General features: G+C 68.8%; 106 protein-coding genes and 1 pseudogene (1 of these 107 cut by a window edge). 50 read left to right on the plus strand and 57 right to left on the minus strand.

The window, feature by feature from the left end; translation table 11 throughout:
* Positions 1–121: 121 nt before the first annotated feature.
* The 18 genes from ftsZ to OXQ95_RS03325 form a co-directional block, all read right to left on the minus strand.
* Positions 122–1,648, minus strand: a complete 1,527-nt coding sequence (ftsZ, locus tag OXQ95_RS03240) for a cell division protein FtsZ (RefSeq protein ID WP_267379584.1) — start codon at positions 1,646–1,648, stop codon at positions 122–124.
* A gap of 111 nt (positions 1,649–1,759) precedes the next feature.
* The gene (gene ftsA, locus OXQ95_RS03245; RefSeq protein ID WP_242096149.1) at positions 1,760–3,022 is read right to left on the minus strand and encodes a cell division protein FtsA; all 1,263 of its coding nucleotides are present in this window, start codon (positions 3,020–3,022) and stop codon (positions 1,760–1,762) included.
* Positions 3,023–3,027: 5 nt separating this feature from the next.
* Positions 3,028–3,963 carry a cell division protein FtsQ/DivIB gene (locus OXQ95_RS03250; RefSeq protein ID WP_267379588.1) on the minus strand — a complete coding sequence of 312 codons (936 nt, stop codon included), beginning with the start codon at positions 3,961–3,963 and terminating at the stop codon, positions 3,028–3,030.
* Positions 3,960–4,895, minus strand: a complete 936-nt coding sequence (locus OXQ95_RS03255; RefSeq protein WP_267380071.1) for a D-alanine--D-alanine ligase — start codon at positions 4,893–4,895, stop codon at positions 3,960–3,962. The genes OXQ95_RS03250 and OXQ95_RS03255 overlap by 4 nt, the downstream gene beginning before the upstream one ends.
* A gap of 11 nt (positions 4,896–4,906) precedes the next feature.
* A complete protein-coding gene (gene murB / locus OXQ95_RS03260; protein WP_267379591.1) occupies positions 4,907–5,815 on the minus strand; it encodes a UDP-N-acetylmuramate dehydrogenase in 909 nt (302 codons plus the stop codon).
* Positions 5,812–7,242 (minus strand): UDP-N-acetylmuramate--L-alanine ligase, encoded by a 1,431-nt coding sequence (gene murC / locus OXQ95_RS03265; RefSeq protein ID WP_267379593.1) that lies wholly within the window; start codon positions 7,240–7,242, stop codon positions 5,812–5,814. Before murC ends, murB begins: the two co-directional genes overlap by 4 nt.
* Positions 7,239–8,381 (minus strand): undecaprenyldiphospho-muramoylpentapeptide beta-N-acetylglucosaminyltransferase, encoded by a 1,143-nt coding sequence (murG, locus tag OXQ95_RS03270; protein ID WP_242096145.1) that lies wholly within the window; start codon positions 8,379–8,381, stop codon positions 7,239–7,241. Before murG ends, murC begins: the two co-directional genes overlap by 4 nt.
* On the minus strand, positions 8,378–9,613 hold the full coding sequence (locus OXQ95_RS03275) for a putative peptidoglycan glycosyltransferase FtsW (RefSeq protein ID WP_242096144.1): 1,236 nt from the start codon (positions 9,611–9,613) through the stop codon (positions 8,378–8,380). Before OXQ95_RS03275 ends, murG begins: the two co-directional genes overlap by 4 nt.
* Positions 9,610–10,905 (minus strand): UDP-N-acetylmuramoyl-L-alanine--D-glutamate ligase, encoded by a 1,296-nt coding sequence (gene murD / locus OXQ95_RS03280; protein ID WP_267379597.1) that lies wholly within the window; start codon positions 10,903–10,905, stop codon positions 9,610–9,612. The genes OXQ95_RS03275 and murD overlap by 4 nt, the downstream gene beginning before the upstream one ends.
* Positions 10,902–11,972 (minus strand): phospho-N-acetylmuramoyl-pentapeptide-transferase, encoded by a 1,071-nt coding sequence (gene mraY, locus OXQ95_RS03285; protein WP_267379600.1) that lies wholly within the window; start codon positions 11,970–11,972, stop codon positions 10,902–10,904. Before mraY ends, murD begins: the two co-directional genes overlap by 4 nt.
* A 1-nt stretch (position 11,973) precedes the next feature.
* A complete protein-coding gene (murF, locus tag OXQ95_RS03290; protein ID WP_267379603.1) occupies positions 11,974–13,344 on the minus strand; it encodes a UDP-N-acetylmuramoyl-tripeptide--D-alanyl-D-alanine ligase in 1,371 nt (456 codons plus the stop codon).
* Between the two features lie 145 nt (positions 13,345–13,489).
* Positions 13,490–14,905 carry a UDP-N-acetylmuramoyl-L-alanyl-D-glutamate--2,6-diaminopimelate ligase gene (locus OXQ95_RS03295; protein ID WP_267379605.1) on the minus strand — a complete coding sequence of 472 codons (1,416 nt, stop codon included), beginning with the start codon at positions 14,903–14,905 and terminating at the stop codon, positions 13,490–13,492.
* 10 nt (positions 14,906–14,915) lie between these two features.
* Positions 14,916–16,637, minus strand: a complete 1,722-nt coding sequence (locus OXQ95_RS03300; RefSeq protein ID WP_242096139.1) for a penicillin-binding protein 2 — start codon at positions 16,635–16,637, stop codon at positions 14,916–14,918.
* Positions 16,634–17,281: a hypothetical protein gene (locus OXQ95_RS03305; protein WP_267379608.1), complete on the minus strand. Its 648-nt coding sequence runs from the start codon at positions 17,279–17,281 to the stop codon at positions 16,634–16,636. Before OXQ95_RS03305 ends, OXQ95_RS03300 begins: the two co-directional genes overlap by 4 nt.
* The gene (gene rsmH / locus OXQ95_RS03310) at positions 17,278–18,225 is read right to left on the minus strand and encodes a 16S rRNA (cytosine(1402)-N(4))-methyltransferase RsmH (RefSeq protein WP_267379611.1); all 948 of its coding nucleotides are present in this window, start codon (positions 18,223–18,225) and stop codon (positions 17,278–17,280) included. Before rsmH ends, OXQ95_RS03305 begins: the two co-directional genes overlap by 4 nt.
* Positions 18,222–18,722 carry a division/cell wall cluster transcriptional repressor MraZ gene (locus OXQ95_RS03315; RefSeq protein WP_267379614.1) on the minus strand — a complete coding sequence of 167 codons (501 nt, stop codon included), beginning with the start codon at positions 18,720–18,722 and terminating at the stop codon, positions 18,222–18,224. Before OXQ95_RS03315 ends, rsmH begins: the two co-directional genes overlap by 4 nt.
* Positions 18,723–18,981: 259 nt before the next feature.
* The gene (locus OXQ95_RS03320; protein ID WP_267379616.1) at positions 18,982–19,251 is read right to left on the minus strand and encodes a hypothetical protein; all 270 of its coding nucleotides are present in this window, start codon (positions 19,249–19,251) and stop codon (positions 18,982–18,984) included.
* Between the two features lie 46 nt (positions 19,252–19,297).
* The gene (locus tag OXQ95_RS03325; protein ID WP_242096135.1) at positions 19,298–20,266 is read right to left on the minus strand and encodes a cysteine synthase A; all 969 of its coding nucleotides are present in this window, start codon (positions 20,264–20,266) and stop codon (positions 19,298–19,300) included.
* A gap of 132 nt (positions 20,267–20,398) precedes the next feature.
* On the opposite strand from OXQ95_RS03325, the gene OXQ95_RS03330 reads away from it, so the two are divergent.
* The 3 genes from OXQ95_RS03330 (at position 20,399) to aat (ending at position 22,348) form a co-directional block, all read left to right on the plus strand.
* Positions 20,399–20,782: a hypothetical protein gene (locus OXQ95_RS03330; RefSeq protein ID WP_242096134.1), complete on the plus strand. Its 384-nt coding sequence runs from the start codon at positions 20,399–20,401 to the stop codon at positions 20,780–20,782.
* Between the two features lie 139 nt (positions 20,783–20,921).
* Positions 20,922–21,632, plus strand: a complete 711-nt coding sequence (locus OXQ95_RS03335) for a ParA family protein (protein WP_242096133.1) — start codon at positions 20,922–20,924, stop codon at positions 21,630–21,632.
* Complete coding sequence (gene aat, locus OXQ95_RS03340; protein ID WP_267379623.1) at positions 21,632–22,348, plus strand: leucyl/phenylalanyl-tRNA--protein transferase; 717 nt, start codon at positions 21,632–21,634, stop codon at positions 22,346–22,348. The genes OXQ95_RS03335 and aat overlap by 1 nt, the downstream gene beginning before the upstream one ends.
* 35 nt (positions 22,349–22,383) lie before the next feature.
* Here aat and OXQ95_RS18685 read toward each other — a convergent pair.
* The 5 genes and pseudogenes from OXQ95_RS18685 to OXQ95_RS03365 form a co-directional block, all read right to left on the minus strand.
* A pseudogene (locus OXQ95_RS18685) lies at positions 22,384–22,617 on the minus strand (DUF2155 domain-containing protein); the annotation flags it as partial.
* Between the two features lie 200 nt (positions 22,618–22,817).
* Positions 22,818–23,210, minus strand: a complete 393-nt coding sequence (locus tag OXQ95_RS03350) for an NADH:ubiquinone oxidoreductase subunit NDUFA12 (protein ID WP_267379625.1) — start codon at positions 23,208–23,210, stop codon at positions 22,818–22,820.
* Positions 23,211–23,220: 10 nt separating this feature from the next.
* Positions 23,221–23,748, minus strand: a complete 528-nt coding sequence (locus tag OXQ95_RS03355; protein ID WP_267379628.1) for a DUF192 domain-containing protein — start codon at positions 23,746–23,748, stop codon at positions 23,221–23,223.
* Positions 23,748–24,317, minus strand: a complete 570-nt coding sequence (locus OXQ95_RS03360; protein WP_242096129.1) for a cold shock protein — start codon at positions 24,315–24,317, stop codon at positions 23,748–23,750. The genes OXQ95_RS03355 and OXQ95_RS03360 overlap by 1 nt, the downstream gene beginning before the upstream one ends.
* Positions 24,318–24,389: 72 nt before the next feature.
* The gene (locus tag OXQ95_RS03365; RefSeq protein WP_242096128.1) at positions 24,390–24,926 is read right to left on the minus strand and encodes a RecX family transcriptional regulator; all 537 of its coding nucleotides are present in this window, start codon (positions 24,924–24,926) and stop codon (positions 24,390–24,392) included.
* Positions 24,927–25,054: 128 nt separating this feature from the next.
* Between OXQ95_RS03365 and OXQ95_RS03370 the strand changes: the two genes are divergently transcribed.
* A complete protein-coding gene (locus OXQ95_RS03370; RefSeq protein ID WP_267380073.1) occupies positions 25,055–26,797 on the plus strand; it encodes a fatty acyl-AMP ligase in 1,743 nt (580 codons plus the stop codon).
* 87 nt (positions 26,798–26,884) lie between these two features.
* On the plus strand, positions 26,885–29,248 hold the full coding sequence (locus tag OXQ95_RS03375; protein WP_267379632.1) for an EAL domain-containing protein: 2,364 nt from the start codon (positions 26,885–26,887) through the stop codon (positions 29,246–29,248).
* Between the two features lie 204 nt (positions 29,249–29,452).
* On the opposite strand, the gene OXQ95_RS03380 is transcribed toward OXQ95_RS03375, so the two are convergent.
* The 5 genes from OXQ95_RS03380 to OXQ95_RS03400 are packed head-to-tail and all read right to left on the minus strand — an operon-like array spanning position 29,453 to position 34,299.
* Positions 29,453–30,856, minus strand: a complete 1,404-nt coding sequence (locus OXQ95_RS03380; RefSeq protein ID WP_267379635.1) for a hypothetical protein — start codon at positions 30,854–30,856, stop codon at positions 29,453–29,455.
* A 1-nt stretch (position 30,857) separates the two neighbouring features.
* Positions 30,858–32,252, minus strand: a complete 1,395-nt coding sequence (lpdA, locus tag OXQ95_RS03385; RefSeq protein WP_267379638.1) for a dihydrolipoyl dehydrogenase — start codon at positions 32,250–32,252, stop codon at positions 30,858–30,860.
* Positions 32,253–32,306: 54 nt separating this feature from the next.
* Positions 32,307–32,708, minus strand: a complete 402-nt coding sequence (locus tag OXQ95_RS03390; RefSeq protein WP_242096124.1) for an acyl-CoA thioesterase — start codon at positions 32,706–32,708, stop codon at positions 32,307–32,309.
* The gene (locus OXQ95_RS03395) at positions 32,705–32,899 is read right to left on the minus strand and encodes a hypothetical protein (protein WP_242096123.1); all 195 of its coding nucleotides are present in this window, start codon (positions 32,897–32,899) and stop codon (positions 32,705–32,707) included. Before OXQ95_RS03395 ends, OXQ95_RS03390 begins: the two co-directional genes overlap by 4 nt.
* A gap of 23 nt (positions 32,900–32,922) precedes the next feature.
* Positions 32,923–34,299, minus strand: coding sequence for a pyruvate dehydrogenase complex dihydrolipoamide acetyltransferase (locus tag OXQ95_RS03400; protein ID WP_267379645.1), 1,377 nt, complete (start codon positions 34,297–34,299; stop codon positions 32,923–32,925).
* A gap of 123 nt (positions 34,300–34,422) precedes the next feature.
* Here OXQ95_RS03400 and OXQ95_RS03405 point away from each other — a divergent pair, with 123 nt between their 5' ends.
* The 4 genes from OXQ95_RS03405 (at position 34,423) to OXQ95_RS03420 (ending at position 38,198) form a co-directional block, all read left to right on the plus strand.
* Positions 34,423–34,878, plus strand: coding sequence for a universal stress protein (locus OXQ95_RS03405; RefSeq protein WP_242096121.1), 456 nt, complete (start codon positions 34,423–34,425; stop codon positions 34,876–34,878).
* A 182-nt stretch (positions 34,879–35,060) separates the two neighbouring features.
* Positions 35,061–35,732, plus strand: coding sequence for a hypothetical protein (locus tag OXQ95_RS03410; protein ID WP_267379650.1), 672 nt, complete (start codon positions 35,061–35,063; stop codon positions 35,730–35,732).
* Between the two features lie 134 nt (positions 35,733–35,866).
* A complete protein-coding gene (locus tag OXQ95_RS03415; protein ID WP_242096118.1) occupies positions 35,867–36,862 on the plus strand; it encodes an SDR family NAD(P)-dependent oxidoreductase in 996 nt (331 codons plus the stop codon).
* Positions 36,863–36,917: 55 nt separating this feature from the next.
* Positions 36,918–38,198 (plus strand): M20/M25/M40 family metallo-hydrolase, encoded by a 1,281-nt coding sequence (locus OXQ95_RS03420; RefSeq protein ID WP_242096117.1) that lies wholly within the window; start codon positions 36,918–36,920, stop codon positions 38,196–38,198.
* A gap of 356 nt (positions 38,199–38,554) precedes the next feature.
* On the opposite strand, the gene OXQ95_RS03425 is transcribed toward OXQ95_RS03420, so the two are convergent.
* The 4 genes from OXQ95_RS03425 to OXQ95_RS03440 all read right to left on the minus strand — a co-directional run bounded on the left by OXQ95_RS03425 (position 38,555) and on the right by OXQ95_RS03440 (position 41,394).
* Positions 38,555–39,757 (minus strand): RcnB family protein, encoded by a 1,203-nt coding sequence (locus tag OXQ95_RS03425; RefSeq protein ID WP_267379657.1) that lies wholly within the window; start codon positions 39,755–39,757, stop codon positions 38,555–38,557.
* Between the two features lie 101 nt (positions 39,758–39,858).
* The gene (locus tag OXQ95_RS03430; protein ID WP_242096115.1) at positions 39,859–40,353 is read right to left on the minus strand and encodes a GAF domain-containing protein; all 495 of its coding nucleotides are present in this window, start codon (positions 40,351–40,353) and stop codon (positions 39,859–39,861) included.
* Positions 40,354–40,355: 2 nt separating this feature from the next.
* The gene (gene arfB / locus OXQ95_RS03435; RefSeq protein WP_242096114.1) at positions 40,356–40,754 is read right to left on the minus strand and encodes an alternative ribosome rescue aminoacyl-tRNA hydrolase ArfB; all 399 of its coding nucleotides are present in this window, start codon (positions 40,752–40,754) and stop codon (positions 40,356–40,358) included.
* Positions 40,747–41,394, minus strand: a complete 648-nt coding sequence (locus OXQ95_RS03440; protein ID WP_242096113.1) for an RNA pseudouridine synthase — start codon at positions 41,392–41,394, stop codon at positions 40,747–40,749. The genes arfB and OXQ95_RS03440 overlap by 8 nt, the downstream gene beginning before the upstream one ends.
* 49 nt (positions 41,395–41,443) lie before the next feature.
* Here OXQ95_RS03440 and OXQ95_RS03445 point away from each other — a divergent pair, with 49 nt between their 5' ends.
* A complete protein-coding gene (locus OXQ95_RS03445) occupies positions 41,444–42,193 on the plus strand; it encodes a M15 family metallopeptidase (protein WP_242096112.1) in 750 nt (249 codons plus the stop codon).
* A 150-nt stretch (positions 42,194–42,343) separates the two neighbouring features.
* Here the strand turns inward: OXQ95_RS03445 and wrbA are convergent, their stop codons facing one another.
* Positions 42,344–42,943, minus strand: a complete 600-nt coding sequence (gene wrbA / locus OXQ95_RS03450; protein WP_242096111.1) for an NAD(P)H:quinone oxidoreductase — start codon at positions 42,941–42,943, stop codon at positions 42,344–42,346.
* A gap of 126 nt (positions 42,944–43,069) precedes the next feature.
* Here wrbA and OXQ95_RS03455 point away from each other — a divergent pair, with 126 nt between their 5' ends.
* From OXQ95_RS03455 to OXQ95_RS03465, 3 genes are all read left to right on the plus strand, one after another.
* Entirely contained in the window at positions 43,070–43,963 is an 894-nt protein-coding gene (locus OXQ95_RS03455) for a LysR family transcriptional regulator (protein ID WP_267379665.1), read from the plus strand.
* A 61-nt stretch (positions 43,964–44,024) separates the two neighbouring features.
* Positions 44,025–45,107, plus strand: coding sequence for an AI-2E family transporter (locus tag OXQ95_RS03460; protein WP_267379667.1), 1,083 nt, complete (start codon positions 44,025–44,027; stop codon positions 45,105–45,107).
* Positions 45,108–45,201: 94 nt separating this feature from the next.
* A complete protein-coding gene (locus tag OXQ95_RS03465) occupies positions 45,202–45,903 on the plus strand; it encodes a response regulator transcription factor (RefSeq protein WP_242096108.1) in 702 nt (233 codons plus the stop codon).
* 214 nt (positions 45,904–46,117) lie between these two features.
* Here the strand turns inward: OXQ95_RS03465 and OXQ95_RS03470 are convergent, their stop codons facing one another.
* Positions 46,118–46,507, minus strand: a complete 390-nt coding sequence (locus OXQ95_RS03470; protein WP_267379669.1) for a glycine zipper 2TM domain-containing protein — start codon at positions 46,505–46,507, stop codon at positions 46,118–46,120.
* A gap of 150 nt (positions 46,508–46,657) precedes the next feature.
* Entirely contained in the window at positions 46,658–48,301 is a 1,644-nt protein-coding gene (locus tag OXQ95_RS03475; RefSeq protein ID WP_267379671.1) for an amidohydrolase family protein, read from the minus strand.
* An 87-nt stretch (positions 48,302–48,388) separates the two neighbouring features.
* Between OXQ95_RS03475 and OXQ95_RS03480 the strand changes: the two genes are divergently transcribed.
* Both OXQ95_RS03480 and OXQ95_RS03485 read left to right on the plus strand, forming a co-directional pair.
* On the plus strand, positions 48,389–49,636 hold the full coding sequence (locus tag OXQ95_RS03480) for a threonine ammonia-lyase (RefSeq protein WP_267379673.1): 1,248 nt from the start codon (positions 48,389–48,391) through the stop codon (positions 49,634–49,636).
* Between the two features lie 92 nt (positions 49,637–49,728).
* Entirely contained in the window at positions 49,729–50,523 is a 795-nt protein-coding gene (locus OXQ95_RS03485) for an arginyltransferase (RefSeq protein ID WP_242096104.1), read from the plus strand.
* Between the two features lies 1 nt (position 50,524).
* Here the strand turns inward: OXQ95_RS03485 and OXQ95_RS03490 are convergent, their stop codons facing one another.
* The 4 genes from OXQ95_RS03490 to OXQ95_RS03505 all read right to left on the minus strand — a co-directional run bounded on the left by OXQ95_RS03490 (position 50,525) and on the right by OXQ95_RS03505 (position 55,019).
* Positions 50,525–51,334, minus strand: coding sequence for a transglutaminase family protein (locus OXQ95_RS03490; protein WP_242096103.1), 810 nt, complete (start codon positions 51,332–51,334; stop codon positions 50,525–50,527).
* A 24-nt stretch (positions 51,335–51,358) separates the two neighbouring features.
* Entirely contained in the window at positions 51,359–52,294 is a 936-nt protein-coding gene (locus tag OXQ95_RS03495; protein ID WP_267379677.1) for an alpha-E domain-containing protein, read from the minus strand.
* Positions 52,294–53,823, minus strand: coding sequence for a circularly permuted type 2 ATP-grasp protein (locus OXQ95_RS03500; protein WP_267379679.1), 1,530 nt, complete (start codon positions 53,821–53,823; stop codon positions 52,294–52,296). The genes OXQ95_RS03495 and OXQ95_RS03500 overlap by 1 nt, the downstream gene beginning before the upstream one ends.
* 86 nt (positions 53,824–53,909) lie before the next feature.
* On the minus strand, positions 53,910–55,019 hold the full coding sequence (locus tag OXQ95_RS03505) for an S-(hydroxymethyl)glutathione dehydrogenase/class III alcohol dehydrogenase (protein WP_267379682.1): 1,110 nt from the start codon (positions 55,017–55,019) through the stop codon (positions 53,910–53,912).
* A gap of 107 nt (positions 55,020–55,126) precedes the next feature.
* Between OXQ95_RS03505 and OXQ95_RS03510 the strand changes: the two genes are divergently transcribed.
* Together OXQ95_RS03510 and OXQ95_RS03515 are read left to right on the plus strand one after the other, a co-directional pair.
* The gene (locus OXQ95_RS03510) at positions 55,127–55,330 is read left to right on the plus strand and encodes a DUF2945 domain-containing protein (protein WP_242096099.1); all 204 of its coding nucleotides are present in this window, start codon (positions 55,127–55,129) and stop codon (positions 55,328–55,330) included.
* A 50-nt stretch (positions 55,331–55,380) separates the two neighbouring features.
* Positions 55,381–55,683, plus strand: a complete 303-nt coding sequence (locus tag OXQ95_RS03515; RefSeq protein ID WP_242096098.1) for an SWIB/MDM2 domain-containing protein — start codon at positions 55,381–55,383, stop codon at positions 55,681–55,683.
* Between the two features lie 75 nt (positions 55,684–55,758).
* Here OXQ95_RS03515 and OXQ95_RS03520 read toward each other — a convergent pair whose 3' ends face one another.
* Positions 55,759–56,883: an MFS transporter gene (locus OXQ95_RS03520; protein WP_267379686.1), complete on the minus strand. Its 1,125-nt coding sequence runs from the start codon at positions 56,881–56,883 to the stop codon at positions 55,759–55,761.
* Positions 56,884–56,960: 77 nt separating this feature from the next.
* Complete coding sequence (locus OXQ95_RS03525; RefSeq protein ID WP_267379688.1) at positions 56,961–59,333, minus strand: membrane-bound PQQ-dependent dehydrogenase, glucose/quinate/shikimate family; 2,373 nt, start codon at positions 59,331–59,333, stop codon at positions 56,961–56,963.
* Positions 59,334–59,513: 180 nt separating this feature from the next.
* Between OXQ95_RS03525 and OXQ95_RS03530 the strand changes: the two genes are divergently transcribed.
* From OXQ95_RS03530 to OXQ95_RS03555, 6 genes are all read left to right on the plus strand, one after another.
* The gene (locus OXQ95_RS03530) at positions 59,514–59,702 is read left to right on the plus strand and encodes a hypothetical protein (protein ID WP_242096091.1); all 189 of its coding nucleotides are present in this window, start codon (positions 59,514–59,516) and stop codon (positions 59,700–59,702) included.
* 55 nt (positions 59,703–59,757) lie between these two features.
* Positions 59,758–59,991: a hypothetical protein gene (locus OXQ95_RS03535; RefSeq protein ID WP_267379692.1), complete on the plus strand. Its 234-nt coding sequence runs from the start codon at positions 59,758–59,760 to the stop codon at positions 59,989–59,991.
* Positions 59,992–60,022: 31 nt separating this feature from the next.
* Positions 60,023–60,508, plus strand: a complete 486-nt coding sequence (locus tag OXQ95_RS03540; protein ID WP_267379695.1) for a Fur family transcriptional regulator — start codon at positions 60,023–60,025, stop codon at positions 60,506–60,508.
* A gap of 76 nt (positions 60,509–60,584) precedes the next feature.
* Positions 60,585–62,735, plus strand: a complete 2,151-nt coding sequence (gene katG, locus OXQ95_RS03545) for a catalase/peroxidase HPI (protein ID WP_267380075.1) — start codon at positions 60,585–60,587, stop codon at positions 62,733–62,735.
* Between the two features lie 175 nt (positions 62,736–62,910).
* Positions 62,911–64,773, plus strand: a complete 1,863-nt coding sequence (locus OXQ95_RS03550; RefSeq protein WP_267379698.1) for a gamma-glutamyltransferase family protein — start codon at positions 62,911–62,913, stop codon at positions 64,771–64,773.
* A gap of 23 nt (positions 64,774–64,796) precedes the next feature.
* Complete coding sequence (locus OXQ95_RS03555; protein ID WP_267379701.1) at positions 64,797–65,816, plus strand: acetamidase/formamidase family protein; 1,020 nt, start codon at positions 64,797–64,799, stop codon at positions 65,814–65,816.
* Positions 65,817–65,966: 150 nt separating this feature from the next.
* Here OXQ95_RS03555 and OXQ95_RS03560 read toward each other — a convergent pair whose 3' ends face one another.
* From OXQ95_RS03560 to OXQ95_RS03585, 6 genes are all read right to left on the minus strand, one after another.
* Positions 65,967–66,542, minus strand: coding sequence for a GDSL-type esterase/lipase family protein (locus OXQ95_RS03560; RefSeq protein WP_267379704.1), 576 nt, complete (start codon positions 66,540–66,542; stop codon positions 65,967–65,969).
* A 75-nt stretch (positions 66,543–66,617) separates the two neighbouring features.
* Positions 66,618–68,453, minus strand: a complete 1,836-nt coding sequence (locus OXQ95_RS03565) for a phosphoenolpyruvate carboxykinase (GTP) (RefSeq protein WP_346731927.1) — start codon at positions 68,451–68,453, stop codon at positions 66,618–66,620.
* 102 nt (positions 68,454–68,555) lie between these two features.
* On the minus strand, positions 68,556–68,831 hold the full coding sequence (locus tag OXQ95_RS03570; protein ID WP_242096084.1) for a hypothetical protein: 276 nt from the start codon (positions 68,829–68,831) through the stop codon (positions 68,556–68,558).
* Between the two features lie 68 nt (positions 68,832–68,899).
* Positions 68,900–70,432: an efflux transporter outer membrane subunit gene (locus OXQ95_RS03575; RefSeq protein WP_267379712.1), complete on the minus strand. Its 1,533-nt coding sequence runs from the start codon at positions 70,430–70,432 to the stop codon at positions 68,900–68,902.
* On the minus strand, positions 70,432–73,623 hold the full coding sequence (locus tag OXQ95_RS03580; RefSeq protein ID WP_267379714.1) for an efflux RND transporter permease subunit: 3,192 nt from the start codon (positions 73,621–73,623) through the stop codon (positions 70,432–70,434). The genes OXQ95_RS03575 and OXQ95_RS03580 overlap by 1 nt, the downstream gene beginning before the upstream one ends.
* A 6-nt stretch (positions 73,624–73,629) precedes the next feature.
* The gene (locus OXQ95_RS03585; RefSeq protein ID WP_267379717.1) at positions 73,630–74,799 is read right to left on the minus strand and encodes an efflux RND transporter periplasmic adaptor subunit; all 1,170 of its coding nucleotides are present in this window, start codon (positions 74,797–74,799) and stop codon (positions 73,630–73,632) included.
* 132 nt (positions 74,800–74,931) lie between these two features.
* Between OXQ95_RS03585 and OXQ95_RS03590 the strand changes: the two genes are divergently transcribed.
* Positions 74,932–75,531, plus strand: coding sequence for a TetR/AcrR family transcriptional regulator (locus tag OXQ95_RS03590; RefSeq protein WP_267379720.1), 600 nt, complete (start codon positions 74,932–74,934; stop codon positions 75,529–75,531).
* 66 nt (positions 75,532–75,597) lie between these two features.
* On the opposite strand, the gene OXQ95_RS03595 is transcribed toward OXQ95_RS03590, so the two are convergent.
* Positions 75,598–77,193 carry an isocitrate lyase gene (locus OXQ95_RS03595; RefSeq protein WP_267379722.1) on the minus strand — a complete coding sequence of 532 codons (1,596 nt, stop codon included), beginning with the start codon at positions 77,191–77,193 and terminating at the stop codon, positions 75,598–75,600.
* Positions 77,194–77,299: 106 nt separating this feature from the next.
* Complete coding sequence (locus tag OXQ95_RS03600) at positions 77,300–77,455, minus strand: hypothetical protein (protein ID WP_242096079.1); 156 nt, start codon at positions 77,453–77,455, stop codon at positions 77,300–77,302.
* Positions 77,456–77,606: 151 nt separating this feature from the next.
* Between OXQ95_RS03600 and OXQ95_RS03605 the strand changes: the two genes are divergently transcribed.
* Positions 77,607–78,980, plus strand: a complete 1,374-nt coding sequence (locus OXQ95_RS03605) for a helix-turn-helix transcriptional regulator (RefSeq protein ID WP_267380076.1) — start codon at positions 77,607–77,609, stop codon at positions 78,978–78,980.
* Between the two features lie 13 nt (positions 78,981–78,993).
* Here the strand turns inward: OXQ95_RS03605 and OXQ95_RS03610 are convergent, their stop codons facing one another.
* Complete coding sequence (locus tag OXQ95_RS03610; RefSeq protein ID WP_242096078.1) at positions 78,994–79,446, minus strand: DUF4126 domain-containing protein; 453 nt, start codon at positions 79,444–79,446, stop codon at positions 78,994–78,996.
* A gap of 169 nt (positions 79,447–79,615) precedes the next feature.
* Here OXQ95_RS03610 and OXQ95_RS03615 point away from each other — a divergent pair, with 169 nt between their 5' ends.
* The 4 genes from OXQ95_RS03615 (at position 79,616) to OXQ95_RS03630 (ending at position 83,816) form a co-directional block, all read left to right on the plus strand.
* Positions 79,616–80,314 carry a pirin family protein gene (locus OXQ95_RS03615; RefSeq protein WP_242096077.1) on the plus strand — a complete coding sequence of 233 codons (699 nt, stop codon included), beginning with the start codon at positions 79,616–79,618 and terminating at the stop codon, positions 80,312–80,314.
* Positions 80,315–80,362: 48 nt separating this feature from the next.
* Positions 80,363–80,953, plus strand: a complete 591-nt coding sequence (locus tag OXQ95_RS03620) for an NADPH-dependent FMN reductase (protein WP_242096076.1) — start codon at positions 80,363–80,365, stop codon at positions 80,951–80,953.
* 89 nt (positions 80,954–81,042) lie between these two features.
* Positions 81,043–82,587, plus strand: a complete 1,545-nt coding sequence (locus tag OXQ95_RS03625) for a DUF1800 domain-containing protein (protein ID WP_267379728.1) — start codon at positions 81,043–81,045, stop codon at positions 82,585–82,587.
* 14 nt (positions 82,588–82,601) lie between these two features.
* Complete coding sequence (locus OXQ95_RS03630) at positions 82,602–83,816, plus strand: DUF1501 domain-containing protein (protein WP_267379731.1); 1,215 nt, start codon at positions 82,602–82,604, stop codon at positions 83,814–83,816.
* A 249-nt stretch (positions 83,817–84,065) separates the two neighbouring features.
* Here the strand turns inward: OXQ95_RS03630 and OXQ95_RS03635 are convergent, their stop codons facing one another.
* Positions 84,066–85,691, minus strand: coding sequence for an inorganic phosphate transporter (locus tag OXQ95_RS03635; protein ID WP_267379734.1), 1,626 nt, complete (start codon positions 85,689–85,691; stop codon positions 84,066–84,068).
* Positions 85,692–85,762: 71 nt separating this feature from the next.
* Entirely contained in the window at positions 85,763–86,137 is a 375-nt protein-coding gene (locus OXQ95_RS03640; protein ID WP_242096072.1) for a PRC-barrel domain-containing protein, read from the minus strand.
* A gap of 111 nt (positions 86,138–86,248) precedes the next feature.
* Between OXQ95_RS03640 and OXQ95_RS03645 the strand changes: the two genes are divergently transcribed.
* Together OXQ95_RS03645 and OXQ95_RS03650 are read left to right on the plus strand one after the other, a co-directional pair.
* The gene (locus OXQ95_RS03645; RefSeq protein ID WP_267379739.1) at positions 86,249–86,770 is read left to right on the plus strand and encodes a hypothetical protein; all 522 of its coding nucleotides are present in this window, start codon (positions 86,249–86,251) and stop codon (positions 86,768–86,770) included.
* A gap of 371 nt (positions 86,771–87,141) precedes the next feature.
* Positions 87,142–87,531 (plus strand): helix-turn-helix transcriptional regulator, encoded by a 390-nt coding sequence (locus OXQ95_RS03650; protein ID WP_242096070.1) that lies wholly within the window; start codon positions 87,142–87,144, stop codon positions 87,529–87,531.
* Here the strand turns inward: OXQ95_RS03650 and OXQ95_RS03655 are convergent.
* Positions 87,431–88,954, minus strand: coding sequence for a fumarate hydratase (locus OXQ95_RS03655; RefSeq protein ID WP_267379742.1), 1,524 nt, complete (start codon positions 88,952–88,954; stop codon positions 87,431–87,433). The genes OXQ95_RS03650 and OXQ95_RS03655 overlap by 101 nt on opposite strands.
* A 97-nt stretch (positions 88,955–89,051) precedes the next feature.
* Between OXQ95_RS03655 and OXQ95_RS03660 the strand changes: the two genes are divergently transcribed.
* On the plus strand, positions 89,052–91,700 hold the full coding sequence (locus OXQ95_RS03660; protein WP_267379745.1) for an EAL domain-containing protein: 2,649 nt from the start codon (positions 89,052–89,054) through the stop codon (positions 91,698–91,700).
* 40 nt (positions 91,701–91,740) lie between these two features.
* On the opposite strand, the gene OXQ95_RS03665 is transcribed toward OXQ95_RS03660, so the two are convergent.
* Positions 91,741–93,150, minus strand: coding sequence for a sugar porter family MFS transporter (locus OXQ95_RS03665; RefSeq protein WP_267380078.1), 1,410 nt, complete (start codon positions 93,148–93,150; stop codon positions 91,741–91,743).
* 262 nt (positions 93,151–93,412) lie between these two features.
* Between OXQ95_RS03665 and OXQ95_RS03670 the strand changes: the two genes are divergently transcribed.
* The 4 genes from OXQ95_RS03670 (at position 93,413) to OXQ95_RS03685 (ending at position 97,207) form a co-directional block, all read left to right on the plus strand.
* Positions 93,413–94,564, plus strand: coding sequence for a fumarylacetoacetate hydrolase family protein (locus tag OXQ95_RS03670; RefSeq protein ID WP_267379748.1), 1,152 nt, complete (start codon positions 93,413–93,415; stop codon positions 94,562–94,564).
* On the plus strand, positions 94,561–95,349 hold the full coding sequence (locus OXQ95_RS03675) for an SDR family oxidoreductase (protein ID WP_276588852.1): 789 nt from the start codon (positions 94,561–94,563) through the stop codon (positions 95,347–95,349). Before OXQ95_RS03670 ends, OXQ95_RS03675 begins: the two co-directional genes overlap by 4 nt.
* 84 nt (positions 95,350–95,433) lie before the next feature.
* Positions 95,434–96,804 carry an MFS transporter gene (locus OXQ95_RS03680; RefSeq protein WP_242096066.1) on the plus strand — a complete coding sequence of 457 codons (1,371 nt, stop codon included), beginning with the start codon at positions 95,434–95,436 and terminating at the stop codon, positions 96,802–96,804.
* A gap of 61 nt (positions 96,805–96,865) precedes the next feature.
* A complete protein-coding gene (locus OXQ95_RS03685; protein WP_267379756.1) occupies positions 96,866–97,207 on the plus strand; it encodes a hypothetical protein in 342 nt (113 codons plus the stop codon).
* 21 nt (positions 97,208–97,228) lie between these two features.
* Here OXQ95_RS03685 and OXQ95_RS03690 read toward each other — a convergent pair whose 3' ends face one another.
* Together OXQ95_RS03690 and OXQ95_RS03695 are read right to left on the minus strand one after the other, a co-directional pair.
* Positions 97,229–97,921 carry a cell wall hydrolase gene (locus tag OXQ95_RS03690; RefSeq protein WP_267379758.1) on the minus strand — a complete coding sequence of 231 codons (693 nt, stop codon included), beginning with the start codon at positions 97,919–97,921 and terminating at the stop codon, positions 97,229–97,231.
* Between the two features lie 93 nt (positions 97,922–98,014).
* Entirely contained in the window at positions 98,015–98,812 is a 798-nt protein-coding gene (locus OXQ95_RS03695; protein WP_267379761.1) for a helix-turn-helix transcriptional regulator, read from the minus strand.
* Positions 98,813–99,007: 195 nt separating this feature from the next.
* Here OXQ95_RS03695 and OXQ95_RS03700 point away from each other — a divergent pair, with 195 nt between their 5' ends.
* From OXQ95_RS03700 to OXQ95_RS03750, 11 genes are all read left to right on the plus strand, one after another.
* Positions 99,008–99,937 carry a LysR family transcriptional regulator gene (locus OXQ95_RS03700; RefSeq protein ID WP_267379763.1) on the plus strand — a complete coding sequence of 310 codons (930 nt, stop codon included), beginning with the start codon at positions 99,008–99,010 and terminating at the stop codon, positions 99,935–99,937.
* A gap of 213 nt (positions 99,938–100,150) precedes the next feature.
* On the plus strand, positions 100,151–101,575 hold the full coding sequence (locus OXQ95_RS03705; RefSeq protein WP_267379766.1) for a methyl-accepting chemotaxis protein: 1,425 nt from the start codon (positions 100,151–100,153) through the stop codon (positions 101,573–101,575).
* Between the two features lie 65 nt (positions 101,576–101,640).
* Positions 101,641–101,910, plus strand: coding sequence for an STAS domain-containing protein (locus OXQ95_RS03710; RefSeq protein WP_242096060.1), 270 nt, complete (start codon positions 101,641–101,643; stop codon positions 101,908–101,910).
* Between the two features lie 11 nt (positions 101,911–101,921).
* Complete coding sequence (locus OXQ95_RS03715; RefSeq protein ID WP_267379768.1) at positions 101,922–104,057, plus strand: chemotaxis protein CheA; 2,136 nt, start codon at positions 101,922–101,924, stop codon at positions 104,055–104,057.
* Positions 104,054–104,902 (plus strand): protein-glutamate O-methyltransferase CheR, encoded by an 849-nt coding sequence (locus tag OXQ95_RS03720; RefSeq protein ID WP_267379771.1) that lies wholly within the window; start codon positions 104,054–104,056, stop codon positions 104,900–104,902. The genes OXQ95_RS03715 and OXQ95_RS03720 overlap by 4 nt, the downstream gene beginning before the upstream one ends.
* Complete coding sequence (locus tag OXQ95_RS03725) at positions 104,899–105,909, plus strand: chemotaxis response regulator protein-glutamate methylesterase (protein ID WP_267379774.1); 1,011 nt, start codon at positions 104,899–104,901, stop codon at positions 105,907–105,909. The genes OXQ95_RS03720 and OXQ95_RS03725 overlap by 4 nt, the downstream gene beginning before the upstream one ends.
* Positions 105,906–106,496 carry a chemotaxis protein CheD gene (locus OXQ95_RS03730; RefSeq protein WP_242096056.1) on the plus strand — a complete coding sequence of 197 codons (591 nt, stop codon included), beginning with the start codon at positions 105,906–105,908 and terminating at the stop codon, positions 106,494–106,496. Before OXQ95_RS03725 ends, OXQ95_RS03730 begins: the two co-directional genes overlap by 4 nt.
* An 11-nt stretch (positions 106,497–106,507) precedes the next feature.
* Positions 106,508–106,873 carry a response regulator gene (locus OXQ95_RS03735; protein WP_242096055.1) on the plus strand — a complete coding sequence of 122 codons (366 nt, stop codon included), beginning with the start codon at positions 106,508–106,510 and terminating at the stop codon, positions 106,871–106,873.
* A gap of 14 nt (positions 106,874–106,887) precedes the next feature.
* The gene (locus OXQ95_RS03740) at positions 106,888–107,322 is read left to right on the plus strand and encodes a chemotaxis protein CheW (RefSeq protein ID WP_242096054.1); all 435 of its coding nucleotides are present in this window, start codon (positions 106,888–106,890) and stop codon (positions 107,320–107,322) included.
* A 27-nt stretch (positions 107,323–107,349) separates the two neighbouring features.
* Positions 107,350–108,372 carry a chemotaxis protein CheB gene (locus tag OXQ95_RS03745; protein ID WP_267379784.1) on the plus strand — a complete coding sequence of 341 codons (1,023 nt, stop codon included), beginning with the start codon at positions 107,350–107,352 and terminating at the stop codon, positions 108,370–108,372.
* Positions 108,365–108,661: a hypothetical protein gene (locus OXQ95_RS03750; protein ID WP_267379787.1), complete on the plus strand. Its 297-nt coding sequence runs from the start codon at positions 108,365–108,367 to the stop codon at positions 108,659–108,661. Before OXQ95_RS03745 ends, OXQ95_RS03750 begins: the two co-directional genes overlap by 8 nt.
* A gap of 21 nt (positions 108,662–108,682) precedes the next feature.
* Here the strand turns inward: OXQ95_RS03750 and OXQ95_RS03755 are convergent, their stop codons facing one another.
* On the minus strand, positions 108,683–109,717 hold the full coding sequence (locus OXQ95_RS03755) for a LacI family DNA-binding transcriptional regulator (protein WP_267379790.1): 1,035 nt from the start codon (positions 109,715–109,717) through the stop codon (positions 108,683–108,685).
* Positions 109,718–109,943: 226 nt separating this feature from the next.
* Here OXQ95_RS03755 and OXQ95_RS03760 point away from each other — a divergent pair, with 226 nt between their 5' ends.
* The 3 genes in view from OXQ95_RS03760 to xylA are tightly spaced (at most 5 nt apart) and all read left to right on the plus strand, a layout consistent with a single transcriptional unit that may run on beyond the window.
* Positions 109,944–111,089 carry a glycoside hydrolase family 43 protein gene (locus OXQ95_RS03760; RefSeq protein WP_267379792.1) on the plus strand — a complete coding sequence of 382 codons (1,146 nt, stop codon included), beginning with the start codon at positions 109,944–109,946 and terminating at the stop codon, positions 111,087–111,089.
* A 4-nt stretch (positions 111,090–111,093) separates the two neighbouring features.
* Positions 111,094–112,548 carry a xylulokinase gene (xylB, locus tag OXQ95_RS03765; protein WP_242096049.1) on the plus strand — a complete coding sequence of 485 codons (1,455 nt, stop codon included), beginning with the start codon at positions 111,094–111,096 and terminating at the stop codon, positions 112,546–112,548.
* Between the two features lie 5 nt (positions 112,549–112,553).
* Positions 112,554–113,285, plus strand: the 5' portion of a protein-coding gene (gene xylA, locus OXQ95_RS03770; RefSeq protein WP_242096273.1) for a xylose isomerase. The gene runs 582 nt beyond the window's last position; the window shows 732 of its 1,314 coding nt (coding positions 1–732); the start codon lies at positions 112,554–112,556; its stop codon lies beyond the right edge, outside the window.

Below are 113,285 nucleotides of genomic sequence, written 5' to 3' on the forward strand. Positions count from 1 at the left end.
CTTCCCGCGGAGGCATGTTCCCCGGCGAAGGCCGGGGCCCAGTTGGGGTACGACGGTAACGGAAAATCGCTCCGTTATACCGGCCTTCCCAACTGGGCCCCCGCCTGCGCCGGGAAACAGCCTATTGGTTGTTCTGCCGGTGCAGGAAGCGGGGAATGTCGACGGGCGCGTCCTCGCCGGTGGCGTCGTCCTTGGCGTTGCCGCGCGCGGCGTTGGACATGCGTTCGAACAGCGTGCCGCCCAGCTTCACGCGCGGTGCTGCCGGGGCGGACTCGGGCGTCGCTGCCTCGCTGCCGGGCGCGAGCCAGCGGCGGCGCGCGCCGCCCTCGTCCGCGGCCGGAGTGGGCGCGACGGGCGCGGGGGCCGGCGTCGGCGTACCGAACGCGCCATCGTCATAGGCTCGCGGCGGGCTGGAGACGATCGTCTCGGCGCCCAGCACCAGTTCTTCGTCCGCGGCATCCGCAGTGGACGGTGCGGCGTCGGCCGCGGCGGCTTCGGCGCGCGGCTGGGGGGCGGGTGCCGCGACCGGTGCCGGCGTCACGGGAGCGGGTGCCGGCGTCGCCGCGACGGGCTGCGCCTGCTGCTGCGGTTCGCTGGGGCGGAACGAGGTGGTATCGTCGGTCTTGCGGGCGCCGAAGCTGAAGCTGCGCGTCGGCTCGGCGGGTGCCGCGGCGGGGGCGGCGTCCGCCTCGATCCCGGTAGCCACGACGGACACGCGGATGCGGCCCTCCAGCTCGGGGTTGAACGCCGATCCCCAGATGATGTTGGCATCGGGATCGACCAGGTCGCGGATGTGGTTCGCGGCCTCGTCCACCTCGAGCAGGCGCATGTCGTCGCCGCCGGTGATCGAGATGATGACGCCCTTGGCACCCTGCATCGACACGCCGTCGAGCAGCGGGTTGGCGATCGCCTTCTGCGCGGCTTCCAGCGCGCGGTTGTCGCCGGTCGCCTCGCCGGTGCCCATCATCGCCTTGCCCATCTCCTGCATCACCGAACGCACGTCGGCGAAGTCGAGGTTGATGAGGCCAGGCATCACCATCAGGTCGGTGATGCCGCGCACGCCCTGCTGCAGCACCTCGTCCGCCATGCTGAACGCCTCCTTGAAGGTGGTGTTCGCATTGGCGATCAGGAACAGGTTCTGGTTGGGGATGACGATCAGCGTATCGACATATTTCTGCAGCTCCTCGATGCCCGCATCGGCGCTCTTGGCGCGGCGGTTGCCCTCGAAGCTGAACGGCTTGGTCACGACGCCCACGGTCAGGATGCCCATGTCGCGCGCGGCCTTGGCGATCACCGGTGCCGCGCCGGTGCCCGTGCCGCCGCCCATGCCCGCGGCGATGAACACCATGTGCGCGCCCTCGAGCTGCTTGGCGAGGCTGTCGATCGTCTCTTCGGCCGCGGCCCGGCCGATCTCGGGCCGGCTGCCCGCGCCCAGCCCCTGCGTGATCTTGGCGCCGAGCTGGATGCGCTGCGGCGCGATCGACTGCTTGAGCGCCTGCGCGTCGGTGTTGGCGACCAGGAAATCGACGCCCTGCACTTCGGCGCGCATCATGTTGGCGATGGCGTTGCCGCCGGCCCCGCCCACGCCGATCACCGCGATGCGCGGCGTCAGCTCGTCGACTTCGGGTGTGAGGAATTCGATGCTCATCGCCTGTATCTCCGCCGTTCCGGGAGTTACGCGCCCCGGCCCCTGATTAACCTTTGTGCCCGATCGTCTCGCGCCCCGCCAGCGCAAACAATGCGTTGGCGGGACAAAAGCTTAATAATTCGCGCGTGCCGCCTGAACCAGCTTGCGGAACAGACCCATGCCGCGGGTGCGGTGCACCACCTGCTGCTGCGGCGCGAGCCCGCGCAGGTCGATGGGATCGGTCGCCGCATAGAAGGCGAGCCCGGCCAGCGTCGCGAAGGCTGGCCCGGCATGCGCCTCCGGCAGCGCAGTCAGCCCGCGCGGGCGCCCGATCCGCACCGATCGCCCGAGCGCCTGCTGCGCATAATCCGCCACGCCCTTCAGCTCGGCGCCGCCGCCGGTCAGCACCACCTGCCGCCCCACCGGCCCTTCGAACTTCAGCCGTGCGAGCGCCTGGCGCACCTCGCCCATCTGATGCTCCAGCCGCTGGCGGATCACGCCGATCAGCTGCGCCTTGGTGATCTGCGTGCCGTCCCCCGCGCCGTCCTCGGCCGAGATCGGCGTCACCGGGATCATGTCGTGATTGTCGCGCGGGGAGGCGTTGGCGGAGCCGTGGAAACACTTCATCCGCTCCGCCTGCTGGCGCCGGGTGCCGAAGGCCGAGGCGATGTCGTCGGTGATGTCCGCCGCGCCCATCGGGATCGAAGTAAGCCCGACGAGCATGCCGCCCGCGAACAGCGAAACGTTGGTGATCCCCGCCCCCATCTCGACCAGCGCGACCCCAAGTTCGCGCTCCTCGTCGCTGAGGCAGGCAAGCCCGGTGGCGACGGGCGAGGCGATGATCGACTTCACCTCCAGATGCGCCGACCGCACGCACAGATCGAGGTTGCGCACCGGCGATCCGTCCGCGGCCACGACATGGATGTGCACGCCGAGGCGATCGGCATGGAGCCCCAACGGCTTCTTCACCCCGGTCAGCCCGTCGAGCGTATAGAGCGCGGGCTGCGCGTGCAGCACCATCCGCCCCTGCGGATCGATCGAGCCTCGCCCTGCCGCCAGCAGCGCATCGATATCGCCCTGTTCGACGCGGTGGCCGCCCAGTTCGAACTCCACCTCGGCCACGTCGCTGACGAGGCCGCCCGCGGAAAAGCCGACCCAGACATTCTCGATGTTGATCCCGGCGATCCGCTCGGCCTGCTCCACCGCCTCGCGCACCGCCGCCTCGGTCGCGCCCATGTCGGCGATATAGCCGCGCTTGACGCCGCGGCTCTCGCGCTGGCCGGTGCCGAGCACGATCAGCTCGCCGCCATCGCCCTTCTGCGCGATCATCGCGGAGACCTTGGACGATCCGATGTCCAGCGCGGTGATGAGTCCTTCCGGTGCCGCCTTCGCCATGCCCCTCAGCCTTCCCTGCCCGATGCCGCCGCGATGCCGGACGGCTGCCCCTTTGGTGCATCCCCCGGATCGGCCACCGCATGCGCGACGTTCGATCCCGGCTTGCGCGCGACCAGCTTGTCCGGATCGCGCATGTCGAACCGGAGCCAGCCCCGGCCGAGCAACGGCCGCGCCCCGTCCAGCTCGGCGAACTTCACCAGCGCGCCGGGCGCACCATCCTCGGGCAGCAGCAGAGTCTCTCCCGATTCGAACGTCAAGTCCCATCGCCGGTTGCCGACCCAGGTGGCGGCGGTGATCCGCGGCTTCAGCGCGGGCGCGGCGGACAGCAGCGTCTGATAGGCCGCCTCCTGCCGATCCGCCCCGGGGCCGATCACCAGCGGCAGATTGGGGATGGCGTCCGCCTGCACCGGCTCGAGCAGCACACCCGTCGAATCGATCAGCGTCAATTGCCCGTTGTCCTGCCACACCGCCGCGGGCTTGCGCTCGACGATATCGATCAGCAGCGTGTCGGGCAGCCGCCGCGACACATGCGCATCGGCGATCCAGCCATAGCGCAGCAGCCGCTGGCGGATCGCGTCGAGATCGACCGACAGCATCGACGTCTCGTTCTGCTTGTCTTCCAGCGCCACCGCATAGACCGACATCCGGTCCATCCGCTTCAGCCCCGTCACCTCGATCTGCTCGACGCGGAAACCGGCCTTGCCCGCCCCTTGCGCGATCGCGCCGCCGATCAGGCCGGGCACGCCGAACCAGATCGCCGCGCCCAGCACGGCCGCCGCCGCCGCGCCGGTGAAGGTCCAGGTGACGATCTTCGCGAGCGTCTCCTCGCTCACCGGCAGCATGCCGACGAGCCGGTCCATGATCGACACCTTGGCGACCGGCTGTTTCTTGCGCGGCGCGGGGCGCTTGGGCGGGGGCCCGCGCTTGATCGTGCGGCTCACGGGCTGCCGCCGTCCATTGCATCGTCGACGATCCGCTGGACGAGTTCGGCATAGCTCATGCCCAGATGCCGCGCCTGTTCGGGAACGAGGCTGAGCGGCGTCATCCCCGGCTGGGTGTTCACCTCCAGCAGGAACAGCCCGTCGACGCCGCGCTCGTCGTCCCAGCGGAAATCGCTGCGGCTCGCGCCCTTGCAGCCGAGCACGCGATGCGCGTCGAGCGCCAGCGTACGGCAGGCGGCGGCGATCGCGTCCGGGATGTCGGCGGGGCAAACATGCTCGGTCATGCCGTCGGTATATTTGGCGTCGTAATCATACCAGCCGCTCTTGGGCTTCAGTTCGGTGACGCCCAACGCCCAAGGACCTTGCGGGCCGCCCAGCACCGCGGTCGTCAGCTCGCGCCCGCGGATATAGGGCTCGGCCAGCAGCTCGTCGAACTCCGCCCAGGGGCCCGCCGATCCGCGCGCGATCGGGTTGCCGTGATTGCCGCCCTCGGTCACGATCGCCACGCCCACCGACGATCCCTCGTTGACGGGCTTGAGCACATAGGGGCGGGGCAGCGGATCGCCCGCATACAGGTCTTCGCTGCGCACGATCCGGCCGCCGGGCATCGGGATGCCGGCGGGCACCAGCGCCTGCTTCGTCAGCACCTTGTCGATCGCGATCACCGAGGTGGCGAGCCCCGAATGTGTGTAGCGCAGGCCCATCAGGTCGAGCATGCCCTGCACCGAGCCGTCCTCGCCGGGCGTGCCGTGCAACGCGTTGAACACGAGATCGGGCGCCGCCTCCGCGAGCCGGGCGGCGACGTCGCGGCCCATGTCGATCCGGGTGACGCGGTGGCCGAGCGATTCGAGCGCTTCGGCCACGCCCTTGCCCGACAGCAGCGAAACCTCGCGCTCGGCCGACCAGCCACCCATCAGCACCACGATATGCAGACCGTCCACGCTCACCCTGCCACTCCCACGCGCTGGATTTCCCATTCGAGCGTCACGCCCGAATGCGCCTTCACCCTCTGGCGCACCTCTTCGCCCAGCGCTTCGATCTCGGCGCTGGAGGCGCTGCCGAGGTTCAGCAGGAAATTGCAGTGTTTCTCGCTCACCTGCGCATCGCCACGCGTCAGGCCGCGACAGCCGGCGGCGTCGATCAGCGCCCAGGCCTTGTGGCCCGGCGGGTTCTTGAAGGTCGATCCGCCGGTGCGGCTGCGCAGCGGCTGCGACGCCTCGCGCTCGGCGGCGATCCGGTCCATCTCCGCGCCGATGATCGCGGGTTCGCCCGGCATGCCGCGAAACACCGCCTCCACCACGATCGCGCCCGCCGGCACGTCCGAATGGCGATAGGTATAGCCGAGCCGCTCCGCCGGCCACACCTCCACCGTGCCGTCGCGGGTGACGATCGTCGCCTCGACCAGGATGTCGCTCGCATCGCTGCCATAGGCGCCCGCGTTCATCCGCACCGCGCCGCCCACCGTGCCGGGAATGCCGCGCAGGAACTCCATGCCGGCGATGCCCGCATCGCGCGCCGCACTCGCCACGGTGATTCCCATCGCCGCGGCGCCGGCGCGGACGCGGCCATTCTCGATGCTCACCCGCGCCATCGCCTTGGGCAGCCGCACGACGATGCCGGGCACGCCGCCGTCGCGGACGATCAGGTTCGATCCGACCCCGATCGGCAGCACCGGGATCGCCGGATCGAGCGCACGCAACAGGCCCGCGAGATCCTGGGTATCGGCCGGCCGCACCAGCCATTCCGCCGGGCCGCCGGTGCGGAACCAGATGAAGTCCGCCAGGCTGCCGCCGCCCTCGATCGTGCCCCGGAACGCGCCGTCGTCCCCAAATTCCCGCGCGGGCGCGCTCATGCCCGCGCCCCGATCGCGTCGGCCAGGCCCGCCGCCCACCGGGTGATGTCGCCCGCGCCCAGGCACACCACCATGTCGTCGGCGCGCAGCATCGCGGCGAGTTCGTCCGCCAGCGCATCGGCATCGGCGACCAAAGCGGCCGAGCGGTGCCCGCGGCGCTTCAGCCCCTCGACCAGCGCTTCCGAATCGACGCCGGCCACCGGCGCCTCGCCCGCGGCATAGACGGGCGTCACCAGCACGCGGTCGGCGTCGTTGAACGCGGTCTGGAAATCCTCCATCAGATTGCCGAGCCGCGAATAGCGGTGCGGCTGCACCACCGCGATCACCCGCCCCTTGCCGCCCGTGCTCTGCGCGCCCTCGCGCGCCGCAGCCAGCACGGCGCGGATCTCGACGGGGTGGTGGCCGTAATCGTCGATGATCGTCGCCGCGCCATCGCCCAGCGGCACCTCGCCCACCTTGGTGAAGCGCCGCTTCACGCCGCCGAACTTGGCGAAGCCCTGCTGGATCGTCGCATCGTCCAGCCCTAGTTCGAGCGCGACGCCGATCGCGGCCAGCGCGTTCTGGACGTTGTGCCGGCCCGGCATCGGCAGCTCGATCCCCTCGATCGAGCGCACCGCGCCGTCGCGCGCGCGGACGAGACATTCGAAGCGGCTGCCGCCGGGGATGGGCGTGACGTTCACGCCGCGAACGTCGGCCTGCGCCGAAAAGCCATAGGTGACGACGCGCCGGTCGCGCACCCGCGGCAGGATGCCCTGCACCTCCGGGTGGTCGAGGCACAGCAGCGCCGCGCCGTAGAAGGGCACGTTCTCGATGAAGGCGACGAACGCGTCCTTCACGGCATCGAAGCTGCCATAATGATCGAGATGTTCGGGATCGATGTTGGTGACGACGGCGATCGTGCCGTCCAGCCGCAGGAAGCTGCCGTCGCTCTCGTCGGCCTCCACCACCATCCAGTCCGACGCACCCAGCCGCGCGTTCGAGCCATAGCTGTTGATGATCCCGCCGTTGATGACGGTGGGATCGACGCCGCCGGCATCGAGGATCGCCGCGACCATCGACGTCGTCGTCGTCTTGCCGTGCGTGCCCGCTACCGCCACCGTGGATTTCAGCCGCATCAGCTCGGCCAGCATCTCGGCACGGCGCACCACGGGGATGCGGCGCTCGAGCGCGGCCTCCACCTCGGGATTGCTGCGCACGATCGCGGTGGAGACGACGACGACCGCCGCGTCGCCCAGATTCTCGGCGGCATGGCCGATCGTGACGGGTATCCCCTTACCACGAAGGCCTTGAACCACGTAACCTTCGCCAACATCCGAGCCCTGCACCGCATAGCCCAGATTCTTCATCACCTCGGCGATGCCCGACATGCCGATCCCGCCGATGCCGACGAAATGGATCGTGCCGATGTCAATTGCGACACCCCTCACGCCAGGGCCTCCTTGCGGGCGGGTGCGGCGACGGGCAGCCGGGCGACCGGGGCATCGAGGCTCTCGACCAGATCCGCCAGATCGCCGACTGCGTCCGGCCGCCCCACACTCCGGGCACGCGCCGCGGCATTCTCCAGCGCGGCGGGGTCGAGCCCCAGCTTCTGCATCTGCTTGGCGAGTTCCACCGCGGTGAACTCGCCTTGCGCGATCGTCCGCGCGCCGCCCGCCTGCGTGATCTCGCGGGCGTTGACGGTCTGGTGGTCGTCCATCGCCGAGGGCAGCGGCACCAGGATCGCCGGGCGCCCCGCGGCGGTCAGTTCCGCGATCGTCGAGGCCCCCGCCCGCGCGATCACCAGATGCGCCCAGGCGAGCTGCTCGGGCATGTCGGGCAGATAGGTGGCGAGTTCGGCCGGGATCTGATGCTCGGCATATTGCGCGCGGACCGCATCGATATCCTCGATCCGCGCCTGATGCGTCACCTGCAACCGCCGGCGGAACGTCACGGGCAGCATCGCCAGCCCATCGGGCACCACCTGGCTCAGAATGCTCGCGCCCTGGCTGCCGCCGGTGACCAGAACGCGGAAGATGCCGTCCTCCTCCAGCAGCGGATAGGGCCGGTCGCGCAGCGCCAGCACCGCCTCGCGCACCGGGTTCCCCACCCGGTGCGTCTTGCCCGCCAGCTTCGCCGCCAGCCGCTCCGTGCGGTCATAGGAGGTGGCGATGGCATCGACACGCCCCGCCACCAGCCGGTTGACCCGGCCGAGCACCGCATTCTGTTCGTGCACCGCGGTGGGGATCCGCGCGGCGAAGGCCGCGAGCAGCGCTGGCAGCGCGGGATAGCCGCCGAAGCCGATCACGGCGGCGGGCTTGAACGTGGCATAGAGTTCGCGCGCCATCGCCCGGCCGCGCCACATCTCGCGCGCCGCCGACGGCCAGCCGAGCGGGCGCTTCATCTGAAACCGCCCGGCGGGCAGGACATGCGTCTGGATGCCCTCGAACAGGCCGGGGAAGCGCACCCCGCGCGCATCGCTGACCAGCGCCACGCGGTGGCCGCGTCGCGTCAGCTCCGCCGCGAGCGCGGCGGCGGGAACCATGTGGCCGCCGGTGCCGCCGGCCGCCAATACGAAATGCTTCGTCATTCACCACTCCAGCGGACGACGTACGGGCTCCGCGTGAGGAACGGATTGCGCCGGGTGAATGCGAGGAGCAACCCCATGCCGATCGACAGCGCGATCATCGACGATCCGCCATAGCTGATGAACGGCAGCGTCATGCCCTTGGAGGGTGCGAGCCCCGTATTCACCGCCATGCTCACCAGCGCCTGCGCGCCGAACTGCACCGCGAGGCCCGAGGCGGCGAGCAGCTTGAACTCGTCCTGCTCGTCGAGCAGCTTGACGAACACGCGCACGACGATCGCAAGAAACACCAGCGCGACGATCGAACAGGCCATGAGCCCGAACTCTTCGCCGATCACCGAGAACACATAGTCGGTATGCGCCTCGGGAAGGCCGAACTTTGCGACGCCGGCGCCGGGGCCGGTGCCCGTCCAGCCGCCTGCCGTCAGCGTGGCGTGCGCGGCGTTGGTCTGGAAATGGTCCGCCGCGCCCTCGCCCTCCACGCTCGGAAACAGAAACGCGTCGATCCGCGCCCGCGCCACGCCATAGAAGACATAGGCCGCGCCGAGCCCCGCCGGCACCATCGCGACGATGCCCACCAGCACGCGCGTCGGCGTGCCCGCGATCATGAGGAGCGCGAGCCAGACGGTGCAGAAGATCACCGTCTGGCCGAAATCGGGCTGGAGCATCAGCAGGAACGCGACGCCGCCGGTCATCACGAAGGTGATCGGCACGGTCGGCAGGTCGGGCTCCTTGGCCTTCAGCGACAACAGCCATGCCGTCGTCACGATGAACATCGGCTTCAGGAATTCGGAAGGCTGGAACTGGGCGAAGCCATAGCCGATCCAGCGCCGCGCGCCGTTCACCTGCACGCCCACAAGCGGGGTGAGCACCAGCAGCGCGACGAAGAGGATCGCGCCGCCGATCGCCATCCGCCGGGCCGCGGCCACGGGCATCATCGACACGCCGAACAGCACCGGCAGCGACACGCCCACCCACATGAGCTGGCGCCAGAAATAATAGAGCGGCGCGATCTTGTGGTGATCGCCCGAATAGCGGACCGCGCTGGCCGGGCTCGCCGCCGCCACCGCCACCAGCCCGATCGCGATCAGGAACAGGGTGAGCAGCAGCAGCATCCGGTCGATGTCCCAGAACCAGGTGCCGAGCGGCGACCGGTCGCCGCGACCGCCGCGCTGCTTCATGCGCGCGACGATCCCGCCCGGCTGTGCGCCCGAATTCGCGCGGGTGTCGGTCATGCCAGCCCCTCCACGGCGGTGCGGAACGCGGCGGCCCGCGCCTCGTAATCGCGGAACTGGTCGAACGAGGCGCAGGCCGGCGACAGCAGGACGGTATCGCCCGGCCGCGCCGCCGCCGCGGCATCGCGCACCGCGGCCTCGACCGTGCCGGCCTGTTCCACCACCGGCACCTGGCCGCGCAGGATCTCGGCGAAGCGCGCTGCGGCCTCCCCGATCGTATAGGCCGCGGCGACGTTGCCGAAAAAGGGCGCGCAGGCGTCGAGATCGTCGCCCTTGGGCCGGCCACCGACGATCCAGTGGATCCGCCCGAACGCGCCAAGCGCCGGGGCGGTCGATTCGGGGTTGGTCGCCTTGCTGTCGTCCACGAACGCCACACCGCCGCGCTGCGCGATCGTCTGCATCCGGTGCGGCAAGCCGGTGAAGCTTGCCAGCGCGCGGTCGATCTCCGCCGCCGCGATGCCCAACGCCCGCGCCACGGCGATCGCGGCTAGCGCGTTCTGGGCGTTGTGCGGCCCCTGAAGCGCGGGCCAGCGCGACTGGTCCATGCACTGGCCCGGCGCAATCTTCGTCACCGGCGCGCCGCGATCGTCGAGGGACCGCGCGATCGCCGCCGACGGCGCATCGCCGATCCCGATCACCGCGGCGTGCCCGATCGCTTGCATCGCGAAAAGCCGCGCCTTGCTCGCGGCATAGGCGTCGAAGCCGTCATAGCGGTCGAGATGGTCCGGCGTGACGTTCAGCAGCACCGCGACGTCGCAGTCGAGGCTTTGCGTCAGATCGATCTGGTAACTCGACAGTTCGAGCACATAGACGCCGCCCGGCGACAGCGGATCCTCGCCCAGGATCGGCAGGCCGATATTGCCGCCCATCAGGCTCGGCACCCCGGTGCCTTGCAGCATGTGGTGGACGAGCGCGGTGGTGGTCGACTTGCCGTTGGTGCCGGTGATGCCGACGACGCGGTGCGCCGGCAAATCGGCGCGGGCCTGCGCGAAGAGTTCGATGTCGCCGATGACGGGCACGCCCGCCGCGCGCGCCGGAGCGGCGAGCGGATGGGTATTGAGCGGCACGCCGGGGGACACCACCAATGCATCGAACCCGGCGAGATCGTCGAGCGGCGCGATCGTCAGGTCGTCACCCGTGGCGGGGAGAAAGGCGTTGCGCTTCGTCTCGTCGGCATCCCATGCCACGACGCGGGCGCCACCCGCCAGCAGCGCGCGCACCGTCGCGGCACCCGATCGCGCCAGACCGAGCACCGCATAGCGCTTGCCCCCCCAGGCGCGCGCGACGATCACCGCAGCTTCAACGTCGACAGGCCGGCGAGCGCCAGCACCAGCGCGATGATCCAGAAGCGGATCACCACGGTCGGCTCGCTCCAGCCGAGCTGTTCGAAATGATGGTGGATCGGCGCCATCCGGAACACGCGCTTGCCGGTGCGCTTGTAGAAGAACACCTGAATGATGACCGACATCGCCTCCACGACGAAGAGGCCGCCGATGATCCCGAGCACGATCTCGTGATGCGCGACCACCGCGATGGTGCCGAGCGCGCCGCCCAGTGCGAGGCTGCCGGTGTCGCCCATGAACACCGCGGCGGGCGGTGCGTTGAACCACAGGAAGGCGAGCCCTGCACCCACCACTGCGCCGCAGAAGATGGCGAGTTCGCCCGCGCCGGGCACGTGCGGGATGCCGAGATAGGTGGCGAACTTCACGTTTCCGACGAGGTATACGATCACCATGAACGCGACGCTGGCGATGATGACGGGCATCGTGGCGAGACCATCCAGCCCGTCGGTGAGGTTCACCGCATTGCCGAACGCCACGATCGTGAAGGCGGCGAACAGCGGATAGGCATAGCCGAGGTCGAGATACACGCGCGTCGTGAACGGCAGATAGAGATGCGGGCCGTTCGAATGCATGATGACCGCCGCGGCGATCCCGGCAATCGCGAATTCCAGCAACAGCCGCACGCGGCCCGAGACGCCGGCGGTGCTCGCCTTCTTCACCTTGTCGTAATCGTCCATGAAGCCGATCGCGCCAAAGCCGAGCGTCACGAAGAGGCACGCCCAGACATAGGGGTTGCTCAGATCCATCCACGCGAAGATCGACAGCCCCATCGAGGTGAGGATCATCAGGCCGCCCATCGTCGGCGTGCCGCGCTTGGCCAGATGTGTCTGCGGCCCGTCGGCGCGAATCGGCTGCCCCTTGCCCTGGCGCAGGCGCAGCCATCCGATGAAGCGCGGGCCGATGATGAGCCCGATTACGAGCGCGCTGGCCACAGCGGCGCCCGTGCGGAACGTCTGATAGCGGATCAGATTGAGAAGGCTCGAAAAGCCCAGATGCTCCGCGATCCAGTAGAACATGCTAAGCCCCGTCCGCCAGGCCTGCGACGACGCGCGACAGCCCGACTCCATTCGATCCCTTGATGAGCACCGCGTCCCCCGGTGCCAGCATCGACCGAAGTGCTGCGAGGGCGTCCGCGGCGGCCATCACATGGACCAATTCGGTGTGCCCCTCAAGCGCGGCGGCAAGCGGCGCCATCGCTTCGCCGACGAGCACCACCGCTTCGACGCGCGCGGCCGCGATCGGCTCGGCGAGCGATGCGTGGTAGGTCGCGGAGTCGTCGCCGAGTTCGCGCATCTCGCCCAGCACCGCGACATGGCGGCCCGGTTCGTGCCCCAGCACGGCGAGCGTCGCGCGCATCGAAGCGGGATTGGCGTTGTAGCTTTCGTCGATCAGCAGCGCCTCGCCTTCCGCGAGCGACACGGGCATCCGCGCGCCGCGCCCGGCAAGTCCGCCCATCTCGGCCAGCGCCAGCCCGGCGAGGCCGAGATCCGCCCCCACCGCATCGACCGCCGCCAGCACCGCGAGCGCGTTCGATACCCAGTGCATGCCCGGCTGCGCCATCGTGAAGCTCAGTTCCCGCTCGCCGATACGCGCGGTGACGAAGGTGCCGGTCGGCAGGCGCATCGCCTCCAGCGAGCGGACGTCGGCCCCCTCCTTCATCCCGAACGTCACGATCCGCGCGGCATAGGGCTGCGCCGCCGCGATCAGCCGGTCGCGGTGCGGGCTGTCGAAAGGGACGATCGCGGTGCCGCCGGGCTGCAACCCCTGGAAAATCTCCCCCTTAGCATCCGCGATCGCCTCTTCGCCCGCGAAGAAGGCGGTGTGCGCGGGCGCAATGGCGGTGACGAGCGCGACATGCGGGCGGACCAGCCGCGTGAGGTCGGCGAGTTCGCCCGCATGGTTCATGCCCATCTCGAACACGCCGACGCGTGTCGGCACGGGCATCCGCGCCAGGCTGAGCGGCACGCCGGTATGGTTGTTGTAGCTTTTGACCGAGCGGTGCACCGCGCCCGGCATCGATCGGTCGAGCGCCGCGAACAGCGCCTCCTTGGCGCTGGTCTTGCCGACCGATCCGGTCACGCCGACGATCGTCGCCGCGGTGCGGGCGCGGGCCGCACGGGCAAGATCGCGCAGCGCCGCGAAGGTGTCCCCCACGCGAATCCGCGGCCTGGCAGCGTCCTCCGAGACGATCGCCCCGGCAGCCCCTTGCGCGAAAGCCTGATCGAGGAAGCGATGGCCATCGGTGGTTTCGCCGGTCAGCGCCACGAACAGGTCGCCGGGGCCGACTTCGCGCGAATCGAAGGCGACGCCATCGGCGGTGAAGTCGCCGTAGGCGGTCCCGCCGGTCGCCGCGGCGATGTCGGCGGCCGTCCAGAGCGCTTCGCTCATGGACGCTCTCCCTTGGCATCCGCCCCCGCGCCATAGCGCAGGCCGAGCCGCCGCCGTTCACGCGGAGGTTGCGGGGGATTTCGCCCCTGTCCGCCCGCGTCTTCGCCTACGACGAACGTCGGGTCGTCGGATTTGCGTGCTTCGTTCATCCCACGCTCTCCCGTGCGACCGCCACATCGTCGAACGGCAGCGTCATGTCGCCCACGATCTGGCCCTGTTCATGCCCCTTGCCCGCGATCAGCACGATGTCGTCCGCGCCCGCCCCGCGCACGGCCGCGGCGATCGCGGCGCGACGGTCGGCGATCTCGGTGGCGTCCGTCGCACCCGCCAGCACGTGCGCGCGAATGGCGGCGGCGTCTTCGGTGCGCGGATTGTCGTCGGTGACGATCACGCGATCGGCCTGCGCGACGGCAACCGCGCCCATCGCGGCGCGCTTGCCGGCGTCGCGGTCGCCACCGGCGCCGAACACCAGGATCAGCCGGCCGCCGGCATGGGGACGCAGCGCGGCAATCGCCGCCTCCAGCGCGTCGGGGGTATGCGCGTAATCGACATAGACGGGTGCGCCGGCGCGCGTGATCGCGGCGCGTTCGAGCCGCCCCGGCACCGGCTGCAGGCGCGCGAGTGCGGCGAGCGTCGGCGCGACGGCGGCGCCGGTCGCGATGGCCAGCCCCGCCGCCACCAGCGCGTTCGCCGCCTGATAGGCGCCGATCAGCGGCAGATCGACCCGGTGGCTCGTGCCCTCCGCCGCGATCGTCAGCCGCTGCCCCAGCAGGGTGGGAATGCGCTCCACCAGCCGCAGCGTCTCGCCACGCGTGCCGACGCTCAGCAGCCGCTGGCCCCGTCCCTGCGCGATGGCGATCACGTCGGCGGCGTGATCGTCGTCCGCCCAGACGACTGCGGTGCCGCCGGGCCGCAGCACCTCGGCGAACAGCCGCAGCTTGGCCGCCAGATAGGCGTCCATCGTCCCATGGTAATCGAGATGATCGCGGCTGAGATTGGTGAAGGCCGCCGCCATCACGTCCAGACCCTCGGTGCGATATTGGGTCAGCCCGTGGCTCGACGCCTCGAAGGCCAGATGGGTCACACCTTCGCGCGCGAGGCCGGCGACGTTCGACAGGAACGTCACCACATCGGGCGTGGTCAGCCCGGTATGCGTGCGCTCGTCCGCGGTGGTGACGCCCAGCGTGCCGATCGAGGCGGCATGGTGCCCCGCCATCCGCCAGAGCTGGCGCACCATCTCGACGCAGGATGTCTTGCCGTTGGTGCCCGTCACCGCGACGTTCACCTTCGGGAACGGCGCGAAGAAAGCGGCAGCGGCACGCGCGAACGCGCGGCGGGGATCGGCATCGGCGATGTGCACCGCGCCCTCCACCACCGCCTCCGGCCGGGCAACGACCGCAATCGCGCCGGCCTTCACCGCGTCGCGGATATGATCCTCGCCATTCGCGCGGGCGCCGACGAACGCGCCGAAGATGGTGCCCGGCGCGACCTTGCGGTGATCGATCGCGAAGCCGGTGACGGTTTCGGGCTCGTCGCCGCCGGTCAGCGCACCGAGCTTCATGGGACCGCCCTCATCGCCCATCCACCTGCTTCTCGCCGGGCGCCTGCCACAGCAAGGGCGTGATGTCCGACACGTCGACGTCGCGGCGGGTGTCGGGGATCACACCCAGAATCGCGCCGATCCGCGACACGGTCCGCCCGACGACGGGCGCGGCGTTCCATGCGGCGGTCTTCCAGCCGAAGGTCTCCTTCGTGCCGATCGGCGAATCGAGCATGGCGAGCACGACATAGCGCGGGGCGTCCATCGGGAACGCCGCGGCGAAGGTCGCGACGTTGCGGTGATGGTCGTAGCCGCCCGCGACCGCCGCCTCGGCGGTGCCGGTCTTGCCGCCGACGCGGTAGCCGGGGGCATCGCCCTTGCGGCCGGTGCCGCGCAGCACGATCAGCCGCAGCAACTGGCGCATCCGCGCGCTGGTCGCCTCGCTGATGACGCGGCGGCCCTGCGGCGCCTGGCCCGCGGGCACCTTCAGCAGCGTCGCCGGCCGCCAGATGCCGCCGTTGACGAGCGCGGCATAGGCGCTGGCGAGATGCAGCGGCGTCACCGCGATGCCGTGGCCGTAAGCCGTCGTCATCACCGTCGTGCGGGCCCAATATTTCGGCCAGAGCGGATGGCCCTTCTCGCGCAGTTCGATATCCGGCTTGGTATCGAAGCCGAGTTTGCGGAACATCGCCTGCATCCGCTGCGGCCCCACCTCGTCGGCGATCCGGGCGGTGGCGACGTTGGAGGAATAGATCAGCGTCTCGGGAATGTTGAGCCAGCGCTTGGGATCGCCGCGCTCGTCATGGATCGTGTAGCTGCCCACACGCAGCGGGGCGGTCGCATCGAAGCGCCGCGCCATCGACGTGACGACCCCGCCGTCGATCGCCGCCGCCATGGTGATCGGCTTGAACGTCGAGCCGAGCTCGTAGACGCTCTGCGTGACGGTGTTGCGCAACTGTTCGCTGCCCGCCATCCCGACCCGGTTGGGGTTGAAGATCGGCAGCGACGCCATCGCGATCACCTCGCCGGTGTGGACGTCGAGCACCACGCCCGCGGCGCTGCGCGTCTGGAAGGTGGCGGCGGCGTGACCGAGTTCGCTTTCCATCGCCGCCTGCACGCGCGTGTCGATCGACAGCGCGATGGGCTTGCCCGCATTCGCCGGATCGAGCAGCCGGGCGTCGAGCACGCGCTCCATGCCGCTCATCCCGTGGCCGTCGGTCGACAGGAAGCCGAGCGCATGCGCCGCCATCGCCGACTGCGGATAAAGCCGCTGCGTCTCGCGATCGAACACGATCCCGGGTTCGCCGATCGCGTTGACCTGCTCGACCAGCGCCGGCGACGCTCGCCGCTGGAGATAGACGAAGTTCGCGTGGCTGGTGAGCAGCGCGTAATAATGCGCCTGATTGCCGCCGTCCGGCATCAGCGCGGCGAGGCGCGCGGCGATGTCCATCGGATCGCCGATCAGCTTGCCGGGGTGAATCGCGATCGTCCAGGCGTCGATCGTCCGCGCGAGCGGTGCGCCGTTGCGATCGACGATGTCGCCGCGTGCGGCGAGCGTCGCGGTGCGCGCGGCGGCGTCCGCCGGCCCCGACACGATCGCCAGCATCGCCAGCCGCCCGATCACCAGCAGCACCGCCGCGGCGAACAGCACCATCAGCATCATCAGGCGCATATGCGCGGTCGCGACCAGCTGGTGGCGCTGACCCGCGGTGCGCCGTGGCCCCTGGAGCGGCCGGGCGACGACGGCGGTCAACGCCGGTGACCCGCCTCGGCGCGCGCGCCGCTCAGAATATCGCCGAGCGTGGTGTCGGACAGGAGCTTGCGATCGAGCATGGCCATCGCCTGCGGCTTGGCATGCGCCGCATGCACCGTCGGCGCATGGGCGGCCTCCACGATGTGGATCGCGGCGGCGCGGATCACGCGCGGGCTGGCCGCCACCTTGGCCATCTGCACGGCGGCGACCTGTACCGCCGGCGCGGATGATGGCACAGATACCGGCGCGGCGATCGCGGGCGCGGAGGTGATCGGTGCGGGCATCGCACCGGGTGCGGAGGGCACCACCAGCGCGGCGGTCTGCACCTTGGCATCGTCCGACGGCAACGCGTTCACGTCGAGCGCCGCCAATTGACCCGCATCGGCCACGAACTGCCCGGCGGTGGGCGCTGCCAGCGCCAGCGTGTCGCCGTTCCACCGTTCGAGCTGCGCGAGGTTTGCACGCGTATCGAATTCGGTCTCCAGCGCGCGGATGTCGCGCTGCGCCGCCAGGATGTGGCCGTTGACCGCTTCCAGCTTCTTGCGCTCGGTCGCGACCTGGAGCGAGACCAGATAGAAGGCGAGCACCACGCCCACGCCGCTGGCGAACCAGCCGAAGCCCTTCAACCGATACGCCGCCGTCATGCCGTCACCTCGTTCGCCCAGGGTGTGTTCGTCCAGGAGGGGGCCGCGGTCCGCCGCGCCGTCCTGAGCGTCGCCGATCGTGCGCGGGGATTGCGCGCGACCTCGTCCTCGCCGGCGCGCACCGCGCGACCGACATTCTCGAAACTGGGGGCCGCACCCGCATCCGCCTGCGGCAGATGGCGCGAGCCCGCCGGCGCCCCGCCCGAACGGTCGCGCAGGAAGCGCTTGACCATCCGGTCCTCCAGGCTGTGGAACGTCACGATCGCCAGCCGGCCGCCGGGCTTCAGCACGCGCTCGGCGGCAGCGAGCCCGTCGGCCAGCTCGTCCAGCTCGCGGTTCACATGGATGCGGATCGCCTGGAACGCGCGCGTCGCGGGATCCTTCTTGTCGTGCGGGCGGTGGCCGAGCGCACGACGAACGACGCTCGCCAGCTCGGACGTGCGCGTCAGCGGCCGCGCGGCGACGATCGCCCGGGCGACGCGGCGCGACTTGGGCTCGTCGCCGTAGCGATAGAGGATGTCGGCGATCGCCTCTTCGTCGGCCTCGTTCAGGAAGTCCGCCGCGGACATGCCCACTTGCGCCATCCGCATGTCGAGCGGGCCATCCGCCTGGAACGAGAAGCCGCGCCCGGCCTGGTCGAGCTGCATCGATGACACGCCGATATCCATCGTGACGCCGTCGACGGGCCGATCCAACGCCGCCTCCAGCCGCGAGAAATCCGCCGCCACGAGACGCAGACCGTCCTCCTCGGCCTCGAGCGCACGCCCCGCCGCGATCGCGTCCGGATCGCGATCGAACGCGACCACGCAGGCGCCGCGCGCAAGCAACGCCCGCGTGTAGCCGCCGGCACCGAAGGTGGCGTCGACCATCGTCTCGCCGGGGGCCGGCGCGAGCGCGGCGACGACTTCGTCGAGCAGAACGGGGATATGCGGGGATTGGCTCATAGCGCCACACCCTTTTCCGCCATGTAGAAGCGCGCCATCTCCTTGACGACGTCGGGCATGTCGGGCGTCGCGATCAACGTCGCCGGATCCCAGATCTCGATATAGTCGAGCACGCCATAGAAGAAGGCATGGCCCTTGATGCCGGCATAGAAGCGCGGAAATGCCGGCATGATGAAGCGCCCCGATCCGTCGAAAGGCACCGCCTCGCCCGAGGACGCACGACGCTTGATGTTATAGTCGAATTCGCCATCGTCGCGGGTGTTCTCCGCCTCGCGTCGCCCCAGCCGTTCGGCCAGGATCGCGACGAAGCCGGGATCATAGGCAACGAGGCAGCGGTTCTTCTGATGGGCGCCGATCACGATCGTGCCCCCGTCCTTGCCATTCGCCTTGGGCGCGTTGGTCGCCAGAACCGATCTCAGGGATGCAGGGATCGCGACCCGGCCCTTGTCGTCGACAAGACCGATGCCATCGCCCTGATAATACTCCCTGTCCGACACGCCGACCTCGCGTTTGGCGTGCACGACCCGACCGCCCGGAAGGCGGCTGATCGCCGCCCACCGGATCGTTTTTCACGAACGGTAAAGCCTGCCCCTGTGTTAACGCTGGTTACCAAGGGAGCGCCGGGGACGCAACGGGATTTTTGGGGATGGCCGGGGAATCACGCCGGATAATGGTGTCGATCCGGTGGCCGGACGGGCACGCCGCCCGTCACACAAGAACCGCAGGAAGCCGCGATCCCCGAAAATCCCCGACGGCTCACGGCGCGCCTCCCGCCGCCGGCTGGACATTGTCGGCGCTGGGGGCGACACCCAGTTCGGCAAGCGGCCCCGCGGCGGCTTCGTTGGCGAGCGCCATGTTGGCCATGACATCGGCATGGGGGGCGCCGATCGACGGCAGCGGCCGCTCGTGGGTGGCGGAACCGATGATCGCACTGGCCAGGCCGATGAGCAGGATCACGACAGCGAGGCCGATCATGCCGACCTTCACGCGTTGCATCGATTGTTGGGGATCGGGCTTGGGCTTCATGACGTCAATATGACGTACCGGATCGGCACGCCTCTGTCGATTCGCGTCACGCCAGACCCTTGGCCTCGCGCCAGGCGGGATCGTGGAGCGTCGAGAGATAACGGAATCCGGTGTCGCACAGGATCGTCGCGACGCGCGTGCCCGCGCCCAGCCGCTGCCCCAGCCGCACCGCGCCGGCCACGTTGATACCCGACGACAAGCCGAGACACAGCCCCTCCTCGTCGAGCAGGCGACGCACCCAATACCAGCCCTCCTGATCGGAGATGCGGAATTGGGTGTCGATCGGCGCGCCCTCCAGATTGGCGGTGATCCGCCCCTGCCCGATCCCCTCCGCCACCGAAGACCCTTCCGACTTCAACTCGCCATGCGCATAATATTCGTAGAGCGCGGCGCCATGCGGATCGGTGAGCGCGATCGTCACCGATTCGTCCCGCGCCTTCAGCCCCAGCCCCACGCCCGCGATCGTTCCGCCGGTGCCGGCCGCGCAGGTGAAGCCATCGATCCGGCCGTCCATCTGCGCCCAGATTTCCTCCGCAGTGCCGGTGATGTGCGCGCGGCGATTGGCGATATTGTCGAACTGGTTCGCCCAGATCGCGCCCTCCGTCTCCTCGGCGATCCGTCGGGACGTGTGGACGAAGTGGCAGGCGCTCGAATAGGGCGCGGCGGGGACGAGAACGAGTTCGGCGCCCAGCGCGCGCAGCGTGTCCATCTTTTCGCGGCTTTGCGTTTCGGGCATCACGATGATCGTGCGATAGCCCTTGGCATTGCCCACGAGCGCGAGGCCGATGCCGGTGTTGCCCGCCGTGCCCTCCACGATCGTGCCGCCCGGCTTCAGAACGCCCCGCGCCTCCGCATCCTCGACGATGCCCAGCGCCGCACGATCCTTCACCGAAGCACCGGGATTGGCGAACTCGCATTTGCCGAAGATCTCGGCGCCGCTTTCCGCGCTCGGGCCCTTCAGTCGGACGAGAGGGGTGTTGCCGATAAGGCCCAGCGTGTCGGGAATGATATGCATCGGCCATAGATGGATAGTGCGTGCGCCGGCGGCAAGCGAGCGTCGCTTTGCCGCCGGCAAGCGGCGATTTCCACCACGCCTCGTCGCGCGCGCCTTGACGCCCTATGCTGCATGCGCGAAGCCCGGATCGCTATGACACGCCTCCTCCCCACCGCCGCCCTGGCCACGCTGCTTGCGCTGGCTGCCTGCAACTCCCAGCCCAAGGCCGAAGTGGTCGACGCCAACCCGGATCCGATGGCCAACGCCCTGAAGAACGCCCCCCCGGTCGAGCTGCCGCCCGCGATCAAGGCCGACAAGACGCTGCGCTGCAAGGACAACAGCCTCGTCTATGTCACCTTCTTCCAGGGCGAGAAGCAGGCCACCGTCCGCACCAAGGAAGGCGGCACCGCCACCAAGCTGATCGCCGCGAAGTCGGGCGATCCCTATGTCGCCGATGGCGGCTGGAAGATGACGGGCGGCCCCGACAGCGTCACCCTGACTCAGCCCGGCAAGGGCGAGCTCACCTGCAAGTCTTGACTCAGTAGACTTTTTACTCGGAGCGGGCTGGCAGAGCGATTCGTCAGCCCGTTTCCTTTCGGCCATGCGGCAAGGCTGGCCTTCTTCTCCCCGCCATATCCACTTGCGTTGGCCGGCCTGTCGCGCCAATCTTGCGCGCATGGCCACCATCGCGATCTACAGCTTGAAGGGCGGTGTCGGTAAGACGACACTCAGCGTCAATCTCGCCTGGTGCGCGGCGACGCGCTCGGCCCGGCGGACATTGCTCTGGGATCTCGATCCGCAGGCGGCGAGCAGCTGGGTGCTCGCGCACGGCACCCCCTCGAACGATGCGCAGGCGATCTTCTCGCGCGACGTGCCGCTCGCCACCCGCGCCATCGCAACGGCGTGGCCGCGGCTCGACCTGATCCCGGCGGACGGTTCGCTGCGCGGGCTCGACCGGCTCTTCCAGGATCTCGACAAGAAGAAGCGCCTGGCCAAGCTGCTGGGCGGCTTGAAAGGCTATGACCGGGTGTTGCTGGATTGCCCGCCCGGCCTGACCGACACGGCAGATCAGGTGATGCGTGCCGCGGACGTGATCGTGGTGCCCGTCATCCCCTCCCCACTTTCCGAACGCGCCTTCGCCGCGGTGAAGGCGCATCTGGGCGATCGCACCGCGCTGATGCCCGTGCATGTCATGGTCGATCGCCGGCGCAGCCTTCATGCGGCCGCCCTTTCGCGCAACCCCGACTGGCCGGTGATCCCGATGGCGAGCGTGATCGAGGAAATGACCGTTCGCCGCGAACCCGTTGGCGCGTTCGCGCCGCGATCGGCGGCCGCCGTCGCGTTCGACGGGCTGTGGCGAGCCGTGGAGCGCCAGCTCGCCGCCTGATGCCGCCGCTGGACCCGCAGCTCGTGCTCGGCGCCTATGCGGTGGGCGTGTTCCCGATGTCGGACGCGCGCGAGGCCGACAGCGTCTTCTGGGTGGAGCCGAAGCGCCGCGCCATCCTCCCGATCGAGGCGTTCCGCCCCTCGCACTCGCTTCGCAAGACGCTGCGCAACGAGCGGTTTCGCGTGACGGCGGACACCGCGTTCCGGCGCGTCCTGCGGCTGTGCGCGGAGGGTGCGGCGGACCGGCCCGAGACGTGGATCAACCATGCGATCGAGGATGTGTTCGTGCAGCTCCACCGGATGGGCTTTGCGCATTCGGTCGAATGCTGGGACGGCGAGACGCTGGTCGGCGGCCTTTACGGTCTGGCGCTGGGCCGCGCGTTCTTCGGCGAGAGCATGGTCAGCCGCGCTACCGATGCCTCCAAGGTCGCGCTGGCCTGGCTGGTCGCGAGGCTGAGGGCCGGCGGCTTCACGCTCCTCGACTGCCAATTCCAGACCGATCATCTGGCATCGATGGGCACGGTCGAGATCGACCGTGCCGATTACATGGTGCTGTTGTCCGAAGCGCTGTCGGGCGTGATCGGCGCGGCATCCGCACCGGCATCGGCCTCCGGCGACTTCTTCGCGCTCGATCGCGGCGCGGGATCGGAAAGCGAGACGGTGTCGGGCCCCCTGTCGGGGAAAGCCATCGCGCAGCTTTTGATCCACACGTCGTAGATCGGATGCTGGACGACGTTCAGCGACGGGCGCTCCTTGTACAGCCATCCCGAAAAGCCGCGCCGCCAATGCCGGTCGGGTCCGCGCACGTCGAGCTGCACGAAGGCGCCGGTCAGATGATCGGCCTCCCAGGGCGCGGTTTCCTCGCAGGCCCGCAGCCGCACCACCGCATCGCCCACCCGCACCGCATGACCCGGCTTCAACGTGAGATCGCGCGCGACGCCGTTTCGCTTGTTGAGCAGCCCGAGGACCGCCACCCGCTGCGCCATCGGCGTACCTCCGCCTGCGGTCGCGGCGTCGCCGGTATCGACCGTCTCCACGCCGTCAGTACCGGCTGCGCTCGGCACCGCCTGCACCACCGGGCCGGTCGTCGCCACGGGCGCGTCATCGCCATGAAGCGCGCGATAGCCGAACCAGCCGCCGACGATCAGCACCGCGGCGATCACCGCGGCGGCGATCCCGCGGCGGATCACGCGTCCGGCGACCAGGCTTCGTAGTCGCCCGTCGCCATCGCGCGCTTGCCACCCTTTTCGAGCGCACCCGGGGGGCGGTAGGCGAGCGCGGTGCCGGTCATGTTGGGGATGGCGGGCTTTTGCCAGGCGCGTGGCGCGGGCAGCGCCTTCTCGGGAACGGCATCGACCTGGTGGTGCAACCAGCTGAACCATTCGGGCGGCACCCGGCTGGCGTCGTTCGATCCGTTGTAGATCACCCAGCGGCGCGGATTGCCGGCGGTGTCGGCACCGCCCTGCCAATAGGTGTTGCCGATCGAATCCTCGCCGACCTGCGCCTTGCCGCGCAGGCCGAACCAGGTGCCGATCGTGGCGCCGTTCCACCAGGTGAAGGGATTGAGGTTGATGCCCATGGACGCCCGCTTACCGCGCCGCGCGCCCGCCTTCAACCGCGGATCGTGGCGGCGGTCCGCCGGGCCATGACACGGTATCGCCCTCTGCGATGCCGAGTTCCGCGGTGCGGCCGCCCACCAGTTCGAGAACGGCGCCGATCGGCTCGCCCGACGGGATCTTCGCTTCCGAATAGGGCACCGCATTGTCCGCGATCCGCGCGATCGTCCCGTCCGCCCGAATGAACAGGATATCGAGCGGGGTGGGCGTGTTCTTCATCCAGAAGAACGCCTCGCGCGGCTGCGCGCCGTCCGGGGGATAAGGCCAGAAGAGCATGCCGCCGTCGCGCGCCAGATCGGTGCGGTACATCAGCCCCTGTTCCTGCGCCGCCACGGTGCGCGCGGGCTCGACCGCGAAGCCATGCGTACCGCCGGCGCCGCGGATCGTCAGCGGAATGCGGACTGCGGATGCCGCCCCGGCGCTTCGGTTCGTCGCCGCGCCATCGTCCTGGGCGGTGCAGCCCGCCATCGCCAGCGCCGCGATTGCCACCGCCCGGCGCATCACGGCCCCTCCTCGACCACCACCGCCAGCGGCCCCTTGCGACCCGAAACGACGCGCGCGCGCATCGGCTGGTCGGGCTCCACCGTCGCGATGTCGGCCCGGCGCAGCGTTTCCATATGGACGAACACGTCCGCCCCATCGCGATCGCGGATCAGGAAGCCATAGCCTTTCAGGCGGTTGAACCATTTGACCGTCACCGGCTCGAACGGCCCGGCATCCTCGATCAGCGTGATCGGATCGATGCGGTCGGACGCGGTTCGGCGTTCGGGCATCGGCTCCTCGACGACGTCGCTCAGGTCGATCGATAGGATCTCGCGCGCCTGGAAGCCGCGTCCGCGCGACACCGCCAGCACGTCGATGCGCGCGCCCTCGGGCAGCGACCGCCGGCCGTGCGGTTGGAGAACGGAAAAATGCACCAGAATGTCGCCGATCTCGGCTTCGTCCGCCACCGCGAAACCGAAGCCCCGAGTCACGTCGAACCATTTGACCACACCGCCGATCCGCCGTCCGTCATCCAGCGGATCGGCGTCGGGCGTGGCATCGCCACCCTGCAGCGCATCGTTACGCATGTCTTACTCACCCCTGAGGACGGTCACGCTAGCATGGATCGCCCGTGCTGCAACGCACACGGATGACAGGTTTCAGGAAAAATCGTCTTCTGGCGGCACGTCCCCGGGGGGCAGCGCCACGATCCGCCGGGCGAGATCGAAGCCGTGGCCCGCGCGCAACATCGCCGCCACCTGTTTCTCGCGCACCGCCCGATCGCCCGATCCATCGCCGAATGGTCCGATCCGGCGGCGCTTCGCAAACGCGATCGCGGCGTCATAGGCGCGCTCCGCCACCTGCGGCACCACGGATTGCCGGTCCGGCTCGCCCACCCGCGCGGCACGCAGCGCATCGGCGACGCGACGGCCACCCAGACCGCGCCGCGCCATCGCCGCCGCGCGTGCCTCGGCGAAACCGCGATCGTCGATATAGCCCAGTTCCGCCATCCGCTCGGCGAGCGCCACGGGATCGGATTCGTCGCCCGACCAGCCGCGTTCGCGGATCTTGCGCGTCAGATAATCGGCCAATTTGCCCCGCGTCGTGGCAAACCGCTCGACATAGCGAAGCGCCATCCGCTCCAGCGCGGCGGCATCCAGCGGGCGGATCGGGGGACGTTCGCGTGGCATCGCCATGTTTGTGCCACAGTGCCAACCGAATTTGAACGCCGGCGTCTGCCACGTTGCAGGCCAGTCGAAAAATGGTCGGGGTGCGTCTGCACCCGGAAACAGGGTACGAAGGCATGTCGAGCGAGCAGACCCAGATGACGATCGAGGGCGTCGCCGCGCCCCGGGCCACCGCGACGGCGGACGGTCTGCCGCGTCGATTTGCCGATTTCGCGACGCTGGGCGAGGCGCTCGATTATGCCGCGACCGGCGTGCGGGGGTTGAACTTCCACGACGCGCGCGGCAGCCTGACGCGCGGCTATCCCTTCGCGGAATTGCGCGACGATGCGCTGGCGATGGCACACCGGCTGATCGCGGCGGGCGTTGCGCCCGAAGACCGGATCGCGCTGGTCGCCGAGACGGGGCCGGAATTCGCCGCCTTGTTCTTCGCCGTGATCTACGCGGGCGCATGGCCGGTGCCGCTGCCGCTGCCCACCTCGTTCGGGGGCCGCGAATCCTATATCGAACAGCTTCGCGTCCAGCTTTCGAGCTGCGATCCGAAGATGCTGATCTACCCGCCCGAGCTGGCGCAGATGGCGGGCGCGGCGGCCGAGGCCGCCGGGACGCAGGGCATCGACTGGGCCGAACTCGCCACTCGCCAAGCGCCACCCGCGGCGCTTCCGCAAGCCGGGCCCGACGACATCGCCTATCTCCAATATTCGAGCGGCTCGACGCGTTTCCCGCACGGCGTGGTCATCACCCACCGCGCGCTGCTGAACAATCTCGCGGCGCATGCGCACGGCATGGCGCTCATCGACAGCGATCGCTGCGTCTCGTGGCTGCCCTGGTATCACGACATGGGGCTGGTCGGCTGCTTCCTCTCGCCGATCGCCAACCAGGTTTCGACCGACTATCTCAAGACCGAGGATTTCGCGCGCCGTCCGCTGGCATGGCTCGACATGATCTCGCGCAATCCGGGCACGTCGATCAGCTATTCGCCCACCTTCGGCTACGATATCTGCGCGCGTCGCATCTCCAGCCAGACGCGTGCGTCGGACCGCTTCGATCTCGCGCGCTGGCGCCTCGCGGGCAACGGCGCGGACATGATCCGGCCGGACGTGATGCAGGCATTCGTCGACGCGTTCGCCGATGCCGGGTTCGAAGCGACGGCGTTCCTGCCGAGCTATGGCCTGGCCGAGGCGACGCTCGCGGTGTCGATCATGCCGCCGGGCGAGGGCATCCGCGTGGAGCTGGTCGAGGAAACCCAGCTCTCGGGCGGCGAGAACGGCGCGAACCGCCCGCAGCGTTTCCGCGCGATCGTCAATTGCGGCAAGCCCGTGCGCGACATGGCGGTCGAAATCCGCGAGGAGGACGGCACGCCCCTGCCCGAACGCGCGATCGGCAAGCTGTGGTGCGCCGGGCCTTCGGTGATGGCCGGCTATTTCCGCGACGAGACCGCCACCGCCGCCACATTGGTCGATGGCTGGCTCGACACCGGCGACATGGGCTATATCTCCGACGGATACATCTACATCGTCGGCCGCGCCAAAGACATGATCATCGTCAACGGCCGCAACCACTGGCCGCAGGATATCGAATGGGCGGTCGAGCAACTGCCTGGGTTCAAGGCGGGCGACATCGCCGCCTTCGCGATCACGACGCCGGGTGGCGAGGAGACCCCCGCGGTGCTCGTCCAGTGCCGCAGTTCGGACGAAGGCGAGCGCAGCCGGCTGCGCGACGCGATCCGCGAACGGGTCCGGTCGGTGACGGGCATGAACTGCGTGATCGAGCTGATCCCGCCGCGCACGCTGCCGCGCACCAGCTCGGGCAAGCTGAGCCGGGCGAAGGCGCGCAACCTGTATCTGGCGGGCGAGATCAAGCCCTATGATATCGCGGCCTAATTCTTTCAGGCATCGAACGAAAACGGGTCGGATTGCGACCGGTCGAGCGGTGATGGAAACCATCCGCTAACCAGCCACGGCTATCATATGGCCGTGACCCAACATATGACCTCGCACACCGATCCCGTCCGGATCAGTTTCCACACGCTGCTCGGGCTGCGCGACGGCGCCGATGCGGCCGAATGCGGCCGCATCCGGGCGACGCAACTGGCAGCGGGGCGACGATTGGCGCTGCTGCTGCTCGCCGCGAATCTGGTGGGCGCGGTGGGGGCGGTGCTGCTGCTCAGGCCGAGCATTGCGCTTTGGGAACTGGTCGGCTGGGGCGCCCTCGTCACGGCCGTCGCGGTCGGCGTCGCGACGCGGCGGCTCGCCTCGCATCACCGGGGCGACGGCTATGCGCGGCTCGAGGATCTGCGCACGACCGGTTTCGACGGACTGGCGCTTGCCGCCATCTGGGCGGTCGTGCCGCTTGCCTTCTGCATGCACACCCCGCCGCCGGTCACGTCCGGGCTGGGCGTCATCATCGCCGTCCTCATGACCGCCGCCTCGTTCGCGATGGCGCCGCTGGCGCTTGCCACGCTCGCGTTTCTCGGGCTGCTGGGGATGTCGGTCTCGCTCGAACTGACGCTCGCGCATGATTACAGCGCCGCGGCCGGCAGCATCGTCTTCACGCTGCTGCTGATGGCCACCTGCGTCAGCCGGGCACGGGCGCTCGTGGCGATCCGTGCCGCCGAACTCGCCTTGGAGGAGCGCAACGAGACCGTCAGCCTGCTGCTGCGCGAATTCGAGGATCAGGGCGCCGATTGGCTGTGGGAAACCGACAGCGCGCGCCGCGTGGTTCGCGCCTCGCCGCGGTTCTCGCTCGCCTGCGGGATCGATCCGCTGACGATCGACGGCATGCCGTTCCTTCAGGTGCTGGCCGGCCCCACCTGGGAGACGGGCAATTTCGCCGCGGGCCTGCGCACGCTGGCCGACAAGCTTAAGGCGCGCGAGAGCTTTCGCGACCTGCGCCTGCCCGTCCACGTGAACGGCGAGGAGCATTGGTGGGAGATCGCGGCGAGCCCGCGGTTCGACGATCGCGGCGCATTCGCCGGCTTTCGCGGCGTCGGCTCCGACGTGACCGAACAGCGCGCGTCAGCCGACAAGATCAACCGGATGGCCCGCTTCGACACGCTGACGGGCCTGCCCAACCGGCTGATGGTCAACGAGAATCTCGCACGGGCCATGGCCGAGGCCGACCGATGGGGCAGCCGCTGCGCGTTCATGATGCTCGATCTCGACCGCTTCAAGGCGGTGAACGACACGCTGGGCCATCCGATCGGCGATCGCCTGCTGCAGCGCGTGTCCGAACGGCTCGGCCAGCTGATGGGCGAGCATGCGATGTGCGGGCGGCTGGGCGGTGACGAGTTTGCGGTGATCGTCCACGACGCGCGCGACAGCAACGCGCTGGAGGCGTTCGCCAAGCGGATCATCGACACGCTCTCGCGGCCCTATGAGGTCGATCAGCACACGCTCTATGTCGGCGCCAGCGTGGGCGTCGCGGTGGGACCGCGCGACGGCCGCACCGCCGAGATGCTGATCCGCTCCGCCGATCTGGCGCTCTATCGTTCGAAGGATGCGGGCGGCGGCGTCTTCCATGCCTATGAGCCGCAGCTTCACGTCCAGGCCGAGGAACGCCGCGTGCTGGAGATCGCGCTGCGCAAGGCGGTGGAGAAGGGCGAGATGCACCTCGCCTATCAGCCGGTGGTCGATGCCGGCACCGGCAGGCTGATGGGCTTCGAGGCGCTGCTGCGCTGGGCGAGCCCCGAGTTCGGCAATGTGTCGCCGGTGAAGTTCATCCCGCTCGCCGAAGAGGCGCGGCTGATCGGCCCGATCGGCGAATGGGTGATGCGCACCGCCTGCGACGAGGCGGCGCGCTGGCCGAGCCACATCCGCGTGGCGGTCAACGTCTCGCCCGACCAGCTCCAGATCCCGGGCTTCGTCACCACCGTCACTTCGGCGCTCTCGAACAGCGGCCTGTCCGCCGAGCGCCTCGAACTCGAGGTGACCGAGAGCGTGTTCATGCACGAGGGCCTCGGCGCCACCAAGGTGCTGGAGCGCGTGCTCGATCTGGGCGTCCGCCTCAGCCTGGACGATTTCGGCACCGGCTATTCGTCGCTCGGCTATCTGAGCCGCACGCGCTTTTCCTCGATCAAGATCGACCGCAGCTTCGTGCAGGGCGCATCGAAGGGCGTGCGCGAGGCGATCGCGATCATCCGCGCGGTCGTGGCGCTCGCCAAGAGCCTGGGCATGGCGACGACGGCCGAGGGCGTGGAGACCGAGGCGGAGCACCGGATGGTGCAGGAACTGGGCTGTTCGAAGGTGCAGGGCTATTATTTCGGCCGGCCGCTGCCCGTCGAGGAAGCGCGGGCGCTGGCGAACCGCGACTGGGGCGCATCGGCGGCGGCGTGAGCATCCGGGCCGAAGTCGGCGAAGGTGGCACGCAATCGACCCACACTCATTGGTATCATATGATGCCATATCGGGGCCGCGTTACCTCCCCCCCCCCCCCGCGCGCTGAGCCTGTCGAAGCACGCTCTCGACAGTCGATCCATCGCATGTGGTACAGGCCCTTCGACACGCTCAGGGCGAACGGTGAAGGACGACGCCGACCGCTTATCCCGCGACCATCGCCTGATAGCCTTGCGGCGGCAGCGGCAGGGCTAGGCGGGTGACGCCGCCGGCCAGCGCCACCGCGGCCAGCACGATGGCGAGCCCCCGTCCCCGCCCCCGCCACCAGCGCGCCTGCGCCAGCAGCACCGCAGCCAACGCGGTCGCGACCATCGGCCATAGATGATAGCGCAGGTCCGACGCGATGCTGAGGACGAGGAAGCTCGCCTCCAGCGCCAGCGCCGAGGCGAGCAGCGCCAGCGCCAGCCGCGCGCCCGCATCCATCCGCCGCCACGCGCCCGGCAGCAGGAGCAAGGCGAGGACCGTCCACAGAATCGGCCAGCCCGGCGGCGTCTCGATCAGCCAATCCGCCAGCCGCTGCCACATCACCGCCAGCCGGCCCGGCTCCGCCAGCCCCAGGGTATTGGCCTCGCTATGGTTGGGCGGCCCCGCACCCATCAGCCGCGCGGGCACGATCCAGCGCTCGGTGGAGTTCCAGTGCGCGAGCCGGTGCGCGGCATAGGCCAGCGGATGGCGCAGGATCGCGCCCGCCAGCCGGACGTACAGCGCGCCCGGCGGCCCCACGTGCAGCGCCTCGACATAGGGTTCGCAGTGATCGGCATCGCCCAGCGGATCCCAGAAGAACGGCTTCACGCAGCCATGCGCGCGCAGCCCCGCGATCGCATCGGGTGCGAGCCCGGTCGCCGCGCCGTCGCCGGTGCGTACCGCGATCGCGCTCAGATCGTAGATCGCCTGCGTCCGCTCGACGCCGCTGGGGCTCGCGCCGAGCAGGCGGTGGTTGACGAACGGCATCGCCGCCAGCACCGCCAAGGTCGCGACCACCAGCGCAACGGCGCGCCACCGCAAGTCGCGCGGCCGGCGCCACAGCGCGAAGCAAAGCGGCAGCACCGCAAAGAGCGCATTGGCGCGCACCAGCACCGCATAGCCGAGCAGCACCGCCACCACCGGCACCACGGGCCAGGGCACCGGCCGCGCTCGCAGCCGCCACCAGCCGACCAGCCCCACCGCGGCCAGCATCGCACCCAGCATCTGCGCGTCCTTCAGCACCGCCGCCTGCCAGCCGAGAAACGGCGGCCAAAGCCCGATCGCCAGCACCGCGAAAGCCGCGCCGCGTCGCCCAGCGGCGGCCAGCGCGGCGGCGATCAGCCCCAGCCCCAGCCAGTAACCGCCCATCTGCAACGCGAAGAGCGGCGCGGCGCCGGTCGGGCCGAACAGCGCCCAGAGCCGCGCCATCGCCGGCGGATGCCAATCGTCATAGGCGCCCGCCAGCACCTGCCCGTATTGGACGACGCTGTCGTACATGGCGATGCCCGGCCAGAAGAGCGCGAGGCTGGCCAGGAAGAGCACGCCCGCCGCCGCCACCGGCCAGCGCGGGCGGGCGCGCATCATGTCAGTAGTGGATCGCGCGGCCGTAGGCGCCGAGCACGCTTTCGTGCATCATCTCCGAGAGGGTCGGATGCGCGAAGACCGTCTCCATCAGTTCCGCCTCGGTCGTCTCGAGCTGGCGCGCGATGACATAGCCCTGGATCAGCTCGGTGACTTCGGCGCCCACCATATGCGCGCCGAGCAATTCGCCCGTCTTGGCATCGAACACCGTCTTCACGAAGCCCTCGGCCTCGCCCAGCGCGATCGCCTTGCCGTTGCCGATGAAGGGGAATTTGCCGACCTTGACGTCGTGGCCCGCCTCCTTGGCCTTCGCCTCGGTCATCCCCACGCTCGCCACCTGGGGGCGGCTATAGGTGCAGCCGGGGATGTTCCACGTCTCGAACGCATGCGGATTCTCGCCCGCGATCCGCTCGACGCAGACGATACCCTCGTGGCTGGCCTTGTGCGCCAGCCAGGGCGGCCCGGTCACGTCGCCGATCGCGTACACGCCCTCGACATTGGTGCGGCCATAGCCGTCGACCTTGATATGGCCGCGCTCGGTTTCGACGCCCAGCGCCTCCAGCCCGATCGCCTCGGTGTTCGGCACGATGCCGATCGCGACGATCGCATGGCTGAACTCGACCGTCTCGACCTGGCCGTCCTTGTTCTTGATCTTCGCGGTCACGCCGTTCGCGCCCGTCGCCAGCCCTTCGATGCCGACGCCGGTGCGGATCGCGATACCCTGTTTGGTCAGCGCCTTGTCCATGAAGGCGGAAACCTCCTCGTCCTCGACGGGGAGGATCCGCGGCAGCATCTCGACGATCGTCACGTCGGCGCCCATATCGTTGTAGAAGCTGGCGAATTCGACGCCGATCGCGCCCGATCCGATCACCAGCAGCTTGGTCGGCATCTCGACCGGCACCATGGCATGGCGATAGGTCCAGATCCGTTTGCCGTCCGCCTTGGCAAAGGGCAGGTCGCGCGCGCGCGCGCCGGTGGCCACGATGATGTGCTTCGCCTGCAGTTCGACCGTCTGGTCGCCCTGCTTCACCGACAGCGTGCCCGGCGCGGTGAGCGTGCCGACGCCCTCCACCACGCGGACCTTGTTCTTCTTCATCAGGCCCTTCACGCCGGCGTTGAGCTGGCCCGCCACCTTGCGGCTGCGATCGACGATCCTGCCCAGATCGAAGCCGACATTGTCCGCCTTCAGCCCGTAATCGGCGGCGTGGGTCATGTAGTGATAGACTTCGGACGTGCGCAGCAGCGCTTTGGTCGGGATGCAGCCCCAGTTGAGGCAGATGCCCCCCAGCCGCTCGCGCTCCACGATCGCGACCGACAGCCCGAGCTGCGCCGCACGGATCGCGGCGACATAGCCACCGGGGCCCGAGCCGAGGATCACGAGATCGAATTGGTCAGCCACGCGTATCACCCTGATTGAAAACGAAGTTATGAAGCCGCGGCGAAGCGGGCAGCGTCACGCCGGAAGCCCCGGCACGCGCCGCGGCCGGCGATTCTCGTCGGTGGCCACGAACACGAAGCGCGCCTGGGTCACCTTGCACATATCCTCGACATGCCGCGCGCGGCGCCAGGCCTCGACCTCGATCGTCATCGACGTGTTGCCCACCGCGACGAGCGTGGCGAACACCGAGACCTCGTCGCCGATCAACACGGGCGCGTGGAACTTCATCCCCTCCACCGCGATCGTGACGGCCCGGCCGCCCGAATGGCGCGACGCGGTGGAGCCCGCGGCCAGATCCATCTGGCCCATCAGCCAGCCGCCGAAGATGTCACCGTAGGGATTGGCGTCCCCCGGCATCGCGGTGACGCGGATCGTGGGCGCGCCCGCGGGCAGCCGGCCGTTGCCTTCGTCGCTCATGCCACCCCCGCCTGCCATGCGCGGACGAGCGCGTGCACGCCCATCGCCGCGACGATCAGCACCGCAACGCCGCCGATCGTCCAGATCGTGTCGCGGCCGAGCGGATAGCCCCAGGCCATCCCCCAGACGAACGCGCCGAACGCGCCGACGCTGACGACGAACCACAGGAGCTCCAGCCAGAAGCCGCGCATCCTGCGGGGTCCGGCGCCTGCCATCAGGCGAGCAGGCCCAGCGGCCGCTCGACCAGTTCGCGGAACGTCTTCATCAGTTGCGCGCCGTCCGCGCCGTCGATCGCGCGGTGATCGAAGCTGCCCGTCGCCGACATCACCGTCGCGACGCCGAGCGTATCGCCGTTCACCACCGCCCGCTTCTCGCCAGCGCCGACCGCGAGGATCATGCCCTGCGGCGGATTGATGACCGCATCGAACTGGGTGATGCCGTACATCCCCATGTTCGACAGCGAGGCGGTGCCGCCGGCATATTCCTCGGGGCGCAGCTTGCCGTCGCGCGCGCGGCCCGCGAGATCCTTCATCGCGGTGGCGATCGCGGAGATCGAGGCGGTGTCCGCGCCCTTAACCACCGGCGTGACGAGCCCGTTGGGCACGCTGACCGCAACCGAGATGTCGGCGCGGGCGAAGGTGAGCAACTGATCGCCCGCGAACTGTACGTTGCACTTGGGCACTTGCATCAGCGCGACGCCCAGCGCCTTGATGAGCAGATCGTTGACCGACAGCTTCACGCCGCGCGCGGCGAGGCTGTCGTTCAACTCGGCCCGCAGCTTCAGCAGCGCGTCGAGCCGCACATCGACGGTCAGATAGATATGCGGAACGGTCTGCTTCGATTCGGTCAGGCGCCGCGCGATCGTCTTGCGCATGTTGCTGAGCTTGGTCGTCTCGTGCGGGATGTCGGGCACGGCGGCGGGCTTTGCGGCCGGCGCAGGCGCATCGGCCTTTGCCGTCTCGGCCGTTGCGGGCGCGGCGGCGGTGGCGGCCTGGGCCGGCTGGGCGTTGGCGAGATCGGCGCGCACGATCCGGCCGTTCGGCCCCGAGCCGGTGACCGCGGACAGATCGACGCCCGTCTCCGCGGCAAGGCGGCGGGCGAGCGGGCTGGCCTTCACGCGCATGCCCGACGCCTCTGCGGCCGGGGCAGGCTCGGCGCCGGCGTCGGCGGGGCGGCCATGATCCTCGGCCATCGTCTCGGTGCGCGCGACGGGCTCGCCCTCGTTCCCCTTGGTGTTGGGGTCGGTCGCATCGGGACGGCCGCGGAATTCGGGATCGGCGGGCTGGAGCGACTCGCTCTTGGCGGGTTCGGACGGGGCGGACACGGCGCCGGCGGTGGCGGCGTCCTCGCCCTCTTCGGCCAGGATCGCGATCGTCGCGCCCACCTTCACGCCATCGGTGCCCTCGGCCACCACGATGCGCGCGATGACGCCCTCGTCGACCGCTTCGAACTCCATCGTCGCCTTGTCCGTCTCGATCTCGGCCATGATGTCGCCGGACTTGACGGTATCGCCCTCCTTGACGAGCCATTTGGCCAGCGTGCCTTCCTCCATCGTGGGGGACAGCGCAGGCATCTTGATTGCGATCGACATGAAGATCCTCGTCGTTGGGCGCGCATCCTCTCGCGCTCCTGCCGCGCCCGGTCAAGCCGTGGCCTTGCGCGCGCGCGCATCGCACGGCACCTTCACCCATGAATTCGAGGGGGGACGAGGCCGGTGCGCATCTATCTGGTCGTGATCGACGACAGCCCGGAGGCCGAGATCGCGCTGCGCTTCGCGGCGCGGCGCGCGGTGAAGACGGGCGGCGGCGTGGAAATCCTGACGCTGCTGCCGCCGCAGGAGTTCATGGCGTTCGGCGGCGTGCAGGCCACGATCGAGGACGAGGCGCGGCTTCATGCCGAAGGGCTGGTGGCGGGCGCCGCGGGCACGCTGCTGGCGGAATCGGGGCTTCACCCCGCGATCACCGTGCGCGAGGGCGACGGCCCCAAGGTGATCCGCGAGATGATCGCCGCCAATCCCCAGATCGCCGCACTCGTGCTGGGCGCCGCCGCCAGCGGCGCACCCGGCGCGCTGGTCAGCCATTTCGCGGGCGCCGATGCGGGCGCGCTGAGCGTGCCGCTGATGATCGTGCCGGGATCGCTTTCCCCCGAACAGATCGACCGATTGAGCTGACACGGCTGCAACATGGCGAAATCTTCGCGCAACATGAGCCCAATATCGGGGACGATGGCGGCCGTGAGCGGCGCCCTTCCCCATGATCTTCTCGCTCTATCGCAATGGTTTAAGAAGATGGTAAATCCTTTCTGATACCCTTGGCGCCGCCGGCATCGACCGGCGGCAACAGGAGTAACGGAGTGACCAGTCTCTCATCTTTGACCAGCGCGCTGTCGAGCGCCCAGACCAGCGGGCGCACGATGATGAACGCGCGAATCTCGGCCGCCGTTTCCAAGGGCGCGATCAGCAAGACCGACCAGACCGCGCTCGGCAGCGCGCTCGACAGCATCGACTCGACGCTGGCGAGTAGTAGCGGCACGAGCATTTCCGGCACCTCCACCATTTCGATGAAGGACAAGATGGCGTCGCTGATCGACGATCAGGTGACCAAGGGGACGCTGACGAGCGACCAGGCGGACGAGCTCAAACAATTCTTCGCGACCGGCGGATCGCAGAAGAGCGCGGACGGCAGTGCGGATACCGACAGCGACACCGACAGTGGCGCGACCGCGATCGCGAGCGCCGGCGGCATGCACGGCCTGCAGGGCGCCGGCGGCCCGCCCCCCGGCCCGCCACCGTCCGGCGGTTCGTCCGACGACGATGACGATTCGAGCAGCAGCTCGTCCAGCAGCAGCACGTCGTCCACGAGCAGCACGAGCGCCACCGAGAAGAGCCAGCTCGACACGCTGATCGCCTTTCTCGAAAAGATGCGCAGCAGCATCGGCAGCCAGGCCACCTATGGTACGAGCACGTCGAACGGCAGCACGAGCAGCAGCGACAGCACCGGCCTCGTCTTCAGCGGGGTGGCCTGAGCCGCGGCTGCGGAAGCCGGCGGCCGACCGGCCGGCTTCCGCGTCGCCCCCGCGTGACGCCGAATTCATCACTGCGCCTGCAACCCCTTGCGATTCCAGCGGTTCGTGGCTGCGAGACGAAGAGGAGCAAGGCGATGGCGGGCGACGAGACAGCGGATACGGGCCGGCGGGGGATCATCATGGGCGCAGGCGCGCTCGCCGCGATGGGCGTGGCAGGCGCCGCCGCCGCGCAGGTACCGGCCGACCCGCGCACCGCAGGCCCGATCGTGGCGGGCCGCGACTCGCAACTGGCGGGCAAGGTGGCGTTCGTGACGGGCGCCGCGCGCGGCATCGGCCGTGCGATCGCGGTGGAGCTGGCGGCGAACGGCGCCGACGTCGCGATCCTCGACATCGCCGGCTATGTCAGCCCCGCCTCCAACGCCACGCCCGCCACGCCCGACGAACTGGCCGAGACCAAGCGTCAGATCGAGGCGCATGGCCGGCGCTGCCTCGCGATCAAGGGCGACATCCGCAAGATCGCGCAGCTCCGCGCCGCGCACGACCGCGTGCTGAAGGAGCTCGGCCGGATCGACGTGGTGGTCGCCAACGCCGCGATCCAGCGCTGGAAGGACCTGCTCGAGATGGAGGACAGCGACTGGTACGACGTGATCGACAACAATGTGAACGGCACCGCCAACACCGTGCGCGCCTTCGCCAAGACGCTGACCGGCCAGAAGAGCGGCCGGTTCATCCTGATCTCGTCGATGCAGGGCAAGCACGGCACCGCAGGCGCCGCCTCCTATTCCGCGTCCAAGCACGCGATCATCGGGCTGATGAAATCGGCGGCCGAGGAATTCGGCAAACATGGCGTGACGGTGAACTGCATCCTGCCCGGCCTCGTCGACACCGCGCTCACCCGCTATCCCGCGCGCTGGAGCCACGTGATCGGCGAAACGCAGGACGATCCGCCCAAGAACCCGACCGAAGCCGAGACGTGGAACAACCGCGCGCCGCGCGTGCCGCTGCGCGTCGCATGGCTGAGGCCCGAGGACATCTCGCCGATGGCGGTGTTCCTGGCCTCGGACGGATCGGCGATGTGCTCGGGCGCCAATTTCGAGGTGACCGGCGGCGACAGCGCGCAGGACGTGTGAGCCGGCGGCGGATGCACGGTGGACAGCGATTTCGTTTGCGGTCAACATCATGGCCATGCTGATCCCGCTCCTGCTCGCCGCCGCCCCTGCCCCGGCGCTGCCCGCCCCGTCCGAGCCGCGGCTGCGCGCTACCGTCACCACGCTCGTCGGCTTCGGCACGCGGCATACGCTCTCCACGGTCACCGATCGCAAGCGCGGGATCGGGGCGGCGCGCGACTGGGCCGCGGCACGCTTCGCCGAGATGGCGAAGGACTGCGGCGGCTGCATCAAGGTCGAGCGGATCGCGCGCCGCTTCACCGGCCCGCGCGCGCCGAACGGCGTGATGGTCGAGGACGTGCTTGGCATCCAAAAGGGCCGCGATTCCGAGCGCGTCGTGATCGTCGGCGCGCATATCGACAGCCGCGTGACCGACGAGATGAACGCCACCGCCGACGCGCCCGGCGCCAATGACGACGCCTCGGGCGTCGCGCTGGTGCTTGAGGCCGCGCGCATCCTCTCCAAACGGTCGCACGACGCCACCATCGTCTATGCCGTCTTCTCGGGCGAGGAGCAGGGCCTGTGGGGGGCGACGCTGCTGGCCGACACCGCCAAGGCGCGCGGCTGGCAGGTGTCGGCGATGCTCAACAACGACATCGTCGGCAACACGGTGGGTCAGGGCGGCGTGCGCGTCGCGGATCGGGTGCGCGTCTTCTCCGAAGGCATCCGCGCCTCCGAGGACATGGTGCAGCAGCAGGAACGCCGCGCGATCGGCGGCGAGGACGACGGCCCGAGCCGCGCGCTCGCCAAGGCGATCGACGGCATCGCGGGCACGCTGCCCGGCGGCCTGGACGTCATGCTCGACCGCCGGCCTGACCGGTTCGGTCGCGGCGGCGACCACGAGCCGTTCCTGAAGCTGGGCTATCCGGCGGTGCGTTTCTCGGTCGGCGCCGAGAATTGGGACCGCCAGCATCAGGATCTGCGCACCGAGAACGGCGTCGACTATGGCGACACGATCGCGGGCATGGACTTTCCCTATCTGGCGAAAGTGACCGCGATCAACATGGCGACGCTCGAACGGTTGGCGGACGCACCCGCCGCCCCTGCCAGCGCCGGCATCGCGGGCGCGCTGTCGCGCGACACGACGGTGACGTGGAGCCCGGTGCCCAACGCCGCCGGCTACCGCGTGCGCTGGCGCCGCAACGACGCGCAGGACTGGACCGCGATGCGCGACGTGACCGGCACGAGCACCGTGCTGCAACAGGTGCCGGTGGACGATCACTTCGTCGGCGTCTCGTCGCTCGCGGCGGACGGATCAGAAAGCCTCGTCACCTTCGCCGGGCACGCCGCGCGGCGCTGACCGGCGCAAGCGCGCTGGGGTTTAGCCATCCGCCGTCCGCCCTGCGCTTGTTGGAAGGACTATTCCGCGGGCGGAGCCCCATCGCGGGGAGAGCGTGCTTCGGCAAGCTCAGCACGAACCGAGTTTGGGGGCGGGATCAGACTCGTCATTCCGCGCGGAGGCAGACGACGCCCAACGAACCGTTCGCCCTGAGCTCGTCGAAGGTCCTGTTCCGCAGATAACGGCGCCATCGCTGGGGCTTGCTTCGACAGGTTCAGCACGAACGAAATGGGGGGACGGGATCTAACTCGCGTGATCCCGACCCCTCGCTGTTCAGGCCCGGCGCGTCACCGCCGATAGGCGGTGATGCGGACAGTTCAGCAGCCGCAGCGGATATGCACCTTCGACGCCGGGCGCCGCCATTTGCGGTGGGCGCGGGTGTAGGTCACGTCGTCCTCGATCAGCTCGGTCGTCGTCGTGGTGACGACGGGCGCGGTCTGCACGACGACGGTGGTGGTGCCGCCGCCATAATAGCCCGCGCTCGTCGTGGTGACGGTGGTGCGCCCGTCCGGCGACACCCACCCGCCGGGACCGCCCTGCAGCGGGCGGCGCGGCGGAGGCGGAGGCGAGGCATAGCCATATTCGGGCGGCACGGGCTGGACATAGCCCATGGGCGGCGGCGGCGCATGGCGCGGTGCGACCGGCGGCCGGTCATAGCCGGCGCCATAATCGGGCTGGCGGCGGTTCGCCGAGCGGTCGATCGCATAGCCCGCCGCCGCACCGACGCCCGCGCCGATCAGCGTTCCGCCCAGCCGGTTGCCGCGCCCCGCGATCAGATTGCCCGCGACGCCACCGACGGCCGCACCGGCGAGCGCGCCGCCGACCCCGTTGCTGCGATGCTCATAGGCAGGCTGGCCATAGCCGGGTTGCGCGTAACCCGGCTGGGCATAGCCCGCGCCATAGGATGGCGGCGGGGCCGGCCGCGCGTAGGCGGGCTGGGCATAAGCGGGCTGGGCATAGACCGGCTGCGCATAGCCGCCGCGATCGCCCGGCCCGGCATAGACCGTCTCGTCGCTGTCATAGCCGCCGTCATACCGGTCCCAATCCAGGCCGCCGACGGTGTCGTACACCGAGCCGCCGGCATCGACGAGCACCGCATCGTCATAATAGCGCATCCAGCGATAGCCGTTGGCGGGCTGCGACAGGCCATAGGTCGACCAGTCGTCGATGCCGAAGCGCGGCGACTGCCAATAACCCGGCAGCGCATAGCCGCGATACGGGCGGCGATAGCCGTTCCATCCGCCGGGCGCGTTCACGCCGCCCCACCAATGGCCGCCGACCTTGCTGCCCCAGCGATGGCCGCCCTGGGGCACGCCGATCGGGCGCGGCTGCGGGCCGCTGACATAATGGTTGCCGTAACCACCGCCTTGCGGCGCGGGATAGCCGCCGCCGTTCGCCTGCGCCGTCGAATAGGTGGTGCCGGCGCCGACGCCCGGCCCGTGCGCGACCATCCGCTGCGCGCCCGCGCCGTCCGCGGCGACGAGCGCGATCACCGCGCTGGCGATTCCGATGGTCCGCATGCGTATCTCCCTGTTCTAGCACGCCTCAACGCCGAGTTCGTTACGCGGTTGCTTACCAAATCATGAACCACCCCGCCAGCGCGCGGCTGTCCCGATACGGATCACCCGGCGATGGCGGCGATCCGTGGCGCGAGCAGCGCGACCAGCGCCTCGCACCCGGCCTGGTCCGCGTCGTCGAACCGCGCGGGCACCGGGCTGTCGAGATCGAGCACCCCCAGCAACCGCCCGTCATGCACGATCGGGACGACCAGTTCGGACCGGCTCGCCGCGTCGCAGGCGATATGGCCGGGAAAGGCGTGGACATCGGCCACGCGCTGCGTGACGCGCGTATCCGCCGCGGTGCCGCACACGCCGCTACCCAGCGCGATGCGGATACAGGCGGGCTTGCCGAGGAACGGCCCGAGCACCAGCTCGCCCGCGACCAGCCGGTAGAAACCCGCCCAGTTGAGATCGGGCAGATATTGCCAGATCAGCGCCGCCGCGTTGGCCATGTTGGCGATGGCGTCGGGCTCGTCGGCGGTCAGCGCGTCGAGCGCGGCGTGCAGGTCGCGATAGAGATCGGCCCGGCTGCCCGTGGCTATGTCGAATTCGTACATCGTCACTCCATCGATACGCGGCCGCGCCCGGCCTTCACGGCGCTGCGTCCCTTCTTGGCATCCACCCGCCGCGCCTTGGCCGCGCGCGAGGGCTTGGTCTTCACGCGGCGCGCGTCGCGCTCCGCTGCGGTATCCAGCAGGTCGGACAGGCGCGCGCGCGCATCGGCGCGGTTCTGCTCCTGCGTGCGATAGCGGCGCGCGGTGATGACGATCGTGCCGCCCGCGGTCATCCGGCTGCCCGCCGCGATCCGCAGCCGGCGGAACGTCTCGGGATGAAGCCCCAGCGCATAGGCGTCGACGCGCAACTGGCACGCGGTCGCCACCTTGTTGACGTTCTGCCCGCCCGGCCCCGAGGCGGCGAGGAAGCGCTCCTCGATCGCGTCCTCGGGCACCTCAGCCATCGTCGAAGCCGGCGAAGCGTTCGGGCATCGGCGCCTCCGCGACGATCGGATCCTTGGCGCCGCGCGGCACCGTCAGCGCACGCGCATGGAGCATCATGCCCAGCCGGTCGGCGCGGCCATAGACCTGATCGCCCACCACGGGCACGCCGAGGCCACTGGCGGCGTGGACGCGGATCTGGTGCGTGCGCCCCGTCTCCGGCCGGAATTCGACGAGCGCACGGCCGTCCACCACGCGCACCAGCCGCCATGCCGAGCGCGCCGCCTTGCCCTTCGCATCGGGCACCATCCGCCAGCCCGCCTCGCGCGTGCTCGTCTTGGCCAGCGCCATGTCGATGATGCCGCCCTCGCCCTCCGGCACGCCGTCGAGCACCGCGAGATAGCGTTTCTGTACCAGCCCCTGTTCGAACGCCTGTTGCAGCCGGGCATGCGCCTTGGGGTTGCGCGAGAGGAGCAGGCAGCCGCTGGTGTCGCGATCGAGCCGGTGTACCGCGACCGGCCAGCGCTGGAAACCGAACTTCAGGCTTTCGAGATGGTTCTCGAGGCTGAGCGATCCGTCACGCGGCGGATCGACCGGCAGGCCCGAGGGCTTGTCGATCACCAGGGCCTCGCCGTCGAGGAAGAGTACGCGATCACCATGCATGGGCCGCCCTTGCCACCGCAAGCCCGCGCATGCCAGAGGCTCGCGCACGATGATGCGCCGCATTCTCCCCCTGCTCGCGTTCGTCGCCGCCGCGTCGCCGGCCATGGCGCAGGTCTGTTCGGGCGGGCTGGGCGGTGTCGGCGAAGGGCGGCTGATGGGGCATCTCTTCTATGGCGACGCGCCCCAGGACGATCTCGTGCCCGCGCCCGCCGGCTATGCGCTGGGGCGCGAATGCCTGTTGCGGCGCGACGCGATGCCCGATCTGATCCGCCTGATCGACGCCTCGCGCGCCGATCCGCGCACCGGCGGCCGGATCCTCGCGCTGTCGTGTCACCGTTCGGTCGCGCGGCAGAGCGCGGTGTTCGGGCGCGAGCGGCCCGATGGCGGCGCGTCGGACCGCGCCGAGTCGGTCGCGCCGCCGGGCTATAGCGAGCATGGCACCGGCTATGCGCTCGATTTCGCGATCCGCCCGGCCAATGGCTGCCCCGATGCCGAGGCGTGCATGGCCGCTACTCCCGCCGCGCGCTGGCTGCGGACCAATGCGCCGCGCTACGGCTTCGAACAATCCTTCCCCGGCGGCAACCGCCAGCAGGTGAAATGGGAGCCGTGGCATTGGCGCTGGGTGGGGGTGAACGGCGACGTCGCCGCCGCCGCCCGCGCCCGCGCGCTCTTCGCCTGTGCGCGCAAACGTTTCCCCGCCGATCCGGGGATCGTGCCCCTGGTGGTCCGGGTGGCGGTGCAGCCGGCGATGCCGGTGCATGGCGCGCCACCCCGACCGGTGGTCAGGAAACGCCGCTGATCCCCAGCGTTTCCTGACGCCACCTACCTCCGTTCGCCCTGAGCCTGTCGAAGGGCCTGTTCACATCCGACGGCACGCCGGCGCAGAGAATGCTTCGACGAACTCAGCAGAACGGATGGGGCGGCAGGGTCGCCCCATCCTCATCCCACCCTAGGCGAGCTTGGCCGCGGTCTCGGCGATGCGCTTGCCCTGATAGCGGGCGCCCGCCAGTTCCTCGGCGTGCGGCTGGCGGCTGCCGTCGCCGGCCGCGATCGTCGTCGCGCCGTAAGGCGATCCGCCGCGCACCTCGTCCACGCCCATCTGGCCCTGGAAGCCGTAATCCAGCCCGACGATCGTCATGCCGTGATGCAGCAGGTTGGTGATGATCGAGAACAGGGTCGTCTCCTGGCCGCCATGCTGGCTGGCGGTGGCGGTGAAGGCGCCGCCCACCTTGCCGACCAGCGCGCCCTTGAACCACAGGCCGCCCGTCGTGTCCCAGAATGCCGCCATCTGCGCGGGCATCCGACCGAAGCGGGTCGGCGCGCCGACGACGATCGCATCGTAATCGGCGAGCGCATCGGGGCTCTCGATCAGCGGATGCTTGGTGTCGGTCTTGAAATGTGCGGCCTCGACGACCTCTTGCGGCGCGGTCTCGGCGACGCGGCGGATATCGACCTGCGCACCACCCTCGCGCGCGCCCTCGGCGACGGCATCGGCCATCTGCTCGATATGGCCATAGGACGAATAATAGAGCACCAGCACCTTGGTCATCGCGAAATCTCCTTTGCGCGCCTCGAACGCACCCGGCCGGAAATAGTCGCTCCGCCCGACGGGTAAACGGAAACCGTGGAAACGGATCGTTTCGGAGCTATGATCCGGGCTTTGCGGAGAAGCCCGATGCGCCTGCCCGATCTCGAAGCCTGGGCGATCTTCGCCAGCGTCGTCGAGCATCGCTCGTTCAGCGCCGCCGCCGACACGCTCGGCCTGTCCAAGGCAACCGTCTCCAAGGCGATCACGCGGCTGGAGGCGCATCTCGGCCAATCGCTGTTCCACCGCACCTCGCGGCGCATCGCGCTGACCGAAGCGGGCAAGCCGCTGGCCGAGCATGCTGCGCGCATCCTCGCCGAATCGCGTGCCGCCGAAGAAGCGGCGTTCGATGCCGCGCGCGCGCCCACCGGCCGCATCCGGCTCGCCGCGCCGATGAGCTTCGGGATCGACACGGTGGCGCCGGTGCTCGCCGAATTTCTGGCACTTCATCCGGGAATCGAGATCGACCTCCACGTCTCCGACGCGCGCGTCGACATCGTCGCGGAGGGGTTCGATGTGGCGCTGCGGATCGCCCGGCTGCCCGACAGTTCGCTGCGTGCACGGCGGCTGTGCGGCATCGCCACGCATGTGGTGGCCGCGCCCGCCTATCTGGCGGCGCACGGCACCCCCGCCCACCCTGCCGAACTCGCCGCGCACCGGCTGCTCGGCTATTCGAACGTCGTCGGCCCATGGCATTTCGAGCGGCCGGGGGAGCCCGACGTGGCGGTGCGCGCGAGCGGCCCGCTGGCCGCGAACAGCGGCGAGGCGCTGCTGCCCGCGCTGCTGGCGGGGATCGGCATCGCGCGGCTGCCCGATTTCATCGTCGGCGCGCATATCCGCTCGGGCGCGGTGGTCGCGATCCTCACCGACTGGCCGAACCCCGAAGTGGGGCTGCACCTGCTGACCCCGCCCAGCCCCCTTCGGCCGGCGCGCGTCGAGGCGCTGATCGCGTTTCTCGGCGAACGGCTGCGCGATCCACGCTGAGCCTGTCCCCCGCGCGTGCGATCTGCCACGGATGCGCCATGCCCGATTCGCACCCGCCCCGATGAACCGCCTTGCCCCCGATGCCGACGATGCGCGCTTCGTCCGCCGGATCGTCATCGCGATCCTGATCCTGGCGGTGGTCGCCGCGCTCTACCGCGCCGGGGACCTGCTGATCCTCGCCTTCGGCTCCGCGCTCGGCGCGATCGTGATCCATGCGATCGCCGAGAATTACCGCACGCTGCTACGCGTGAACGCCAAGCTGTCGCTGGGCCTCGCGATCGCGACCGTGCTGGCGATCATCGGCTTTCTCGGCTGGCTGTTCGGCGTCGCCTTTCGCCAGCAGGTCAACAGCTTCATCACCCAGTTGCCGGCGCTGCTCGACCATCTGGCCGCCTGGATGTCGCAGACGCCGGTGGGCGCCAAGATCGTCGACGCAGTCCACGCCGCCTTCGCCGGCAGCCGCGTCGCGCGCGACGTCGGCGGGCTGGTGCAGGGCACGGGCGAACTGCTGCTCAACTGCCTGTTGCTGCTCGTCGGCTCGCTGTTCTTTGCCGCCGACCCCAAGGTCTATGAGCGCGGTTTCCTGTTCCTGGTGCCGTCGTCCAAGCGCGCCGCGTTCGAGGATGCGCTGTTCGACGTGGGATCGACGCTGCGGCTCTGGCTACGCGCGCAGCTCATCCAGATGACGACGATGGGCGTGCTTGTCGGCGTGGGGCTGTGGATCGCCGACGTGCCCTCGCCCGCCGCGCTCGGCCTGCTCGCCGGCCTGTCCGAATTCATCCCCTATGTCGGGCCCACCGCGGCGATGCTGCCGGCTTTGGGGCTGGCGGCGGTGAACGGCAGCGGGCCCGTCGTCGGCACGCTCGTCACCTATGCGGTCGTGCGGCTCGTGCAGACCAATTTCATCACCCCCTTCGTCACCAACCGCGTGATCGCCATCCCGCCGGCGGTCACGCTGTTCGCGATCATCGCGATCGGCATGGTGTTCGGGCTGTTCGGCCTGTTCTTCTCGGCCGCGCTGCTGGTGGTGATCTACACGCTGATCCGCAGCCTCTATCTGCGCGAGGTGCTGGGCCAGGATATTCCGCGCGCGCAGCACCAGCGGCTGCTCGGCCCGAACGAATCGCCGGAAATCCGCTCTTAAGCCGAAATTAACCTTTTGCCTTCACATGTGGTGTGGTTAATAAATACGGCTGGAGCGACGGGTATGGAACCGTCCTCGAGGACGGGGGAATGCGATGCGCGTGCTGCTGATCGAGGACGAGCCGACGACCGCCAAGGCGATCGAGCTGATGCTGACGACCGAAGGATTCAACATCTACACCACCGATCTGGGTGAAGAGGGTTTGGATCTCGGCAAACTCTATGATTACGATATAATCCTGCTCGATCTGAACCTGCCCGACATGCACGGTTACGACGTGCTGAAGAAGCTGCGCGTGGCGCGGGTGTCGACGCCGGTGCTGATCCTGTCGGGCGTGAACGAGATGGACAGCAAGGTCCGCTCGTTCGGCTTCGGTGCGGACGATTATGTGACCAAACCGTTCCACCGCGAAGAGCTGATCGCGCGCATCCAGGCCGTGGTCCGCCGGTCCAAGGGCCATTCGCAGAGCGTGATCCGCACCGGCAAGCTGGCGGTCAATCTCGACGCCAAGACGGTCGAGGTCGATGGCAGCCGCGTGCACCTGACCGGCAAGGAATATGCGATGCTGGAGCTGCTCTCGCTCCGCAAGGGCACCACGCTCACCAAGGAAATGTTCCTCAACCACCTCTATGGCGGGATGGACGAGCCCGAGCTGAAGATCATCGACGTCTTCATCTGCAAGCTGCGCAAGAAACTGAGCCTCGCCTGCGACGGCGAGAATTACATCGAAACGGTGTGGGGCCGCGGCTATGTGCTGCGCGAACCCGAAGAGATGGCGGTGACGCAGGTCGCCTGACCTTCGGTCAATCACCACGAAAAAGGGCTGCCGCATGGTGATGCGGCAGCCCTTTTCGTTTTGGCGCAAGCTATTGTTCGATCACGTCACCCCGACCCGTCCCCTGGGCCCGTCGAAGGGCCTGTTCCAGGGCCAAGGTTCGGCCACGGAGAGCGTGCTTCGAAAAGCTCAGCACGAACCGTCGGAGGGATGGACGAACGACCGCCTACCCGCCTTAGCGGCAGCGCACCTGGTTGCGGTCGATCGAACGACCGAGCAGCGCACCGCCACCGGCGCCGAGCAGCGTGCCAAGCGTGCCGCCGCCGAGCACGTTGCCCAGCACGCCGCCGCCGACCGCACCGACCACCAGGCCCGTTGTCCCGTCGTTGCGACGGCAATAGGCGCGGCCATCACGGCCACGATAGATCCGGTCGTCGCGGCTCAACGCCCGGTCGTAACCGCGGCGACTGCGATAATTGTCGCGCGGGTTCCAGTTGCCGTTGTCGTCGCCGTGCCAGCCATAATCGCGGCCATTGTCGCGATACTGCGCCGATGCCGCACTCGGCAGCGCGATCGGCGCGGTGACGGTCACGGCCATCAGCGTCGCCATCAGGAACTTCTTCATCGATCGTCTCCTCGTTACCCTTGCGTAACCAGCAAGTCCGGGGATGGTTCAATCCGCCCCGATGGCTCCGATCTAGGCGCCGGGCGGTGTCCCGACGCTGAACCCGCATGTCAGCCGCCATACACGTCCGCCAGGCCGGGATGCGGTTCGTCAGGGCCGCTTGTACACCTGCTGGCCGCCCACCCAGGTCTCCTCCACCTTGGTGGCACGCAGCTCGGTCGGCGAGGCGGTCAGCGGGTCGCGGTCGACGATGATGAAATCGGCGTGCTGCCCCACCGCCAGCCGGCCGTATTTGCCCTCGGCGAAGCCGGCATAGGCCGCGCCGCCGGTGAACGCCCACCACGCCTGTTCGCGCGTCACGCGCTCTTCCGGGCGCCATCCGCCGAACGGCTGCCCTTGCGCGTCCATCCGCGTGAACGCCGCCGCCCAGCCCGCGAACGGATCGGGGCTTTCGACCGGATAGTCCGATCCGAAGGCGAGTGCGGCGCCGTTCTTCAGCATCGTGTTCCACGCATAGGCGCCACCCAGCCGATCGGGGCCGAGCCGTGCCTCGGCCATCGTCCGGTCGCTGGTGGCGTGGGTCGGCTGCATCGACGCGATGATGCCATGATGGCCAAAGCGCGGCAGATCGGCCGGATCGACGATCTGCGCATGCTCGATCCGCCAGCGGCGATCGCCGGTATAGGTGTCCGACATCTCCTCGATCGCGCCCAGCACCTGCGCATTCGCCTTGTCGCCGATCGCGTGGACCGCGACCTGATAGCCGTCCATCGCCGCGCGGCTCATGCGGTTGCGGATCAGCGTGTCGCTCATGAAGCCAGCGCCCGACTGGCCGGGCGCATCGCTGTAGGGCGCCTTCAGCCAGGCCCCGCGCGAGCCGAGCGCGCCGTCGTCGTACAGCTTCACGCCCACCAGCCGCAGCCGGTCGCCATAGAGCCACGGCGTCGGCCCGGTGCCGCCGATCTGCACCGCAGTCTCGACGCCCAGCCCATAGCTGACGATCCGCACGCGCAACCGGTCGGTGTCGCCCATCCGCCGATAGGTCATCCAGTCGTCGAGCGAGGTGCCCATGTCGTCGGTGGCGGTGATGCCATAGCCGAGCAGGATCGCCTGCGCCTTCAGGAACGCGGCGTTGCGATCCTTGGCCGAGGGCTGCGGCACTGTCTTGGCGACCAGATCCTGCGCGGCATCGACGAACACGCCCGACGGCACGCCGCCGCTGCGCTCGATCCGCCCGCCCGCGGGCGCCACACTCTTCGCGGTCACGCCCGCGGCCTTCATCGCCGCGCTGTTCGCCCAGGCGGCATGGCCGTCCGCGCGCGACAGCCACACCGGCCGGTCGCCCACCACCGAATCCAGGTCCGCCGCGGCGGGGAAGCGCCCCAAACCCCAGCTTTCCTGGTTCCAGCCGCCGCCCAGGATCCATTTGCGATCGGGATTGGCGGCGGCATAGGCGGCGATCCGCGCCTTGGCCTCCTCGAGCGACTTCGTGCCCGACAGATCGAGCTCCAGCGCGCGAAACCCCAGCTCCATCACATGGCCATGCGCGTCGATGAAGCCCGGCAGCAGCACGCGCCCCTTCATGTCCGCGCGCCAGTCGGGCCGGTCGGGGCGCTTCTCCTTGGCCGCGAACAGCCGGGTGACGACGCCGTCGCGGGTCATGCCGATCCCGGTGAAGTGGATGACGTGCCCGTCCTTGTCGAGCGTGATGCCGTCGACATTGTCGATCAGCGCGTCCGCGAAGGCGGGCGCAGGGGTCAGCGCGAGCATCGCCGCGGCGTACAGGAATTTCATCGCCACTCGCTCCGCCGCCGCCCGCATCATGCGCCGCCGCATAAGCCGTGTTCCCCCGTCACGCCAGATGGTCTAATTCCACGCATCATGGCTACCCTTGCAAACGCCGACGCGCGCTCCGCCCTTCCCGTCTCGATCGACGACGTCCATGCCGCGCATGATCGCATCCGCGACGCGGTGGTGCGCACGCCGACGCTCGTCAGCCGCACGCTTTCGCAGATGACCGGAGCCGAGGTTTACCTGAAATTCGAGAACCTTCAGTTCACCGCGGCCTATAAGGAACGCGGCGCGCTGAACACGCTGCTGCAACTCGACGAGGCGGCGCGCGCCAAAGGCGTGATCGCGGCGTCGGCGGGAAATCACGCGCAGGGCGTCGCCTATCACGCCACGCGACTCGGCATCCCCTCCACGATCGTGATGCCGCGCAACACGCCCACGGTGAAGGTGACCCAGACCGCCGGGCACGGCGCGACCGTGATCCTGGAGGGCGACACGTTCGACGCCGCGCACGCGCACGCCCGGCTGCTGGAGGCGGAGCGCGGCTATACCTTCGTCCATCCGTTCGACGATCCCCGCGTCATCGCGGGCGCCGGCACGGTGGCGGTCGAGATGCTGGAGGACGTGCCCACGATCGACACGATCGTCACGCCGATCGGCGGCGGCGGCCTGATCTCGGGCATGGCGACCGTGGCGCGCGCCGCGGACCGTCCGATCGAGGTGATCGGCGTGGAGGCCGAGCTGTTCCCGTCGATGTACAACCGCATCCGCGGCACCGAAATGCCGTGCGCGGGCGATACGCTGGCCGAGGGCATCGCGGTCAAGGAGCCGGGCGCGATCACGTCGCGGATGGTGCGCGCGCTGGTCGACGACATCGTGCTGGTGAGCGAACGCAGCCTCGAGGAAGCGGTGAGCCTGTTGCTCCAGATCGAGAAGACCGTGGTGGAGGGCGCGGGCGCCGCGGGGCTGGCCGCGCTGCTCGCGCATCCCGAGCGGTTCCGCGGCAAGACCGTCGGCGTGGTGCTGTGCGGCGGCAACATCGACACGCGGCTGCTCGCCAACGTGCTGCTGCGCGATCTCGCGCGTTCGGGCCGTCTCGCGCGGCTGCGCATCCGCCTGCAGGATCAGCCGGGCGCGCTGTTCAACGTCGCCCGGATCTTCGATCAGGAGCGGATCAACATCATCGAAGTGTATCACCAGCGCGTGTTCACCACCCTGCCGGCCAAGGGCCTCGTCACCGATATCGAATGCGAGGCGCGCGACCGGGCGCATCTCGACAAGCTGGTGACGGCGCTGCGGGCAGCGGGATACGAGACGAGCCTGGTCGAACTGGCCTGATCCTGTTCACGTTAACCCTTTATGATGGTAAAGCCGCTTTTCACGGAGGCGCGGACGATTCATAACGGGCGGATCATGACAGGCCATTCGCGGTGACCGCGCCCTTCCGCTTTCCCCGCTTCTTCGTCACGAGCCCGTCGCCGTGCCCCTATCTGCCGGGCCGGCAGGAGCGGAAGGTGTTCACCGAACTGGCGGGCCCGCATGCGGGCGAGCTGAACGACGCGCTCGGCCGGATCGGCTTTCGCCGCAGCCAGGGCGTCGCCTATCGCCCCAGTTGCGCAGGCTGCGCGGCCTGCATCTCGGTGCGCGTCGTCACGAACGAGTTCGTCGCCAACGCCACGCAGCGCAAGCTGCTGCGCCGCAACCGCGACGTCGAGGTGACCGCCTGCCGCGCCTGGGCCACGGACGAGCAATATCAGCTTCTTCGCGGCTATCTCGCCAGCCGCCATCCCGGCGGCGGCATGGCGGGCATGGACGAGGAGGATTATGCCGACATGATCGAGCATTCCCCCGTCAATTCGATGATCCTCGAATATCGCGAGCCCTCGATCGGCGGCGTACCCGGGCGGCTGATCGGCGCCTGCCTCACCGATCGCCAGGCGGACGGGCTGTCGATGATCTACAGCTTCTTCGCCACCGACGAGGACGCTCGGCCCGGCTTCGGCAATTTCATCATCATGGACCATATCCTGCGCGCGCGCGACGCGGGGCTGGCCTATATCTATCTGGGTTATTGGGTGAAGGGCTCGGCGCGGATGGCGTACAAGGTGCGCTATCGGCCGATCGAGATGCTCGGCCCCAAGGGCTGGCGGCGGATGGAGGACGAGCCCGAGGCCGTGCCCGCCAGCCCGGCGCAGCATCACGCGCTGCGGCGCGAACTCGCCTGACTCACTCCTCGCGCGACACCACCACGTCGACGTCCAGTTCCTCGTCGCCCCGCCCCAGCCGCGACCCCGCGACCGGCGCCGCGCCCGCCGCATCGAGCGCGACCGCGACGCGGACATAATCCTCCTGCGGGCACAGGCCGAACCACGGGTCGAACCCCACCCAGCCGAGCCCGTCGACATGCGCCTCCGCCCAGCCATGCGGCGTCGGCCGGTGCGCGCCGTCGAATCCCGTGAGGCAATAGCCCGAGACGTAGCGCGCCGGCGCGCCGAGCGATCGGGCCGCCACCGCGAACATCTGCGCCATGTCGCGCGGCGTCGCGGTGGCGGCGGCAAAGGCGGTGGCGGCATCGATCGATGGATCACCGCGCCCCCGGTCGCGCGCGAACCGGCCGTGCAGCGCCGCGCTCACCGCGTGCAGCCGCGCCAGCCGGTCCCGCTCGCCTGCCGTCGTGTCGGCGGCGAAGGTGGCGATCGCAGCGTCCGCCGCGGTGCACGGCGTCGCGCGGAGGAACAGGGCGGGCGGCAGCGTCTCGGCGACGCCGTGCAGCACGCCGTCCGAATGGCTGGTCAGCACCTCGCCCGATACCGTGATCGCAATATGCGCGATCGGCCCCTCGACATAGAGCATGGTGATCGCATTGCCGAAGCCGTCGCGCCCGACCTTCATCCGCGCGTCGCAATCGACATCGATCCGCCACGACGCCACCGTCTGGTCGTGCGAATTCTCCGGGCTCACCCGCAGCATCTGCACCAGCCGTTCCTGCGGCTCGCTGAACCGGTAGACCGTTCGGTGATCGACCGACAGCCGCATGTCTTGCCCCCTTTTTTCAGCCCCCTAGTGGAACTTGAATTGTCGCCCGATCGCGCCGTGCAGCAGATCGTTTTCGTGGATGAACGCCTGCAGATATTGGTGCAGCCCCGAGGCGATCACCTGGCCCGAGCGCGTCCGCGCCAGACGCGCGCTGCGCATACGCGCCATCCGGTCCGCCTCGCCATGATGCCCCGTCCGCTTGGCGAGCAGCCCGAGCATGTCGACCGCTTCCTCGACCGAGGCCGCGAGACTGCGCGGCAGCTCGGCGCGCGCGATCAGCAGGTCAATGACGTTGGCGGGCCGCAGCCCCTCGCTGTAGAGCCAGCGATAGGCGGTCACTGCCGAGACGGTGTGGAGGATCGTCGTCCACTGGTCGCGATCGACGACGCCGCCCACGCGCTCCCCCTGCGGCAAAAGGATGTGGTATTTGACGTCGAGCAGCCGCGCGGTGTTGTCCGCGCGCTCCACCGTCTGGCCGAGCCGGATGAACCATGTCGTCTGGTTGCGCAGCATGCGGTGCACCGCGCCCTCGAACCCGCGCGTCTCGGTCTTGATCGCCTCGACCAGCCCCAGCGTCGCGGTGGTCCCCTGCGGGCTCGCGCGGTTGTCACAGGCGAGCCAGGCAGCGTTGACCGCGGTCCATGCCTCGCGGGTCAGCGCGGTGCGCACCGCCTTCGCGTTGGTGCGTGCCATGTCGAGGCAGCGCACGATCGAGGCAGGGTGCGAGCGATCGAGCGTCAGGAAGCGCGCGACCGATTCCTGCGACATCTCCCCCTCGGACGCGTCGAACGCCGGCGCGCAATCGAGCACCGCCAGCGCCGACGCCCAGCCCTCGGCCCCCGCCGGCCGCGACGACAGCACGTCGAGCCGAACGGTCGCCTCCACCAGCCGGGCGATGAAATCCGCACGTTCGAAATAGCGGCCGAGCCAATAGAGCGACGAGGCGGTGCGCGACAGCATCACGCGCCTCCGCCCAGCGGGCTCGACATATCGCCCAGCGTCTGCGTCATGCCGCCCATGGTCTGCGTCATGCCGCCCGGCCGCATCGCCTGATGCTGATCCGCCATCAGCACAAAACTGTCCTTGGTGCCGCCGCCCTGGCTGGAATTCACCACCAGCGAGCCCTGTTTCAGCGCCACCCGGGTGAGCCCGCCCGGCACCACCTGAACACCGTTCGACCCCGTCAGCACGAAGGGGCGGAAATCGACGTGGCGCGGGCTCAGCCCCTCGTCCGCCAGCGTCGGCACGGTGGACAGGGCGAGCGTCGGCTGCGCGATATAGCGTTCGGGCTCCGCGATCAGCGCCGCCCGGAAATCCGCGATCTCCTGCTTCGATGCGGTGGGCCCCACCAGCATGCCATAGCCGCCCGAGCCGTCGACCAGCTTGACCACCAGTTCGGGCAGGTGATCGAGCACATATTTCAGCGCCTGCGGCTCGCGGCAGCGCCACGTCTCGACATTGGGCAGCTTGGGCTCGCCCCCCGAATAGAAGCGCACGATCTCGGGCATATAGCTGTAGATTGCCTTGTCGTCGGCGATGCCGTTGCCGGGCGCGTTGAGGATCGCGACGTTGCCGGCGGCATAGGCGGCGATCAGCCCCGGCACGCCCAATGCGCTGTCGGGGCGGAACACCAGCGGATCGAGGAAATCATCGTCGATCCGGCGGTAGATCACGTCCACCTTCACCCGCCCGGCGATGGTGCGCATCCACACCAGATCGTCGTCCACGACCAGATCCGCCGCCTCGACCAGCTCGATCCCCATCGAATCGGCGAGGAAGCTGTGCTCGTAATAGGCCGAGTTATAATGGCCGGGCGTCAGCAGCACGCACACCGGATTGCTGCCCGTGCCGTGCGGCGCGACCGAGCGCATCGTTTCCAGCAGGCGATCGGGATAGCTGTCGACCGCGGCGACACGGAATTCGCGGAACAGCTCGGGGCAGAGCCGCAGCATCGCCTCGCGATTCTCGAGCATGTAGCTCACGCCGGAGGGCGTTCGCGCGTTATCCTCCAGCACGAAGAATTCGTCGGGGCCCGTGCGCACCAGATCGATCCCGCAGATATGTGCCCAAATTCCGTGCGGCGGCCGCATCCCCGCGATTTCGGGCCGGAATTGTGCGTTGCCGTAGATCAGATCGGGCGGCAGGACGCCCGCGTCCATGATCCGCCGGGCGCCATAGATATCGTCGAGAAACGCGTTGATCGCCTCGACGCGCTGGACGAGCCCGTCGGACAGCCGCGTCCATTCGTCATGCAGGAACACGCGCGGCACGATGTCGAACGGGATGATCCGCTCGCTCGCATCGCTGTCGCCATAGACCGCGAAGGTGATGCCCAATTGGCGGAACGTCGTCTCGGCGGCCTGCTGGCGGCGGCGGAGTTCGGCATCGGGTGTTTCGTCGAGCCAGCGGCCGAGCGCGGCGAGCGGCCCGCGCGGTTCGGCGCCCGCGCCATCGCCCATGATCTCGTCGAACGCCGTGCCGATCCCCATCTACGTTAAAGCTTTCCCATATCGTTCCGGTTCCATGCTGCAACGCATCGTAGCATCGCACAAGGCCGATCGCAGGAAAGAATGGATCAATACACCACCACCGCCCGGATACTTTCGCCCGCGTGCATCAGATCAAAGCCGCGGTTGATCTCGTCCAGGCTCAGCCGGTGGGTAATCATCGGATCGATCTCGATCATTCCGTCCATATACCAGTCGACGATCTTGGGCACGTCGGTGCGCCCGCGGGCACCGCCGAACGCGGTGCCCCGCCAATTGCGGCCGGTGACGAGCTGGAAGGGCCGCGTGCTGATCTCCTTGCCCGCCTCGGCCACGCCGATCACGATGCTGGTGCCCCAGCCGCGATGGCACGCCTCCAGCGCCTGGCGCATCACGGTCGTGTTGCCGGTGCAGTCGAAGGTGTAATCCGCGCCGCCGTCGGTCAGCGCCACCAGATGCGCGACGATGTCGCCGGCCACGTCCTTGGGGTTGACGAACCGCGTCATGCCGAAGCGGCGGCCCCATTCCTCGCGGTCCGGATTGAGATCGACGCCGACGATCATCCCCGCGCCCGCCAGCCGCGCGCCCTGCACGACGTTCAGCCCGATGCCGCCCAACCCGAACACGATCACGGTGTCGCCCGGCTGCACCCGGGCGGTGTTCACCACCGCGCCCACCCCGGTCGTCACGCCGCAGCCGATATAGCAGCTCGTGTCGAACGGCGCGTCGTCGCGGATCTTGGCGAGCGCGATCTCGGGCAGGACAGTGAAGTTGGAGAAGGTCGAACAGCCCATATAGTGAAAGATCGGCTGCCCCTTGTAGCTGAAGCGCGTGGTGCCGTCGGGCATCACCCCCTTGCCCTGAGTCGCGCGGATCGCGGTGCACAAATTGGTCTTCTGGCTGAGGCAGGATTTACACTGGCGGCATTCGGGGGTGTAGAGCGGGATCACGTGATCGCCGGGCGCCAGGCTGGTGACGCCCGCCCCCACTTCGCGCACGATGCCCGCGCCTTCATGCCCCAGCACGCTCGGGAACAGTCCCTCGCTGTCGAGACCGTCCAGCGTATAGGCGTCAGTGTGGCAGATGCCCGTAGCCATGATCTCGACCAGCACCTCGCCGGCCTTCGGCCCTTCGAGATCCAGCTCGACGATCTCGAGCGGGCACTTGGCTTCGAACGCGACGGCGGCACGGGTCTTCATGGGAATGGCTCCTCGAGGATGGCGCCCAGATGCCAAGGCTTCGCCGCCCGCGCAACCAAGCGGCGGCCTCGACCATTGCACAATCCTACACCCGAAGGAGAAGGACGATGGCCGATCTGAAGAAGGGCGACGAGGTCACCTGGAAATCGCATGGCGGCACCGCGCACGGCACGGTCGAGAAGAAGCAGACGAGCCCCACCGACATCAAGGGCCATCACGTCGCCGCCTCGCCGGAGAACCCCGAATACATCGTAGAGAGTGACAACGGCGGAAAGGCGGCGCACAAGCGGGAAGCGCTCAAAAAGGCGTGAGTCCGGGCAAACCGGCAGAGCACACCTAAGGCTTCACAGGAAGGAACATCATGGCAACCGCAAAGCAGGAAACCGCCGCCAAGAAGACGGCCGCCAAGGAAACCAAGGCCGGCACCGGCATCCACGCCCCCGTGCAGCCTTCGCCCGAGCTTGGCGCGATCGTCGGCAACGACCGGCTGCCGCGCAGCGAAGTCATCAGCAAGGTCTGGGCCTATATCAAGGGCAACGATCTCCAGAATCCCGAGAACAAGCGCGAGATCCTCGCCGACGAGAATCTCAAGAAGGTCTTCGGCCGCGACAAGGTGACGATGTTCGAGATGAACAAGTACATCTCGCAGCATGTGAAGGCCTGACGCCGCGCAGGGGGCGTCTGCGCGCGACGCGCGACGCCCCGATTGCCTGAGCGGCTCCTCTATCGTACCTTACGGTCAGGCGGCCTCGATCCTGGAGTCCATCTTCCAGGAGATCGCCCAGATCACCAGCCCGCCGACCGCCAGTGCGGCGCCCACCCAGCCGACCGACGTCCACCCAAACCCGGCCGCGATCGCAAACCCGGCGAGCAGCGGCCCGAGCGCGTTGGCGGTGTTGAACGCGCTGTGATTGAGCGCCGCTGCCAGCGTCTGCGCATCGCCCGCGACATCCATCAGCCGCGTCTGCATGATCGTGCCCAGCCCGATCCCCGTACCGATCAGGAAACAGATCGGCGCCATCGTCCAGATGCTCTGCGCCGCGACGTGATAGAGCAGCAGGCACACGAGGGTCCAGGCGAGCGTGGCGCCCGCAGCCGGCATCAGCGCGCGATCCGCCGCCCAGGCGCACACCAGCGTACCGACGAACATGCCGGCGCCGAAGATGGCAAGCACGAACGGCACGACGCTGGCGGAAACGCCCGTGACCGCCACGAGCGTGGTGGCAAGATAGGTATAGACCGCGAAGATCCCGCCGAACCCGATCGCGCCCACCCCGAGCGTCAGCCACACCTGCGGCCGGCGCAGCGCGCCCAATTCGCGCAAAGGGCTGCTCGTCCGGTCGGCGGGCGTTGACGGCACGAATCGCCAGACGAGCGCCACGGTGGCGATGGCGAGGACCGCGACGAGCGCGAAGCCCCAGCGCCAGCCGATATACTCGCCGATCGCATAGGCCACGGGAACGCCGACGACCGTCGCGACCGTCAGCCCCGTGAACATCCTGGCGACCGCCTGCGTTCGGCGATGCTGCTCGACCATCGATGCCGCGACGAGCGAGGCGACGCCGAAATAGGCGCCGTGCGGCAGGCCGCTGAGAAAACGGAATGCGAGCATCCAGCGATAGGAGGGTGCAAGCGCACTCGCCAGATTGCCGAGCGCGAAGACGAGCATCAGGCCCATCAGCAGCGTCCGCCGCGGCAGCCGTGCGCCCAACACCGCGATCGTCGGCGCCCCCACCACCACGCCCAACGCATAGGCGCTGATGACATGGCCGGCGGTCGGCGCGTCGATGCCAAGCGCCTTGGAGAAATAGGGCAAGAGGCTCATCGCCGAGAATTCGGTCGTGCCGATCGCGAAACTACCCATGGCCAGCGCGAACAGGACGACGGCGACCGGGGCGTCGCGGCCGCCAGCGTCCCGTACTCCGTCAATTGCGATCGCTGTCACGAACGCGGCAGCGCATACGCGATCACCGAATCGCCCAATTTGGTGCCGAGCGAGGAGTGGCCGCCCGCCACCACCACCACGAACTGGCGCCCGGTGGCGGCCGAACGGTAGCTCATCGGCGAGGCCTGACCACCCGCCGGCAGCCGCGCGCGCCACAGCACATGCCCGTCGCGCAGGTCATAGGCGCGAACATAATCGTCGATCGCCGACGACAGGAACGCGACGCCACCCGCGGTCACCAGCGGCCCGCCGAGCGAGGGCACGCCCATCTTGAACGGCAGCGGCAGCGGCGTCTCGTCGCGCACCGTGCCGTTGGCGTGGCGCCACGCGACCTTGCCGGTGCGCAGGTCGATTCCCGCGACATAGCCCCAGGGCGGCGCCTGGCACGGCAGGCCGAGCGGCGAGAGGAACGGGTTCATCGCGACCGCGAACGGCGCGCCGGCATTGGGGTTGTAGCCATGCACGTCGGCCCCGCGAAAATCGGATCCGCCCGCCGATCCCTTGCTCTCGGCGCCCGCCGTATTGCGCGGGATCAGCCGGTCGACGAACGCCATGTAATTGGGATGCGCGAACGCCACCTGCCGCACCGGATCGATTGCGATGCCGCCCCAGTCCATCACGCCGAAATTGCCGGGGAAGACGATCGTGCCCTGCTCGCTCGGCGGGGTGAACGGGCCGTCATAGCGCAGCCGCCGATAGGCGATGCGGCAGGCGAGCTGGTCGAGCATCGTGCCGCCCCACATGTCGCGCTCCTCGATCCGCCGTTCGGGGAACAGCGACACCGCCGAATAGGGCTGGGTGGGCGATGTATGATCGCCCGGCGCCGCCCCGCCCGGCACGCGCCGTTCTGTGACGGGAAAGAGGGGATGGCCGTTCCGGCGATCGAGCACGAAGATGTTGCCCGTCTTGGTGGACTGGACGAGCGCGGGCACGCGGCCCTTGCCGGGCAGATCAAGGTCGACCAGCGTCGGCTGCGCAGGAATATCCATGTCCCACAGATCGTGATGCACCGTCTGGAACGCCCAGCGCGGCTTTCCCGTGGCCAGATCGAGCGCCAGGATCGTGGTCGCCCAGCGCTCGGTGGCGGGCGAGCGGTTGCCGCCCCATTGGTCCACCGCGCCCATGCCCATCGGGAAATAGGCGAGGCCCAGCGCGGGATCTGCCGCCGCCGTGCTCCACATATTGGGCGTCGACGGCGTGTAGAGGCTGCCGTCGGGCAGCGGCCGGGTGTCGCCGGCGCGGCCGGGATCGAAATTCCACCGCAGCGCGCCGGTGCGCAGGTCATAGGCGCGGATCACGCCCGAGGGCACGTGCGTGGAGACGTCGTCATAGACCGCGCCGCCCGTGACCACGACGCCGTTCGCGACCAGCGGCGACGACGTGCCCTGATACCAGCCCGCCTTGCCGACCCGCATTCCGCGTCGCAGATCGACCGCGCCGTGCTCGCCGAAGCCGCCGCACGGCCGGCCGCTGCGCGCGTCGATCGCGATCAGCCGGGCGTCCGCGGTCGCCATGTACAGGCGCTCGGCACAGGCGCCGCCCGGGGCCACGCGCGCATAGGAGACGCCGCGGCACGTCAGATGCTGGAGATTGGGCGAGACGACGACATGCGGGTCGAAGCGCCAGCGCGGCTTGCCCGTTTCGGCGTCGACCGCGACGATCCAGTTGTGCGGCGTGCACAGATACACGGTGTCGCCGATCTTCAGCGGCGTCATCTCATAGGTCGTCTCGTCGGGATCGGTCGGCCGCTTAAGATCGCCGGTGTGGATCTGCCATGCGACCTTCAGCCGGTCGACATTGGCCGGCGTGATCTGGTCGAGTGCGGCGAATTTCTGCCCGTTCCAGCTCCCCGCATAAGCCGGCCAGTCGCCCCCCGCGGTAGCGGACGGCGCTCCCGACAAAGGCGCCCGCGCGGCAAGGTCGAGCTGGCCCGGGCGATCGTGATCGCGGTGAAGGGCAGAGACGAGCGCCACCCCGCCGGCCGCACACAACACCAGCGCCAGCGGCGCCACGCGCGCCACGCCACGGCCCTGCAGGCCGCGCGACACGGGCGGCAACAGCAGCAGCGCGCCGAGCACGAACAGCACGTCGCCGCGCGGTACGAGCTGCCACCAGTCGAAACCGATTTCCCAGACCGCCCAGACGAGCGTCGCCGCGATCACCGCCGCCACCACGTGGAGCCCGGCGGGCCGCCCCCGCCACAGCAGCACCGTCGCCACCAGCAGCGCGACCCCGAGCAGCAGATAATAGACGCTGCCGCCGATCGCGACGAGCCAGCCGCCGCCTATCAGGTTGAACAACCCGACGGCGGCCACTGCCAGCGCCGCGAGGCGAAGCCATAGGCGGGTGTTGTGAGTCGATGCCGACATGGCGTTCCCCAAGATGATGACGATCCGCCCCCGGATGCACGCCTGTTCTGCTTGGTCGCGCGCTTGCGCCTAGTTACCGGCGAGCGGCCCGATGGTTCCCGATCCGCGGAAAAGGCCTATATCGCGCGGGCCATCCGATCGTGCGTTCCGCCGATGTGAGTCGGCCGCAAGGAATCATCGATGTTCCTCGATCTTCACAACGCCTGGCCGCCGCCCGAACCCTGGTCTCCACCATCACGCCCGCGCATGACGAAAACGCGCGAGCGGATGATCGGCTGGCTGCTCGGCTTCAACCTGCTGATGCTGCTGGTGGGGCCGCTCGCCGGGGCATCGGTCCTCGAAATACTGGTGCCGCTGTTCAAACGGTGATGGCGCGGGCTTCGGCCGGGTTGCCGATCAGGGCGGGCTCGGCCAGGGACGCGCGATGACCGCCGGCGATCTCCAGGACATGCTCGTGACGAAGCTCGTGCGGGAGGCGGGCCGCACTCGCCGGCACTGGCGGCTCGTCGTCGGGCCGGTGCGAGTCCACGACCGCGCGACGCATGCGCATTGCAACTGGTCGATCGCGCCCTCGGGCGATGCCTATGAGAATGACGCGGTCGAGCGGATCGTCGACGATCTCCGGCTGGATCATCCCTTTGTCGAGAAGTTTTCTTGAATCATCCCAGAAAGGCCGTTAAACGGCGTCCATGCACGGCGCCGAGACCCAGGGTTCGATCGATCTGATCCGCGCGGCCGGGCTGCGCGTCACGCGCCAGCGCGTGGCGGTGCTGGAGGCGGTCGAGGCCGCACCGCACACCAATGCCGCCGCGGTGCTGGCGGCGGTGTCGCTGGTGCTGCCCGACGTGTCGCACCAGGCGATCTACGACTGCCTCGCCAACCTGACCGAGGCCGGGCTGTTGCGCCGGCTGATCGTGGACGGCCGCCCGGCGGTGTACGAGACACGCACGCACGACAACCATCATCACTGCGTCTGTCGCGCCTGCGGGCTGGTGGTCGATGTCGATTGCGCGGTGGGCGCCGCCCCCTGCCTCGACGTGGCCGATGCCGCGGGCTTCGTGATCGACGAGGCCGAGATCACCTATCGCGGCCTGTGCCGAAGCTGCGTCGCCGCGCGGCCGGCCGCCATTCCTGTTTCGCAATCCCTTTCCCCCAAGGAGAACCACTGTGGCTGAAGTGAAGCACGACGACGCCGTTGTCGCCGAGATGAACACCGACGGCGCCGTCGCCGCCGGCCAGAAATGCCCGATCATGCCCGACCGCGTCGCGCATCCGACGCAGGGCGGGACGAACCAGCAATGGTGGCCCAAGGCGCTGAACCTCAAGATCCTTGCCAAGAACCCGGCCGTCGGCAATCCGCTGCCCGCCGATTTCGATTATGTAAAGGCGTTCGAGGCGCTCGACCTCGATGCGGTGAAGGCCGACATCGCCGCGCTGCTCACCACCTCGCAGCCCTGGTGGCCGGCCGATTTCGGCCATTATGGCCCCTTCATGATCCGCATGGCCTGGCACAGTGCCGGCACGTACCGCGTGGCCGATGGCCGCGGCGGCGCGGGCGAAGGGCAGCAGCGGTTCGCACCGCTCAACAGCTGGCCGGACAACGCCAATCTCGACAAGGCGCGCCGCCTGATCTGGCCGATCAAGCAGAAATACGGCCAGTCGCTCTCTTGGGCGGATCTGATCGTGCTGACCGGCAACGTCGCGCTCGAATCGATGGGCCTGCCCACCTATGGCTTCTCGGGCGGCCGCGCCGATGTGTGGGAGCCCGATCAGGACGTCTATTGGGGCCCGGAGAACGAGTGGCTCGGCGACGAGCGCTACACCGGCGATCGCGACCTGGAGAACCCGCTGGCCGCCGTCCAGATGGGCCTGATCTACGTCAACCCCGAGGGCCCCAACGCGAACCCCGATCCCGCCGCCTCGGCCCGCGACATCCGCGAGACGTTCGGCCGGATGGCGATGAACGACGAGGAGACCGTCGCGCTGATCGCGGGCGGCCACACCTTCGGCAAGACGCACGGTGCGGCCAATCCGGAAGGCGTCGTCGCACCGGAGCCCGAGGGCGCGCCGATCGAGGAAATGGGCCTCGGCTGGAAGAACAGCCACGGCACCGGCAATGCGGGCGACACGATCACCAGCGGGCTCGAGGTCACCTGGACGCAGGAGCCGACCAAGTGGACCAACCTCTATTTCAAGAACCTGTTCGAGCATGAGTGGGAGCTGACCAAGAGCCCCGGCGGCGCACACCAGTTCGTCGCCAAGGACGCCGCTGCCGACGTTCCCGACGCGCATGATCCGAGCAAGACTCACCGGCCGACGATGCTGGTGAGCGACGTCGCGCTGCGCGTCGACCCGGTCTATGAGGAAATCTCGCGCCGCTTCCTGAACGATCACGATGCCTTTGCCGACGCGTTCGCGCGCGCCTGGTTCAAGCTGACGCACCGCGATCTGGGCCCCAAGTCGCGTTACGTCGGCAAGGAAGTCCCGCAGGAAGATCTGGTGTGGCAGGATCCCTTGCCGCAGCCGACCGGCCCGGCCCTCGGGGCGGACGACATCGCCGATCTGAAGCAGCGGATCGCGGCGTCGGGCCTGAGCGTCACGCAGCTCGTCACCACCGCCTGGGCGTCGGCCTCGTCCTATCGCAACAGCGACAAGCGCGGTGGCGCCAATGGGGCGCGTATCCGTCTGGAGCCGCAGCGGAGCTGGCCGACCAACGATCAGGCCGTGATCGGCCCGGTCATCGAAGCGCTCGAGGCGATCGCCGCGGACTATAGCACGGGCGGCAAGACGGTGTCCGTCGCCGACCTGATCGTGCTCGGCGGCAGCGTCGGCATCGAACAGGCGGCCAAGGCGGCGGGACGCGACCTGGTCGTGCCGTTCACGCCCGGCCGCACCGACGCGACGCAGGAGCAGACCGACGTCGAATCGTTCAGCCATATGGAGCAGCGCGCCGATGCGTTCCGCAACTACAAGAGCCCGGACAGCCGGCTGCCCGCGGAATATCTGCTGATCGACCGCGCCAACCTGCTGAACCTCAGCGCACCCGACATGACCGCGCTCGTCGGCGGTCTCCGCGTGATGGGCGTCACGCACAAGGGCACCAAGCAGGGCGTGCTGACCGACCGGGTCGGCACGTTGACGAACGACTTCTTCGTCAACCTGCTGGCGCTCGACACGACGTGGCGGCCGCTCGATCGGCAGTCGGAGACGTTCGAGGCGACCGTCGACGGAGAGGTCAAGTGGACCGGCACGCGGGCGGATCTGGTGTTCGGCTCGAACTCCGAGCTGCGCGCGCTGGCCGAGGTCTATGCGAGCAGCGACGGGATGGACCGGTTCGTGAACCAGTTCGTCTCGGCCTGGGTGAAGGTGATGGAAGCGGACCGCTTCGACCTGCACCGCTAAGCACGCCTGAACGGCCGGTAACGACGAGGGGCCGGGGGTCGCGATACGCGATCCCCGGTCTTTTCGCGTGTGGCCCATCGGGCGGCCCGTCGCTCCTCGCCCCGCCCCGTATGACGCCCCTTGCCAGCACGGTCGTATGTCGCGAGGATCGGGGCGGATTTGCGGGAGCCTGCCCTTGCGTCGTCGGACCTTCCTTGCCGCCTTGCCGGGTGCGGCGTTGCTGCCCGGCACCGTGGGTGCGCAGACCGGGCAGAGCCTTGCCGGGCCGGGCCAGGGCGGCGCGGCACGATCGGCGGCACCCGACCGACCGGCGCGCTGGGTCGCCGGGCAGGACCGCTTCGTGCGGCCCGACGTCACCGCCGGAGACCGGCCGGTGGGCGCGAGCTTCGCCTCGCGCACCGCGGTCTATGGCCTGAACGGCGCGGCAGGCACCGCGCACCCGCTCGCGACCCAGGCGGGGATCGAGATACTGCGCCGGGGCGGCTCGGCGGTCGATGCCGCCATCGCCATCAACGCGTGCCTCGGGTTTCTCGAACCCACGTCGAGCGGCGTCGGCGGCGATGCCTATGCGATGATCTGGGATCCCAAGCTGCGCAAGGTCGTCGGGCTGGCGGGCTCCGGCGCCTCGCCGCGCGGGCTCAGCCTGGAGACGGTGCGCGCGCGGGCGGTGAACGGCGCGCTGCCGCCGCTGGGCGCGGTGTCGGTATCGGTGCCGGGCGCGGTGGATGCATGGTGGACGATGCACCAGCGCTATGGCCGGCTGCCCTGGGCGCAATTGTTCGAACCCGCCATCGCGCATGCCGAGGCAGGCGCGCCGGTGCCCGACATCATCGCCTATTATATCCGCCGCAGCATGGCCGCATTCCGGCGCTCCGGCAACGGCATCGAGGAAACCGCCAACGCGCTGCGCACCTATGGGCTGGCGGATGGCAAGGGACCGGCGGCGGGCCAGGTGTTCCGCAACCCCGATCTCGCGCGCACCTATCGCGCGATCGCGGCGGGCGGGCGCGACGCCTTTTACGGCGGCGAGATCGCGGGCACCATCGATCGCTATTTCCGGCGGATCGGCGGCTGGCTGCGCCGCGAGGATCTGGCCGCGCACCATTCGGAATGGGTGGAACCGCACCGGACGGGCTATCGCGGCACCGACGTGCATGCGCTGGGCGCGAACACGCAGGGCATCGCCACGCTCCAGATGCTCAACATCCTAGAGACGTTCGATCTGGCGGGTGCGGGCTTCCAGTCCGCGCAGTCGATCCATCTGCAGGCGGAGGCCAAGCGGCTCGCCTATGAGGATCGCGCGCGCTTCTATGCCGATCCCCGCTTCGCGCAGGTGCCGGTCGAATGGCTGATCTCCAAGGATTATGCCCGCCAGCGCGCCAAGCTGATCCGCACCGACCGGATCCTCGACCCCGTCCATCCGGGCGAGGCGCCGAGCCATGGCGACACCACCTATTTCAGCTGTGCCGACAAGGACGGCATGATGGTCTCGATGATCCAGTCGAACTTTCGCGGCATGGGATCGGGGCTGGTCGCGGACGGTCTGGGCTTCATGTTCCAGGATCGCGGCCAGTTGTTCAGCCTGCGCGATGGTCACCCCAACATCTATGCGCCGGGCAAGCGGCCGTTCCAGACGATCATTCCCGGCTTCGCCACGCGCGGCGGCGATCCGTGGATGAGCTTCGGCGTGATGGGCGGCGACATGCAGCCCCAGGGCCAGACGCAGATCATCGTCAACCGCGTCGATTATGGCCTCGAGATTCAATCCGCGGGCGACGCGCCGCGCTGGCATCACGAGGGATCGTCGCAGTCGATGGGCGAGGATGCGCCCGGCCTGGGGCCGAAGGGCCTGTTGCGGCTGGAGACCGGCGTGCCGCTCGCCACGCGCCAGCGCCTCGCCGAGATCGGCTGGACGATCGGCGAGCCCGATGGCGGCTTCGGCCGGTACGAATGCGTCGAACACCGGATGGACGGCGCGACGCGCGTCTATGCCGCGGCGAGCGAGATGCGCGCTGATGGCTGCGCCCTGGCCTATTGAAGAGCCAATTGAGGAGAATGACGATGCGCCTCCCCCTTTTCGCGACGCTGGCCGCCGCCACGCTTGCGGCCCCGCTGTCCGCCGAAACCTATGAGCTGAAGGCCACGCCGCAGACCGTCGCCTGGGGCCATTACGACGCCACCGACAAGCCGGTGCTGACGATCCGGTCGGGCGACACGGTGGTGATCCACACGCTGCTGACCAACAGCCCCACGGGCCTGGAAAAGGCGGGCGTGGCACCGGCGGACGTGGAGCCGGCGCTGCGCGCGGTGTTCGACGGCGTGCCCGCCAGCGCGCGCGGCCCCGGCGGCCATATCCTCACCGGCCCGATCGCGATCGCCGGCGCGGAGCCCGGCGACACGCTCGAGGTGCGGATCCGCAAGATCGATCTGGCGATCCCCTATGCCTATAATGCGTTCCGCTACGGCGCCGGCTTCCTGACCGACGATTTTCCCTATGCGCGGATGAAGATCGTGCCGCTCGACGCCAAGCGGATGGTCGGCCGGTTCGCGCCCGGCATCGACGTGCCGCTCGCACCGTTCTTCGGCAGCATGGGCGTGGCGCCGCCGCCTTCCTTCGGCCGCTACGACTCCGCACCGCCCACCATCAACGGCGGCAACATGGACGACAAGGCGCTGGTCGCGGGCACGATCCTGTTCCTGCCCGTGCACGCGGCGGGCGCGCTGTTTCAGGTGGGCGACGGCCACGCGGCGCAGGGCAATGGCGAGGTGGACATCACCGCGCTCGAAACCTCGCTGACGGGCACGTTCGAATTCGTGCTGCACAAAAAGGCGCCGCTCGCCTATCCGCGCGCCGAGACGCCCAAGGCCTATATCGCGATGGGCTTCGACGACGATCTGAGCAACGCGACGCGCAAGGCGCTGCGCAACATGATCGATTTCCTCGTGAGCGAAAAGGGCATGACCCGCGACGACGCCTATATGCTCGTCAGCGTGGCGGGGGATGTCGAGATCACCGAACTGGTCGACCACAACAAGGGCGTGCACGTCGTGGTGCCCAAGGCGCTGTTCGCCAGGCGGTGACGGCACGGCGCTGGGCCTGGATTTGATGACGTTACGTTGATCCGTTCGCCCTGAGCTTGTCGAAGGGCCCGTACCGACGGCAAAGTCAGCCTTGCGGGGAGCGTGCTTCGACAAGCTCGGCACGAACGGATAAAGCTGATGTCATCAGGCCTATCCGTCCCCCGCCGCGAGCGCCCGCTCCACCGCGGGCAGCATCGCCGCCGCCACCGCGGTAATCGCCCGCGCGTTGGGGTGGACGCGGTCGGCCAGCACCATGTCGGGATGCCCCAGCACGCCAGGCGGAAAGAACGGCCACACCGCCGCCCCGTGCCGCGCCGCTACCGCCTCGTGGATGCCCACATGGCCGCCCGCGCGCGACGCGAGGAAGGCGGGTGGCGTCACCGTCGTCAGCAGCACCGGCACGCGGCAACGGCCCAGTTCCGCCAGCAGCGCGTCGAGATTGGCGCGGGTCGCGGCCGGGGGCAGCCGGTGCAGCACGTCGTTGGGGCCGATCTGCACGATCGCGAGATCCGGGCGCGCGTCGAGCCGCGTGAGGACGCGCGGCAGGCGGCGCAGGGCATCCGCGGTCGTGTCGCCCGCCATGCCCGCGTCGATCACCACCGCCCCTGGATGCCGCGCACGCAGCCCGCGTTCGAGCTGCGCGCAAAAGCCATCGGCGCGGGACAGGCCATAGCCGGCGACGAGACTGTCGCCGAACGCGAGAACAAGCGGAGAATTCGGGGGCATCGGTAAGGAACAGATAGGCGGTGCGCGCCGAAAGATAAGGCCGCACCCGCCATTCCCGCCCCGCCGATGGCCCCGCTATCCCCGCGCGAGCCGCTCCTCCAGCGCGTGCTGCTGCCGGGCCAGCGCCTGCGGCAGCCGGTCGCCGAAGATCGCCAGATCGGCGGCGTTCGCGCGCGCCTCCTCGCGCCAGGCGACCGGATCGACCTGCAACAGCGTGGCGAGCGCGTCCTCCGACAAGTCCAGCCCCTCCAGATCGAGCGCGTCCGGGCTCGGCAGCGTGCCAATCGGGGTGGCCACGCCCTCCCCCCGGCCTTCGCACCGTTCCACGATCCACTTCAGCACGCGCGCATTGTCGCCATAGCCCGGCCAGAGGAAGCGACCGTCAGCGCCCTTGCGGAACCAGTTGACGAGGAAGAGGCGCGGCAGCTGCCGGTCGTCCGACTGCGCCGCCGCGCCGATCCGCAGCCAATGGTCGAAATAATCCGCCATGTCATAACCGCAAAAGGGCAGCATCGCGAAAGGATCGCGGCGCAACACGCCCACCGCGCCCTCGGCCGCGGGCGTGCCCTCCGACGCGATGTTCGCGCCCAGATACACGCCATGCTCCCAGTCGAACGCCTCCACGACGAGCGGCACCGCACTCGCGCGCCGGCCGCCGAACAGGATCGCCGAGATCGGCACGCCTGCCGGATCGTCCCATTCGGGTGCGATCACGGGGCATTGCGCGGCGGGCACGGTGAAGCGCGCATTGGGGTGCGCCGCGGGCTTGCCGCTCGCGGGATCCCAGGGCTCGCCCTGCCAATCGATCAGCCCGGCGGGCGGCGTCTCGGTCAGCCCCTCCCACCACACGTCGCCATCGGGCGTGAGCGCGGTGTTGGTGTAGATCGCGTTGGCGTGAAGCGTGGCGATGGCGTTGCGGTTGGTCGCGGGGCTGGTGCCCGGCGCCACGCCGAAGAACCCCGCCTCCGGGTTCACCGCATAGAGCCGGCCGTCCTGGCCGAAACGCATCCACGCGATGTCGTCGCCGATCGTCTCCGCCGTCCAGCCGGGGATGGTCGGCTCCAGCATCGCCATGTTGGTCTTGCCGCACGCGCTGGGAAAGGCGGCGGCGACGAAATGGACGCGGCCCTCGGGGCTGGTGAGCTTCAGGATCAGCATATGCTCGGCCATCCAGCCGCCGTCGCGCGCCATGACGCTCGCGATGCGCAACGCGAAGCATTTCTTGCCGAGCAGCGCATTGCCGCCATAGCCCGAGCCATAGGACCAGATCTCGCGCGTCTCGGGATAATGGACGATCCATTTCTCGGCGTTGCACGGCCAGGCGACATCGGCCTGCCCGGGCGCGAGCGGCATGCCCACCGAATGGACGCAGCGCACGAAGAACCCGTCCTCGCCCAGCATCGCCAGCGCCGCGTCGCCCATCCGCGTCATCAGCCGCATCGACATCACGACATAGGCGCTGTCGGTGATCTCGACGCCGATCGCGCTCTGCGCCGCGCCGATCGGGCCCATGCAGAACGGCACGACGTACATCGTACGCCCGCGCATGCAGCCATCGAACAGCGCGGCCATCGTGGCGCGGGTCTCGGCGGGGTCGCGCCAGTTGTTGGTCGGCCCCGCATCCTGTTCGCGCTCGGAGCAGATGAAGGTGCGGCTTTCGACCCGCGCGACGTCACGCGGATCGGAGCGCGCATAGAAGCTGTTGGGGCGCTTGGCGGGATCGAGCGGGATCAGCGTGCCGGCCGCCGTCAGCGCCGCCGCCATCGCCTGCCACTCCGCCTCCGATCCGTCGCACCAGTGGATCGCGTCGGGTTTGGCCAGCGCTGCGACGTCCTCCACCCAGGCGCGCAGCGCGTGGTGGCGCGTGGGCGCGTCGATGGTCAACGAACGGGGCTCGTCATGGCCTCTCATGGGGCGGTCCTCTCCAGGTCGGTCGGCGGCCGATGCTTCGGCTCGCCACAGGCCTGTCGCTATAGCCAATGAGGCCCGCAACACGAGAGGATTCGGCCAAACCTATCGATAGGCGCGCAGATGCTTCCCGCCATAACGCTGGCCGATATAGCTGGTCAGCCGCTGCATGATGCCCGACGCCTCGGCGGCGCTTTGCGGGCAGCACGAAATCGGCATGGGTGCCGCCGCCGCGTCCGAACGCCGCTCCACCTTGTGGCAAAGCTCTTCGATATCGGCGCGGGTCAGCAGGTTCTTCTCGCGCATCAGGCAGAGCAGGCTCTGCAGGATGATGAGGCTTTCCTCGCCGGGATCGGCCTGGAAGGACGGGGTGGTGGCCATCGCTCTCTCCTTATCGTTTTCGGACAAGGTACGCGCATTTTCGCCGCTGGCAAGCGGGCGGCCGGCCCTCAGCTCAGGCCGCCGCCCAGCGCCCGGTACAGCTCGACGAGGTTACTTCCGCGGTTGAGCCGGGTCGTCACCAATTGCTGCTGCGCGGCATAGGCGGTGCGCTGCGCATCGAGCGAGGTGAGGAAGGAATCCACTCCCGATCGGTAGCGCGCCTCCGACAGCCGCGCCGCCACCTGTGCGGCATTGGCACGCGCGGACTGGGCGGCGATCTGCTCGTCGATCGTGCCGCGCTCCGCCAGCGCATCGGCCACCTCGCGGAACGCGGTCTGCACCGTCTTCTGATAGGTCGCGACCGCCGCATCGCGCGAGGCGCGGGCATAATCGAGATTGCCCTTGTTGCGGCCGCCGTCGAACAGCGGCAGCGCGATCGAAGGGCTGGCGGTGTAAGTGCGCGTTCCGCTGGCGAACAGGCCGCCGAGCGCGGTGCTGATCGTGCCCAGCGTCGCCGTCAGCGAGATCGTGGGGAAGAACGCCGCACGCGCCGCGCCGATATTCGCGTTCTGCGCGATCAATTGATGCTCCGCCTGAAGCACGTCGGGGCGGCGCAGCAGCACGGTCGAGGACAGGTCGGTCGGCAGCACCTGGATGCCCGGCCGCATGTCGCCGAGCGCAGGGGGCAGCAGCGCGGTTTCCACTGGCGTGCCGACGAGCAGGTCGAGCGCGTTGCGATCGCGCGCGATCTGCGTGCGCAGCACCGCGATGTCGTTGCGCGCGGCCTGATAATTCGTCTCCGCCTGACGCGACTCCAATTCGGAGGCCACCCCGATGCGGAACTGCGCGGTCGTGAGATCCAGCGTTTCCTTGAACGTGCCCAGCGTCTGCTGCGACAGCGCGAGCTGATCCTCGTCCGACGCGATCGTCAGCCATGCGGACGCGATCTCGGCGATCAGCGTGATGCGGGTGCTGCGCTGCGCCTCCTCGGTCGCGAAATATTGCTCGAGCGCCGCCTTGCTCAGATTGCGGACGCGGCCGAACAGATCGAGTTCGAACGCCGACACGCCGACGTTCGCGCTGTAATAATGAAGGTCGGTCGATCCCGTGCCGACCGCGCTGCCGACCGTGCCGGTGCCCGTGGCGGCGGTTCCCGTGGTGGTGCCGCCGGTCGTCGTGCTCCCCGTCGTCGTGGTGCCCGTGGCCCCCGTGGCACCGCCGGTGGCTCCCGAGGCGCCGAACAGATTGTTCGTGTACGTCGCCGATCCCGACGCCGCCACCGATGGCAGCAACTCGGCGCGCTGCACGCGATATTGCGCACGCGCCTGCAGCACATTGGCCGCCGCGACCTGGAGATCGCGGTTGTTGTCGAGGCCGCGCTGGATCACCTGGCGCAGGCGCTCGTCGATGAAGAAATCGCGCCAGCCGACGCGCGTGATGTCGCGCGCGTCGGTCGCCGCGGCGGGATAGACGCCGCCCTGCGGCAGCGCCGCGGGCACGCCACCCGCCGGGCGGACATAGGTGGGCGCGAGGTTGCAACCAGCGAGCGCGGTGCTGGCGGCGAGCGCCGCCACGAGGGGGAAACGGATCGTCACGGCCATCAGGCTCCCTGCGGCGCGGGGGTCGCGCCATCGGTATCGTTCGGGTCGGCGCGGCGCTCCTCGTGCGCTTCGTCCTTGCCGCCATGCCGGCCGAACAGGCGCAGCACGACGACGAAGAACATCGGCACGAAGAAGATCGCCAGGATGGTGGCGGACAGCATGCCGCCGACCACCGCGCGGCCGATCGCATTCTGTCCGCCGGCACCCGCGCCGGTGGAGATGGCGAGCGGGAAGACGCCGAAGATGAACGCCAGCGACGTCATCAGGATCGGGCGAAGGCGCAGCTTGGCCGCGGCGATCGCGGCGTCGAACGCGTTCTTGCCGTCGCGCATCTGCTCCTCGGCGAATTCCACGATCAGGATCGCGTTCTTGGCCGAAACGCCGATCGTGGTGATGAGGCCCACCTGCAGATAGATGTCGTTGCCAAGGCCCGTCAGCGTCGCAGCGAGCAGCGCCCCCACGATCCCCAGCGGCACCACCAGCATCACCGAGATCGGCACCGACCAGCTTTCGTAAAGCGCCGCCAGGCAGAGGAACACGATGAGCAGCGACAGCCCGTAGAGCGCCGGCGCCTGGCCGCCCGAGAGCCGCTCCTCATAGCTGAGACCGGTCCATTCGAGCGCGGTGCCCGGCGGCAGCTTGGCGTGGATCGCCTCGATCGCCGCCATCGCGGTGCCCGACGACACGCCGGGCGCGGGCTGGCCGAGGATTTCCATCGCCGGCTGCCCGTTATAGCGGGTGAGCTGCACCGGCGCCTGGCTCCAGCTCAGATCGGCGAAGGAGCTGAACGGCGCCATCGTGCCCGTCGCCCCGCGCACATAGAAGTCGCCGATATCCTCGGGCGCCATCCGATAGGGCTGGTCGGCCTGGAAATAGACGCGCTTCACGCGGCCACGGTCGATGAAGTCGTTGATGTAGCTGCCGCCCCAGGCGCTCGAGATCGTGTCGTTGACGGTCGAGAGATCGAGGCCGAGTGCACGCGCCTTGTCGTGATCGACGTTGATCTTCAACTGCGGCGCGTCGTCGAGCGCGTTGGGTCGCACGCCGACCAGCGACTTGTCCTGCATCGCCATGCCGAGCATCATGTTGCGCGCCTCGAGCAGCTTGGCGTGGCCGATGCCGGTCTGATCGACCAACTGGAAGTCGAAGCCGGTCGCGTTGCCCAGTTCCTGCACCGCCGGCGGCACGACCGCGAAGATCATCGCATCCTTGAACTGCGAGAACACGCCCATCGCGCGGCCGGCGATCGCCTGCGCCTTGTTGGCGGCGCCGGCGCGATCCTCCCAGCCTCTGAGCGGGATGAACGCGATGCCGCTGTTCTGGCCGCTGCCCGCGAAGCTGAAGCCGTTGAGCGTGTAGACGCCCTGGATGTTCTTGCCCTCGGCATTCAGGAAATGGTTCTGGATCGTGTCGAGCGCCTTTTCGGTGCGCGCGCTCGACGCACCCGACGGGCCCTGCACCAGCGCGATCATGATGCCCTGATCCTCGTCCGGCAGGAAGCCGGTCGGCAGGCGCACGAACAGCACCGCCATCCCGATCACGATCAGCGCATAGATCAGCGCAGACCGCTTCCAGTTGCGCGCCGTCCCGCGCACGCCGCGCTCGTATTTTGCCTGGCCGCGATCGAACTTGTCGTTGAACCAGCGGAAGAAGCGCGCGAGCGGCCCGTTGCTCTCCCGCCTGTCGGGATCGTGCGGCTTCAGGATCGTCGCGCACAGCGCGGGCGTGAGGATCAACGCGACCGACACCGACAGCACCATCGCCGAGACGATCGTGATCGAGAACTGGCGATAGATGACGCCGGTCGATCCGCCGAAGAACGCCATCGGCAGGAACACCGCCGACAGCACCAGCGCGATGCCGATCAGCGCGCCGGTGATCTCGTCCATCGATTTGCGCGCGGCATCCTTGGGGCTGAGATGCTCGGTCTGGATCAGCCGTTCGACATTCTCCACGACGACGATCGCATCGTCGACGAGCAACCCGATCGCCAGCACCATGCCGAACAGCGTGAGCGTGTTGATCGAATAGTCCGCGATCGCCAGCACGCCGAACGTGCCGAGCAGCACCACCGGCACCGCGATCGTCGGGATGAGCGTCGCGCGGAAATTCTGGAGGAACAGGAACATCACGAGGAAGACGAGCACCACCGCCTCGACCAGCGTCTCGATCACCTGCTTGATCGACAGGCGGACGAAGGGCGAGGTGTCGTAGGGGAAGATCACCTTCACGTCGGGCGGGAACTGCTTGGCGATCGCGTTCACGCGCGCCTTTACCGCGGTGACGGTGTCGAGCGCGTTGGCCCCGGGCGCCAGCTTGATGCCGATGCCCGATGCAGGCTTGCCGTTCCACTTGGACGAGAAGCCGTAATTCTCCGCGCCGATTTCGACGCGCGCCACGTCGCGCAGCCGGACGATCGACCCGTCGGCATTGCTCTTCAGGCTGATCGCGCCGAACTGCTCGGGCGTGGTCAGGCGCGATTCGACCGAGACGGTCGCGTTGAGCATCTGCTCCTTGGGGGCCGGCTGCGCGCCGATCTGGCCGGCGGCGACCTGCGCGTTCTGCGCGATGACCGCGCTGCGGATGTCCGCCATGGTCAGCGCGTAATTGTTGAGCTTCAGCGGATCGACCCAGATGCGCATCGCATATTGCGAGCCGAACACCTGCGTATCGCCGACGCCGTTGACGCGCGCGAGCGGATCCTGGAGCTTGGAGACGATGTAATCGGCGAGATCGTCGCCGTTATGCTTGCCGTTCTCGGAATAGAGCCCGACGAAGAGCAGGAAGTTCTGCGTCGCCTTGGCGACAAGAATGCCCTGTTGCTGGACCTCCTGCGGCAGCAGCGGCGTCGCGGCCTGCAGCTTGTTCTGCACCTGCACCTGCGCGATGTCGGGATCGGTGCCCTGTTCGAACGTCAGCGTGATGGTGACGGTGCCCGCCGAGCTCGACACCGACGAGAAGTAGCGGAGATGGTCGAGCCCCTTCATCTGCTGCTCGATGAGCTGCGTCGTGGTGTTCTCGAGCGTCTGCGCGTCCGCGCCCGGATAGGTCGCGGTGATCGACACCGCGGGCGGCGCGATGGTCGGGAATTGCGAGATCGGCAGCGATCGGATGGCCAGGATGCCCGCGAGCATCAGGACCATCGCGATGACCCATGCGAAGATGGGGCGATCGATGAAATAACGGGCCATGGTGCGTTACTTGCCCTGTGCCTGAGGCTGCGCCTGCGCGGGTGCGGCGGGCTGGGCGTTCGGGTTCCAGGGGCTGGGCTGCACCGGCATGCCGGGGCGAAGGTTCATGCCACCCTCCACGATCACCCGGTCGCCGGGCCGCAGGCCACCGGTGACGAGCCAATTGTCGCCGATCGTCCGGTTCGTCTGGAGCGAGCGCGGCGCGACCTTGTTGTCCGGCCCCACCACCATCACGGTCGCGTTGCCGCGCTCGTCGCGGCTGACGGCGCGCTGCGGCACCAGCATCGCCTTGGCCTGCGTGCCCTCCACCAGCTGCGCGCGGACATACATGCCCGGCAGCAACAGGCCGTTGGGATTGGGGAACAGCGCGCGGATCACCTGCGTGCCCGTCGTCGGGTCCACCGTCACGTCGGCAAAGCGCAGCGTGCCCTCGGGGCCGAACGTCGTGCCGTCCTCCAGCAGCAGCTTCACGCGCGCATTGCCGTCGCGCGCCACCTGGCCCGCGAGGATCTGCTGGCGCAGCTTCAGCAGGTCGGCGCTCGATTGCTGGATATCGACATAGATCGGGTCCAGCCGCTGGATCGTCGCGAGCGGATCGGTCTGCGCGGCGGTGACGAGCGCGCCCGTCGTATAAACGGAGCGCCCGATGCGTCCGGCGATCGGCGCGCGCACGGTGGTGCGGCCCAGATCGATCTGCGCGGTGCGCAGCGCGGCCTGCTGGGCCGCGACGTCAGCCTGCGCCTGTGCCGCGCTGGTCTGCGAATTCTCGTAATCCTGCTTCGAGATCGCGTTGATCTTCACCAGCTCGCCGTAACGCCGCGCCAGCGCCGCGCTCGACGCGATCGCCGCCTTCGCCCGCGCCAGCGCCGCACGGGCATTGGCCACCTGCGCCTGATAGGGCGAGGCGTCGATGCGGTAGAGGGGCTGGCCCTGGCGGACCATGTCGCCTTCGGTGAACAGCCGCGCCTCGACGATGCCATTGACCTGCGGCCGGACCTGCGACGTTTCGTAGGCCGAGGTGCGGCCGGGCAGCTCGTTCGTCAGCGTCACCGCCTGTTCACGTACCGTCACATACCCGACCGCCGGTGCGGGTGGCTGGGCCGGCTGCGTAGCCGGCTTGCCGCACGCGGCCAGCATCAGGGTCAGCGCAGTCGCGGTGCGACGAAGAAAATTCATGCGTGGATCTGCCGAATAATTTATGTGAGTGATCGATCACTCACAAAATGCTGCTACTGCGAAGACGATAGCAGCGTCAAGCGGCTTGGACTTGGGACGAGGATGGAAATGGAAGGCTTGTGCAGCGGAGGGATGCGGGATCGTGCGGGATCGCGCCGGCTGCGCGTGATCGATGCGGCGCGCAAGCTGTTCGTGAACAACGGCTTTCACGCGACCGGCGTGGCGCAGATCGCCAGGGAGTCGGGTGTCGCGGTCGGCCAGATCTATCGCGATTTCGAGGCCAAGGAAGATATCGTCGCCGCGATCGTCGAGGGCGATTGCTATGCCTTTCTCGAACGCGAGTCGCTGTATCGTGCGATCGCGGCCGGTGACGAGATGCTGGTATGGGCGTGGATCCGCCAGTTCATGCGCCCTTCCGACCAGAGCACCAGCGAGCCGCTGTTCGCCGAGATCATCGCCGAATCGACTCGCAACGCCCGCATTGCCGCGATCTTCACGCGCACGCAGGGCGCGGTGGAGGGCGACATGCACGCCGCCCTCGCCCTTCTCGCGCCGGGCGACCATCTGGCGCGACGCCGCGCGGTGCTGGGCGACATGATCCTCACCCAGTCGCTGGGGCTGATGCAGCACCGGCTGCTGCGGCCGCTGCGCGATACCGATACGCTGCTCGAGATGATCCTGGCCGCGATCGCCGCCGAAGTCCGCGCGATGCGGGGCGAAGACCGGCCCTGAACCGCTCCGCGCACGGACGAAGCGGTTCAGGGCTGACGCAGCGAAGTCACGTCGGCAAACGCCGCCTCAGGCGGCGAACTGGTTCATCGTGTTGTGCGCGCCGCCCGCCTTCAGCGCGGCCTCGCCAGCGAAATATTCCTTGTGATCGTCGCCGAGATCGCTGCCCGACATGTTCTGGTGCTTCACGCAGGCGATGCCCTCGCGGATTTCGCGGCGCTGGACGCCCTTCACATAGCCCAGCATCCCTGCCTCGCCGAAATACTCCTTGGCCAAATTGTCGGTGGACAAGGCCGCGGTGTGATAGGTCGGCAAGGTGATGAGATGATGGAAGATGCCCGCGCGCGCCGCGGCATCCTTCTGGAAGGTGCGAATGCGCTCGTCCGCCTCGCGCCCCAGCGCGGTGTCGTCGTAATCCACGCTCATCAGCCGGGCGCGATCATAAGCCGCGACGTCCCTGCCCTCCTGCTGCCAGGCGTCGAACACCTGCTGGCGGAAGTTCAGCGTCCAGTTGAACGAGGGCGAGTTGTTGTAGACCAGCTTGGCGTTCGGAACGACGTCGCGGATTCGGTCGACCATGGCGGCGATCTGCTCGATATGCGGCTTCTCGGTCTCGATCCACAACAGGTCGGCGCCGTTCTGTAGCGAGGTGATGCAATCCAGCACGCAGCGATCCGCGCCGCTGCCCTCGCGAAACTGGTAGAGGTTGGACGGCAGGCGCTTGGGCCGCATCAGCTTGCCGTCGCGTTCGATCACCACATCCCCGCGCAGCGCCGCGATGTCGGTCACCTCCTCGCAGTCGAGGAACGCGTTATACTGGTCGCCGAGATCGCCCGGCTCCTTCGAATAGGCGATCTGCTTGGTGAGGCCGGCGCCCAGCGAATCGGTGCGCGTGACGATGATCCCGTCCTCGACGCCCAGTTCGAGGAAAGCGTAGCGGCAGGCGCGCACCTTTGCGAGGAAGTCCTCGTGCGGCACCGTCACCTTGCCGTCCTGATGCCCGCATTGCTTTTCGTCGGACACCTGGTTTTCGATCTGCAGCGCGCAGGCGCCTGCCTCGATCATCTTGCGTGCGAGCAGATAGGTCGCCTCGGCATTGCCGAAGCCCGCATCGATATCGGCGATGATCGGCACGACATGCGTCTGGTGGTTGTCGATCGCCTTCAGCAACCGCTGCTCCTCGATCGCATTGCCCGCCGCGCGCGCGGCGTCCACCTCGCGGAACATCATGCCGAGTTCGCGGGCATCGGCCTGACGCAGAAACGTGTAAAGCTCCGCGATCAGCGCGGGCACGCTCGTCTTCTCGTGCATCGATTGGTCGGGCAGCGGCCCGAATTCGCTGCGGAGTGCCGCCACCATCCAGCCCGAGAGATAGAGATAACGCCGCTCGGTCGAGCCGAAATGCTTCTTGATGGAAATCATCTTCTGCTGGCCGATAAAGCCGTGCCAGCAGCCGAGCGACTGGGTGTAGGCCGCGGGATCGGCGTCATAGGCCGCCATGTCGCGCCGCATGATCCCTGCGGTGTAGCGCGCGATGTCGAGCCCGGTCTGGAAGCGGTTCTGCACGCGCATCCGCGCGACGCCTTCGGGGTCGATCCCGGCCCAGCTTTCGCCATGGCTTGCGACCAGTTGGCCGATCCGGCCGGTTTCGTCCTGATAGGTCATGAAACGTCCTTCGCGCGGAGGCGGCTCCGCGAATGATGGTGCGGGAAGGGATTGTCCGCCGGCCGGTCTCCCGTCCGGCGGACACCTTTCCTCCCCAGGAAAGTCGTCAGCCGAGACGGCCGAGGCGGTGATAGAGATTCGAGAATTTGGCCGAGCGGGGCTCGTCGGCGATCTTGCGGACGTAATCGCCGACTGCTTCCTTCAGCAGCGAGAAATCCTCGGTCGAGAAAACGGCGCGACTGCGTTGCGGTTCGTTGGACATCCGGTCTCTCCTTCATCGGTCCGCTGGTTGTGGTATAATCCGCAAGAATGCAGTCGCGAAGCCGGTGCGGCTCGATTATCGTGTCGTCAGGTCGTCGGAATCAGGGTATCCATGGCTATATTGTAAAGAACGTGACGAATTGGAGCCGACGATCGCGCGGGAAAAACTGCTAGCCGGCCATGCCGTGCGCCGCCTGCGCCGCCGCCACGGGCTCACCCAGGCGGCCATGGCGGAGATGCTCGTCATTTCGCCCAGCTATCTGAACCTGATCGAACGCAACCAGCGTGCGGTGCCCGCCGGGCTGCTCGTCCGCCTGGCCGAGGCGTTCGATTTCGATCCGCGCGAACTGGCGGCGGGCGAGCCCGGCGGCGGCGGTGAGGCAATCCGCCGGCGGCTCGGCGACCCGCTGTTCGCCGATCTGGACATCGACCGCCACGAGATCGAGGAATGGCTGGCGGCGGCGCCGGGCGGCGCGGAGGCATTCGCGCGCGCCTTCGATCGCGGTGGCGGTGGTGGGATGCCGGCGGCGGGCGACGATGCCGCAAGATCGGTGCGGCGCGAGGTCGAACGCTGGCGCAACTTCTTTCCCGATCTCGACGCCGCCGCCGAAGCGCTGGCCGACGAGCTGCGGCTGAGCGGCGCCGATCTCTATGGCGCGATGGTCGAGCGGCTGCGCGTCCGCCACGGGCTGTCGATCCGCATCCTGCCGACCGACGTGCTGCCCGACGCGCTGCGGCGGCTCGATCTGCACGCGCGGCAATTGCAGCTGAGCGAGACGCTGCCGCCGTCCGCCAGGATCTTCGAACTGGCCGCGCAGCTCGGCCAGCTGGAGGCGCGCGCCGAGATCGATGCGCTGGTGCGCGGCGCGGGCTTTGCCGATCGCGTGGCGGAGCGGCTGTTCCGCAGCCATCTGACCGGTGCCTTCGCCGCGGCGGTGATGATGCCCTATGCCCGCTTCCTGCGCGCCTGCGAGGGCAGCGGCTATGACCTAGGCACCTTGCAGCACCGGTTCGGCGCGAGCTTCGAACAGGTGGCGCAGCGGCTGACCAGCCTGCAACGCGTGGGCGCGCGCGGCTTGCCCTTCTTCATGATCCGGATCGACCGGGCCGGGCAGGCGTCGGTGCGTCAGGCAGGTGCGAGCGGATCGGTGCTCGTCGCGGCCGAGGGGCGATGCCCGCTATGGCGGATCCACCATGCGTTCGACCGGCCGGGATCGCTCACGATCCAGCTGGTCGAACTGGAAGACGGCGCACGCTGGTTCGTCCAGGCGCAGGCGGTCCCCGCGGTCGGCGATCCGGCGCATGGCGGGCCCAATGCGGTGCCCGCCGAATTCGCGATCGGCCTCGGCGTGTCGGCCGCGCAGGCCGCAGGGCTGGCGGCGTCGCGCGGGATGGATCTGGCGGGCTATGCCACTCCGATCGGGCTCGGGTGCCGCGCCTGCCTGCGCGAGGCTTGCGCGCAACGCTCAGCCCCGCCCGCCCGCCGCGCGATGGCGCCGGTCACTCCGTCACTCGAGGGCGGGTGACACGGTTGTTCGGTCAAGCCACGGCTGTGCGCGCGATCGCCGCGGCGCCTGCGATCACCGCGACATCTTCCACGAACCCGGTCGGCGTCTGGCCATAGCGCGCCATCGCCGCCTTGCGCGCCCGCCAGCCGGGATAGGAGGCCGCGACCGCCGTCAGGCCGCCGACCGCCGCGCCCAGCCAGCGCCGGCGGTGCGGGGCGAGCGCCGCCCCAGCGATGGCGGAGGTGGCGAAGCGCGCGGCGAGGCCCACCGGCACGATCCGGTCCGGCGCGGTCTTCTGCTTGTCGCCGGCCATCTCGCCGATCGCCAGCACCAGCGCGCCCGCCGCGACGAGCGGATGGCCGAGCAGCGCCGGTGCGCCATTGTCGTCGGGGAGTTCGTCGCGGGCGGCGGCGATCGCGACGACGGCGAGCGGCGTCATCGCCCGCTGGCCGCCGACCAGACCCATCAGAAACGAAGCCAGCATCGCAAATCTCCTGTCGATATGCCTGCACAAACGCACGCCCCCCATCCCGGATGCGTGGCGGATCGATCATTTCTGCAACGATGCGATGCCGATGTTTCTATTTCGATGATGCGCACCACGCCGCATCTAGACGGCAACGGGGCGCCATCGCTCCATTTGGAGACCGATCATGATCGAACGCAGGCCCTTTACGACGCTGGGTGCGGCCAACCACGGCTGGCTCGACGCGCACCACCATTTCTCCTTCGCCAATTATTACGAGCCCGCGCGCATGGGCTGGGGTCCGATCCGCGTGTGGAACGACGATGCGATCGCCGCCGGCACCGGCTTTCCGCCGCACGCCCATGCCGACATGGAGATCGTCACCTATGTCCGCGAAGGCGCGATCACGCATCAGGACAGCCTGGGCAACACTGGCCGCACCGAGGCGGGCGACGTGCAGGTGATGAGCGCCGGATCGGGTGTGCGCCATTCCGAATATAACCGCGAGGGCGACACAACGCGGATTTTCCAGATCTGGATCGAGCCGAAAACGCGCGGCGCGACGCCGGCCTGGGGCGCCAAGCCCTTCCCCAAGGGCGAGCGCGCCGGCCAATTCGTGACGCTCGCCAGCGGCTTCGCGGACGATGCCGAGGCGCTGCCGATCCGCACCGATGCCCGTATCGTCGGCGCGACGATCCGCGCGGGCGAGACGGCGGACTATGCGCTCGACCCGGCGCACCACGCCTATCTGGTGCCCGCGCGGGGCACGGTGCTGGTGAACGGCGTTCGCATCGAGGCGCGCGACGGCGCGGCCATCCTGGGCGAGCGCATGCTGCAGGTGACGGCGATCGACGATGCCGAGATCGTCCTCGTCGATGCCGCATGATCGCCGCGCGGGGCTTGACCGATCGTCGCCCGGCATGAGGATGGCGCGATGACCGACTCCATCCTCGTCTTCTACGGCTCCTATCGATCCGATCGCCTGGGCATCCGTCTCGCCCATTATATCGTCGCCGCGCTGAACGCGCGCGGTGCGCGGGCCGAGCTGATCGACGCCCAGGCGATCGGGCTGCCGATGCTCGACCGGATGTACAAGGAATATCCCGCCGGCAGCGCCCCACCCGCGCTCGAGACGCTGGCGGGCAAGATCAAGGCCGCCGACGCGTTCGTCTTCGTGACGGGCGAGTATAATTGGAGCGTCCAGCCGGGACTCAAGAACCTCACCGATCATTTCCTCGAGGAATGGTTCTGGCGACCGGCGGCGATCGCCAGCTATTCGGCCGGGCGCACCGCCGGCGTGCGCGCGGGAACGGCGTGGCACGGCATCCTGTCGGAAATGGGGATGGTGGTGGTGTCGAGCACGCTGGCGGTGGGCGGGATCGCCGCGGCGTTCGATGCGGAAGGCCTGCCGACCGGAGACGGCGGCGCCGCAGTGACGCACGCCTTTCCTCGCTTCGCCGACGATCTCGCCTGGTGGACCGAGGCGACGCGCGCGCAGAAAGCCCGCCGCGCGCCGCCCTATTGAGAGATCGCCGCGGATGAAGCAGCGATGAAATCGGCGTCACGCAGCACGCTTCCATCATAGGTTCATCTTCCGCCTATTAGAGCGGATTCATGGTGAGATCGGCCAACCGGGCACGCCCATCGGGGCTTTGGACAGCGCGGATCGGCGCCGCGGCGATCGGCGCCCTGGCGCTGGCGTCCACGCTGCTCGGCGCCGCGCAGCCCAATCCGGCGGCGCGGATCGCCTGGGCCAACCGGCTGACCTGGGGCGCGACCAGCGCGACTCCGGCGGGCGATCCACCCGGTTCCGATCGCTGGCTGGCGGCGCAACTCGCCAGTGCCGACACCACGCTGCCGCCGGACGCCGCCGCGCAGGTGGCGGCGATGCGGATCACGACCGAGCCGCTAGCCGCGATCGTGGTGGAGCAGGACGCCGCCAACCGCGACAGCAACGCGCTGACCGATCCCGACCAGAAAAAGGCCGCGCGCGACGTCTATCAAAAATCGATGAACGCGCTGGCCGACGAGGCCCGCGCGCGGTCGGTGCTGCGCGATCTCTATGCGCCCGATCAGCTTCGCGAGCAGATGACGTGGTTCTGGTTCGACCAGTTCAACGTGCAGGCGGGCAAGCGCGACATCCGCGCGATGGTCGGCGATTACGAAGACACGCTCCACGCCCACGCGCTCGGCCGTTTCCGCGATCTGCTGGAGGCGACGCTGCGCCATCCGGCGATGCTGCGCTATCTCGACAACGACCAGAATGCGGCGGGCAAGATCAACGAGAATTACGCGCGCGAAATCATGGAACTGCACACGATGGGCGTGGGCTCCGGCTATAGCCAGGCGGACGTGCAGGAGCTGGCACGCATCCTGACGGGCGTCGGCGTCGATCTGAAGCCCGATGCGCCGCGGCTGAAGCCGGCGCTCCAGCCGCTCTACGTCCGCGCCGGGCTGTTCGAGTTCAATCCGGCGCGCCATGATTTCGGCGACAAGCATTTCCTCGGCCATGTCATCAAGGGATCGGGGTTCGACGAGGTGGGGCAGGCGCTGGACCTGATCGCGCGCGCGCCCGCCACCGCGCACCATGTGTCGCTGCGCATCGCGACCTATTTCATGGGCGACACCCCGCCCCCCGCCGTGGTCGACCGGATGGCGGCGACTTTCCGCCGCAGCGACGGCGATATCGGCCAAGTGATCCGCACGATGACGCGCTCGCCCGAATTTGGCGCGTCGCTGGGCCGGGCGTTCAAGGACCCGATCCATTATGCGGTCTCCGCCGTGCGGCTCGCTTATGGCGACCGCACGATCCTGAACGCGCAGCCGCTGCTCAACTGGCTTAACCGGATGGGCGAAGGCCTCTACAATCACGAGACGCCCGACGGCTATCCGCTCACCTCGGCCGCCTGGTCGGGGCCGGGGCAGATGGCGACCCGGTTCGACATCGCGCGCCAGATCGGCGGCGGCGCGGCGGGGCTGTTCCGCGCGCCCGGCGCCGCGGCGGACCGGCCGGCCTTTCCGCAGTTGCAGAACGCGCTCTATTATGGCGCGATCGCCGCGACGCTGGCGCCGGCAACGCGCGCCACGCTGTCGCAGGCGGCCTCGCCGCAGGAATGGAACGCGCTGTTCCTCTCCTCGCCCGAGTTCATGCGCCGTTAGCCGGGAGACGCCTGATGCACATCCATCGTCGAGACCTGTTGCGCGGCGGCGCCGCAACGCTGCCGTTCGTGGTGGCCGGACAGGCGTTCGCCGCCCCGCAGGCGGACAGCCGACTGCTCGTCGTGTTCCTGCGCGGTGCCTATGACGCCGCCAACATCGTCGCGCCCACGGGCAGCGACTTCTACCACCAGGCGCGCCCCGGCATCCGCCTCGCCAAGCCTGATCCGGCGGATCCCAAATCCGCGCTACCGCTAGACGCCGATTGGAGCCTCCATCCCGCGCTGAAGGACAGCCTCTACCCGCTGTGGCAGAAACGGCAGCTCGCCTTCGTGCCGTTCGCGGGCACCGACGACATGAGCCGCAGCCATTTCGAGACGCAGGACACCATCGAACTCGGCCAGCCGATCGCCGGCCACCGCGATTACGGATCGGGCTTCATGGCGCGGTTGGCGGGCGTGCTCGGCAGCCGCGACCGGCCGATCGCCTTCACCCACCAGCTTCCCTTGTGCTTTCGCGGCGGCGCCGATCCGATCCCCAATCTGGCGATGGCGAATGTCGGCAAGCCGATCGACGCGCGCCAGGCGAAGCTGATCGAGGCGATGTACCAGGGGCAGCATGTCGGCACGAGCGATCTCGGCCGATCCGTCGCCGAGGGTTTCGCCGTGCGCGACACGGTGTTCCGCACGCTCGACGACGAGATGAAGGCCTCCGCCCGCGGCGCGGTCAGCGCGCGCGGCTTCGAACTGTCGGCACAGCGGATCGGCACGCTGATGCGCAGCCAGTTCAACCTCGCCTTCGTCGATGTCGGCGGGTGGGACACGCATGTGAACCAGGGCGGCGCGACCGGCTATCTCGCCGACCGGATCGGCGAACTGGGTCGCGGGCTCGCGGGTTTCGCCAACGCGATCGGGCCCGATGCGTGGCGCGATACGACGGTGGTGGTCGTCTCCGAATTCGGCCGCACCTTTCGCGAGAATGGCGATCACGGCACAGATCACGGCCATGGCAGCGTCTATTGGGTGATGGGCGGCGGCGTGGCCGGCGGCCGGATCGCGGGGCCGCAGGCGGCGGTGAGCGCCGCGACGCTCAACCAGGGCCGCGACCTGCCGGTGCTGACCGATTACCGCGCGCTGATCGGCGGGCTGGTGAAGCGCCAATATGGCATCGATCAGGCGCGGATGGGCACGTTGTTCCCAGGCGCGGAGCCGGCCGATCTGAAGCTGATCTGATCCAAGTGATCGTGCGTCGGGGTTGCTTCAGCGTCCGATGACTTGACCCTGTTCCGGTCGCCCTGAGCTCGTCGAAGGGCGTGCCAAACCGGCGAACGCTCGACATGGGAGAGCGTACTTCGACATGCTCCGCAAGAACGGATCGGGGCTAAATCAAACTACCGTCGCTCTAGGCAGCAAATGTCATGTCGTGATGCCGGAGGGCGGGAGCATCATCGCAACCCGACACCCCCCGCGCCCGGCCGCGGCTCACGCCATCCCGAGCCCGTGCAGCCCCGCCAGGAACAGCGCGTAGAGCAATCCCGCGATCGCCATGGCGGCCGGTAGCGTGAGCACCCAGGCGAGCGCGATGTTGCGCACCGTGCTGGCCTGGAGGCCCGAGCCGTTCGCCACCATCGTGCCCGCCACGCCGCTCGACAGGATGTGCGTGGTCGAGACCGGCATGCCCTTCACCTGCGCAAGCAGGATCGTGCTGGCCGCGACCAGTTCGGCGGCGGCGCCCATGCCATAGGTCAGGTGCGTGCGCCCGATCTTCTCGCCGACCGTGACCACGATCCGCCGCCAGCCGATCATCGTGCCGAGCCCGAGCGCGAGCGCCACCGCCACCTTCACCCAGAGCGGGATGTAGCGCGTGCCCTTTTCCAGCAGTCCCTCATAGGTCTTGAGCTTGGCCGCACCGCCATCGGGGAAGCGGGTCTTGGCGGTGTCCTCGTCCTTGGTCGACAAGCGCAACGTGTCGACGACGAGGTACATCGCGTTGCGCACGTTCTTGGTCTGCGCGGCGGGGACGTGGCGGATCGAGCCGTAATTGGTCAGTTCGGTCGCGATTTCGCCCGATACGGTGTCGAGCGCGGCATAGACCGCAGGGGCATCCGGCTTGTGATCGCGCAGTGCCTGCTTCAACGTCGCCTGGGCGGTCGGCAGATCGGGATGCGCCCCGCCCGATTTCTGGCGGAACACGCCCTGCGCACTGGTCGCCGCCTGGATGAACGCGGGCGTCGAGCTGTCGGGCATGGTGCGGTTGAGCGAATAGGCGGTGGGCGCCACGCCGATCAGGATGAGCATGATGAGCCCCATCCCCTTCTGCCCGTCATTGCCGCCATGCGCGAACGACACCGCGGTGCAGGTGAAGATCAGCAGCACGCGGATATGGAAGGGCGGCGGCGTATCCGCCTTCGGCTCCTGATAGAGCGTGGGGTCGGGCAGCACGCGCTTCATCGCCCACAGCAAGGCGGCCGCGCCGAAGAAGCCGATCAACGGGCTGACCAGCAGCGCCAGCAGCACGCTTTCCGCCTGGCTCCATTCCACGCCCGACGCGCCGTGCGTCAGGATCTGGTTGGCGAGGCCCACGCCCAGGATCGATCCGATCAGTGCGTGGCTCGACGAATTGGGCAGCCCGAAGAACCAGGTGCCCAGATTCCACGTGACCGCCGCGATCAGGAGCGCGAAGATCATCGCATAGCCGCCGACCGAGCCGACGTTGAGGATCAGATCGACCGGCAGCAGCGTGACGATGCTGTACGCCACCGCGCCGGTCGACACGAGCACGCCGATGAAGTTCCACGCGCCCGACCACATCACGGCGACGACGGGCTTGAGCGAATGCGTGTAGATGACCGTCGCCACCGCATTGGCGGTGTCGTGGAAGCCGTTGACGAATTCGAAGCCGAGCGCGACGAGCAGCGCGAGACCCAGGAACAGGAACGCGCCGATCGCGAGCGGTTCGCCGACGTTGCGCGTGTCGAGCAGCACGCTCGCGCCGGCATAGACGATCCCGCCGACCAGCAGGAGCAGGAACACCGTCATCCCGGCAGGATGCATCCGGTGGCTCGGAAGAGCCGCGCCGTCGTTCGCGTCGATCGCCTGGGATGCCATGGCTGTTCCTCCGTATAGCATCCCATCCTGACGCAGGCATGTGACGGTTTCGCGACTCTCCGCGACCAGCTCTATCCCGCGGCGAGCGACCCGCTGGTGACGCCGTAATAGCTGGCGACGCGATCGGCATAGGCCTGGTCGAAGGTGGGCGCGTTGTTCGCCCAGCTCGGGCCGCCCTCCAGCACGCGCTTGTCGATCGTCACGACATACACGTCGCGCACCGGATCATATTGCAGCAGCTCGAACGGAATCGGGTAGAAGCTCTTGCCCATGCCGAGAAACCCGCCGAGGCTCAGCACCGCGTGCGTCGTGCGGCCAGAAGCCTTGTGCACCATCACCGCGAACACCGAGCCCACATGGTCCCCGTCGCGGCCTTCGACCTTCAGCGTGCCGGCGATCGTCGCCTGGACGAGCAGGAGATTGGGGGTGACAGGCTCATGGGGCACGGGACTCTCCGGATCATCGATGTTCGTTGCGCCCAACCGGTGGCGGCCTGCGGCGGTTCCCGTGGGCATGGCGGTTGAGCACGCGCGGTCGCAGGCGCATAAGCCGCCGGGATGCGCGCCTTCATTCCCCTCGCCGCCCTGACCGCCCTCGCCGCCTGCGGAGCGCCCGCGCCCCGACCGGCGCCTGAGCCGGTCCGCCGCCCGCCGGTCGTGACGGCGGCGCCCGCCCCCGTGCCGCTCGCGGCGAACTGGCGCGACTGGCCGGTGACGCCCGGCACCTGGAGCTACACGCGCGACGATCGCGGCAGCCTCGCGCTGTTCGGCACGCCGGGCGCCGACGCGCTGTTGACGGTGCGCTGCGACCTTCCCGCGCGCCAGATCTTCCTGTCGCGCGCCGGCGGATCGCCGGCTGCGCTCACGATCCGCACGAGCAGCGTCACGCGCGCGCTGCCGACGCGCCCGACCGGGGGCACGCCGCCCTATGTCGCGGTGGCGCTCGCCCCCCGCGATCCGCTGCTCGACGCGATGGGGTTCAGCCGCGGCCGCTTCGCGATCGAGCAGCCGGGCGCGCCGACGCTCGTGGTGCCCGCCTGGGCCGAGATCGAGCGCGTGACCGAGGATTGCCGCGGCTGACCGCCGCCCGTGCGCGGCCTGCGCCGGACCGATCAAGACAAGGCTTGCATCGCAGCCTCGTCGCGCTCACATTGCGGGCGCACCCAAGGCTGGGTGCTCTTATCAACAAGCGAAAGGAGGTGATCCGATGTCTCATGGTTCAGCAGTGAGTTCGGTTCGGTTCGTTCGGGGGACGCGCCGCTAGGTTCGCCGTCGGTGTGCGGGGGGTATCCTCCCCCAGTCAACGCGCATCGGCATAGACCTGCGGCTCGCATGGTCCTCCGGGCTGGAGCTTCCGGCCGCTGACCATGTCTGGAGGTTGTCGGGCTGCCGAGAGGCGTCCGGCAACCTCTTTTCATTTGCGCGTCCGGTGGCGCATCGCGCAGGCGGGAATGCCGATCAAATCGGATGCGATTGGATTTGCTCCGGTTTTCGCGTTGCGGTTGAACGCTGCCATGTTCAATCGCATCGGCACGCTTCGCAAGGCGCATGGGCTTTCCAGGCGCGACGTGGCGATCGCGGTGGGGGTCAATCCGCAGACCATCGGCTGCCTCGAACGCGGCGACTATGCGCCCAGCCTCGAACTCGGCATGGCCATCGCGCGCCTGCTGGCAAGGCCTGTCGAGGCGGTGTTTTCCGCCGATCCCTTCCCCGACGACGCCGCGCCCGATCCGGCCGCGCTCAGGCGTTCTGCAACAGGCCTTCGCGCGCGATCCGTTCGCGCCACACCAGCGGCGCCAGATGGTGGACCGACTGCCCCTCGCTATCCACCGCGACCGTGACGGGAAAGTCGCTCACCTCGAATTCGTAGATCGCCTCCATGCCCAGATCGGCGAAGCCCACCACCTTCGATCCCTTGATCGCGCGCGCCACCAGATAGGCCGCGCCGCCCACTGCCATCAGATAGGCCGATCGCGCGTCGCGGATCGCGTCGATCGCCGCCGGGCCGCGCTCCGCCTTGCCCACCATCGCGAGCAGGCCCTGATCGAGCATCATCCGCGTGAACTTGTCCATCCGCGTGGCGGTCGTGGGGCCGGCGGGGCCGACCACCTCCTCGCCGACCGGATCGACCGGGCCGACATAATAGATCACCCGGCCCGCGAACGCGACGGGCAGCGGTTCGCCCGCGTCCAGCATGTCGCGGATCCGCTTGTGCGCGGCATCGCGGCCGGTGAGCATCTTGCCCGACAGCAGCAGCCGGTCGCCATGTTTCCACGACTGCACCACCGCGGGCGTCAGCGTGTCGAGATCGACGCGGATCGCCGCCTGGTCGGGCGTCCAGTTCACCTCGGGCCATTCGGCGAGGCTTGGCGCTTCGAGATAGACCGGGCCCGAACCGTCGAGCACGAAATGCGCGTGGCGGGTGGCGGCGCAATTGGGGATCATCGCCACCGGCTTCGAGGCGGCATGGGTCGGCCAGTCGAGGATCTTCACGTCGAGGATGGTCGACAGGCCGCCCAGCCCCTGCGCGCCGATGCCCAGCGCGTTGACCTTGTCGTAGATCTCGATGCGCAGCGCCTCGATATCGTTGCGGGGCCCGCGCTGCTTCAATTGCGCCATGTCGATCGCGCCCATCAGCGATTGCTTGGCGAGCAGCATCGACTTCTCGGCGGTGCCGCCGATGCCGATGCCGAGCATGCCCGGCGGACACCAACCCGCGCCCATCTGCGGGATCATCTCCAGCACCCAGTCGACGATCGAATCGCTCGGATTCATCATCTTGAACTTGGACTTGTTCTCCGATCCGCCGCCCTTGGCCGCGACATCGACGGACACGGTGTTGCCGGGCACCATCTCGACGTTCAGCACGCTCGGCGTATTGTCCTTGGTGTTACGCCGCGTGAACGCAGGGTCGGCGAGGATCGAGGCGCGCAGCTTGTTCTCGGGGTGGAGATAGGCACGGCGCACGCCCTCGTCGACGACCGCCTGCAGCGAACGGTCGCCGCGTTCCAGCTGGCAATCCTGCCCCCATTTGATGAAGACCGTCACGATCCCGGTATCCTGGCAGATCGGGCGATGCCCCTCGGCGCACATCCGGCTGTTCGTGAGGATCTGCGCGATCGCGTCCTTGGCCGCGGGCGATTGTTCCGCCTCGTAAGCCACGCCCAGCGCGCGGATATAATCCATCGGGTGATAGTAGCTGATGAACTGGAGCGCGTCGGCGACGCTCTCGATCAGATCGGCTTCGCGGATGATCGTGGTCATGCGCATGCTCTAGATTCCAAACCCCATCACGGCAACGGCGGCGCGTTAATGGTGTTCGCTTAGCATTTTTGTAAGCTAGGTTTGGATAGATGACGCGATGCAGTTCATCGTGCCTTTCGACGAAACGCCGCCCTCCGGCCTGGCCGGCGTGCTGCGTGTTCTCGGCTTGGCGGAAAACGAGAATGATCCGGCGACCGGCACGCATCTTCACCGGTTGAACCAAGTCGATGCGGTGTGGCCGATCGCCATCGGTGCGCAGGCGCTGGCCGCCACCGCATTTCCGATCGCCGCCTATCTCGCGCATGATGCCGGATCGACCGCGAGGATGGCGGTGAACGGCGCGGGGCTTCTCCTCATCGCCTGCGGCATTCTGGCCTTGCTCCGCCTACCCGTGCTTCGCGATCGCTCGACCTTCCTGCGCACGCGCGGCGTGGCGCTTGCCGCCGCGATGCTGGCGCTGGCGCAGTCCTGTCTGTTGTGGAGTTGCCTCACGCTGCCGACCGGCCCGATACGGCTGAGCTGTTTCGTAGCGATGGTCGGCGCGATCGCGATCGGTGCGATCACGCTTCACCCGGTGCGCAGCGCGACGCTCGCGCTGGCGTCGGGGCTGGTCGCGGGCGTCGCGTTCCTGTCGGCGTCGCTGGTCACCATCGGCGTCGCGATCGGCTTTCTGGCCTGTCTCTGGGCGGCGATCCTGCGTCTCGCGCGGCTCGACCTGAAATCTTCGATCGACCAGTTGCGTGACGGCTATCGCAGCCAGCGCGCGGCCAAGATGGTGGCGGAATTCGAACAGCACGGCACCGGCTGGTTCTGGGAAGCCAATCGCGACGGCCGGCTCACCTATGTCTCGGCCAAGGTGGGTAGCGAATTGACCGCGGCGGGAATCGCGCCGCTCGGCCGCACGCTCACCGACATCTTCCGGATGGACAGCGACGCGCCCGGCACCGAGCGCACGCTCGCCTTTCACGTGTCGTCGCGCACGTCGTTTTCCGATTATTCCGTGTGCGCCGCGCCGGACACCAGCGGCGAGCGTTGGTGGTCGATCTCGGGCCGACCGGTGGTCGACGAGCTCGGCCGGTTCCAGGGCTTCATCGGATCGGGATCCGACCTGACCGAGCGCCGCCGATCGGAGGCCGAGATCACGCGGCTGGCGCTGTTCGACAGCCTCACCGGCCTGGCCAACCGCCAGCGCATGCGCCTGTCGCTCGACAAGACGCTCGCACCGAGCGCCGGCCCCTACCGCGCGACCGCGCTGTTCCTGATGGATCTCGACCGGTTCAAGGCGGTGAACGACACGCTCGGCCATCAGGCGGGCGACGCGCTGCTGAAGCAGGTGGCGCAGCGGCTCCAGCGCGGCGTCGGCGACAATGGCCTGGTCGGGCGGATCGGCGGGGACGAATTTCAGGTGCTGCTGCCCGGCATGGATTCGCGCGAGGCGCTGTCCGAACTCGCGCGCGATCTGATCGCGTCGCTGTCGCAGCCCTATTTCATCGCCGGCGCCTCGGTCGCGATCGGGTGCTCGATCGGCATCGCCATCACGCCGCAGCATGGCGAGGACGCCGAGACGCTGATCCGCAACGCCGACCTCGCGCTCTATGCCGCCAAGGGCGACGGGCGCGGCGTCCACCGTTTCTATTCGAACGACATGCTGGCCGGCGCCCAAAGCCGCAAGCAGCTCGAGGACGACATGCGCGCCGCGCTGACGAACGGCGCGTTCCACCTGGTCTATCAGCCCGTGGTGCGCACCGCCGACGAACGGATCGCGGGGTTCGAGGCGCTGATGCGCTGGGATCATCCGGTGCGTGGCCCGATCTCGCCCGCCGACTTCATCCCGGTGGCCGAGGAATGCGGACTGATCGAGGCGATGGGCGAATGGGCGCTCCGGACCGCCTGTATCGAGGCGGCGTCCTGGCCTCCCGGCGTCCGCGTGGCGGTGAACGTGTCGCCGATCCAGTTCGCCAACCCCGCCCTGCCCGCGCTCGTCACCAGCGCGCTCGCGAGCGCGGGGCTCGATCCCGACCGGCTGGAACTCGAGATCACCGAAGGCGTGTTCCTCGACGAGACCGCCTCGTCGGAGCGGATGTTCAAGGCGCTGAAGGGTATCGGCGTGCGGCTCGCGCTCGACGATTTCGGGACCGGCTATTCGTCGTTCGGCTATCTCCGGACCGCGCCGTTCGACAAGATCAAGATCGACCAGTCCTTCGTCCGCGAAGCCGCGGTGGCCGGCAACCGCAACGCCGCGATCATCAAAGCGATCGTGACGCTCGCCGACACGCTGGGCATGGAGACGACCGCGGAAGGCGTCGAGGTGCAGGACGAGATCGACCTGTTGCGCGCGCTCGGCTGCACGAACATCCAGGGCTATGTCTATGGCCGCGGGATGCGCGCGGAGACGGTGCGCGAACAGCTCGGCATCGCCGAGGGCCGGGCCCAGGCGACCGGGCACAAGGTCAGCCGCGCGCCGCGCACCAAGATGCTGCGCTCCGCACGGATCGCGATCGACGACCAGGAAGGCGATGTGCGCATCCGCGACATCTCGAGCGGCGGCGCGATGATCGAGGGAATCGCGATCGAGGGCGATGCGGTGGGCCTCGCGGTGACCATCGAATTGCTCGAGAACCAGATGTTCCCCGCGCGCATCCGCTGGATCCGCAACGGCCGGGCCGGTCTCGCGTTCGACACGCCCTTCGCGCTCGAACGCTTGAACCCGGCCCAGACGATGCGCGCGGCCCGGCGAACCGGCTGATCCGCCGCCGCCCTATCGGCGGCGGCCCGGCGCCGCGGTATCAGCCGATCATGTCTTCCAGCTCGCGACCCCGCGTTTCGGTGACCATCGCCCGCACGAAGAAGAACGAGACCGCCGCGAAGAAGGCATAGCCGAAATAGGTGACGCTGAGCCCCGGCGACACCGCGAGCGACGGGAAGCTGACCGAGATGAGGGCGTTCGCGATCCACTGCGCGAACCCCGCCACCGCCAGCCCCGACCCGCGGATCTGGTTGGGGAACATTTCGCCGAGCATGACCCACATGATCGGGCCCCAGCTCGCGTTGAAGAAGATGACGTACAGATTGGCCGCGACCAGCGCGATCAGGCCGTTATGCCCCGGTAGCGACACCGCGCCGCCGGCGTCCGTCACTGCGGTGGAGAAGGCATAGGCGACGGTCGCCAGCGTCACCGCCATCCCAGCCGATCCGATCAGCAGGAGCGGCTTGCGGCCGATCCGGTCCACCGTGGCGATCGTGAACAGGCATGCCGCGATCGACAGCACGCCCGACAGGATGTTGGTCTGCAGCGCATAATCCTCCGAGAAGCCCACCGCCTCCCACAAGGTCGCGCCGTAATAGAACACGACGTTGATGCCGACGAGCTGCTGGAACACCGCCAGACCGATCCCCGCCCACACGATCGGGCGGATGCGACCGGTCGACTTGCTGATGAGATCCGACAATTTGGGCTTGTGGTGGTCGCCGGCCAGGCTGGCGCGGATCTCGCCCACCTTGCGGGCCGCAGTCGCGGGGCCGAACAGACGCGTCAGCACCGCCTCGGCTTCGGCGTCGCGGCCCTTCACAACCAGATAACGCGGGCTCTCGGGGATGCCGAGCAGCGCGAAGAAATAGATCGTGGCCGGGATCGCCTGCAGCCAGAACATCCAGCGCCAGGCCTTTTCGCCCAGCCAGAAATCGGCGGTCGAGCCGCCCGCATAGCGGGCGAGGAAGAAATTGGCGACGAACGCGCCGGTCAGCCCGGTGATGATCATCACCTGCTGCACGCTGGACAGGCGACCGCGGATCGCGGCCGGCGTCACTTCGGAGATATAGACCGGCGAGATCACGCTCGCCGCGCCGACACCGAGCCCACCGATGATACGGGCGAAGATGAAGACGCTGGAGGACGGCGCGGCGCCGGCGAGCAGCGCGCTGCCCACGAACAGCACGGCGGCCAGGATCATCACCGATCGCCGCCCGATCCGGTCGGCCAGCCGCCCGGCGCTGAACGCGCCGATCGACGATCCGACGAGAATGGCACCGACGTTCACGCCGATGCCGAAGCGCCCGAGATCGAACGCCGCCTCCAGACCCTTTTGCGTGCCGTTGATGACGCCCGAATCATATCCGAACATGAAGCCGCCGATCGTCGCCACCATGACGATCGTGGCGATGAAGCGGATGTTCACCGCCTCCTCGTCCGTCCTAATACCAGCCACCGCTATCCTCTCCCTCTTGCTCCGACGCTTCGCCGGTCGCCCAAGATTCGGCGCCGCCGTGATGCTCGTCACGATTGTGAGCGCTACCAGAGGCGGCGGCGGGATCGATGTCAAGCCTTCGCCCTGGCCGCCGGCCGCCGATGCGCCCATGTCGCGAGGATGCCGGCTGCATATGATCGGCGCAACCCCGGAGGCGCCGGGTTGACGCCCGCGTGCGACATCGTCCACGATAGCGCTAACAGGAAAGGATGCCATGCATTTGAGTTCGGATGCGGCCGTCTTCGACGTCGCCGCCAACCTGCCGGCGGATTGGCGCGAGGGTCGCTTTCTCGGCCGGATCGACTTCGGCGACGGCCCCTGCCCCGTGCTGATAGCGCAGGGCGTCGTATACGACATGAGCGCGGTGCAGCCGACCGTTTCGCTGCTGGTCGAAGCCGGCACGCTGACCGCCGAGGGCGGACGCGCGATCGGAACGCTGGACACCGTCCTGGCCGATGGCGCCGCGCGGATGCTCACCCCGATCGATCTGCAATGCGTCAAGGCGTGCGGCGTCACCTTCGCGACGTCCGCCGTGGAGCGCGTAATCGAGGAACGCGCGCGCGGCGATGCCGCCGCCGCGCAGGATTTCCGCACGCGGCTGGAGGGCCGGATCGGCGGGTCGATCCGCAGCGTGGTGCCCGGCTCGCGCGAAGCCGCGGACCTGAAAGCGGCGCTGATCGACGAAGGCGTGTGGTCGCAATATCTCGAGGTCGCGATCGGGCCAGACGCCGAGGTGTTCACCAAGGCGCCGGTGCTGTCGACCATGGGCTGGGGTGCCGACATCGGCGTCCGTTCCGATTCGACCTGGAACAATCCCGAGCCCGAAGTGGTGCTGCTCGTCGCGCCGGACGGCGAAGCGGTGGGTGCGACGCTCGGCAACGACGTGAACCTGCGCGATTTCGAGGGCCGCTCGGCCTTGCTGCTCGGCAAGGCCAAGGACAACAACGCGTCCTGCTCGCTCGGCCCGCTCGTCCGCCTGTTCGACGACGGCTTCACGATCGACGACGTGCGCGCCGCCGAACTGTCGCTGACGATCGTCGGCACCGATGACTATCGTCTCGAGGGGACCAGCTCGATGCGCGAGATCAGCCGCGATCCGCTCGATCTGGTCCGCCAGACACTCAGCGAACACCAATACCCCGACGGCTTCGCGCTGTTCCTCGGCACGCTGTTCGCCCCGACGCAGGATCGCGACGAGCCGGGCCGCGGCTTCACGCACAAGGTGGGCGACGTGGTGACGATCGCCAGCGATCGGCTGGGCGTGCTCGTCAACCGCGTCGTGACCTCGCGCGATGCCCCGCCCTGGACGGAGGGCATCGGCGCGACGCTCAAGGGCCTGGTCGCGCGCGGGCTGGTGCGGTCATGAGCGCGCAGCCGACGATCGATGCCGCCATGCGCGCCAGCTATCCCAGCCTCCGGAACAAGCGCGTCGTCGTCACCGGCGGCGGATCGGGGATCGGCGCGGGTCTGGTCGAGGGCTTCGTCGCGCAAGGCGCGCAGGTGGTCTTCGTCGACCGGGAGCGCGATGCGTCGCAGGCGCTCGTCGCGCGCCTGTCGCCCGGCGCCGCGCACCCGCCGCTGTTCCGCCCGCTCGACCTGACCGATCTCGACGCGGTGGCCGTCACCATGCGCGCGATCGAGGACGAACTGGGCGGCGTCGACGTGCTGGTCAACAACGCCGGCAACGACGACCGGCACACGGTCGAGGCGGTAACGCCGGCCTATTGGGACGAACGGATCGCGGTGAACCTGCGCCACCTGTTCTTCTGCGCGCAAAGCGTCGTGCCGGGGATGAAGGCGCGCGGCACGGGCGTGATCCTGAATTTCGGATCGATCAGCTGGCATCTCGGGCTCGAAGACCTCGTGATCTACCAGACCGCCAAGGCTGCGATCGAGGGCATGACCCGTGCCCTCGCCCGCGATCTCGGGCCGGCCGGCATCCGCGTGAACACCGTCGTGCCGGGCAACGTCCAGACGCCCCGGCAGGAACTGTGGTACACACCCGAGGGCGAGGCCGAGATCGTCGGCGCGCAATGCCTGAAGGCGCGCGTGCAGCCCGCCGACATCGCGGCCATGGTGCTGTTCCTCGCATCCGACGATGCGCGGCTGTGCACCGGACACAATTATTGGGTGGATGCCGGCTGGCGCTGAGACCGGCGGATCGAGGGGGCGGGCACGCGGCGTGCGATCGGATCGCGTCTTCCGCTTTGCCTGCCGCCGTGTCAGCGTCATCGGGTGAATAGCCCCACCGAATCCCTCCCCCCGCTCGCCGACGGACTGCCGGTGCCGCGCCGTTACTGGGCGATGGCGTCGATCTGGCTCGCCATGGTGATGGCGGTGCTCGACACCTCCATCGCCAATGTGGCCCTGCCCACGATCGCGCATGATCTCGGCGCGTCCCCCGCCTCGTCGATCTGGGTGGTCAACGCCTATCAGATCGCGATCGTCATGCTGTTGCTGCCGGTCGCCTCGCTCGGGGAAATATTGGGCTATCGCCGGGTCTATTCGGTCGGGCTGGTCCTGTTCGTCGCGGCATCGATCGCCTGCACGTTCGCCGGCAGCCTCACCTGGCTGGCCGCCGCGCGTTTTGCGCAAGGCTTCGGCGCGGCGGCGATCATGGGGATCAACGGCGCGCTGGTGCGGTTCACCTATCCCAAGGCGCGGCTCGGCCGCGGGATCGGCCTCAACGCGCTGGTCGTCGCGATCTCGGCGGCGGCGGGGCCGTCGATCGCCGCGATCGTGCTGGCGCTCGGATCGTGGCGCTGGCTGTTCGCGATCAACGTGCCGTTCGGCCTCGCCTCGCTCGCGATCGGGCTGGCCGCGCTGCCGACGCCGCCGCGCCAGCACCGTCGCTTCGACTGGCAGTCCGCGCTGCTCGCGGCGATCACCTTCGCCGCACTCTTCGCGTTCGCCGCCAGCGTCGCACACGAGGCGTTTTCGGTGAAAAGCGGGCTGGCGCTGGCCATCGGGATCGGCGCGGGCATCCCGCTGCTGCGGATCGCGCGGTCGCAGCGCGATCCGCTGATCCCGCTGGACCTGATCCGCACGCCGCTGCTGGGCCTGTCCTATGCAGCATCGATCCTCGCTTTCGCCGCGCAGATGATCGGGCTGGTATCGCTGCCCTTCTATCTCCAGTCGCGCTGGGGCTATGACCATGCGCAGGCGGGCTTCGCCATCACCGCACTGCCGCTCGGCATCGCGGTGGCGGCGCCGGTCGCAGGGCGGCTCGTCGAGCACGTGCCGGCGGGCCTGCTCGGCGGCATCGGCCTCGTCGTGCTCGCCTGCGCATTCGGTGGGATCGCCGCGATGCCGGCGTCCGCGGGCACGGCGGCGCTCGTCCTGGCGATCGGGCTGTGCGGGATCGGCTTCGGCCTGTTCCAATCGCCCAACAACCGCACGATGATGGGATCGGCGCCCGCCGAACGGAGCGGTGCCGCCGCCGGGATGCTGGCGACCGCGCGCTTGTGCGGGCAGACGCTCGGCGCGGTGGCGGTGGCGTTCGTGTTCCGCGTGGCCGGTCCCGCGACCGCGATCCCGTTCGCCGTCGCGGCGGCTTTGGGCCTCGTCGCGGCGGCCGCCAGCGCGGGCCGGCTGAAGGCGACGTGACGGCGGGACATTCCGCCGCACCCGCGCGTTCCCGTTGGGTGGATAAAAACCGGAGCCGCCCATGACCGACCATCGACCCGATACCGATGCCGACCGCCTGCTGCACGGCAACGGCGATGGAACCGTGGGCCATCATTCGGGCGAAGAGGATGATCGCCAGACCCATGAGACACCGCGCTATGTCGAGGTGGGCGTCAGTCGTGCCAACCGCCAGGCCGATCCCGCGACCCCGAACGCCCTGCCGGGCGAGGACATCCCGAGCGATGCCGGCCGGCGCGCCTATGTCGACGAGAAGACCGGCGAGGTTCATGGCAGCGGCGCAGGGGCCGGCGGCGGCACCGGCACGGAGGATTACGATCACGATTCCAGCGGCGGCGGCAACGACGATCCGGCCGCGCAATAGAGCGAGCGTCATCGCCGGCGGTCAATCGGTCGAGGCGCGCCGCCGCACGTAGAAGAGATGCGTGCGCACCCGCGCTACCTTCACGAGGGATCCGCGCCAATAGGGCACCATCCAGTCGGCGTGATAGTTGGTGGCGCGGCCGACATCGGCGAAGACATAGCCAGCCAAAGCCCGCTTCGCCGCACGCCGGGCGGCGGCCCAGCCATTATGCTCCGGCCGGCGCACCAGCGATCCGTCGCAAGTGAACGAGAATTGGCAGCCGGTGGTGCGGTTCGCCCCCTGATAGACGACGCCGCAGACCGTTCTGGGAAAGCCCGCGGTGCGCGCGCGGTTCAACACGACCTGGATGATCGCGCGTTGCTCGCGCGGATCGGCGCCCGCCTCGTAGATCGCCGCGGTCGCGAGGCAATCCACCGCTTGCGCGCGCTCGGCCGGCCCCCCGTGAAACGCAAAGGGCCGCGCCTGGACGCGCCGCGCCGCCTCGATCGGCACCGCGGCATTGGAGCGGCGCGCCTCGGCCATCGTCAGCGGCGGCGCGGTCACGGGCGACGGCGCAGGGCGAGACCACCAGCGCGACGGATCGATCGACCCCGCTACCGCCGCGATGACGAGGACGATGCCGATCAGCAGCAGCCAATGTTCGGCCGACCGATCGTGCCGGCGCCGACGGCGGCGGCGTCCCTGTTTCGAGACGGATCGGAGTCGGCGCGCCATGCCGATCGGCCTTAGCGGCAGCGACGACCGATCGGCAACGCGGCGCGGGCCGCGATCCCGCACCGCCGTGACGATCCCGTTCGGGCCGGGCGGTCAGTCCGGCTGCGCCGCGCTTCGATAGGTCGAGGGCGACACGCCATGGCGTGCCTTGAAGACTCGGCAGAAATGGTTGTGGTTCCGGTAGCCGCAAGCCCATGCGATCGTCTCGATCCGTCGCTTGGGATGAAGGGGATCGGTCAACATCGCCTGGGCGGCCTTCATCCGCTCCGCCGTGATGAAGGCGGTGGGGGTGATATATTCGGCGGAGAAGATCGCGGCGACGCGGCGCGTGGACAGGCCGAGTCGATCGGCGATCATCTGCACGCCGAGATCGGGATTGGACAGGTCGGTCCGGACGATCGCCTTGGCCCGGCCGAGCAGGCCCATCGCATAGCGACTCGGCGGCGCATCGCCCGTTCCCTGTGCCAGCGTCACGACGGTTTGCGTCAGAAGATCCATCGCCTGATACTCGCTTGCGCGCTGCCCGGAGGCGCGGAAATCGTGGATGGAAAGCCACGTGTTGCGGATCGCGCTCGCCATGGCGGACCGGCCGTCCAACGGGCGCCACAGAGCCATTGTGGTTCGAACGACCTTTTGCTCGAGGCTCCGGTCGCCGAAATCGAGCATGCGCGCCGACCAGTCGTCGACGCTTGCGGAACATCGGAACGGTTCTCGCCGGTCGACCAGCATCAGATCGCCGGCCATCATTTCCGAGCGATCCGCGTCACGCGTGATCGCAAGCGCGCTGTCCGCCCAGACAAGAGCCAGCGAATCGCTCGGCTGTATTTCGGGCATTCCGCAATGCAGGACGCTGAGCGCCCAGCTCGGCCCGGCCGACATGGGCACGGTCATGAGACGAACGCTTCGATCGTCACCCGGATCATCGCGATCGAAACTTCCGGAAAACAATGCGTTGTATGATGGCTCACAAGCAATATCATGGCCTCAGGCTGTCCGACTCCGGTCATATACGTGGATATCGTATCCGATTTGGATTGATCGTCGGAAGTTGATAAATCATACAAATGGCATTCAGCGGGTGGATGGATGGGCAAGGGTCTTCGCGCGATCGATCTGAACCTGGTGCCTGTTTTGCGGGCGTTGTTGCAGGAACGCAGCGTGACGCGTGCGGCAAGCCGGGTCGGGCTTTCGCAACCCGCCGCTAGCAACGCCTTGGCCCGATTGCGGACGATGTTCAGCGATCCGTTGCTCATCAAGGATGGGCGGGCGATGGTGCGAACGCCTTTCGCCGAGCGATTGCTGCCGCTCCTGGAACTGGCGTGCGACGATCTCGAACAGGCGCTACTCGCCAAGGCCTGGTCGCCCGAGCGGACGAGCCGCCGGTTCGTGGTCGTCATGGCGGATCATCTTGCGCTGAAGGTCGTCGCCCCCCTGCGCACGGCGCTGGCACGGGATGCACCGAACATCACCGTTCGGTTCGGCGCGATGGGGGCCAAATTGCACGAGGAGTTGCGACAGGGCCGGATCGACATCGCCTATGTCAGCTACTCGCCGGCGCTGGACGACATCATCGAGGTCGAACGCGTGTCGAGAAGCAAGCTGGTTGCCGTCGTCGGCCCCGACCACCCGTTCGCCGCACGACCGCCCCGCTCGCGGGCGGAGTTCCTGGCTGCCCCCCGCTTCGGCATGCGCATACCGCGCGCGCTGGTGGGCGAGGAACAGGAGACCCTGGTGACGCTCTTGGGATCGTCCAACATGGCGATGGAAGCCGGCGTAGCGCAGTTTTCGGTGCTCCCCGGGCTCGCGCTCGCCACCGGATGCCTGACCGTCACGCCCCTAGCGATCGCGTCGGTCGCCGTCGACACGCTAGGCATGCGCATCGTGGAGATTCCGGAAACAGAGGAATATTTCGAACTCTGCGCATTCTGGAACTCGCGCTATCGCCTCGATCCCGGCCACCAATGGTTTCGCAAGCTCATGACCGGCCTGGTGAGGGATGCTTTCGACCCGGCATAGCGCCCGTAATCGGGCGGTTAACGCGGCCGCTCAGGGTCCTCCACCGGTGCTATCATGCGAGATTAACCCAAAACGGAACAAAATCTATCCCATTTCGGAATTATTTTACTAGCTTACCCCGTCATTAACTTTCTCCGCCGATGAAGAACCCACGCAGCATGGCAGCATCGATGAAAAGGCTGCCGGGCTTTCTGGTTTGAGGAGGGACGGAGCATGTTGAGCTGGTTCAAGAACGACGCGCCTATTCGCGTTAAATTCAGGGTGTTGTTCGCGATCTACACCATCGCCGCGTTCAGCGGGATGGCGACCACCTACTTCGCCGCACTGGCGCCGCCAAGCGAACTCTACCGCTATATGGCTCTCAGCGGTGTCGTGGCCGTGCTCACCATGGCGACCGCACTGTTCAGCGGCAAGGCCATTTCCGACCCGTATGTCGCCACGGTCGTTCGTACCGAGGCGCTCGCGGCGGGCGATCTCAGCAGCGCGATCCGGTTCACCGAGCACCGCGATTGCATCGGCCGGCTGACCAAGGCTCTTTCGGTCTTCCGCGACCACGCGCAGACCGTCTCCGAGGCACGTACCGCGCAGGAGGTGATCGTGTCCGCACTCGGCGCCGGGCTGGAACGCCTCGCGGACGGCGATCTCAGCGGGCACATCACCGAGACGTTCCCGGCCGAATACGAACAGCTTCGCCACAATTACAACCATGCGGTCGATGCGCTGAGCGACGCGCTCGTTGCGGTGACCCGCTCCACGAGCGGCATCCGCACCGCGTCGTCCGAGATCAGCGCGGCGTCCGACGATCTGTCGCACCGCACCGAACAGCAGGCGGCGAGCCTGGAGGAAACCGCGGCGTCGATGGACGAGATCACCTCGACCGTGCGCGAAACCGCGCAGGGTGCCGCGCGGGTCAACACCGTGGTGGGCGAAGCCAAGGGCGACGCCGAGGCCAGCGGCCGCGTCGTGCGCGAAGCGGTGACGGCGATGGGCGGGATCGAACGGTCCAGCCAGGAAATTTCGGAGATCATCAGCGTGATCGACGGCATCGCCTTCCAGACCAACCTGCTCGCGCTGAACGCCGGTGTCGAGGCGGCACGGGCTGGCGATGCGGGCAAGGGCTTTGCCGTCGTCGCTTCGGAAGTGCGGGCGCTCGCCCAGCGGTCCGCGGATGCGGCCAAGGACGTGAAGACCAAGATCCTCGCCAGCTCCGAGCAGGTCGACAACGGCGTGGAACTCGTCGGCGAGACCGGCAAGTCGCTCGAGCGGATCGTGGCGCGGATCAACGAGATCAGCACGCTCGTCGCGACGATCGCGTCCTCGGCCGAACAACAGGCATCGGGGTTGCAGCAGGTCAATATCGCCGTCGGCGAGATGGACAACGTCACCCAGCAGAACGCTGCGATGGTGGAGGAATCGACCGCCGCGGCGCGCAGCCTGGCCAGCGATGCCGACGAACTCGCCCGCCATGTCGCCCGCTTCCGCCTGGCTGCGGACGAACGTCCGGTCGAGGCATCGCAGCCCGTCGCAGCCCCGCGCCGCGTCGCCGCACCGGTGCGGATCGTCGCCAAACGCCCCGCCACCCGCGGTGCGCTGGCGCTGGCCATCGAGCCGGACGATTCCGACTGGTCGAAATTCTGACCGTCGCCTTGGCCGCGCCCTTGGTGGCGCGGCCCACCCGATCCAAAAATTCGAAAGACCAACCGATGATCCGCATCGTGCTACCGGCCATTGTCGACCTGGCCGCAGCGGTGGCGCTGGCCGATAAGCTTCTCACCGCGACCGCCGCCGCCACGCTCGATGCGGCGGGTGTGGAACGCATCGGGGTCGCCGGCCTGCAGCTCCTGCTGTGCGCCCGCACGACCGCGGACGTCGCCGGCGTGCCCTTCGTCATCGAGCGTCCGAGCGAGGCGCTGCTCGATGCCATGCGCCTCATCGGCACCGAGCAGTTGCTCGTTCCCGCCTCCGCTCGCTGAAGGATCGGCCCGTGCAGCTCGACGAAATCCAGGCGATCTTCTTCCAGGAATGCGAAGAAGGTCTGGCCACCATCGAAACCAGCCTCGCCGATGCGCGTGACGCGACGCCTGATGCGGAGACGATCAACACGATCTTCCGTGCGGTGCACTCGATCAAGGGCGGCGCGGGCGCCTTCGGCTTCGATGCGCTTCAGGGCTTCTCGCATCACCTCGAAACCGTGCTCGACCTGTTGCGCACCGGCGAGCGGGAGCCGACACCCGACCTGATCGCCGTGCTGTTCGCCGCCTTCGACGTGCTGAGCGACCATATCGCCAGCGCGCAGGCCGGCGGCGCCGCGCCCGCAGACGATGCCGTCCTGGCGAGGCTCGCCGCGATCGCGGCAGGCGCGGCACCCGCCGATGCCGGTGACGACGGGGACGCGCCCGCCGCCGAAGCCGAAAGCCCCGCCGATTTCGATCTGGATTTCGATCTGGATTCGCTTCTCGCATCGATCGAACCGCCGGTCCTCGACGAGGCGCCATGGACGATCAGCGTTCATCCCGGCCGCGGCGCGTTCGACAATGGCGGCGATCCCCTGCCGCTGCTACGCGAATTGATGGCGCTGGGCGGCAGCCTGGTCGATATCGATCTGTCGAAGCTGCCGCCACTCTCCGCGCTCGCGGTCGACGAATGCCATCTCGGATGGACGATCTCGGTCCCCAGCCGCGTGGCACGCGACGAGATCGAGGCGGTGTTCGATTTCGTGCCCGACAGCTATCGCATCACCGTCTTGGCGGGCGAGCCGCCTGCTGCGATCGCTGACGAGATCCCTGCCTCGAGCGATGCCCAGAGCGGTGCCGCGCCCGCTCCGGTGCTCCAGCCGGAGCCCGTCGCGATCGCGCCGGCCGCACGGCCATCACCCGTCACGGAGGAGCCACCGGCCGATCCGCGCTCCGCCGCCGGCGACGAAGCGGCCAGGGCGGCGGCGGGATCGGCGACGATCCGCGTCGAGCTGGAAAAGCTCGATCGCCTCGTCAATCTGGTTGGCGAACTGGTCATCACGCAGGCGATGCTGGCGCAGCGCCTGTCGCTGCACGGCGCGGGCACGATCGACGAGCTGTCCGACCTCGACCACCTGACGCGCGAGCTTCAGGACAGCGCGATGTCGATCCGCGCGCAACCGGTGAAATCGGTGTTCAGCCGGGTTCCGCGGATCATCCGCGAGCTCGAGGCCGGCACCGGCAAGCGGGTGCGGCTGCAGGTCGAAGGCGAGATGACCGAGGTAGACAAGACCGTGGTCGAACGCATCGGCGAGCCGCTCACGCACATGATCCGCAACGCGGTCGATCACGGGCTCGAGATGCCCGACGAACGCGTGATCGCAGGCAAACCGCCCGAGGGGCTGGTCCGTCTGGCGGCCGAGCACCGTTCGGGCCGGATCGTCATCTCGGTGTCCGACGACGGCCGCGGCATCGATCTGCCGCGCGTCCGCGCCAAGGCGATCGAGCGCGGCATCATATCGGCCGATGCCAATATGTCCGACGAGGAGATCGAGAACCTGATCTTCGCACCCGGCTTTTCCACCGCGGCGACGGTATCGAACATCTCGGGCCGCGGCGTCGGCATGGATGTCGTCCGCCGCAACGTCCAGGCGCTGGGCGGCCGGATCGGCATCACCTCCAAGTTCGGCAAGGGCTCGACCTTCACGCTCACCCTGCCGCTCACGCTCGCGATCCTCGACGGCATGGTCGTCAGCGTCGGATCGCAGACCTATGTCATCCCGCTTGCGCATGTGGTCGAAAGCCTGCGTCCGCAGGCCGGCGACGTGCGGGCGTTCGGCCCCGATGCGGGCGTGCTCGACGTGCGCGGCGCCTATCTGCCGATCCTGCCGGTGGGCAGCCTGTTGGGGGTGGGCGATGCATGCGCCGATCCGACCGAGGCCGTGCTGGTGGTGGTCGAAACCGATGTCGGCCAGGCCATCTTGATGGTCGACGGTATCCAGGATCAGCGCCAGGTGGTGGTCAAGAGCCTGGAGACGAACTTCGCGCCCGTTGCTGGCCTGGCGGGGGCCACGGTGCTCGGCGACGGGCGCGTCGCACTGATCGTCGACGTCGAGACATTGGTCCGCCGCCATCGCGCCGAGCCCAGCCGGCTGCTGGCGGCATGAGCGCCGCCCCCGCCCCGGTCGGCGAATTCACGCTCGACGCCGCCGATTTCACCACCATCGCCCGCATGACGCATGCGCATTCGGGGATCGTGCTGGCCGACGGCAAGCGCCAGCTCGTCTATTCGCGGCTCGCCAAGATCGTCCGTCGGCGCGGCATGAGCGGGTTCGCCGATTATGTCGAACTGCTCCGCAACGATGCCGATGCGCGGCGCGAGGCGATCTTCGCGCTGACCACCAACCACACCAAATTCTTTCGCGAGGACCATCATTTCGCGCATTTCACGACGCATGTCCGCGCCGGCCTGATCGCACAGGCCGAGCGGGGCCGTCCGGTACGGCTATGGTCCTCGGCCAGTTCGAGCGGCGAGGAGCCGTATTCGCTCGCGATGACGCTGCTCGGCGACGACAAGGCGGCGGGCACTCGCCTCGCGAGCCGCGACGTGGCGATCCTCGCCACCGATCTCGCCCCGCACGTTCTCGCGACGGCGTCGGCCGGCCGCTATCCGGTGGCGATGGCGCGCGACATCCCCGAACGCTATCGCCGCACCTGGATGAGCAAAGAGGCGGACGAACTCGTGATGAGCCCCGAACTCAAGCGCGTGCTCGCCTATCGCCGGCTCAACCTGCTCGAAAGCTGGCCGATGAAGGGACGTTTCGACGTGGTGTTCTGCCGCAACGTCATGATCTATTTCGACGAACCGACCAAAGCCCGGCTGATCGAACGGTTTGCGGAGCTGATGGCGCCCGGCAGCTTTCTCTACATCGGCCATTCCGAACGCGTGATCGGCCCGGCGACATCGGCGTTCGAGCCGGTCGGCCAGACGATCTATCGGAGGACCGCATGACCGCACCGATCCGCGTATTGATCGTCGACGATTCCGCCACGATGCGCGGTCTGCTGTCGGCGATGCTGCGCGCCGATCCGGGCATCGCGGTGGTCGGCGAAGCGGCCGACGCGATCGAGGCGCGGCGTCTCATCAAGGCGCTCGATCCCGATGTCGTCACGCTCGATATCGAGATGCCCGGCATGGACGGCATCGCCTTTCTCGAAAAGATCATGGCGCTGCGGCCGATGCCGGTGGTGATCGTGTCCTCGGCGACCGAACGGGGCGCGGCTACGACCGCGCGGGCGCTGGATGCGGGGGCGTTCGCCTGTTTCCTGAAGCCCACCTCGCCCACGGCCACGCCCGGCACCGCCACGCTGCCGCAGGTCGTCCGCGCCGCCGCCGGGGGCAAGCGCGCTACCATCCGGTCGGAACCGCGCCCGGCGCGCGCGGGCGCCGGCGACCGCGCCGCGCTGATCGCGATCGGCGCCTCGACCGGGGGGGTCGAGGCGCTGCTCGAGGTGATCGGCGGCTTTCCCGCGAACTGCCCGCCGACCGTCATCGTCCAGCACATGCCCGCGATGTTCACCGCCAGCTTCGCGATCCGGCTCGACCGTTTCTGCCCGCCCACCGTCTGCGAGGCGCGGACGGGGATGATCCTGAAGCCAGGTCACGTCTATCTCGCGCCGGGCGGAGAGCGTCACATGGAGGTGATCGGCGCCGCCGCGCCGCGCATCCGGCTGTTCTCCGGCGATCTCGTCAGCGGCCATCGCCCGTCCGTGGACGTGCTGTTCCGCTCGGTCGCGCGGCTCGGCCTGCCGGCCGTGGGCGTGCTGCTCACCGGCATGGGGGCGGACGGCGCCGCCGGGCTGGCCGAGATGCGCCAGTCCGGCGCGCGGACGATCGGCCAGGACGAGGCGACCAGCGTCGTCTACGGCATGCCCGCCGTCGCCTTCGCCGCCGGTGCGGTCGAGGCGCAACTGGCGCTGCCGCGGATCGCCGACGTCGCGATCGGAATGGCGGCATGACCGCGCCCCTTCCCGGCGCCAAGCGCCAGCCGGCGCTGCGCGGCGATGGCTTCCGCCATGTCGGCATCGTCCAGGGCGAACGCGGCGTCTCCGCCGATCCGCAGGTGATGTTCAGCACGATCCTCGGCAGTTGCGTCGCGGCCTGCCTGTTCGATCCCGAAGCGGGCATCGGTGGCATCAACCACTTCCTGCTCGGCGAACCCCAGCCCGGGCAGACGATCGATCCGGCCGCGGCGCACCGTTACGGCGTCCATGCGATGGAGCTGCTCATCAACGAGATGCTGCGTCACGGCGCGCGGCGCGAGCGGCTGCGCGCGCATCTCTACGGCGGTGCCAATCTCCATGCCGGCATGCGCGCGATCGGTTCGGCCAATGCCGATTTCGCGGTGCGCTTCCTCCAGCAGGATCGCATCCCGCTAGTCGTCAGCGATCTCGGCGGCCGCTCGGCCCGACGGCTCGAATTCCAGGCCGCGCTCGGCCGTTCGCGGGCGCGGCTGGTTCAAGACTCCGTGGCGCCGGTCACCCGCCGCGCCCCCCCTGCCCCGCTTCCCGCCGCCGCTGCCAGCGGCGAGCTCGATCTCTTCTGAAGGACGGCCCCATGACTCGAACGATTTTGACCGTCGACGATTCGCCCAGCATGCGGGCGCTGCTCCGCATGGCGCTCGTCGGCGACGGCTATGCGGTCGCCGCGGCGGAGGACGGCGTCGACGCGATGGACAGGATCGACGAGGCCGCGCCCGATCTCGTCATCACCGACATCAACATGCCCCGCATGGACGGTTTCGGCCTGATCGGCGCGGTGCGCGCGCATCCGCGCTGGTCCAACCTGCCCATCCTCGTGCTGTCGACCGAATTCTCCGACGAGAAGAAGCAGCGCGCGCGCGTGGCCGGTGCGACCGGCTGGATCGTCAAGCCATTCGACCCCGCCAAACTCAATGCGGCCGTCCGCCGCGTCCTCGTCTAACCGGAAGGCATGCCATGACCCGTCAGCTCATCACCTTCGAACTCGGCGACCAGTCGCTGGGTATCGACATCATGGCCATTCGCGAGATCCGCGCCTGGTCCCCCGCCACCCCCCTGCCCAACGTGCCCGCGCATGTCCGCGGCGTCGTCAACCTGCGCGGCGTCGTCCTGCCGGTGCTCGATCTGCGCATGCGGCTCGGCTGGGGCCTGACCGATCCCACCGCACGCCACGTCATCATCGTCGTGCGCATCGGCGAGCAGTTGCAGGGCGTGATCGTCGATGCGGTGAACGACATCGTCACCATCCGCCCCGAGGACATGCAGCCGCTGCCCGACGTCGGATCGACCCAGGCGGCCGCGCTGCTCGACGGTCTGGCGACCGTCGAAGACCGGATGATCCTGGTGCTCGATCTGGAACGCCTCGCTCCACCCCAGGCCGAAGCCGCGTGAACTCCCGTTATCGCAAGGAAATGTGACATGGCCAAAGCCAGAGTATTGGTCGTCGACGATTCGATGACGATGCGCATGATGGTTGCCGGCATCCTGGAAAAGGACAAGGACATCCAGGTCGTCGGCATGGCGGACGGGGCGGAGGAGGCGCGCGCGATGGTGCGCGACCTGAAGCCCAACGTCATGACGCTGGACGTCGAAATGCCGGGCATGAACGGTATCGATTATCTGGCCGAGATCATGGAGACCGCGCCGATGCCGGTCATCATGTTCTCCACCTTGACGGCCAAGGGCGCGGAAAGCTCGATCGAGGCGCTCCGGCTCGGCGCGCTCGACTGCTATCCCAAGCCCACCCGCGCCACGCCCGACGAGATGCAGGCCGCGTTCGGCAAGCTGAGCAAGACGATCAAGGAAGCGCCCAAGCGGTTCGCCGAACTGAACGACGGGCCGTCGGCATCGGCCGCGAAGCGCGCCGCCGCGACCGGCGCGTTCGCGTGGAACGGCACGATCGTGACCGTCGGCGCCGACGTGGCGAGCACCAAGCCGCTGTTCGACCTGCTGGGGCGCTGGCCGGCCGACGGGCCCCCGGTCATGGTGGTGCAGCATATGCGGCCCGAGCTGGCGGACGGCATGATCGCCAAATTGTCCGATTCGGTGGCACCGCGCGTCGTCGAGGCGAGCGATGGCCTGAAGGTCGAGCAGGGGATGATCGTCTTCTGCCGCCCTGGCACGCACCACGTCTATATCGACGCGTGGCCGGGCGGCACGATCCGCCTGCTCGACAAGCCGCCCTTTGCCGGGCAGCGTCCATCGATCTCGCTGATGATGGCGACGCTGGCCAAGAGCGCGGCGGCCAAGACGATCGGCGTGCTGCTCGCGGGCGGCGAGGATGGCCAGCAGGGCGCCGCAGCGCTGCGGGCGGCGCGGGCCTGCGCGATCGCCCCCGCCGAGGACGGGTCGGGCAAGCTCGAACTCGGGCGCGGCATGGCGGTGCAGCCGATCAAATCGAGCGACATCGCGGAGACGGTGCTTGGCATGTGCCGTGGTTGAGCCCGACTATGTCGCCCTGGCGCAGGCGCTCGCCGACGAACTCGACCGGGCGCGGCGCACGCTCGAGGAATTCGCGATGCAGCTATGCCTCGATCCGGTGGTGTTCGCGCGGCATCCGGGGCCGCTCCAGCAATTCGACGGCGTGGCGCAGTCCATCGGCGAAGTCGCCACGTTCCTGCGCCACGAAGGACATCCCGCGATGGCGATCGACGCGGTGCGGCTGGAGGTGATGCGCGACCGGCTGGCGGCGTGCCACGCGGCGCCGATCGCGGGCGCACCGCACGCCTGAAGCGCTGGGCTCTCCGCGAACCTACGGCGTCGGCACGCGACCGGCCCGGCTGTGATGGCCGAGCGCATCGCGTGGCGGCGCGTCGGACTGGCGGTGGACGAGCGTGAAGTCGAGCAGGCCGACCGCTCCCGTGGCTGGCATGGGCTCCCCGCGGATCGCGGCGGCGAGCAGTTCGATGGAGAGCCGCGCCATGTCGGCGATCGGCTGGCGGATCGTCGTCAGTTCCGGCCAGATCGCGGTCGCCAGCGTCGTGTCGTCGAAGCCGACGACCGTAAGATCCTCCGGCACGTCCAGCTCGTAACGATGCGCCACCGCGATCACCGCCGCCGCCATATCGTCGTTGGATGCGAAGATCGCGCTCGGACGATCCGCCACCGCGAACAGCCGCTCGGCCGCTTCGAGGCCCGAACGATAGGTATACAGGCCCTCGACGATCAGCGCCGCGTCGATCGGCAGGCCCGCCGTCGCCAGCGCGTCGCGATAGCCCTCCAGGCGAAGCGCCGAGGCCGACAGATTGGGATCGCCCGCGACAAAGCCGATCCGCTGGTGCCCCAGCGCGAGCAGATGCTCCGTCATCCGGCAGGCGGCGAGCCGGTCGTCGATCGCCACCGCGCGCTGATCGCCGGCATGACGCCTGGTGCCCAGCAACGCCGCCGGAATGCCGGCGTTCTGGAAGACATCGAGCACCGGCTGCATCTCGCACAGCGGCGGGGTGAGCACGACGCCGTCGATGCCGTCGCGCACCAGCCGCGCCGCGATCTCCGCCTCGCGGTCGCCGGATTCGCATTTCTCGAACACGATCTGCACGTTGCGCCGCGTCGCCTCGTCGAGGCTGCCGATCAGGAATTCGCCGATGAAGCCTGCGCTGGGATTGGCATAGAGCAGCCCGATCCGGCTCTGGGTCGCGCCGGCCAGACGGCGGGCGGCCTGGTTCGGCGCGTAGTTGAGTTCGCTGATCGCCGCGTTGACGATCTCGCGCGTGGCGGGGCGAACATTGGTTTCGGCGTTGATGACCCGCGAGACGGTCATCGGCGACACGCCGGCATGTCGCGCCACATCGGTGATCGTCGGCGCGCCGAGTTGACGGCCGCGGGGCTTGGATATCGCCAGGGTTGCTCTCCGGACAGGAACCCTGTCCTTACACGGAGCACCCCGCGCAATGCAAGAAATCGGCCGCAAAACCGGGCAATTCCCGCACGCCGCTTGCATGCCCGGCCGGCGACGTTATTGGTAGCGCTACCGGATATCCCCTGCAGAAGGGTGCCGGAAAGGAGACCGACTGATGCCCCGACAGACCATCCGCCGCGCCATCGGTGCGCTCGCGCCCCTGGCCCTGACGCTCGCGCCCGCGGCGACGCTGCTCGCCCAATCCGCGCCGCCGCTCACCCCCGCGGGCAAGCCCGTGCCCGAGACGGCACCCGATGGTCGGCATTATCTGTCGCAGCCGCTGACGACGCAGATCTACACCGCCGATCCGTCCGCGCACGTCTTCGCCGGCAAGATCTACGTCTATCCCAGCCACGACGTACCAACCGACATTCCCGACGACGATCTCGGCAACGAATATGCGATGCACGATTATCGCGTGCTGGGCATGGACCGGATCGGCGGCCCCGTCACGGTCGGCCCGGTGGCGCTCGACGTGAAGGACGTGCCCTGGGCCTCCAAGCAGATGTGGGCGCCCGACGCGGCCTATCGCAACGGCACCTATTATCTCTATTTCCCGGCGCGTGACCGTTTGCTCGACAAGAACGGTCTCGGCACCTTCCGCATCGGCGTGGCGACCGCCAGGAACCCGATGGGCCCGTTCAAGGCGGAGGCCGCGCCGATTCCCGGCAGCTTCTCGATGGACCCCGCGGTCTTCACCGATGCGGACGGCCGCACCTTCATGTATTTCGGGGGCATCTGGGGCGGCCAGCTCCAGCGCTGGGCGAGCGGGCGGTTCGATCGCAACGGCAGCGACACCGATCTTCACCGCGACGACCAGCCCGCGCTGTCGGGCAAGGTCGTGCGGATGAACCCGGACATGAAGACCTTCGCGGAGAAGCCGCGCGACGCGGTGATCCTCGATCCCGCGACCGGCAAGCCCGTGCTCGGCGGCGCCCACGACAAACGGTTCTTCGAGGCATCCTGGGTGTTCCGCCGCAACGGCCTCTATTATTACACCTATTCGACCGGCGACACGCATTTCCTGAACTATGCGACGGGCAGCAACCCTTACGGGCCCTTCACCTATCGCGGCCACATCCTGAAGCCGGTACAGGGCTGGACGACACACCACTCGATCATCGAATGGAACGGCAAATGGTGGCTCTTCTATGCCGACACGCAGATGTCGAACCGGAACCATCTGAGGAACGTCAAGGTCTCCGAACTTCACTTCGATCCCGACGGCACGATCCCGGCAATCGATCCGCTGGTGAACTGATCCGATGTTTCTAGGCATCGATATCGGCACTTCGGGTGTCAAGGCGGTCGTCCTCGACGCGGCGGGCGTGGTGGTCGGCCAGGGCGTGGCCGCGCTCACCGTCCAGCGGCCATCGGCCTTGTGGTCGGAACAGGATCCGGACGCGTGGTGGCAAGCGACCACGGCGGCGGTGCAGGCGATCGACCCGGCGGTGCGGCGCGCGGTGCGCGGCGTGGGGCTGGCCGGGCAGATGCACGGCGCGACCTTGCTGGGCGCGGACGACCGGCCGCTGCGGCCCGCGATCCTGTGGAACGACGGGCGCAGCGCCGCCGAATGCGCGACGCTGGAGGCGGCCTGCCCGACGCTGCGCGCCGTGACCGGCAACATCGCGATGCCGGGGTTCACCGCCCCCAAGCTGCTCTGGGTGAAAGACCATGAGCCCGAGGTCTTCGCGCAGGTGGCGACCGTGCTGCTGCCGAAGGACTATGTCCGGCTGCGGATGACGGGCGACCGCGCGTCGGACCTGTCGGACAGCGCGGGCACCTTGTGGCTCGATGTCGCCGGGCGGCGCTGGAGCGACACGGTGCTCGCCGCCTGCGGCATGAGCGAGGCGCAGATGCCGCGCCTGTATGAGGGCACCGAGATCACCGGCCGGCTGCGCGCCGAGGTCGCCGAGCTATGGGGCATGGGCGCGGTGCCGGTGGCGGCGGGCGGTGGCGACAATGCCGCCGGCGCGGCGGGCGTCGGCGTGGTGCGCGACGGCGATGCGCTGCTGTCGCTCGGCACGTCGGGCGTCATCTTCGTCGCGACGGACGGGTTCCGCCCCAATCCCGCACGCGCCGTCCACGCCTTCTGTCATTGCCTGCCGGGGCTGTGGCACCAGATGAGCGTGCATCTGTCGGCGGCCTCCTGCATCGACTGGGTCGCGCGGCTGACCGGCACGAGCGGCGCGGCCGAGCTGTTCGCGCGCGCCGAGGCGAGCGGGCCCGCCGGCGGCCCCGAACTGTTCCTGCCCTATCTCTCGGGCGAGCGGACGCCGCACAACGACGTGGCCGTGCGCGGTGCCTTTCTCCAGCTCGACAACGAGACCGATACGCCGCGGCTCGCACAGGCGGTGCTCGAGGGCGTGGCCTTCGCGCTCGCCGACGGCCTCGACGCGCTGACCGATGCGGGCACCCGGATCGAGCGGCTCGCGGTGATCGGCGGCGGCGCGCGCTCCTCCTATTGGGGCCGCATCATCGCCGCCGCGCTGGAGACGCCGCTCGTCTATCTGGAGGGCGGCGAGGTGGGGCCGGCGCTCGGCGCCGCACGGCTGGCGCAGATCGCGGTCGACGGCGGCGATCCCGCCAGCGTCTGCGCGGCGCCGCCGATCAGCCACGTCATCGAACCCGATCCGACGCTGATCGCGCGGCTCGCTCCCAAGAAACACCAGTTTCGCGCCGCGTACCCGCGGATCGCACCCAACACGAAAGGCATTTGACCCACATGGCGACCGACTATTTCGCGGACATCCCGCAGATCACGTACAAGGGCCCCGACAGCGACGACGATCTCGCCTATCGCTGGTACGACAAGAACCGCGTCGTGCTCGGCAAGACGATGGCCGAGCATCTGCGTTTCGCCGTGTGCATGTGGCATACCTTCTGCTGGCCGGGTAGCGACGTGTTCGGCCCCGGCACGTTCGACCGGCCCTGGGCGGCGCATGCGCATACGCCCGAAGGCGCGGCGATGAAGCGCGCCGCGGCGTTCGACTTCATCCGCCGCCTCGACGTGCCCTTCTACTGCTGGCATGACGTCGACGTTTCGGCGCACGCGACCAACGTCGCCGAATATGGCCGCTATTTCGGCCAGGCGGTCGATCATCTCGAAACGCTGCAGGCCGACAGCGGCGTCAAGCTGCTCTGGGGCACCGCCAACCTGTTCAGCGATCCGCGCTATGCCGCGGGCGGCGCCAGCAATCCCGATCCCGAGGTCTATGCCTGGGGCGCGATGCAGGTCCGCGCCGCGCTGGAGGCGACGCATCGGCTCGGCGGCGCGAACTACGTGCTGTGGGGCGGCCGCGAGGGTTACGAGACGCTGACCAACACCGACATGAAGCGCGAGCTCGACAATCTCGGCCGCTTCCTGTCGCAGGTGGTCGAGCACAAGCACAGGATCGGCTTCACCGGCGCGATCCTGATCGAGCCCAAGCCGTTCGAGCCGACCAAGCACCAGTAC

The organism is Sphingomonas sp. GC_Shp_6, assembly GCF_026540835.1.
Taxonomy (GTDB): Bacteria; Pseudomonadota; Alphaproteobacteria; order Sphingomonadales; family Sphingomonadaceae; genus Sphingomonas.

Bases quoted from the DNA above. Each gene is read 5' to 3' on its own strand.
- ftsZ (WP_267379584.1), bottom strand. From the start codon at position 1,648: ATGAGCATCGAATTCCTCACACCCGAAGTCGACGAGCTGACGCCGCGC.
- ftsA (WP_242096149.1), bottom strand. From the start codon at position 3,022: ATGGCGAAGGCGGCACCGGAAGGACTCATCACCGCGCTGGACATCGGA.
- murB (WP_267379591.1), bottom strand. From the start codon at position 5,815: ATGAGCGCGCCCGCGCGGGAATTTGGGGACGACGGCGCGTTCCGGGGC.
- murG (WP_242096145.1), bottom strand. From the start codon at position 8,381: ATGACGAAGCATTTCGTATTGGCGGCCGGCGGCACCGGCGGCCACATG.
- OXQ95_RS03275 (WP_242096144.1), bottom strand. From the start codon at position 9,613: ATGACCGACACCCGCGCGAATTCGGGCGCACAGCCGGGCGGGATCGTC.
- mraY (WP_267379600.1), bottom strand. From the start codon at position 11,972: ATGTTCTACTGGATCGCGGAGCATCTGGGCTTTTCGAGCCTTCTCAAT.
- murF (WP_267379603.1), bottom strand. From the start codon at position 13,344: ATGAGCGAAGCGCTCTGGACGGCCGCCGACATCGCCGCGGCGACCGGC.
- OXQ95_RS03295 (WP_267379605.1), bottom strand. From the start codon at position 14,905: ATGAAGCTCGGTGCGCTGACCGGCGGCGACGAGCCCGAAACCGTCACC.
- OXQ95_RS03305 (WP_267379608.1), bottom strand. From the start codon at position 17,281: ATGACGGCGGCGTATCGGTTGAAGGGCTTCGGCTGGTTCGCCAGCGGC.
- rsmH (WP_267379611.1), bottom strand. From the start codon at position 18,225: ATGAGCCAATCCCCGCATATCCCCGTTCTGCTCGACGAAGTCGTCGCC.
- OXQ95_RS03320 (WP_267379616.1), bottom strand. From the start codon at position 19,251: ATGAAGCCCAAGCCCGATCCCCAACAATCGATGCAACGCGTGAAGGTC.
- OXQ95_RS03325 (WP_242096135.1), bottom strand. From the start codon at position 20,266: ATGCATATCATTCCCGACACGCTGGGCCTTATCGGCAACACCCCTCTC.
- OXQ95_RS03330 (WP_242096134.1), top strand. From the start codon at position 20,399: ATGACACGCCTCCTCCCCACCGCCGCCCTGGCCACGCTGCTTGCGCTG.
- OXQ95_RS03335 (WP_242096133.1), top strand. From the start codon at position 20,922: ATGGCCACCATCGCGATCTACAGCTTGAAGGGCGGTGTCGGTAAGACG.
- aat (WP_267379623.1), top strand. From the start codon at position 21,632: ATGCCGCCGCTGGACCCGCAGCTCGTGCTCGGCGCCTATGCGGTGGGC.
- OXQ95_RS03350 (WP_267379625.1), bottom strand. From the start codon at position 23,210: ATGGGCATCAACCTCAATCCCTTCACCTGGTGGAACGGCGCCACGATC.
- OXQ95_RS03355 (WP_267379628.1), bottom strand. From the start codon at position 23,748: ATGCGCCGGGCGGTGGCAATCGCGGCGCTGGCGATGGCGGGCTGCACC.
- OXQ95_RS03360 (WP_242096129.1), bottom strand. From the start codon at position 24,317: ATGCGTAACGATGCGCTGCAGGGTGGCGATGCCACGCCCGACGCCGAT.
- OXQ95_RS03365 (WP_242096128.1), bottom strand. From the start codon at position 24,926: ATGGCGATGCCACGCGAACGTCCCCCGATCCGCCCGCTGGATGCCGCC.
- OXQ95_RS03370 (WP_267380073.1), top strand. From the start codon at position 25,055: ATGACGATCGAGGGCGTCGCCGCGCCCCGGGCCACCGCGACGGCGGAC.
- OXQ95_RS03375 (WP_267379632.1), top strand. From the start codon at position 26,885: ATGGCCGTGACCCAACATATGACCTCGCACACCGATCCCGTCCGGATC.
- OXQ95_RS03380 (WP_267379635.1), bottom strand. From the start codon at position 30,856: ATGATGCGCGCCCGCCCGCGCTGGCCGGTGGCGGCGGCGGGCGTGCTC.
- OXQ95_RS03390 (WP_242096124.1), bottom strand. From the start codon at position 32,708: ATGAGCGACGAAGGCAACGGCCGGCTGCCCGCGGGCGCGCCCACGATC.
- OXQ95_RS03395 (WP_242096123.1), bottom strand. From the start codon at position 32,899: ATGCGCGGCTTCTGGCTGGAGCTCCTGTGGTTCGTCGTCAGCGTCGGC.
- OXQ95_RS03400 (WP_267379645.1), bottom strand. From the start codon at position 34,299: ATGTCGATCGCAATCAAGATGCCTGCGCTGTCCCCCACGATGGAGGAA.
- OXQ95_RS03415 (WP_242096118.1), top strand. From the start codon at position 35,867: ATGGCGGGCGACGAGACAGCGGATACGGGCCGGCGGGGGATCATCATG.
- OXQ95_RS03420 (WP_242096117.1), top strand. From the start codon at position 36,918: ATGCTGATCCCGCTCCTGCTCGCCGCCGCCCCTGCCCCGGCGCTGCCC.
- OXQ95_RS03425 (WP_267379657.1), bottom strand. From the start codon at position 39,757: ATGCGGACCATCGGAATCGCCAGCGCGGTGATCGCGCTCGTCGCCGCG.
- OXQ95_RS03430 (WP_242096115.1), bottom strand. From the start codon at position 40,353: ATGTACGAATTCGACATAGCCACGGGCAGCCGGGCCGATCTCTATCGC.
- arfB (WP_242096114.1), bottom strand. From the start codon at position 40,754: ATGGCTGAGGTGCCCGAGGACGCGATCGAGGAGCGCTTCCTCGCCGCC.
- OXQ95_RS03440 (WP_242096113.1), bottom strand. From the start codon at position 41,394: ATGCATGGTGATCGCGTACTCTTCCTCGACGGCGAGGCCCTGGTGATC.
- OXQ95_RS03445 (WP_242096112.1), top strand. From the start codon at position 41,444: ATGATGCGCCGCATTCTCCCCCTGCTCGCGTTCGTCGCCGCCGCGTCG.
- wrbA (WP_242096111.1), bottom strand. From the start codon at position 42,943: ATGACCAAGGTGCTGGTGCTCTATTATTCGTCCTATGGCCATATCGAG.
- OXQ95_RS03455 (WP_267379665.1), top strand. From the start codon at position 43,070: ATGCGCCTGCCCGATCTCGAAGCCTGGGCGATCTTCGCCAGCGTCGTC.
- OXQ95_RS03460 (WP_267379667.1), top strand. From the start codon at position 44,025: ATGAACCGCCTTGCCCCCGATGCCGACGATGCGCGCTTCGTCCGCCGG.
- OXQ95_RS03465 (WP_242096108.1), top strand. From the start codon at position 45,202: ATGCGCGTGCTGCTGATCGAGGACGAGCCGACGACCGCCAAGGCGATC.
- OXQ95_RS03470 (WP_267379669.1), bottom strand. From the start codon at position 46,507: ATGAAGAAGTTCCTGATGGCGACGCTGATGGCCGTGACCGTCACCGCG.
- OXQ95_RS03475 (WP_267379671.1), bottom strand. From the start codon at position 48,301: ATGAAATTCCTGTACGCCGCGGCGATGCTCGCGCTGACCCCTGCGCCC.
- OXQ95_RS03480 (WP_267379673.1), top strand. From the start codon at position 48,389: ATGGCTACCCTTGCAAACGCCGACGCGCGCTCCGCCCTTCCCGTCTCG.
- OXQ95_RS03490 (WP_242096103.1), bottom strand. From the start codon at position 51,334: ATGCGGCTGTCGGTCGATCACCGAACGGTCTACCGGTTCAGCGAGCCG.
- OXQ95_RS03495 (WP_267379677.1), bottom strand. From the start codon at position 52,294: ATGCTGTCGCGCACCGCCTCGTCGCTCTATTGGCTCGGCCGCTATTTC.
- OXQ95_RS03500 (WP_267379679.1), bottom strand. From the start codon at position 53,823: ATGGGGATCGGCACGGCGTTCGACGAGATCATGGGCGATGGCGCGGGC.
- OXQ95_RS03505 (WP_267379682.1), bottom strand. From the start codon at position 55,019: ATGAAGACCCGTGCCGCCGTCGCGTTCGAAGCCAAGTGCCCGCTCGAG.
- OXQ95_RS03510 (WP_242096099.1), top strand. From the start codon at position 55,127: ATGGCCGATCTGAAGAAGGGCGACGAGGTCACCTGGAAATCGCATGGC.
- OXQ95_RS03515 (WP_242096098.1), top strand. From the start codon at position 55,381: ATGGCAACCGCAAAGCAGGAAACCGCCGCCAAGAAGACGGCCGCCAAG.
- OXQ95_RS03520 (WP_267379686.1), bottom strand. From the start codon at position 56,883: ATGGGTAGTTTCGCGATCGGCACGACCGAATTCTCGGCGATGAGCCTC.
- OXQ95_RS03525 (WP_267379688.1), bottom strand. From the start codon at position 59,333: ATGTCGGCATCGACTCACAACACCCGCCTATGGCTTCGCCTCGCGGCG.
- OXQ95_RS03530 (WP_242096091.1), top strand. From the start codon at position 59,514: ATGTTCCTCGATCTTCACAACGCCTGGCCGCCGCCCGAACCCTGGTCT.
- OXQ95_RS03535 (WP_267379692.1), top strand. From the start codon at position 59,758: ATGACCGCCGGCGATCTCCAGGACATGCTCGTGACGAAGCTCGTGCGG.
- OXQ95_RS03540 (WP_267379695.1), top strand. From the start codon at position 60,023: ATGCACGGCGCCGAGACCCAGGGTTCGATCGATCTGATCCGCGCGGCC.
- katG (WP_267380075.1), top strand. From the start codon at position 60,585: ATGCCCGACCGCGTCGCGCATCCGACGCAGGGCGGGACGAACCAGCAA.
- OXQ95_RS03555 (WP_267379701.1), top strand. From the start codon at position 64,797: ATGCGCCTCCCCCTTTTCGCGACGCTGGCCGCCGCCACGCTTGCGGCC.
- OXQ95_RS03560 (WP_267379704.1), bottom strand. From the start codon at position 66,542: ATGCCCCCGAATTCTCCGCTTGTTCTCGCGTTCGGCGACAGTCTCGTC.
- OXQ95_RS03565 (WP_346731927.1), bottom strand. From the start codon at position 68,453: ATGAGAGGCCATGACGAGCCCCGTTCGTTGACCATCGACGCGCCCACG.
- OXQ95_RS03570 (WP_242096084.1), bottom strand. From the start codon at position 68,831: ATGGCCACCACCCCGTCCTTCCAGGCCGATCCCGGCGAGGAAAGCCTC.
- OXQ95_RS03575 (WP_267379712.1), bottom strand. From the start codon at position 70,432: ATGGCCGTGACGATCCGTTTCCCCCTCGTGGCGGCGCTCGCCGCCAGC.
- OXQ95_RS03580 (WP_267379714.1), bottom strand. From the start codon at position 73,623: ATGGCCCGTTATTTCATCGATCGCCCCATCTTCGCATGGGTCATCGCG.
- OXQ95_RS03585 (WP_267379717.1), bottom strand. From the start codon at position 74,799: ATGAATTTTCTTCGTCGCACCGCGACTGCGCTGACCCTGATGCTGGCC.
- OXQ95_RS03590 (WP_267379720.1), top strand. From the start codon at position 74,932: ATGCGGGATCGTGCGGGATCGCGCCGGCTGCGCGTGATCGATGCGGCG.
- OXQ95_RS03595 (WP_267379722.1), bottom strand. From the start codon at position 77,193: ATGACCTATCAGGACGAAACCGGCCGGATCGGCCAACTGGTCGCAAGC.
- OXQ95_RS03600 (WP_242096079.1), bottom strand. From the start codon at position 77,455: ATGTCCAACGAACCGCAACGCAGTCGCGCCGTTTTCTCGACCGAGGAT.
- OXQ95_RS03610 (WP_242096078.1), bottom strand. From the start codon at position 79,446: ATGCTGGCTTCGTTTCTGATGGGTCTGGTCGGCGGCCAGCGGGCGATG.
- OXQ95_RS03615 (WP_242096077.1), top strand. From the start codon at position 79,616: ATGATCGAACGCAGGCCCTTTACGACGCTGGGTGCGGCCAACCACGGC.
- OXQ95_RS03620 (WP_242096076.1), top strand. From the start codon at position 80,363: ATGACCGACTCCATCCTCGTCTTCTACGGCTCCTATCGATCCGATCGC.
- OXQ95_RS03625 (WP_267379728.1), top strand. From the start codon at position 81,043: ATGGTGAGATCGGCCAACCGGGCACGCCCATCGGGGCTTTGGACAGCG.
- OXQ95_RS03630 (WP_267379731.1), top strand. From the start codon at position 82,602: ATGCACATCCATCGTCGAGACCTGTTGCGCGGCGGCGCCGCAACGCTG.
- OXQ95_RS03635 (WP_267379734.1), bottom strand. From the start codon at position 85,691: ATGGCATCCCAGGCGATCGACGCGAACGACGGCGCGGCTCTTCCGAGC.
- OXQ95_RS03645 (WP_267379739.1), top strand. From the start codon at position 86,249: ATGCGCGCCTTCATTCCCCTCGCCGCCCTGACCGCCCTCGCCGCCTGC.
- OXQ95_RS03650 (WP_242096070.1), top strand. From the start codon at position 87,142: ATGCCGATCAAATCGGATGCGATTGGATTTGCTCCGGTTTTCGCGTTG.
- OXQ95_RS03655 (WP_267379742.1), bottom strand. From the start codon at position 88,954: ATGACCACGATCATCCGCGAAGCCGATCTGATCGAGAGCGTCGCCGAC.
- OXQ95_RS03660 (WP_267379745.1), top strand. From the start codon at position 89,052: ATGCAGTTCATCGTGCCTTTCGACGAAACGCCGCCCTCCGGCCTGGCC.
- OXQ95_RS03670 (WP_267379748.1), top strand. From the start codon at position 93,413: ATGCATTTGAGTTCGGATGCGGCCGTCTTCGACGTCGCCGCCAACCTG.
- OXQ95_RS03675 (WP_276588852.1), top strand. From the start codon at position 94,561: ATGAGCGCGCAGCCGACGATCGATGCCGCCATGCGCGCCAGCTATCCC.
- OXQ95_RS03685 (WP_267379756.1), top strand. From the start codon at position 96,866: ATGACCGACCATCGACCCGATACCGATGCCGACCGCCTGCTGCACGGC.
- OXQ95_RS03690 (WP_267379758.1), bottom strand. From the start codon at position 97,921: ATGGCGCGCCGACTCCGATCCGTCTCGAAACAGGGACGCCGCCGCCGT.
- OXQ95_RS03695 (WP_267379761.1), bottom strand. From the start codon at position 98,812: ATGACCGTGCCCATGTCGGCCGGGCCGAGCTGGGCGCTCAGCGTCCTG.
- OXQ95_RS03700 (WP_267379763.1), top strand. From the start codon at position 99,008: ATGGGCAAGGGTCTTCGCGCGATCGATCTGAACCTGGTGCCTGTTTTG.
- OXQ95_RS03705 (WP_267379766.1), top strand. From the start codon at position 100,151: ATGTTGAGCTGGTTCAAGAACGACGCGCCTATTCGCGTTAAATTCAGG.
- OXQ95_RS03710 (WP_242096060.1), top strand. From the start codon at position 101,641: ATGATCCGCATCGTGCTACCGGCCATTGTCGACCTGGCCGCAGCGGTG.
- OXQ95_RS03720 (WP_267379771.1), top strand. From the start codon at position 104,054: ATGAGCGCCGCCCCCGCCCCGGTCGGCGAATTCACGCTCGACGCCGCC.
- OXQ95_RS03725 (WP_267379774.1), top strand. From the start codon at position 104,899: ATGACCGCACCGATCCGCGTATTGATCGTCGACGATTCCGCCACGATG.
- OXQ95_RS03730 (WP_242096056.1), top strand. From the start codon at position 105,906: ATGACCGCGCCCCTTCCCGGCGCCAAGCGCCAGCCGGCGCTGCGCGGC.
- OXQ95_RS03735 (WP_242096055.1), top strand. From the start codon at position 106,508: ATGACTCGAACGATTTTGACCGTCGACGATTCGCCCAGCATGCGGGCG.
- OXQ95_RS03740 (WP_242096054.1), top strand. From the start codon at position 106,888: ATGACCCGTCAGCTCATCACCTTCGAACTCGGCGACCAGTCGCTGGGT.
- OXQ95_RS03745 (WP_267379784.1), top strand. From the start codon at position 107,350: ATGGCCAAAGCCAGAGTATTGGTCGTCGACGATTCGATGACGATGCGC.
- OXQ95_RS03760 (WP_267379792.1), top strand. From the start codon at position 109,944: ATGCCCCGACAGACCATCCGCCGCGCCATCGGTGCGCTCGCGCCCCTG.
- xylB (WP_242096049.1), top strand. From the start codon at position 111,094: ATGTTTCTAGGCATCGATATCGGCACTTCGGGTGTCAAGGCGGTCGTC.